Raw genomic sequence first — 115,343 nt, 5'->3', positions numbered from 1 at the left:
GCCCGCGTAATGTTCGCAAAAGCCCGCTTGCGTGGCAAACAGGAAGTCGTCGACGCCATGCTTGCCCAGCAGCGGCGGCTGCAGGGTGTAGCGGAAGGGGGCGCGGCGGAAGTGTTCGAGCACGGCGGCGATGGCGTCGGCGGGCGCCAGCGCCTGCGCGCCATGGCCGCGCAATGCGCGGGCCCAGGCCACGCTGCGCGGATTGCTGCCGGCAGGCAAGGCTAGCCAGGGCTGCTGCTGGGCAAAAGACAGGCTGGCCTGCAAGCGGTAGCGGGGTTGGGAACTGACGCGGTAACGCACGGTCGAAGTAATGGGCTGTATGGTCAGCACTTCCAGCGCGGACGACACGACGTACGGATTGCCGGGCAAGCGTTCGATGCTGCGCGGCACGTCGAGCGCGAAGATGCGCCGCTGGCCGCTCGCTTGCAACGTCACTTCGTATTGGCTGGGCTGGCCTTCCAGGGCGATGTCTATCCGGCTGTCGGCGGCAGGCGTGCGCCGGCCGGCGCCCCTGCGCGTCCAGGTGGCGCCGTCGAAGTCGCCCAGCACCACGCCGCGCCAATACAGCTGGTCTTGCGGCGGGAGCGGTGTGCTGAAACGGGCTGTGAAGACGGGGTCGCTTGACAGGGCCAGCGAGGCGATGGCGCCCGGCTGCATGCTGTCGGACAAGCCCGTGCGCGCCTGCGTGCCTTCTGGTGCCGCGCCCCACAGGGGGCCGTCAACGCGTGGCACGGCAAGAAACATCACGGCCGACAGGGGAAGGGCCAGCGCCAGCATGCGCCCCAGCAAGCCCAGCCTGTGCGCCAGCCGTGGTTGCACGGCGCCATACTGGGACGATAGCAGGCCGGCCAGCAGGACGATGACGGTGGCCAGCATCCAGGCGGCGCTGACGATGCCTTGCGCATGAAAGAAGTTCGCCAACAGGAGGAAAAAACTGAGGAAGACGAAGACGAAGATGTCGCGCCGGCCATGCATTTCCAGCGATTTCAAGGCCAGCAGCAAGGCCAGCATGGCTACGCCCGCATCGCGTCCCAGCACGGTGCCGTAGCTGACATAGACGGCGGCGATGCCGAGCAAGGCCAGCGGCGCGAGCACGGCCAGCCGCGGCTGGCGCCGGCCCCGCACGGTGATGAAGGCGCGCCACAGCAGGGGCGCGGCGGCGGCCGACAGCCATGGGGGCAGGTGCAGCGCGTGCGGCGCCAGCACCATGGCGGCGGCCAGCAACAGCAGCAGGATGTCGGCCTTGTCGCGCGGCAAGTTGGCTAGCCATTGCCTCATGGCATGGCCTCATCCTGTGGCAAATTGTGCGGCAAATCGTGCAGGGCCAGCGCGCGCAGGCAGGCGTCGCGCTGGTGGGCGCCCAGGGCCGGCGCCACAGTCAGCGTGCTCAGGCGCAAGCCGTATGGCAGGCCCGTGCGTTCCGCCTGCAACACCCAGGCGGCCAGGCGCGACAATCGCGCTTCCGGCGCCAGCGCGTGCAGGGCGGCGTGCTCGAGCACGATGCTGTCAGGGACGGCTCCCGTTGGCGCGTCGGCGGCTGGCTGGAATTGCTTGCTGAATAAATGCTCGCCGTCATGGCGGGCGATCTGGCGCCAGGCCAGGCGCCGCAACGGGTCGCCCGCTTGGTAGGCGCGCACACCGGCCAGTTCCACTGCCAATTCCAGGGCGCCATCGGACGTGCGTGGCCGTGCTTTCTGCCGTGTCTGCTGTACTGTGCCGGCCGGCAAGGGCAGCGGCGGCGCGTTGTGCTCGGGCTGCGGATACACGAGCACGCGCGCCTCGGGCTGCCAATGGCACCAGGCGATAAACAGGCCCAGCGGGAAACTGCCGGACAGGCGCACCGGCGGGGCAATCACCCATCCACGTTGCCGCGCCGCAACGACGATGGTGACGGCCGTTTCCCCGTGGGCGGCGATGTCGACCGGGCCGGGTGCCGCCGCCGAATCGCGCATGGCCAGGTGGATCGCATGGCGCGGGCGCGTGCTGCGGTTGATCAGGCGCAAGGTGAACGTGGCCTGGTTGCTCGCGAACACGGGATTGCCCGGGGTGGCGGCCAACGCCAGGCCCGCCAGGTTACGGCTGGCAAACAGCATGTCGGCGATGGCGCAGGCGGCCGCGAAACAGGTCAGCGCGTAGCCCAGGCCCAGGCGGTAGTTGACGGCGGCGATCCACAGCGCCAGCAGCAGCGCGGCAAAGGCCAGGCCCGCGCGCGAGGGACGGATGTGCACGCGCTGCGCGCCCAGCCAGGGGCGCGCCGGCAGCCAGCGGATGGTGCGCAGGCGCACGGCTGTCAGACGGGTGTCGCCAGCAGCAATTGCTGCAGCAGCATGCGGCTGTCCGTGACCCCTTGCGCGGCGTGCAGGCGGTGGGCGCAGACGGGAATGAGTACGGCTTGCACATCGTCGGGCGTGACGTGGTCGCGTCCGGCCAGGGCAGCCCAGGCGCGCGCCGCCTGCAGCAAGGCCAGCGCGGCGCGCGGACTCAGGCCATCGGCAAACACGCCCGGCACGCGGGTGGCATGCACGAGGGACAGCACGTAGTCGACGACGGCAGGTGAGGCGTGGATGGCGCGCAGGCCCGCTTGCGCCTGCAGCAATTCTTCCGCGTTCATGACGGCCGGCAAGGTTTGCAGCATGGCGCGGCGGTCGGCGCCCAGCAGCAGCTCCCGTTCGGCGGCCGCATCGGGGTAGCCCAGGGTGACGCACATGAGAAAACGGTCGAGCTGCGATTCGGGCAGCGGGAAGGTGCCCAGCTGGTGCGCGCAGTTTTGCGTGGCGATGACGAAAAACGGCTGCGGCAGCGCGCGCGTGACGCCATCGAGCGTCACTTGCCGCTCTTCCATCGCTTCCAGCAAGCCCGATTGCGTCTTCGGCGTGGCGCGGTTGATTTCGTCGGCCAGCAGCACCTGGGTAAACAGGGGGCCAGGATGAAAGATGAAACTGCCACTGCCCCGGTCATACACGCTCATGCCGGCCACGTCGGCGGGCAGCAGGTCGCTGGTGAATTGCTGGCGCTTCCATTGCAGGCCCAGCGAGATGGCCAGCGCATGCGCCAGGGTCGTCTTGCCCACGCCGGGCACGTCCTCGATCAGCAGGTGGCCGCCGGCCAGCACGCAGGCGAGGGTCTGGCGGATCTGTAACTGTTTGCCGACGAGAACTTCGCCGATCTGCTGTGCGGCCTGGTGTATTTTCGAAAACATGCTATTTCTATCACAGTAAGACGGATTATTTAATTTACAATCGCTTTGGCCAGGTCAAACCGCGCCGCCCGCCGCCTGCGCGCTCGTGGTAGATTAGCGTGACAGCAAAGGCGGCAAGGGCGGCACAGACCAGCCAGTGATTTTATGCGAGAACGGGCCAGGCAGGCAGGAATGCTCTGCAGTGATTCCGGCACGCGTTCCCGGTATGGATAGAGAGCAGAGACAGAGGTAACCAGTACAGCGCATGAGCACAGCCATTTATACCCATCCCGATTGCCAGCGCCACGAAATGGGCGACTGGCATCCCGAATCGCCGGCCCGCTTGCAGGCCATCAACGATCAATTGATCCTGGCGCACATCAGCGACCTGGTCGAGCACCGCGACGGCGTGCGCGCGCAATTGTCCGATATCGAGCGCAACCACAGCGCCACGGCCATCGGCCTCGTGCGCGACAACGTGCCGCCCGCAGGCGACTATTACCCGCTCGACGGCGACACCTTGCTCAACGCGCACAGCTACGATGCGGCGCTGGCCGCCGCTGGCTCGGCCGTGGCCGCTACGGACGCCGTCATCGACGGCGAAATCAGCAACGCCTTTTGCGCGATCCGCCCGCCCGGCCACCACGCGCGGCCCAGCGAGCCCATGGGCTTTTGCCTGTTCAACAATATCGCCATCGCCGCCAAGCATGCGCTCGACGTGCGCGGGCTCGAACGGGTCGCCATCGTCGACTTTGACGTACATCATGGCAATGGCACGGCCGAATCCGTGGCGCACGATCCGCGCATCCTGATGGTCAGCTTTTTCCAGCACCCCTTCTATCCGTACAGCGACGTGGAATCGTACACGGACACGCGCGTCAATGTGCCCGTGCCGGCCCGCTCGAAAGGCGACGCCGTGCGCCAGCTGGTGCTCGATCACTGGCTGCCCGCGCTGCACCGGCAGCAGCCGCAGATGATTTTCATTTCCGCCGGTTTCGACGCCCACCGCGAAGACGACGTGGGCGGCATGGGCCTGGTGGAGGCCGACTACACGTGGATGACGCAGCAAATGATGGCCGTGGCCCATCAGTATGGCAAGGGCCGCATCGTCAGCTGCCTCGAAGGGGGCTACAACCTGTCGTCGCTGGGCCGCAGCGTGGCCGCGCACGTGAAGGCGCTGGCGGAGCTGTAAGGGGGGAGCTACAGCAGGCTGGGCCGGCTGCGGGAATTCGTGTGGCGGTGCGTCTGGTAGTCGAGCGCGTCGCCAGCCATGAAGCGGCGCCAGGCTTGCGTGTAGACGAGCGATGATTTATCCGCGTCAAAACTGTCGAGCTGCAACATGTCGCGGTGGTGCTTGATTTCATTGACCAATTGGTCATACAGCACTTGCAAGCCATAGCTGTCGGCGCTCTGGCGCTTCAGGCGCTCTTCCAGCTGCGCCACTTGCCCCTGCAATTGCCGGCATTCCTTCTTCCACTGCAACAGGCTGCCATTGCGCGGCACGCGCTTGGCCGCCGCCTTGGCCGGGCGCGCGCTGCCACGTTCGCATTCCACGTGTGCCGCTGGCGCCTTGCCAGTGTGTTCCATCACCATATCGAGCCATCCCTATCGCCTATCTCCCTGCACCCGGCGCTAGCCAGCCTGGAAAATAATTGCTTTTCATTTAAGAGGCGATATTAGAACATACTTCTTTATTTCTTTCAGTAAATATAAGAATCCACGTGGAAATATTTGACCTGGCTGCGCGGGCGGCGCCTTACTGGCGCTGCGCTGCCTGCGAGGGCGCTGCCGGGGCGGCTCCCGCCATTTTCCCGTCGTCGGCGTAGGTCAGGGTCAGCAGGGTATTGTCGTCCCAGTTCAGGTCATGCAGCGGCGGCACGAAGCGCTGCCGGTCTTGCGTGACGCGGATGTCCAGCGTGCGCTCGCCCGAGCGCGCCTGCACGGCAAGCAGCTTGTGCACCACGGGAAACGGCACGTGGATCAGCGACGAGTGGCACGGCCCGCCTGCCAGGCGGAACAGGTTGCGCCGGACAAAGGACAACTCATCCTGCTCGACGGCCCAGCGGATTTCGCATTCCAGTCGCAAGTCACCCAGGCGGCGCACGTTCTGGGGCAGGCCCGGCGTGTGGATGTCGGCGCGCCAGCGCAGGGTGTCGCGCTTCTTGTTGCTGACCAGGTCGGCATTCGCATCGTAGGCGGTCTTGTCGCGCGACAAGGTGAAGCCGCCGTCCGCCGCCAGCGGCACGGGGATCGACAGGTTGTCGGCCAACAGATGCAGTGTCACACCGTCGAGCCTGGCCTGCGGCGTGGCGGGAATCAGCATGAAGCGCAGCGGCGCGCCCGGCGCCAGGCGCTGGTGGTCGGCATACGCATCGAGTCCCTTGAGCATGGTGCGGTAGGGGCGCAGGTCGGGATCGCGCGTGCTTTGCACGTCGACGATTTGCTGCATTTCCTGGCTTGCCGCATCGCCCGGCGCCGCCGCTTGTTCCTGGGCCATGGCGGGCAGCAGGCTGGCATAAAGGGAGGCGAGGAGGCAAAAGCGGGGAAAGTGCATGGATTGCGTGCCAGGTTAAGCTTGCGATGGGAAACCGTCCAGGCTGGACGGACTGCGAATCTTATCATTCATGTAACTGCCAAATTATCACCAATTGTCTCGTTCGTGTCGCACGGCTGGCGTTGGCGGCGGAAAATGGGACGTCGTGGCGGCAACCACGTAAAATAGCGGATTGACCGAACGATTTTGAAAGCAAGAGCATGGCGATACAATGGTACCCAGGACACATGAACGCGGCCCGCAAGAAAGCGGCCGAGACCATGGAAAACACCGATCTGGTGATTGAAGTGGTGGACGCGCGCCTGCCGGCAGCCAGTTGCAATCCCATGGTGGACGAGCTGCGCCTGTTCCGCCAGCGCCCTTGCCTGAAAATCCTCAACAAGACCGACCTGGCCGATCCTGCCGCCACCGCCGCCTGGGTGGCCTATTTCAATGCCCAGGAAGGCGTGACCGCGTATGCGATGACGACCAAGAAGCCGGGCGACGTGGCGCGCATTCCGGAACTGGCGAAATCGCTGGCGCCGCACCGCGGCGTGCCGACGAAGCCGCTGCGCATCATGATCATGGGCATTCCCAACGTGGGCAAGTCGACCCTGATGAACGCGCTGCTGAAAAAGCGCGTGGCCAAGGTGGGCGACGAGCCGGCCGTCACCAAGATGCAGCAAAAGTTGTACCTGGACAAGAACACGATTTTGGTCGACACGCCCGGCATGCTGTGGCCGAAGATCGCCATCCCCAGCGACGGCCTGATGCTGGCGGCCAGCCACGCCATCGGCTCGAACGCGCTGATCGAAGAGGAAGTGGCCGTGTTCCTGGCCGAGGAATTGCTCAAGCGCTACCCGGACTTGCTGGCGGCCCGCTACGGCACCAAGGTCGATGAAGTCGACGCCATCGGCGTGGTCGAGGGCATCGCCGCCAAGCGCGGCTTCCGCATCAAGGGCGGCGACTACGATTTCGAGAAAGCCTCGCATACCCTGTTGCTCGACTACCGCAGCGGCATCCTGGGACGCATTTCGCTGGAAACGCCGGACACGCGCGCGGCCCTGCTGGCCCAGCACGCGGCCGAGATGGCGGAAAAAGCGGCCAAGGCGGCGGAAATCGCCGCCGAGAAGGCCCGGAATGCGGCGCGCGGCAAGCGCGGCACGTAAGTTACCGCTCCACCATGCAAAAAGCGCCGCGACAGCAATGTCGCGGCGCTTTTTTCATGCGCTGGCCGATTAGCCGAATTTGAAGCTGGTGACGGCCAGCGCGCCAAAGAAATCCTCCTCGTGGTACACGACGTGCGCCGCTTCCTGCTCGGCCGCGCCCAGCGCCACCATCAGCGGCAGCAGATGGTCTTCCTGCGGATGGGCCTGGCGCGCGCCCGGCGCCTGGTCCCAGGCCAGCAACTGCTCCAGCCTTTGTTCTGGCGGCAAGGCCATGGCCTGGCGCAGCCAGGCGTCGAACTGGTGCGAGGCGACGGCGCCCGCCTGACCGAACTGGCGCAGGTTGTGATAACTGAGGCCGCTGCCGAGTATCAGCACGCCCTGGCGGCGCAGGCTGGCCAGCGCGCGGCCCACTTCGACGTGCGTGAGCGGGTCGTAGCCGTGTTTCAGCGACAGTTGCACCAGCGGCATGTCCGCCTGCGGGTAGATGGGGAACAGGGCGCTGAAGGTGCCGTGGTCGAAACCCCGCTCGTGGTCCAGGCGCGCCGGATGGCCGGCCGCGTCGAGCAACTGTTTGACTTGCGCCGCCAGTTCCGGCGCGCCCGGCGCCGGGTACTGGATCTGGTACGTATGCGGCGGAAAGCCCGAATAATCGTAGATCATGCCCGGACGGGGGCTGGCCGAGACGAGGAATTGCGGCCCTTCCCAGTGCGCCGTGACGACCAGCACGGCCTTGGGACGCGCGCCGACCTGGCGCGGGATAGCCTGCAGCGACGCTTCCAGCACGTCGTAGCGGCCGCCGAACTGGTCTTTCATGAACGGCCACGGGCCGCCGCCGTGCGACAGGAAGTAAGTGGGGAAGATGTGCTCTTGCATGGCGGCTCCTGGTGGGAATGGCTAACGATGGAACCATGATAGTCATGCGCAGTCAGTTGATCAAGATCGCTATTATTGATATATCATTTCCATTTTGTTGATGATTGGGTCGTCATGGATACCTTGCGCAGCATGCGCGTGTTTCGCGCCGTGGTGGAACTCGACAGTTTTGTGCGGGCCAGCGAGCGCCTGGACCTGTCGCCGGCCATGGTCAGCAAGCACGTGATGCACCTGGAGCGCCATCTGGGCGCACGCCTGCTGAACCGCAGCAGCCGCCACCTGAGCCTGACGGAAATCGGCAAGGTGTATTTTGAACAGTGCCGCGACATGCTCGACAATCTCGACGAGGTGGAAGCGACCGTCGGCCGCACGACGGTAGTGCCGCGCGGCATGCTGCGCCTGAGCGCGCCCGTCTGGTTCGCCAACGCCATCTTTACGCGCACCCTGGCGGCCTATCGCGCGCGCTTTCCGGAAGTGACCTTCGACATCGACCTCAGCGGCCGTGTGGTGAACCTGGTGGAAGAGGGTTTCGACCTGGCCCTGCGCGTGAGCCAGGCGCCATCGCCGACCCTGATCGCGCGGCCCATCGGCAGCATCGAATTCCACCTGGTGGCCGCGCCCGCCTATCTGGCGCGCGCGGGCCACCCGCACCTGCCGCAAGACCTGGCGCAGCACGCCATGATCAGCTATTCCTTGTTGGCAAACGGCAATGAACTGGCCTTCGACGGGGTACAGGGGCGCGAGATGGTGAAGTTCTCGCCCGTCCTGCAATGCAATAACGAAAGCCTGCTGCACGCGGCCGCGCTCGACGGCATGGGCATCGCGCTGCTGCCGTCGTGGCAAACGGATGCGGACCTGGCGGCGGGACGCTTGGTGCGCCTCTTCGATGATTTCAAGCTGGCGGGCGGCAAGGTGTACGCCGTCTACACGAGCCGCCGCTACCTGTCGTCGAAAGTGCGCACCTTCATCGACTTCCTGGCCGATGAAGGGCGCCTGGGGGCGTGATTACGCGAGTGAGCGCTTGACGTCGATCAAGGCGAACAGGCGCGCGCTGCGCATCCACGCCAGCACCAGCGCCGCCAGCTGCGTCACCAGCAAGCCGGCCACGATGGCCAGCGGGCCGGGCGCGGCCAGGTTCAGGCGCGCCACGCCCAGCAGCGCATACAGCGCCAGCCCCAGCAGGGTGATGACGAGGTAGATGGCCAGGCTGGCCAGCGGACGCCGGCGCAGCATGCCCAGTCCCCGCCACCAGGCCTTGACGGCCGATGTGCGGCGGCGGTCGACGGCCAGCGCTGCGCGGCCCGCGTCGAGCGTGGCGCAGGCCAGCAGGAACAGCAAGCCCGTGAGCAGCAAGGCCAGGTGGCGGGCCAGGTCGGCATCCGCTTCCAGGATGGCCTTTGCCGCGTGCTTGTCGGCCAGTTTCAGCGCGCCGGCGCCGATCGCCAGCGCCACGCCCAGCGGCACGATGCTCCACAGCAACATGCGCAGCATGCGGCCGTATTCGCTGAAGGCGCCCGTCAGCAGGGGGCCGAAGCCGGGTGGCGCAGGCGCGCGCGCGGCCGTCACCACCAGGCCGCTCAGCAGCGGCGACAGCAGCAGGGCCAGCACGACGCCGGTGATGGCCGCCTGGCTGATGGCGGCGCCGTTGCGTCCCGTATTGGCCACCAGGTCGGCCAGGGTCATCAGGTCGAGCTTGTGCGCCAGGGCCGCCGCATGCACGGCGTTATCGAGGCTGGCGCTCAAGGTGCGCCAGAGGGGAATGACGGCAAGGATGGCGGGGATCAGCAGCAGGCCCGCCCACAGCAGCAGCAAGCGCCATTGCAGGGCGGCGCGGCTGGCGCGCGTGGTCAGGGTCAGGCCGCTGGCCCGTGTCGTGGAAGTGGCGCTCATACGGTGGCAATCAGGGAAAGGAGGTATTGGAAGACGGCGGCAAGGTCGAAGCTCCAGCGCCGCGCGGCCGAGGTGTCGGCTTTCAGGGTGCGGCTGTCATCGAGCTTGTTGACGTCGAGGTAGTGCACGCGGTCGGGATCGAGTTCGGCCGAGACGGCCTTCACGGGCTTGCTCCAGGTGTAGCGCTGCCACAGCTGCTCATTATCCCACACCACGCGTTCGGAGCTGCCGTCGGCGAATTTCACCAGCAGCACCTGCGGCACGGGCGCGCCGCGGCGGCGCAAGACCACGCTGGTGAGATAAGGATACGGACCCGTGCCGGGCTTGGCGTCCGGATGCGCCTTGTCCCACGCCTCGCGCACCTTTTTCTCCTCTTTTTCCAGCGCTTCAGCCGTATGTTCCACGCGCTTGCCGTTCACCACCGCCATGCCGGCCAGCGGCGTCTGTTCTTCGCTGGTGAAGGTGCCGATGCGGTCGTCGATATTCGCGCTGGCATAGACTTGCTGCGCGAAGACCTGTTCCACGATGCGGCGCTGGCCCGTCGCCTCGGCCAGCGTTTCGCGCAGGTCGGCCACGCTCGGGTGGCGGAATTTCCACTGTTCGTAATAGGCCTTGAAGCCCCGTTCCATGGCGTCGCTGCCGATGCGCGCTTCTAGGTCGCGCATGGTGATGGCCGTGCGGCTGTAGACGGGCCCCACGCCCTGCAGGCGGTTCCACGCGTTCTGGCCCAGCGGATCGGCCGCATCCTGGCGCGGCGCGGCCATGCGCTCGAATTCGAAGACCTTGAAGACGGGATCGAAGCCCAGGCGCTTGAGCAGGGGCGTGGTGGCGTGGATATCCTGGCCGCGCGCGCGCAGCATGCGCTGGTCCCAGTACTCGTTCAAGCCTTCGTCGAGGAGGGGTTCCTCGAACTCGTTCGACGCCAGGATGCCATAGAAATAGCCATGGCCGAATTCATGGATGGTGACGAAATCGAGGCCGAATTCGGGAATGGTCTTCGGCTGCAGGTTGGCGTAGCTCGAGGCCGTGATGAAGGTCGGGTATTCCATGCCGCCCGCTTCGGCCGCGTTAAACGGCGGAATCACCACCGTCAGGGTCTTGTACGGATACGGGCCCAGGGTGCGCGAGAAATACGTGAGCGAATCCTTGGCCGCCTGCAGCGCGGGCGCCGCATTCGATGCGTATTCGGGCGGGTACAGCACCTTGATGGCCACCGGCGGGCTGCCCGGGCCGCTCCAGCTGCCCGTCAACGGCTGCGCGCTGCGCTTGTCGGCCGTCCAGGCGAAATCGTGCACGTCGCCCTGCACATAGTGATGCGTGAGCATGCCGTTCTTTTCCTGCGGCGCGCCCTGCAGTTCGCCCGTGGCGCCCACCGTGTACTCCTTGGGCACGGTCAGCTTTACGTCGTAGTTGCCGAAATCGGCGTAGAACTCCGAATTGAGGTGGAATTCATGCGCGTTCCAGCGCGGCGCGGTGGCGCCCCGTTCGCCGGGCAGTTCCAGCACGGCGATCTTGGGGAACCACTGGCCCACCAGGTGGAAGCTGCCGAAATAGCCGGTGCGCGCGATGACGCGCGGCAACTGGTCGAAGAAGCGGATGTCGAGCGTCGTCTCGGCGCCCGGCGCGACGGCCTGCGGCAAATCGACGCGCACGACCGTGCGGTCGGTGGCCGGGCCGTTGTCCGGCTGGACGAAATGCCAGGGCGCCTTGGCGCCGTTCTGCGTCATGCTGCGCAGTTCGATGTAGCCCCACTCGCCGTCGCGCGTGTCGACGCCCGAGCGGAAGCCCGTGTCGAGCTTGCGCTTTTCGGTGAAGAAGGTCGAATGTTCGCCTTCGAAGGCATTCAGGTACAGGTGCAGGTACACGCTGCTGACGGCTTGCGCGCTGCGGTTGCGCCAGCGCAGTTTCTGCTGGCCGTCTATCGTGTGCTTGACGGGATCGAGCGTCGCTTCGATCTGATAATCGACGACGCGGTCCGACAGGGTCGCTTGCGCGCCCGTGCGCGCACCGCCCCAGGCATTGCTGGCGCTGGGCGTGCTGACGGCCGACGCATGCGGCGACGCCAGGGCGATGCCGTCGGCGGATGGCGCCAGCGGCGCGGGCGCGCCGGCCGGCTTGCCTTGGCCCGGCTGGGCGAACAGGTCGGCCTGCAAAGCAAGGCCGGCCAGCAGCATGGCGGTGATGGAAAGGGCTTTGAGCTTGCCCGAGATGGGGAAAAAACCAATGCTGCGGCGCGTGCCGCGGGGACTTGGCGGCCCCCGGCGCGTTGTGCTACGACTTTCCATGCGTGACTCCCACAGTGACTTCTTATTGTTGATTTTTAAATGCAGTCGGCTGCGCCCAGGATCGCCGGGCGCACCTTAATATACCTACAAAAATGCCAAATCACCAATAAAATATTGGCATAAGGAAAGTACCGCCGGGCTGGCGCTTGCGGCGCCGTGCGCCGTGCGTATAATGATTCGCTTTTGCCATCCTTCCGTTCCACCAGCGCGCGTCTGCGCCGCGGTGACGCCTCCAGCCTGCCGCCATGATGCCTGCCCCTCCCGTCCTGACCATCGCCACGCGCGCCTTGCTGCTGTGCGCCCTGGCCATGCCGGCGTGCGCGCAGGAAGGCGTGGATGCCGGCGCGGCCGGCGTCACGCATGGCGACGTGTCCGCCGAGCTGGCGCAGGGCGGCCAGCACAGCGTGCGCGGCGCCCTGTCGCGCGAGCAGGACGGCATGACGCTCGATGTGGCTATGGACGGGCTGCGCAATGGCAATTACCGCGATGGCAGCGTGTTTCACCAGCGCGGCATCAACGGCGGCGCGGAATGGAAGGCGCGCCAGGGCCGCTTCGGCTTCAGCGCCGACCAGCTGAACCAGGAGACCCGCTATCCCGCGCCCGAGGCGCCGTTCCTGGCCTTGCTGGCGGCGCGCCCGGAAGACCTGTACCGCTATGAGGTGCGGCGCGCCAGCGCCTTCGTGCAGCGCTATGTGGGCAGTTTCGAGCTGGGCGTGGAACTGTCGCAGCGGGAAAAGCGCGCCACGGCCCACTATGCGGGCGAGGACGGCAGCAGCGAATCGAGGTACAGCAGCCGCCGCCGGCAGCTGGCGCCCCGCCTGCGCCATTACGGCAAGGTGGGCGGCGTGGGCACGGATACGGAAGTGGGCCTGGACCTGATGCAGTGGCAGCGGCGCTCGGACCGCGATGGCGACGGGCAGCGCCGCCAGTATTCGCGCGCGCTGCTGCTGCGCGAAGAGCTGGCCTTCGGCGGCCCGTATGCGCCGCGCCTGCTGCTGGGGCTGCGGCATGAGCAGTTCCAGCTCGATCCGGCCGACCTGCCCGCCGGCGGCAGCGACTGGGAAAACCAGAATGCCTGGGATTTGCAGGGCAGCCTGCAATTGCGCCCGCAACTGAGCGTGTACGCCAAGGCCGCGCGCAGCTACCGCATCGACGACGATGGCTATACCCGCGCCGGCTACCGCCCCCTGGCGGGCCAGTTGCGGCGCGAAATGGAAGTGGGCGCCACCGTCGGCGACGCGGCGCGCAGCGCTTCCGTGCGCGTATTCAGCGAGCGCCTGAGCAACCAGATCGTTTTCGACCAAAGCCTGGGCCAGCTGGGCTTTGCGGGCAACCTCGACCCCTCGCGCCGCGACGGCATCGCCATCGAGGCCAGCATGGCGCTGGTGCGCGACTGGCGCCTCGACGGGCAACTGCGGCAAGTGCATGCGCGCTACGACGATTACGCCTATGACGGCCCGGATATCGCCCTCGTGCCGAAAACCCTGGCCAGCCTGCGCCTGTACTGGACGGGGCAGGGCGGCGCCAGTGCCGACGTGGGCGTGCAATGGCTGCGCGCGCTGCGCTATGGCCCCGATTTCGCCGGCAGCTGCCTGGCTCAGGTGCCCGCGTTTGCCACCGTGGACGGGCGCTACGCGCACAAGCTGGGCGCCTGGGAGCTGGAACTGGCCGGCAGCAACCTGGCCAACCGCCGCCATTACGGCGATGCGCCCGGCTGCCGTTCCAGCATTTACCTCAAGGATGCGCGCCAGCTGCGCGTGTCGGCGCGCTACCATTTTTGAGGCGCGGGTGCAGCGGGGCTTAAATACGGCTTAAGCTGGCGCAAACCGGGGCGATAAACATGGCTTTTTTCCGCCCGGGCCTCATCGCCCGGCGCAAAAAGTGGTAATCTCGCCCCGTTCTCGACCACTTATGATGAAGGATTATTATGCGTTTTCTGCGTTTCTTGCGTCCCCTGCTTGCCGCCGTCACCCTGGTGGCGGCCACCGGCGGCGCCATGGCGGCCGATACCGGCTTTACCACGCTCCCGACGCCAGTGCGCACGGACACGGGCAAGAAGGTGGAAGTGGTGGAGTACTTCATGTATTCCTGCCCGCATTGCTACGCGCTCGATCCGCTGATGCACGACTGGGTCAAGAAGCAGGGCGACAAGATCGCCTTCCGCCGCATCCACCTGGCCTTCAATGGCCCGAAAGATGCGCAGGCGCACGCCTACGCCACCCTGGAAGCGATGGGCCAGCTGGACCAGTTCCACGACAAGATCTTCCGCGCCATCCACGTCGAGCGCAACCGCCTGAACCGCGATGACGCCATCCTCGAGCTGCTGGTGAAGAACGGCATCGACAAGGCGAAATACCTGGACATGTTCAATTCCTTCGGCGTGCAGACCAAGCTGAAACGCAATGAACAGCTGATCACCGCCAGCAAGATCGACAGCGCGCCGACCATCGTCATCGATGGCCGCTTCGTGACGTCGCCGGCGCAGCTGTCGCGTCCGGGGCAGTCCGAGCCGCAAACCCAGACAGCGACCCTGCGCGTGATGGATGAACTGGTGGCGCGCGTGCTGAAAGAGCGCGCCCCGGCGCCTGCGAAGAAGTAAACTGGAGAACGTCATGAAACAGCTGCCCTGGACCCTGTGCGCGCTGGCTCTTGCCCTCGTGGCCTGGCTGGCGATTGCCGTCGTCAATGTGGAAAACCAGCGCAATGCGCTGGCCACCAAGGCGTGCGTGAACCCCGCGTTCAAGAACGAGGTCGACGCGAAATGCCTGGCGTCCGTGCAGTCGCGCGAGCACTGGTGGCAGCACTTGACGTACGCCATGACGCACTTCAGGAACTGAAGGTGTTTGCATACAGAACCCGCCATGCGCGGGTTTTTTTTCGTCCGCGTATGATGGAACCACAACTATCGAGGAGGGACAATGAAGGAAGTGATCTTGATTACCGGTAGCAGCCGCGGCATTGGTGCGGCGACGGCGCAGCTGGCGGCGCGCCAGGGCTATGCCGTTTGCGTCAACTATGTGCGCGATGCGCAGGCGGCCGAGGCGCTGTGCGCGCGCATCGTCGCCGGCGGGGGCGAAGCCATCGCCGTGCAGGCCGACGTCAGCGATGAAGCCGACGTGGAACGCCTGTTTGCGGAAGTCGACGCGCGCCTGGGCACGCTCACGGCGCTGGTCAACAATGTGGGCGTGCTGGAGCAGAAATGCCGGCTGGCCGACATTTCCGTGCAGCGCCTCGAACGCGTGCTGCGCACCAACGTGATCAGTTATTTCCTGTGCTGCCAGCAAGCCGTGCGGCGCATGTCGACGGCCAATGGCGGGCAGGGCGGGCGCATCGTGAACGTCTCGTCGGCCGCCGCGCGCCTCGGTTCCCCGGGCGAATACATCGACTACGCGGCCTCGAAAGGCGCCGTCGATACCTTGACCCTGGGCCTGGCGAAGGAAGTGGCGGCCGAGGGCATCCGCGTCAACGGCGTGCGCCCTGGCATCATCTACACGGACATCCACGCGTCGGGCGGCGAACCGGGACGGGTGGCGCGCCTGGCGTCCGGCGTGCCCATGCAGCGGGGCGGCCAGCCGGAAGAAATCGCCGACGCCATCCTGTACCTGCTGGGACCGGGCGCCACGTATGTGACGGGCAGCATCCTCGACGTGGCGGGCGGCCGCTGATTTTCAACTACTGCAAGCAAGTGATTCAAGCGCGGGGCCAATTATCAAATAGGGCAAGCGAGTCCAGAATGACGGGGTGCCCTATGCAGCAGGCACGCCGATCAACCCACCTGGATTCATTATGTCCGCACCTGTTCTTGCCCCCGCCATCCTGGCCCTTTCTCTGCTGGCCGCAGCGCCCGCCCAATCCGCCACGCACCTGCCCATGCCGGCCCACCTGGCCGGCGCCGCCATCACCGACAAGGTGGTGCTGGCGGCGCGCCGCTACGCCGCGTTCTGGCAGAGCGGCGCCCCGGCCCTGACGCGCCAGGCGCTGGCCGACGATTTTACCGACCGCACCTTGCCCGCCGGGCGTCCGCAAGGATTGGCCGGTCCGCTGCAGGCATCTGACGTGTTTCATGCGGCCGTGCCGGATTTGCAGGTGGCCATCGAGGACATGCTGGTGGCGGGCGACCGTGTCACCTTGCGCCTGCATTTCACGGGGCGCTTCACGGGCGTCTTCCCCACGCCGCAGGGCCCCTTGCAGGGGCAGGGGCAGGCCATCGACTTTTACGCGTTCGATCTGTACCGGGTGAATGCGCAGGGGCGCATCAGCGACAACTGGCACCTGGAAGATAATCTGACCCTGCTGCGCCAGTTGGGCGTGCTGGCGCCCTGACCGTGGCCCGCTAGCGCTGCGCCGGCAGGGCGGCGAATTGCTGCAGCAGGAAGTCGGCCAGCAGGGCCACGCGCGGCGGCTGGAAGCGGCTGCGCCGGTACAGCAGGTTCAGGGGGACGCTGTCGGCAAAGTAATCGTCGAGCACCGTGTGCAAGCGCCCCGCGCGCAGGTCGTCACCGATGTCGAGCAGGGATTTGTAGGCATAGCCATGGCCGGCCACGGCCCAGCGGCGGATGATTTCGCCATCGTTGCTGTGCCAGGCGCCTTGCGGGCGCAGGCTGTGGCGCTTGCCGTCCTCGCGGTAGCGCCACTCCTGCGGCGCGCCGTCGCCCGCCGTGAGCACGAGCGTCGGCAGCAGCGCCAGGTCGCGCGGCGTGGCCGGCACGCCCACTTTGGCGGCCAGCGCGGGCGCCACGCACACGACGCGCCGGCCCGGGTGCAGCAGGCGCGCCACCATGTCGCTGTCGGGCAGCTCGCCGTAGCGGATGGCCAGGTCGATATCGTCCTGCACCAGCCTGGCCGTGGCATCCGTCAGGGTCAGCGCATGGCGCATCTGCGGGTGCAGCGCGGCAAAGCGGTCGAGCATGGGCAGCAGCAGCTGGCGGCCGATGTCGGACGGCGCCGAGATGCGCACCACGCCGCGCACGGCGGCTGCGCCCGCAGGCAAGCCGTCTTCCGCCTGCGCCAGCAAGTCCAGCGCCTGCTCGCTGTAGTGGCGGTAGTGCAGACCCTCTTCCGTCAGGCGCAGCTGGCGCGTGGTGCGCTCGAACAGGGTGACGCCCAGCGCCGTTTCCAGGCGCGCGATGGCGGCGCTGGCGGCGGCCGGCGACAGGCCGTGCTTGCGGCCGGCCGCGGAAAAGCTGCCCAGCGCCGCAGCGTCGAGGAACAGGGCGATTTCCGCCAGGCGTCCGGCGCCGCCGCGGCTCATGCCGGGTGCGCGGCCGCTGGCTTCGGCGCCGGTGCGGAATGCGCCGAGTGGGGCGTGATCACCACGGTGCAAGTGGTGCCGGCCACCAGCAATTGCCCCTTCGGCTGCTCGTCGATGTGGATGCGCACGGGCACGCGCTGCGCCAGGCGCACCCAGTTGAAGGTGGGATTGACGTCGGCCAGCAATTCGCGGCCCGTGGCGGCGTCGCGGTCGGTGATGCCGCGCGCGATGCTCTCGATGTGGCCATGCAGGGTGCCGCCGCTCATCAGATTCATTTCCGCCTTGTCGTCCTGCGCCAGCATGCCCAGCTTGGTCTCTTCGAAGTAGCCGACGACGTAGTACGAGGCGCTGTCGATGACGGCCAGCTTGGCCGCGCCGACGGCGGCGAAATCGCCCTTGTGCACGTTCAGGTTGGTCACATAGCCGCTGACGGGCGCGCGCACGGTGGTGCGTTCCAGGTTCAATTGCGCCAGCGCGCGGGCGGCCACGGCGGCCTGCACTTGCGACGAGGCCGAGCTGGCGGCGAACGCCGCGCTTTCGCGGCTTTCCGTCGAGATGATGCTGGCATCGAGGCCTGCGCGGCGCTGCGCTTCCTTGCCGCGGCGGCCTTGCTCCGTCCTCTGCGCGGCCAGCACGGCGTCGGCCTGCGCCAGCGCGCTCGCATAGCGTTCCTTGTCGACGACGAACAGCACGTCGCCCTTTTGCACCACCTGGTTGTCGCGCACCAGCACGTCCGTGACGGTGCCGGCCACGTCGGCGCTGATGTTGACGATGTCGGCCTTGATGCGGCCGTCGCGTGTCCACGGCGACTCCATGTAGCGGTCCCAGACGGTCTTGCCTATCCACAGGGCTGCGGCCAATAGCAGCAGGGTGATTGCATAGCGGGTCAGTTTGCTTACCATGTCGGCAGCCTTTCCTTGATTGGGTTGAACAGTTTTTTTTATTTGTAAAGCGATAAGGCCAGCGCGCCGAAGATGGCGATGAAGATGCACAGCCGCGCCAGCGACGGGTGCCACACCATGCGGTACACGCCCAGCCAGCCCAGCACGCGGTCGAGCAGGGTTTGCAGGCCGATGCTGAGGATGAACAGGGGCAGCAGGGTAGGAATCAGAATTCCGAACAGGGCGAATTCACGCGGCATGGTGGTCTCCGGCGCCAGGCGCCATGTGGTCGAGTAAAGAGGTGTAGATCGAATGCAGGTCGGCCAGCGCCGTTTGCAGGCGCGCGCTGCGCTCGGGCGTGACGCCGGCTTCGTTTTGCGCCGCGCGCACCACGGCGCCCGCCTGCAGGGTCGCCGCCAGGGCCGCCTGCAGTGCCGCGTCGCCGCGCGTGCGCAGCCAACCGGCGATGTGGTCGACGCATTGCTGCAGCGCGTGGCGCGTGGCGCCTGGCCGGGCGGTCGCGATCAGTTCGCGCAATTCGATCACCGAGTGGCCGATTTCCAGCAGGGTCAGGGCCTGGCGCACGACGGCGCGCGTGGCCTCGCCAGGCGCCGGGCCGGCCGCCGCATTGAGCTGGCTGAGCAGGTCGCGCACGCGGTTGTCGAAACGGTGTTTCACGCGCCGCGCCGGCGCCGTGCACGCATGCAGCGCTTCGCGCCACAGGGCGCGGCCGATATGGTCCTTGTGGCCCATCGTGTGTTCGGGCAGCAGCACGGCAAACACGAGGGCGGCCAGCATCAGGCCGACGATCAGCGCCATGCCCGTGTTGAGGAAGGCGGCGCCGTCGACATGCATCAGATTCGTCGGCGCCATCTGCGTGATGAAGGTCGACACGCCCAGGCCCACGCCCAGCTTGGCCGGATTCGTCATCAGATACAGGCCCACGGCGAGGAAGGGCGCAAAACTGAGCACCAGCATGGGGAAGCCGTCGCCGTGCACCAGCACGAAGTACACGCAGACGAGCGACAGCGGCATGGCGATCAAGAAGCCCGCCAGCACTTGCCGGATCATCAGGATGGGGCGCGGCGAGGACGAGGCCAGCGCGCAGAACACGGCCGCCATCAGCATCGCCGTGCTGGCATAGGGCCAGGCGAGGAAGTAGGCGCCCAGCGCCAGCAGGGCCAGGCTGATGGCCGCACGCGCGCCGCTGGCGATCACCAGCGCGGGCGGCGTCTTCGGCGCATAGGCCTGCGGCGTGCTGATTTCCAGCGGCGTGTCGTGCGCCAGGCTGAAATACACTTCGTGAAAGCGGCTCATGTCGCGCGCGAAGCGCTCGAGCAGCTCGCACACGGTGTCGAAATCGATGCGCTGCGCATGCGCGATGGGGGCGCCGTCGATGTCCGCGCGGGCCTGCCCCAGCGCCGTTTGCAGGTGCTGCTGCATGGTGTCGAGCGAGTCTTGCGACGGCGTCGTTTGCAGCGCTTCGGCGACGATGGCGTACAGGGGCGCGCAAGCCTGCATGACTTGTGTCTCGTCGTCGCGCTGCAGGCGGTCGAACAGGCGGTGGAAGGTATAGAAAGTGGTCAGCGCCGTCATGAAGGTGGCGTTGAAGGCGTGCAGCTTGCGGTTTTGCGCGCGCACGTGGCTCACTTTGCTGGTGACTTCGAACAGGGCGGCCGAGCGGCCCAGTTCCAGCGCCGCGACGTCGGCGGCAAACTGCAAATGCGTCAGTTCCACCTGCGCCGGCGTGAGTTTTTGCTGCAGCACGTCCTGGCAAAAGGCGAGGAATTTGCCGTAGCGCGCTTGCACCGTGCGCATCACCTGCGTGCCCTGGTGGCGCGGCAGCAGCACGCTGGACACGGCCGCCGAGCAGATGATGCCCAGGCCCACTTCAGCCACGCGCGTGACGGCCAGCGCGAACACCTGCATCGGCTGCTCGATGGCGGGCAGCACGATCATGCAGGCCGTGTAGCCGGCCAGCACGTACACATACGATTGCGCGTTGCGGTGCAGGGCCGAGCCGCTCGTGCACAGACCCACCCACAGGGCCAGGCCGGCGAACAGCAGCACGGGTTGCTGCGGGAACAGGCCGATCAGGGTCAGCGCGGCCGTGCATCCGAGCAGGGTGCCGCACAGGCGGTAAAAGCTTTTTTCCAGCACCATGCCGCTGCTGGGCAGGGCCAGGATGATGGTGGTAGTCATCGCCGTGCTGGGCGAATCGAGGCCCAGGCGGTAGGCCAGCCACAGCGCGCAGAACGAGGCGATGAGGGTCTTGCCGACGTAGATCCAGCGTTCGCCTTCCGTCGAGCGCCAGTCCTGCAGCGCCAGCGCCAGCCAGTGGGCCGCCCGGGTCAGGGGGCCGTATATAGGTTTTGTTGCTGTGGCTGGCGTCATCGATAGGCTATCAGTTCTGGTTGTTGAGATTGTTGAGGTTGCGCAACTGGCGCATGTACAGCTTGTCGAGCACTTGCAGCTCTTCGTCCGTGAAACCTTCGTACAGGGCCGAGGTTTCCTGGTACACGTCCGGCAGCGCCGTTTCGATCAGGGCGCGGCCCTTGTCGGTCAGCGAGATCATCACGGAGCGGCGGTCGCCGGGGCGCGTGCCGCGGTGGATCAGGCCGCGCGTTTCCAGGTCGTTGCACACGCGCGTCAGGTTGGCCGGCTTTTCATGGCACGCCATGCCCAGGGTGCAGGCGTTCGAGGTTTCGTCGTCCGTGCCGTACAGCACGGCCAGCACCATGTAGCTGGCATCGACCAGGTCGTGCTTTTTCAGCGCGGCATTGGTCAGATCCTTCATGCCTTTTTGAATGTGGTACGTCATGCGCAACAGGCGCATCAGTTCCATGGGGAAGCCTGGCATGCGCGTGCGGATGTTTTGCAGCCGCTTGGAGGTGGCGTCAAAAGCGGTCATGTCATATTCCTTCATGTGTGAATAAAGTTCCGATTGTATCTTGTTGGGCTAGGGCAATGCCAGGATTGCAAGCTCAGATGCCGCCTCCCAGTGCATTCATCAAGGAAACGTACAGATCGAGCTCGCGCGCCCCATTTTGCGCCTGCTGCTGTTCTTCCGCCAGCAGCGCCACTTGCGTGTTGAGCATGTTGATGGCGTCGCTCATGCCCGCGTTGTAGGCCTTCTCCGCCAGGTCGCGCGCGCGCTGCGCCGTGGCCAGCGCCTGCAAGGTCAGCTGGTGCTGTTTGGCCAGCGACTGGGCCTTCGTGACGGCGTTGGCCACGTCCGACATGGCGTTGATGACGGTGGCGTTGTATTGCTCCACGGCACCGTCGTACACGGCCGTCTGGCTGCCCAGCTGGGCGCGCAGGCGGGCGCCGGCGAAGATGGGCAGGCTCAGCGCGGGCGAGACGCCGCGGATGTCCGAGTTGGCATCGAGAAAATGGCTGAAGCCGAAGGCCTGGAAGCCGGCAAAGGCCACCAGGTTGACGTTCGGGTAGAACTCGGCCTTGGCGGCGTCGATGCGCTGCGCCGCCGCTTCCACTCTCCAGCGCTGGGCGGCGATGTCGGGGCGGCGACCGATCAGGTCGGCCGGCAGGGCGGCGGGAATGGCCAGCGGCTGGTCCAGGCGCAGCACGGGCCGCGTAAGCGCCGCACCGGCCGCCGGCCCCTTGCCCGACAGGGCCGCCAGCTGGTTGCGCAGCAGGGCCAGTGACTCGGCCGACTGTTCCAGCTGGCGCCGGCCGGCGGGCAAGGTGGTTTCTATTTGCGCTACATCAATATCGGTGCCGATGCCGGCTTGCTTGCGCTGGCGCGTGATGTCGAGGATGCGGGCGCGCTGCGCCAGGCTGCGTTCGATCACGTCCTGCAGCTGGAATTCATACGACAGCTGGATGTAGGTGCGCACCAGCGCCGTTTCCAGGGCCAGGCGCGCCATCTGCGATTCGGCCGAGGCCATCTGCACGTCGCCCAGGGCGGCGGACAGGGCGGCGCGGTTGCGGCCCCACAGGTCCAGGTCGTACGACGCCGTGACGGTGGCCTGGTTGCGCCAGGCGTAATTGCCGGCCAGCGGTGCCGGCGTGCTGCCGTGCTGCGAATACAGTTCGCGGTTGATGGAGATATTCGCGTCGGCTTGCGGGCGGGTCTTGTCTTCCGCCGCGCCGGCCAGCGCCTCGGCCTGGCGCACGCGCGCCTGGGCCCCGCGCAGGGTGGGGCTGTCGGCCAGCGCCTGCTCCATCAGGCGGTTCAATTGGGGGTCGTGCAAGTCTTGCCACCATTGCGTGCGCGGCCATTGTATGGCGGCGCTGGCGGCGGCATCCATGGCCTGGCTCGCCTGCAGCTTGTTGGCATCGAGCATGGCCGATTGCGGCGCGATATGGCCCATGTCGGCACAGGCGCTCAAGGCAAGGATCAGGCTGGCGGCAAGCAAACGGCGGTGCAGGGACATGCAGGGACTCCGGGAAAGATCGTGTTGGGGGTGCTGCTGACAGCTCGCCGCGGTGAGCTTCGGGAGTGGCCCGAGCGCTGCGCCGCAACTGAGGTGTGTTACTGACTGACTGAAACCGGCTGACTGGTTTCTTATTTCACGACGTGCTTGGTCGTTTGCGCGACGTCAAAGTCCGCTTCCGTTTGCGGGATCAGGCCAGCCTTGCGGGCGGCGTAGAACTCGGCCATGACTTCTTCGCGCGTCACTTTGCTGGCGGCGGTGGCCGGCGTTTTCGGGTAGTCGACTTCGCTGGTGGCGATTTCGCCGGCGTTGCGGGCACGGATGTATTCGGCCGTGACGTCAGCGCGCGTGAGTTGCTGGCTGGCAGCGGCAGGCGCGGCGCTCTGGGCGAAAGCCGACGTGGCGGCGGTGATGGCAAACAATGCTGCGATGAGTGATTTGGCTTGCATGATAAAACTCCAATATGTGCATGATGGCTGGGTGGATGGGCCGGCTCGCCACGTACCGGTCGGTTCGGCGGCATGGCGCTGGTGGGCGCCGTGCCGCCGATGAAGCAGTTTCTGGATGAGAAGATGCTTACTTGAATTAACTATAGCAATGAATAGTACATTTGTGAAGTAATTTCTGAAAATAGTTGTGCGCCGCCGCATTTCTCCTGGGGAAATGCCGTGCAGGCGTGCGCCGCTGGCCAGGCCAGCGGAGTAAGCTGATTTTTTATGAACGGGAGGCCGCCATGAGCAGTAGCACACTCGATCCGGACAATTTGCCCGTCACGCCTGACCGCGTCCTGGGCAGCGGCCATGGCAAGGGGGCGCTCGGTCCCAGCGACAGTTCCGACAGCGGCAGCGACATGCAGGGCGTGCCGGGCCAGGATGCGGAAGCGCTGGAGAACGACAGCGATGCGGCCGGCACGGGCGAGCGGGCCGGCGTGGAGCCGCGCAATACGGCGCCTGCTGGCGGCGACATCGACGTCGATCATGTGGAAAGCGTGGCGCCCGTGCAGCCGGCGCAGGGTGATGGTAGTGAATTGCCTCCATGAATTACCGCCCCTCTTGCGCCATCGGCGTAAAATGCAGGCAAGGCGGCGTGCGCGCCGCCATGGCCAGCCGGCCGGTACAGGATAGGATGTCAGAGGATGCAAACGCAGATGTCGGAAGAGAAAGAAAAAGACTTGATGTCGATGTATCGCGAGACGCGGCCGCGCGAGTTTTTTGGCGAAAAAAGTAACACCAATCACCTGGCCTGGAGTTCGCTGGTGGTCTTGCTGGCGCTGGCGTTCTGGCTCGTCGTGGCCCTGGCGGCGGCGGAGAATCAGCGTTACGCGCTGGAAACGAAGGTGTGCCAGGATCGCGTCTTCCCCGCGGAAATCGACACGTCTTGCCTGAAACAGGTCAAGTCGCGCGATCACTGGTGGCAGCACGTGGGCCATGCGCTGGTGCGGATGGGCGCCTGAGCGGCGCAAGCATATCCTGAAGGACGCGCCGCTGCAGCGATGACGCCGGCGCCCTTCCTGTTGCGGGAGGCGAGATGCCACGCGATACTGCACGGGAACAGCCGCAATGGCTGTTTACGCGCCACAGTGCCTTGACGGTGCGCCAGTTGCTGCGCGCCTATGGTGTGCTGTGCCTGTTTTCCACCGCCATCGCCGCCGCCTTTGCGCTGCGCGGCTACTGGTACATCCCCGTCTTTTCATTTGCCGAACTGGTCTTGGTGGCCATTTCCCTGCTGTATTACCTGCGCCATGCCCGCGACTACGAGCATCTGGCCCTGCGCGACGGCGTGCTGGTCGTCGAGCAGGTGAGCGCCGGCCGGCGCCAGCGCAGCAGCTTTCGTCCCTGGTGCACGCATATCGTCGTGCCGGAGGGGCCGCGCCAGCTGATATGCATCAGCTGCGGCAGCACGCATGTGGAGGTGGGCGCCTTTGCCACGCCGGAACGGCGGCGGCAGGTGGCGCAGGAGTTGCTGGCCTGGCTGCCGCCGCTGGAACCGTGAGGGAAGCTGGCCTTTACTTCGGGCCGTAAAACTGGAACGTTTGTACCACCAGCAAGGTGGTGGGAAAGCCGGTGAGCGTCTTGAATTCCTTCGCACCCGTGATCTTGTAGGCGCCGGCCTGGAACGCTTCGCCTTCCTCCCAGCTGTGATCCTTCATGGCAAACTGCAGCAGGCGCTTGTCGTTGTAGCGGTAGCTGAAGATGGTGTAGGCGCCGACGCGGCTGGTGACGACGAAGCGTTCATCGCGCTCGTCGGCGATGAGCAGGATGCCCGGATAGCGGCTGATGCCCGCCTCCTCGTTCTGGATCCTGAGGATCACATCCGTAAAGCTGCATTCGGCGTCGCGGATCTTGTCGCGCTTCGTGGCGATCTGCATGACCTCGTCGTAGCTCTTGCCATGCGTAATCGACCACGACGGCGCGTCGCAATAATTGGCCGCGCTGGCGTTGGCCGCGCACAGCAGCAGGCAAAGGGTCGTGGCAGTGATGGTCTTCATGGTGTCTGGTCGCGGGCAGGGATGTTGTGAAGCCGGCAGTCTAGCGCCAGACCGCCGGCTTCACAAGCACCGGGGAGCGCGTGCTCAGACGGCCCGCGATGGACCTTCCCACAGATTGATATGGCCTTCGCGCGCCTGCACGTCGATGGCGGCCAGCTCGTCGGCCGTGAACGACAATTGCTGCAGCGCGGCCACGTTTTCGCGGATTTGCGCGCTGCTGCTGGCGCCGATCAGGGTCGAGGTGACGCGCGGATCGCGCAGCACCCAGGCCAGCGCCATCTGCGCCAGGGTTTGTCCCCGCTGCGCGGCGATCTGGTTCAGCGCGCGCACGCGGGCCAGGTTTTCCGCGCTCAGGTGTTTTTGCAGCAGCGAGCCGCCGCCGGGGCGGTTGACGCGGGCATCCTGCGGCACGCCATCGAGGTATTTGTCGCTAAGCAAGCCCTGCGCCAGCGCCGTGAACGTGATGCAGCCCATGCCTTCTTGCTGCAGGGTATCGAGCAAGCCGTCTTCCTCGATCCAGCGGTTGAGCATATTGTAGGCTGGCTGGTGGATCAGACACGGCACTTTCCACTCTTTCAGCAGTTTGGCCGCCTCAGCCGTCTTTTGCGGCGAATACGAGGACAGGCCCACGTACAGCGCCTTGCCCTGCTGCACGGCGGTGGCCAGCGCGCCCATGGTTTCTTCCAGCGGCGTGTCGGCGTCGTAGCGGTGCGAGTAAAAGATGTCGACGTAGTCGAGGCCCAGGCGCTGCAAGCTCTGGTCCAGGCTGGCCAGCACGTATTTGCGCGAGCCGCCGCCCTGGCCGTACGGGCCCGGCCACATGTCCCAGCCTGCCTTGGTGGAAATGATCAGTTCATCGCGGTACGGTAAGAAATCGTCGCGCAGCAGCTTGCCGAAATTGCTTTCCGCGCTGCCATACGGCGGGCCGTAGTTGTTTGCCAGGTCGAAATGCGTGATGCCCAGGTCGAAGGCCGTGCGCAGCATGTCGCGCTGCGAGGCCAGGCTGTTGCTGTCGCCAAAATTGTGCCACAGTCCCAGGGACAACAGCGGCAGTTTCAGCCCGCTGCGCCCGCACGTGCGGTATTGCATGGTGTCGTAGCGGTTTTCGGCGGCGTGGTAGGTCATGGCATCTCCTGGTTGAATGACGCGCCTATTTTCGCGCAAAATCAAGGTCGGTGCGCGTGCTCCTTGTATGTGGCTGGACGCGCCTTACAATGGGCGTTCAGGAGTCTCGCGAGGAGCGGTCATGGAAATCGAATTGAAATTGTTGCTGGCGCAGCAAGATGTAGCGCGCCTGCGCGCGCACCCGTTGCTGGCGCAACAGGCGCAAGGAGAGGTGCAGTTGCTGCAGATGCACGATATCTATGTCGATACGCCCGATTTGCAGCTGTGCCGCCACCAGGCGGGCTTGCGCGTGCGCCAGGTGGACGGGCGCTGGGTGCAGACCCTGAAGGCCGGTGGCAGCGTCAACAGCGGCTTGCACAGCCGCCACGAATGGGAGGGCGAAGTTTCCGGTCCGCAACCGGACCTCGCCGCGCTGGACTCGGCCATCGGCCGCAAGCAGCCCATCCGCGCGCTGCTGCGCCAGGACGCCGTCCGCGACGCCTTGCAGCCCGTGTTTACCACGCGCATGGAGCGCACCGTATGGCAGCTGCGCACGCCGCAGGGCGACGAGATCGAATGCGTGCTGGACCAGGGTGTCATCGAAAGCGGCGCGGATGGGGCGAATGGCGCCGTCCGCAGCGTGCCCGTCAGCGAGATCGAACTGGAATTGAAGCAGGGGCAAGCGGCCAGCCTGTTCGACGTGGCGCTGGCCCTGCTGCAGGACGTGCCGCTGCAGCTGGGCCACATGAGCAAGGCGGAACGTGGCTACCGCCTCGCGGCGTCACAGCCTCTGCAGGCGGTCAAGGCGCAGCCCCTGGCGCTGGACGCGGCGATGTCGGTGGAGCAAGTGTTCCTGGCCATCGCTGGCAATTGCCTGGAGCAGGTCAGCGGCAACCAGGATGGCGTGGCGGCGGGCGAGGATGTGGAAAGCGTGCACCAGATGCGCGTGGGCCTGCGCCGTTTGCGTTCGGCGCTGGGCATGTTCAAGTCCTTGCTGGCGCTGCCCGAGGCCTTGAAGGCCGAACTCGACTGGCTGGGCGGCGCGCTGGGCGAGGCGCGCGACTGGGATGTGTTGGCTGGCAATACCCTGGCGCAGCTCGATGGCGAGGCGCAGGCGGATGCGGCGGCGCTGGCAGAGGCGGCGCACGCGCAGGCGCGCCTCAAGCATGCGCAAGCGGCCCAGGCCGTCACGTCGGCGCGCTACACGGCTTGCATGCTGGGCTTGCAGCGCTGGCTGCAGGCGCGCGCCTGGCGCGACAGCTGTTCCGCGCGCCAGGTGCGGCGCCTCGATGCGCACGTCCCGCCGTTTGCCCGCGCCACCCTGCGCAAGGATCAGCGCCGCCTGGTGAAGCGCGGCAAGCGCCTGCTGCATGCCACGCCGCTGCAGCGCCACCGGGTGCGCATCGCGGCCAAGAAGACGCGCTATGCGACGGAATTTTTTGCCTCGCTGTTTGCCGCGCGCGCCGTGCAACCATATGTGGGGCGGCTGTCGGTGCTGCAGGATGAACTGGGCTGGCTCAACGATGTGCAGGTGGCGGACCGGCTGTTGCAGCAATTGCCCGATGTTCAGACTGGCCAGGCTGACCAGTCCGCCCAGGACGGGTTGCGGCAGCACGCGGCCTTCGTGCGCGGCTACCTGGCGGCGCGCGCGCAGGCGCAGGGCAGCGATGGCCGCATGCACAAGGCCTGGCGGCGCTTCAAGGCGGCCCGTTTGCCTGCCTGAGCAGGTTTGCCTGAGCCTGGCTTTGCCGGGGCGCAGTGCCTGGCCAGGCTAGGCCAGCGGGCGTTGCAACTGGCGCTCGAGGATGGCCAGCGGCGACTTGTCGGGGGCGGCCATGGCACGCACGGGCAGCAGCCAGGTTTGCTCCAGCGCATGTTGTCCCCGCAGGGCCGCGTGCGATACGGCGTCGCTGAAGATGATCCACGTCTGGCCCGGCGCGAAGGCATGCGTGTGCTGTTCCACCTGCGCCTGGTAGGCCAGGTCGGCCTTCATGGCGTCGTGCAGCTGCAGCATGTAGTGATCGTAGGCCGTGCGCCGCGACTTGGTGACGTGCAGCCATTGCAGCATGGCCGCCAGCACGGGCTGCGGACGCTGCGCGACGGGTAAAAAATGCTGCGCCACCTGCTCGAAGGGCGGGCCCAGTTTCCACACGCGGGGCGCGTCGCGCGGGTGGATGTTGGTGAAGACGCGCAGGATGCGCCGGCCCTGCGTGGGCGAGGAGGGGAAACTGTCGATATGCAGGCGCGTATCGTCCTTGCGCCAGGAGGTTACCCTGCCGGCGATTTCCACGGGGCGAAAGCTGCCCTTGCCTTGCTGCAGATGCGCCTGGTAGCTGGGCAGCAGGCCGGCCAGCAGGCTACGCGTGTGCCGCGCATAACGCTGCATCAGCGCCGCCAGCAGGGCCGCATCGCAGGCGTCACCCTGGCCGCGCACGCCGCGTACCGGTTCCCAGCTGATGTTCTTGGCGCCGCTGGCGTTACCCGCCGCGCCGTTCAGCAGCCCATGCTCTTCCGGGTGCAGCGAGAATCCCAGGCGGGGCAGCAGCAGTACTTGCCCGTCTTCGAGGGCTTGCAGCGCCGCCGCCTGCTGCGTGGCGCTGCCGCTGGCGTCCCATTGATCCAGGGAAATATCGATGAGTTTGCTCATGGCATAAACGGAAAGACCTCCGAGTGGCCAGTATGGGGGATTACCGCCCGCTCGCGTTTGCGCTGGCGCAGCTTCAGCTCACAGTTTGCTGTTCTGGCAGCCGGCGCTCACGCATTCGCGCACGCGGTCCTGCAAAAATTGCGCGCGTTCGATGGTGGTCTGGGTGGCGCAATCGAGGTTCACATAGAAGCCCGAGGATTCGCGTTTCGAACAGTTCTGGTTGCGTGCGCTGATCCACGCCAGCTGGCCCGCTTTCAGCTTTTGCTTGCCGCCGGCGTCGAGCTGTGCTGCGAGTTTCTTGTAGTTGGCGTTGAGTTCCTTGTCCGCTTCCTGGTACACCTTGTTGAGGCAATACAGGCCGTCGAAGTCGTTGCGCGGCGTGTCGCAGGCCGAGTTGGCGAAGGCGGAAGCGGAGGCGCAGAGCAGCAGGGCGAGCAGGCATTTTTTCATGGAGTGCTTTCAGGAAGTGGTGTGGCGGGATAGGCGAGCCAGGCAGCGCTCTTGCGTATCGTATAACATTTTTCATCGAGGCCGCAGACGCTTGCCCGCCCGTCCGCCGGCGCCGTGCCGTCAATAGGCCAGGCGGCCCGGCACGCTCACTTCGATCTGCGTGCCGGCGCCGGGGCGGCTGTCGATGCGCAGGCTGGCATCGATGGCGGCGGCGCGCTCGCGCATGCCGACCAGGCCCCAGTGGCCGGGCCGCTGGCCCGTTTGCGCCACGGCGTCATCGAGGCCGCAGCCGTCGTCGCGCACGCGCAGGGTGAAGGCCTGCTCCGCATAGTCGAGTTCCAGCACGATGTTTGCCGCTTCGGCATAGCGCGAGGCGTTGAACAGCGCTTCGCGCGCGATGGCGTAGATTTCGTCATGCACGCGCGGCTGCAGGCGCCGGCAGATGCCGCTGACATGCACCGTGAAGGCGTGCGCGCGGTGTTCGGCCAGGCCCTTGCCGAATTGCTGCAGCGCCAGCCGCAGTTCGTCGGGTTCGGCCGAGGCGCGCAAGTCCATGATCTGGTCGCGGCCTTCGATCAGCAACTGGTCGGCCAGGTTGAGGGTGCCATCGAGGCGCGCCCGTTCGCGCGTGCCCTTGGGCAGCATGTCCGCATGCGCATGGAACGACAGGATCAGGCCTTGCACGCTTTGCAGCAGCGTGTCGTGCAGCGAACGGGCGATGCGAGAGCGTTCGGCCAGGCGCTCCTGCAAGCGTTCCTGCAACCGTTCCTGCATATTGCGCGTCAGATGGCGGATGCGCAGCACATAGCCGCCATACAGCAGCAGCGCGGCGCCCAGCGCCAGCAGCAGCGCGAACCACGGCGTTTGCACGAAGGCGGGCGCGATGACGATGTCGAGCCCTGTCCCCTGCGTGTTCCACACGCCGTCTTCGTTGGCGGCCGTGACGTCGAAGCGGTAGCTGCCGGGCGCCAGGTTGGTGTAGTACGCTTCGCGGCGACCCACCGCCTCCTGCCAGCCGGCGTCCACGCCCGCCAGCCGGTAGCGCAGGCGCACGCGTTCCGGCATCGACAGGCTCAGGGCCGTGAAGCCGATCTGCAGGTTCCGGCTGCCCTGCGGCAGGTGCAGCGGCTTGCCGTCGTCCAGCGTGTAACGCACGCCATCGGCCAGCAAGCTGTGGATCTGCACGGGCGGCGGCAGGCGATTGCGGCGGATATGCAGCGGGTCGAGCATGGCGATGGTGGCCGAGGTGGAGAACCACAGCTTGCCATCGGGCGCATGGATCAGCGACGGCACGGGGCGCAGCTGCGAGGCATGGCCCTGCAAGCCGTCGAGCGCGTCGAAGCGTTCCGAGACGACGGCGCTGCCGTCGCGCATCCACGCGGCCAGGCTGGCGGCGGCGATATGCTCGATGCCGTCCGCGCCATGCAGCCACAGGTCGCCGTCTGGCAGGCGCACGATGCCCGACACGCCGCGAAACGCCGCGCCTTGCGCACCGCGCAAGGTGTGGAAGCGGCCGGCGCGGTACAGGGCCACGCCGTTTTCGCCGCCGGCCCACATCATGTCGCCATCGCGGTACAGCTGCAGCACCGTGCCCACCTGCAGGCCCTCGGGTGCGCCGAGCCGCCTGACGGCGCCCGCGCGCTGGCCATCGGCCACCAGGCTGATTGTATTGTCGGCATGGCCGAGCCAGACGGTGCCGGCGCCATCGATCGCCATGGCCGTGGTCAGCACCGCCGGCAGGCCGGACAGGCCGCCATTGGCGATCCATTCCCCTTCGCTCAGGCGAAACAGGCCGCCGCCGGAAAACGAGGCCCACAGGGCGCCGGAGCGGTCTTGCTGCAGCGCCTGCGGATCGAGTCCCAGTACGGGCGGCACCACGCGCGTCATGGCGCCGTTGCGCGCGCGGTGGTGCAGTTCCTGCTCGTTCCCCAGCCACAGCGTGCCGTCGGGCGCCCAGTGGCTGGCCGCCAGCGCTCCTTTCAATTCCACCTTTTTCACCCCGTCGGCGGTAAAGCTGCGCACGTCGCCCACATAGTCGCCGATCCACACGTCGCCATCGGGGCCTGGCAGCATGCCGGGATGGTCGAAGGGCACGGCGACGGGCAGGGTCTGCAGGCGGTTCGGCCGCAGCCGGTCCAGGCCCGTCGACGTGCCGAACCACAGATTGCCTTCGCGGTCCTGGAACGACGATTGCGGCAGCGGGCCGCTGATGCCGTTCTGGCGCGTCAGGCGCTGGGCCGGCAGGCTGGGGCCGGAAGGATCGAACTTGCGCTCAAGGCCATCGGGCTGCATCAGCCACATGGTGCCGGCGCGGTCGAAGCGGATGCCGTTGCCCGTGGCGTCGGGACGGATGGGCGCATCGCCGCGCGGCGCGCTGGTGCGCACGCGGTAGTAATTGCTCTGGTTGTCGACGGCCCAGATGGCGCCATCGGGTGCTTCATCCATACTGGTGAGCATGGTGCGCGGCCAGGCATGGGAAAAGCGCGCCTGGCCCGGCTTGCGGAAAAACACGCCATGCATGGTTCCCATCCACTGTGTGCCATCGCGCCCGAACAGGATCTGGTACACGCGCTTGTCGGGCAGGCCCACGTTGGCGGCTTGCGCTTCGAAACGGTCCGCGCCCGGCGCCAGGCGCGCCGCGCCATCGCGCGTGCCGACCCAGATGCTGCCGTCGGGCGCCGCCTCGATGTGAAATACGGCGCCCGTGGGCAAGCCATCGGCTTCGCCATAGGTGCGCGCGCCATCCCGGCGAAAGACGCTGACGCCGCCGAGGCGGTAGCCGACCCACACGGCGCCGTCCGGCGGCGTGGCCAGGCCCAGCACATTGCTCGACGGCAGACGGTAGCCGTACACGCTGTCGACGCGGTCGAAGCGCACGCCATCGTAGCGGTACAAGCCGGTGGCCGTGGCGATCCACAGCCAGCCATCCTGGCCCTGGGCGAATTTCAGTACGTCGACGGGCGCGCCTTGCAGGGCGCCCCAGGCATTATGCGTGTAGTCGGACAGCAGGGGAGAGGGGGAGGCCGCGTATGCGTGCAGGTGCAGCGCCAGCAGGGGCAAAATCGACAGGCGGCGCAGCAGGCGAGCGGACATCGGGGCAGGGTGGGGTGGGAAGATGCTGATTGTAGCGCAGCGCCTCGCCTTTCAGCAGGCAAAAAAAAAGCCCGCGCGGGGCGGCGCAGGCTTTTTCTCCTTACGTTGACAGGAACTGCTTACGCGAAGTTCTTGGCAACGAAGTCCCAGTTGACCAGGCCCCAGAACGTTTCCACGTACTTGGCGCGCAGGTTGCGGTAGTCGATGTAGTAGGCGTGTTCCCAGACGTCGCAGGTCAGCAGCGGCTTGTCGCCGGTGGTCAGCGGGCAGCCTGCGTTCGAGGTGTTGACGATGTCGACGGAGCCGTCGGCTTTTTGCACCAGCCAGGTCCAGCCCGAACCGAAGTTGCCCACGCACGACTTGGTGAATTCTTCCTTGAACTTGTCGAACGACGACCATTTGGCGTTGATCGCGTCAGCCACGGCACCCGCAGGCGCGCCGCCGCCGGCCGGCTTCATGCCGTTCCAGTAGAAGGTGTGGTTCCATACTTGCGCTGCATTGTTGAAGATGCCGCCCGACGATTTCTTGATGATCTCTTCCAGCGACAGGTTCTCGAACTCGGTACCCTTGATCAGGTTGTTCAAGTTGGTGACATACGCCTGGTGATGCTTGGCATAGTGGTATTCCAGGGTTTCTTTCGAAATATGCGGCGCCAGAGCGTCCATTTCATACGGCAGTGGTGGCAGAGTATGTTCCATGTGATGTCCCTTTGTGGTGAATGTTCGGAGTCTTCCAGCCTGCGGCCGGAGGGTTGAGCCAAGCTTGCTTGAAGCAGGCATTCTTGCTGAACGAGCCACTATTGTAAAGCGGATGCGCCATTGCTGCAGATTCCCGCATGCGTTGCGGATGCCGTTTGCGTACTGATTCTCGTTCAGCCTGAATCGGGCGGAAAAGTTCCCAGCCGCAAGCCTCAGCGGATGCGTCGGGTGGTTTCCCTGACGATCAGTTCCAAAGGCGGAATGGCCGCCTGCACGGCTTCGCCATTGATCAGCCCCAGCAGCGCTTCGGTGGCGATGCGGCCGATGTCGTACAGGGGCTGGTGGATGGTCGTCAGCGGCGGCGTCGTGTAGGACGAGCCGGGCAAGTCATCGAAGCCGACGAGCGAGATATCGTCGGGCACGCGGATCCCCTTGCGGTACAGGCACAGGCGCACGCCATAGGCGGACAGGTCGTTGGCGGCGAAGACGGCGCTGAACTGCTGCTGCGTATCGAACAAATGGTTCATGGCCAGCATCCCGCTTGCCTCGTGGAAATCACCTTCCACCATCAGCTTCGGGTCGATGGGTATGTCCGCTTCGCGCAGCGCGCGCTGGTAGCCTGTCAGGCGTTCGGCCGCATCCGTGTTGTTGGCGGGGCCGGCCACGAAGGCGATGCGCCGGTGGCCCAGTTCCACCAGGTGGCGCACGGCCAGGTAGGCGCCGTATTCATTGTCGAGCTTGAAGCCGATGGCGCTTTTCGTGGCCAGCAGGCGGCCCGTCGAGACGATGGGCCGCTGCTGCGAGAAATCGAGCACGCTCTCGTCCGAAATGCGTCCCGACAGCAGGATGATGCCGTCGACCTTGCGCGCCAGCAGCAGACGGATGCGATCCGCCTCTTCCTGCGCATTCCAGTGTCCGCTGACGATGACGGATGCGTAGCCCGTGTCTTTCAAGCCGTCGTCCACCCCGCGCAGGCTTTCGTCGAAGAAGGGGCTGGAAATATCCTGCACCACGATGCCGATGGTCATCGAGCGGCCCTTTTTCAGCCCCTGTGCCATCTGGTTGGGCGCGAATTTCATGTGGGCAATCGCCGCCAGCACGGCGTCGCGCTTGTCGTCGGAGACCCTGGCCGTGCCATTCAGGATGCGCGAGACGGTGCTGGGCGACACGCCGGCCTGGCGGGCCACGTCGAGCAGGGTGGAAGGGGGAGCAGCGTGGGCGCTATCGTTCAAGGTGATTCCTGGGTATCAAGATGGCTGGTTGTCAGTGCCCTGAAAACCTTTTCATCGAAAGATTACCATAAATGGCCATAGCTGATAGCGCAGCGGGTCGGGCGCAGCGCGGCTTGGCCAGCAGGGCGCAAGCCGACAGATTCTGGGCCGTGCACGTCGGATGATGCCGGCGCACCTGGGCGGGCCTGCTGATAGTACATTGCTTGAAAACGTTTTCACAAAAAACAACAGCGGCCGAGACAACCCGTATTTTCGCCTCTGTCATAGGGGAACACGCGCCGCGGCATGCCGCTTGCGACGCTTCCCTCAATAAAAATGACAACTTTTTCGGTTGACTTGATTTTCTTTGCGGTGTTAAATGGACACATGTTGTGAAAACGTTTTCAAGATAGAAGACGCTCAATAATCGGAGATGAAATAATGAAGTCAAGCATCCTTGGCGCCGCCCCGCTGGCAGCGCTGACCCTGGCCTGTGGCGTGGCCGCCGCGCCCGCAGTCGTCCCGCCGGCGGCGCCGTTGCCCACGCTGGCCCCCGCCACGATCACCGTCGCCTCGTTCCCCGACCTGGATCGCGCCGTCAAGACGGCCTTGCCCCTGTGGGAAAAACTGTACCCGCAAGTGAAGGTCAAGTTGGTCAGCCTGCAGATCGACGACCACCATAACTCGATGACGACGGCGCTGGCGGCCGGTGCGCGCCTGCCCGACGTGATGGCCATCGACTTCCGCTACGTCGGCAGCTTCGCCGAATCGAAGGGCATGGAAGATTTGCTGCAAGCCCCATACGGGGCAGGGCAGTACCGCGCCCAGTTCGTGCCGTTCACCTTCGTGCAGGCCACCAGTTCGCGCGGCACCCTGGGCGCCATGCCGGCCGACCTGGGACCGGGCACCTTGTTCTACCGCAAAGACCTGATGGACAAGGCGGGCATCAAGGAAGCCGACCTGACGCAATCGTGGGAATCGTACATCGCCGCCGGCAAGAAGCTCAAGGCCGCCACCGGCACCTACCTGCTGGCCGGCGCCAGCGACCTGGCCGACATCGTCATCCGCGCCAATTTGAAAGATGGCGAAGGCATTTACTTTGGCGACAAGGGCCAGGTGCTGGTCGATTCGCCCCGCTTCGTGAAGGCGTTCGAGCTGGCCAAGGCGGCGCGGGTAGCCGGCATCGATGCGCGCACCGTGGCCTGGACTGGCGAGTGGGCCGAAGGTTTCAAACGCGACAAGGTGGCCAGCCAGATGATGGGTTCCTGGCTCAGCGGCCACCTGGCCAAGTGGCTGGCGCCCGATTCGAAAGGCCAGTGGCGCGCGGCGAACCTGCCGGCCGGTGCGCTGGCGTCGTACGGCGGCTCCTTCTACGGCATCCCGAAAAAGGCGACGAACAAAGCCCAGGCCTGGGAATTCATCAAGTTCATGACCGTCAACAAGGATATCCAGCTGCACTCGCTGAAAGAGATCGGTGCCTTCCCGGCCCTGAAGGCAGCCTATGCGGACCCCATGATGGACGAGCCGCAGCCGTACTTCGGCGGCCAGAAGACGCGCTTGCTGGCGCGCGACACGGCGGCGAAGATCCCCGTCATCCGCGTCGACAAGTTCGACGCCGTGGCGCGCGACATCGTCAACATGGAACTGGAAAGCGTGCTGGCGCAAAACAAGGATATCAAGACGGCGCTGGCCGACGCCAAGGCCCTGATCACCCACCGCGCGCGGCGCTAGGAGCAGCATGACTACCTCCATGCCTTGTACCGAGGGCGCGCCCGCTGCCGCTGCAGCGCGGCCCGCCAGGAAACGCTTCAACATGAAGAAGTGGGCGCCGTACATTTTCATCAGCCCCTTCTTCATCCTGTTCGCCGTCTTCAGCCTGTTCCCGCTGCTGTTTTCCATCTATTTGTCGTTCAACCAGTGGGAAGCGGCCAGCGGCGTGGAAGCCATGCAGTGGGTGGGGCTGGATAACTACAAGTACGCCTTGAGCGACCCGTGGTTCTTGCGCTCGTTGGGCAATACGGTCTGGCTGGCGCTGGCTTCGGGCGTGCCGCAGCACCTGGTGGCCATTCCGCTGGCTGCCTTCATCCACAACAGCTTCAAGCGCTCGCGCAACCTCGTGATCGGCATTTACTTTTTACCGTTCATCACCTCCAGCGTGGCCATCGCCATGGTGTTCAACACCCTGTTTTCGCGCGACTATGGGCAGATCAATGTATTGATCGGATGGTGCACCAGCCTGCCGCTGGTCGGCGGCTTGTTCCCTGCGGAGTCGATCGACTGGCTGGGCAGCTCGCTGTTCATCAAGCCGGCCGTCGCCTTCGTCATCTTCTGGCGCTACCTGGGCTGGAACCTGGTGCTGTACCTGTCCGCGCTGCAGGTGATTCCGAAGGATTTGTATGAAGCGGCCACCATCGACGGCGCCTCGAAACGCCAGCAATTCTGGTACATCACCCTGCCACAGCTGCGCCCCATGATCTACCTGGCCGTCACCTTGACAATCATGGGTAATTTGCAGCTGTTCGAGGAACCGTTCGTGCTGGTGGCCGAATCGAGCGGCGTGAGCCAGTCCGTGATGACGACGGCCATCTTCGTCTACAAGACGGCGTTTTCCTCGGGCGACTTCGGCACGGCGTCGGCCATTTCCTGGCTGCTGTTCCTCATCATCGCCAGCACCACCTGGGTCAACAACCGCATCTTCAGCCGCAATGAACGCAAGGAGGTCCGATGAAAACCACCCGCTGGACGGCCTACGCCATGGTGGCCACCGGCGCCCTGATCATGGTCGCGCCGTTCTACTTCATGTTCGTCTTCGCCACGCACACGAGCGCCGAGATCTACAGCCTGCCGCCGCCACGCTGGTTCGGCACGGCCCTGCTCAACAACCTGGAATTGCTGCAGGAGCGCCTGCCGTTCTGGCGCAATATCGGCATCAGCCTGTACGTGGCCCTGATGACCACAGCGCTGACTTTGTTCTTTTGCTCGCTGGGCGGCTATGCCTTCGCCATGTACGAATTCCGCTTCAAGCGGCCCCTGTTTACGCTGGTGATGGCGTCGATGATCATCCCGTCCTTCATGAACATGATTCCCACCTTCATGCTGATGGATTTCCTCGGATGGCTGGACCAGCCGCGCGCCCTGTACGTGCCGGGAGCGGCCGGCGCGCTGGGGATTTTCCTCATGCGCCAGTACATCGGCACGGCGATTCCGAAGGACCTGATCGAGGCGGCGCGCATCGACGGCTGCGGCGAATTCGCCATCTACTGGCGGGTCGTGCTGCCGCTGATCGGTCCCGCCATGGGCACCCTGGGCCTGATCACCTTCATCAACTCGTGGAACAATTTCATCACGCCGCTGGTCGTCATGCGCTCGGTCGAGAACTATACGATCCCGCTGGCCCTGCGCAGCATGCAGGCGCCGAACAACACGGAGTGGGGCGCGCTGATGACGGGCGCCGCCATTGCCGTGCTGCCGCTGCTGCTGATGTTCTTTGTCGCCTCGAAGCGCCTGATCGAGGGCCTCACGCAAGGCGCCGTCAAAGGCTAGCACTCTCTTTAATCCACTCACACTGACATGACCACCATGCATAACGACGACATTGATATCAACTTTCCCGCCACTTTCACCTGGGGCGTGGCCACCAGCGCCTACCAGATCGAGGGCGCCGCGGCCATCGATGGCCGCGGCCCATCCATCTGGGATACCTTCAGCCACACGGATGGCAAGATCATCGACGGCAGCAATGGCGACGTGGCCTGCGACCACTATCACCGCTATGCCGAGGACGTGGAGCTGATCGCCAACCTGGGCGTGAACGCCTACCGCTTTTCCATGTCCTGGCCGCGCGTGCAGCCCACGGGTTCCGGCGCCTGGAACGAGGCCGGCTTCGACTTCTATGCGCGCCTGCTCGACGCCCTGGCCGCCAAGGGCCTCGACGCCCACCTGACCCTGTACCACTGGGACTTGCCGCAAGCGCTGCAGGACGAAGGCGGCTGGCTCAATCGCGCCACCTGCTACCACTTCGCTGCCTATGCGGCCGAGGTGGCGCGCCGCTTCGGCCACAAGGTCGCCAGCATCGCCACCCACAACGAACCGTGGTGCACGGCCGTGCTGGGCCACGGCACGGGCCAGTTCGCGCCCGGCATGGCCGATCCGGCCGCCGCCGTGCAGGTGTCGCACCATCTGCTGCTGTCGCACGGCCTGGCCATGCAAGCCATGCGCGCCGTCAATCCGCCCGCGAAACTGGGCATCGTGCTCAATCAGTGGACGGCCACGCCGGCCACCGACAGCGCCCAGGACCGCGAGCTGGCCGAACTGGAATATGCGCGCTCGGTGCAGTGGTATATGGACGCCATCTTCAAGGGCCGCTACCCGGCCCTGGCCCTGAAACACGCCGACGCTTCCGCTTTATCCATCTTTGAAAACGATTTCATGGATATCAAGCAGCCTATCGATTTCCTTGGCGTGAACTACTACACGCGCGCTTTCATGAGCGCCGAGACGCCGCCGCGCAAGCCCGAATGCACGCTTGGCGTCAACGACATGGGCTGGGAAACCTATCCGCAAGGCTTGACGGAGCTGCTCGTGGGCTTGCACCGCGAATACCGTCTGCCGCCCGTCTACATCACGGAAAACGGCATGGCCGTCGCCGACAAGCCCGTCGGCGGCAAGATCCACGACGAGGCGCGCATCGAATACGTGCAGCTGCACCTGGACGCCTTGCGCGCCGTGATCGCGCAGGGCATCGACGTGCGCGGTTATTTCTACTGGAGCCTGATGGACAACTTCGAGTGGAATTCGGGCTACGCCAAGCGCTTCGGCATGCTGTACGTCGATTACGCCACGCAGCAGCGCAGCTTCAAGGACAGCGCCCTGTGGTACCGCGACTTCATCGCCGCCCAGCGCGCCGCGCATGCCGATGCGGCCGTCCTGGCAGGGGAGCACTGACATGGCGGCCATCTCCCTGCGCGGCATCCGCAAGACCTACGGCGACGGCCCGGAAATCGTCAAGGGCCTGGACCTCGATATCCACGACGGCGAATTCATGGTCTTCGTCGGACCGTCCGGCTGCGGCAAGTCGACCCTGTTGCGCATGATCGCGGGACTGGAAGACATCAGCGCGGGCCAGCTGCGCATCGGCGACCTGCTGGCCAACGACGTGGCGCCCGCAGAGCGGGGCATCGCCATGGTCTTCCAGAGCTACGCCCTGTATCCGCACATGACGGCGCGCGACAACATGGGTTTTGCCCTCAAATTGGCAGGCCGGCCGGAAGCGGAGGTGCGCGCGGCCGTCGGCAAGGTGGCCGAGATCTTGCAGATCACGCATCTGCTCGACCGCAAGCCCAAGGCCTTGTCCGGCGGCGAACGCCAGCGCGTGGCCATCGGCCGCTCCATCGTGCGCCAGCCCAAGGTGTTCCTGTTCGACGAGCCGCTGTCCAATCTCGATGCCTCGCTGCGCGTGCAGACGCGCATCGAACTGGCCAAGCTGCACCAGGAACTGGGCACCACCATGATCTACGTCACGCACGACCAGGTCGAAGCCATGACCCTCGGTGACCGCGTGGCGGTCTTCCACGGCGGCCACCTGGAGCAGGTGGGTGCGCCCCTGGAGCTGTACCGCCATCCGGCCAGCCAGTTCGTGGCCGGCTTCATCGGCGCCCTGCGCATGAACTTTTTGCCGTGCGCCGCCGTTCCCGCGCTGGCCAGCCAGCTCGGCGGCGAGGCGGGCATGCTGGTCGGCATACGCCCCGAACACCTGCGGCTGGTGCCGCGCAATGAAGGCTACGGCGCCACGGTCACCCTGATCGAGCAGCTGGGCGATGCGCAAATCATCCACGCCACGCTGGACGACCGCATCGGTGGCGGCCCGCATGCGGTGGCCATCAAGCTGCACGGCGAGGCGCGCCATGCGCTGGCGCAGGGCAGCGCCATCGGCTTCGCGCCGGAAGAAGGCCATGCCTTTCTATTCGACACGGCCGGGCGCGCCGTGGCTACCCATTGACCCCGCACGGAGGCGACATGACTTCAGATTGACACCCAAAAAATGTGCAGCAGTAGCCAAAGAGCTATGTGATCATCATTCAACCAGCGGTACAGGAGACAACAACAATGCAACAGCTCAAACGCAATACCATCGCCCTCAGCCTGGCGCATGCGACCTTCGCCCAGTTCATCTTGCTGGGCAGCGGCGCCGCCATGGCACAGGAAGCGGCCAGCACTGCGGCAGCCACCGATGCGGCAAAACCGGCCGCCGAGCAGATGGACCGCATCGTCGTCACGGCCACGCGCCGCAATACCTTCGTGCAGGAGACGCCGCTGGCCGTCACCGCCTTCAACCAGGACACCCTGCAAAACAATCAAGTCAAGGACCTGGCGTCGCTGGCCACCATGGTGCCCAGCCTCGTCGTCGAGCAGCATGGCGACTCGGGCGGCGTGCACGTCTACATGCGCGGCGTCGGCTCGGCCAACCACACGGAGCTGGGCGACCCGGCCGTCGCCTTCTATGTCGACGGCGTGTATTCGCCGCGTCCGCAGGGCGCCACGGCGCTGATGTATGACTTGAGCCACGTGGAGGTGGCGCGCGGACCGCAGGGCACCCTGAACGGCCGCAATTCGACGGCCGGCGCCGTCAATCTCGTGTCGGCCGCGCCGAGCACGGCCAAGTTCATGGGCTCGGCCGGCATCACCGTGGGCGACAAGCGCCATCTGCAGACGCAGGGCATGATCAATATCCCGTTTTCCGACGACGTGGCGCTGCGCATCGCCGCCATCAAGGATAGCCACGACGGCACGGTGGACTTCCGTCGCGGCTCGAACGTCATGCCGGGCACGGCCAAGTATGGCGCCGGCGACCAGATGGGCGTGCGCGCCTCCCTGCTGTGGAAGTTCACGCCGCAGTTGCGCGGCACGTTCATCGCCGATTACTTCCTCGACCAGGGCGCCGGCAATGTCTACCTGGCGGCCGAGCCGAAAGCGGGAGAGAAGCTGCGTTCGGCCCTGATCGACACGCCGGGCACCCTGGACCAGTCGATCCTGACCTACAAGGGCAAGCTCAATTACAAGCCGACCGATGCGCTCGACTTCACTTACCTGGGCAGCTGGAGCCGCTACAAGCGCCAGAACAGCAACGATGCCGATGCGGGACTGTTCCCCGGCTTCAAGTCGGAAAACCGTACCGACTGGGCGCAGTTCGACAGCTATTCGCACGAGCTGCAGGCGCGCTCGGACGACGATGCGCCGTTCCAGTGGGTGGCGGGCCTGTTCCTGTTCAATGAAAAGAACAAGGTGCGCTTCGATATCGACCGCAGCCAGATTTCGCAGGCGGCCGTGCAGCAGGATATCGCCAACGGCGCCGTGATTTTCGTGCAGCCCACCGTGGGCCAGTATGCCTCGGCCATGTCCTTCATCCAGGGCGACCGCCAGCTCAAATCGAAAGCCGTGTTCGGCCAGGTCAGCCAGCAAGTGACGGACCAGATCAAGCTGACGGCCGGCGCGCGCTATACGAAAGACCATAAATTCGATATCGGCGGCAAGAACTGGGCTTGCCCGAACTGGCCCGCGAATACGCCGCTGGGCACCACGGTCCTTACTGCCGACCAGCTGCGCCAGCTGGTCACGCCCGGCACGGGCCTGGCCAACACGCACAATATCGGCCCCGGCGGCGCCATCACGGCGGCCAGCTGCGGCAATACGCCGGGCGACAACACGGCCGACCTGAAATACGGCCAGGCCACCTGGCTGGGCCGCATCGAGTACAAGCTGCGCCCGGATATTTTGCTGTTCGGCTCCGTGACGACGGGCTTCCACTCGCCGGCCATCGGCGACGGCGGCGCCACCACCAAGCCGGAAAAGCTGACCAGCTATGAAATCGGCTTCAAGTCGGACCTGCTGAACCGCGAACTGACCCTGAACCTCGATGCCTTCCTGATGAAGTACAAGGACAAGCTCGAGTCGCAGGTGGTCAACAGCGTGCTGGCCAACTTCAATGCGGCCGGCGCCACCGTCAAGGGCCTGGAAGCGGAATGGGTCTGGCGGCCAACAAAGGTCGACCGCCTGACGGGCAACGCCACCTGGCTGAAGGCCGTGTATGACGACTTCATGTCGTGCGACGTCGATGCGGCGCGCGCGAATGGCCAGTCCTGCGGTTCGACGGCGCCATTGGTGAGCGTGGGCGGCAGCACCATGAAGCATGCGCCGAAGTTTTCCACCACGGTGCAGTACGAGCATGATTTCAATGTCGCCGGCGGCCAGCTCACGCCGCGCGCCTCGGTGCACTACGAAACCATGTCGTATGTGGGCGCGGGCGCATTCAACGGCGACGTGCCGGGCCATGCCGGCGTCAAGCGCCAGGAAGCGTATACGACGCTGGACCTGAGCCTGCGCTTCCAGCCGGCGAACAAGGCCTATACGGTGGAAGCGTTCGTGCAGAATGCCACCGACAAGGCCGTCAAGCTGGACGTCAATGAAATCTGCACGGACGTGGGCATGCCATGCCAGCCCACGCAGCAGATCTACGGCGCCTTCTACAACGCGCCGCGCACCTTTGGCGCGCGCGTGTCGATGAAGTTCTGATGGCGTAGGGGGAAAGAGCAGTAGCAGTAGCAGTCCACTCAGTAGGGAAGGTGTTGGGCCGGGGTTCTTCCCCGGCCTTTTTTATTCCAGGGTCGCCTGCACGCTGGCGATACCGATCTGCGCGCTGCCTTCGGCCAGGCGCACGTTGACGTTCTGGCGCGCCTGCAGCTGCGACGGCGAGCGCACGATCGCCCCTTTTTCATCGCGCAGGATGGCGTAGCCCCGTTCCAGGGTGCGCTGTGGATTGAGCAGTTCCAGCTGCGCCGCCAGGCCGTCGAGGCGGTGGCGGCGCTGCGTCAGTTGCTGCGCCATGGCCGCGCCGCCGCGCCGCTGCATTTCCACCAGGCGCGCGCGCGGCACCGCGACGTCGGGCCGCAAGGCCGCCCAGCGCGCACGCAGGCGTTCCAGTGCGTACTGCGACTGGTTCACGGGCGCGCGCGCCGCATGCGTCATGGCCGTCGACAGGGCCAGCAGCTGCAAACGCTGCTGCCGCAGCTGCGCCTTCGGGTTGAGCAGGCGGCGGCTGTGGCGGTCCAGGGTCTGCGCCGCATCGTCGAGGCTGCGGCGCATGGCGCGGCGCAGGTCCGCTGCATCGGCGCGCAGGGACGCCATCCAGTCGGCGCGCGGCGTGGCCGCCAGTTCGGCCGCCGCCGTCGGCGTGGCCGCGCGCAGGTCGGCCGCGAAGTCGGCGATGGTGAAATCCGTTTCGTGGCCCACGCCGCTGATCACGGGCATGGAGCAATCGGCGATCGCGTATGCCACGGCTTCATCGTTGAACGACCACAGATCCTCGATGCTGCCGCCGCCGCGGCATACCAGCAGCACGTCGCACTCGGCCCTGGTTGATGCCGTGCGGATGGCGTGCGCGATTTTTTCCGGCGCCTGCTGGCCCTGCACTGGCGTGGGGTAGAGGATGATGTTGACGTGCGGCGCGCGGCGCTTGAGCGCGATCAAGACGTCGCGCAGGGCGGCCGCCTGCGGGCTGGTGACGATGCCGATGCTGCGCGCGAACATGGGGATGGCGCGCTTGCGCTCTTGGTCGAACAGCCCTTGCGCGGCCAGCTTTTCCTTCAGGCGCTGGAACGCTTCATACAGGGCGCCTACGCCGGCGCGACGGATGGCTTCCACGTTGATCTGGTAATCGCCGCGCGCGCCGTACAGGGTGACGAGGGCGCGCACTTCGACCTTGTCGCCTTCGCGCGGCGTGAAGCCGGCAAACTGGGCGCGGCCGCGGAACATCACGGCGCGCACCTGGGCGCCATCGTCCTTCAGGGTGAAATACCAGTGGCCGGAAGCGGCGCGCGTGAAGTTGGAAATCTCGCCGGCGATCCAGGTCAGGGGAAACGAGCGCTCGAGCAGGCGCGCGACGGCCTGGTTCAGGGCGCTGACGGTCAGCACGGGCGGGGCGGCAAAGCCGCTGTCAGTCGGGGTGTCGGTCATCATCAAGCTGGGGGGAGGTGAGGGAACTGTCCACATATTATCGGCGAGGTCATGCTTATGTCATATATCGTGCAAAACAACAAGTTCTATTTCTAAGTATTTGATTTCATGATGAATTCCCATATGCCTGATTTGCGAGCACAGGGAAAAAAACCTTTAATATCAAGCACATCAGTATAGCCCCCGCCACTTACGCACAAAGTTATCCACAGAAAGTGTGCGGAACTTTTTGCCTTGGACAAACATGGCCCGGCAAGCCGGCATTGACCGATAAAAATGCCTTGCTACATTTTTGCGCACGGAAATAAAGAGCATAGGAATCAAGCGCTTAGTATGCCATGCATGGCTTTGCGCACAATCTTATCCACAAAAAATGTGCAGAACTCTGGCGCGGCGCCGGATTTATCCACCGGAATGCCTATGGCATGGCTTGCCTGAATTTTGCGCAGCATAAAAATAGCCATATATATCAAGGATATAGCATCACATCGTGGGCCTTGCTCACAATCTTATCCACAGAATATGTGCAAAACTGCATAAATCATTTCGCTTTTTCGCTTGCTTTTCCACCGCGCGGCCAAGCCGTTGCGCTGCCTCATTTTTCAGCATTGAAAAAAACTCCTTTAAAATCAATGCTCTTGCATGGAGTCAATCCGCTTGCTCACAATCTTATCCACACTTTATGTGCGAAACTGCCTTTGCGGTGGAAAACTGCCGTTTCGAAGCGCAATCGGGCCGATAAAAGCCCGCTTTTCAGCGCTTGCCACATTTTTATGCATGGCAATAAAAACGATATAAATCAAAGTACTTAGCGCGTATCCTTGCGCTTGCACACAATCTTGTCCACAGATTGTGTGCAGAACTTTGACGGTCTCCCTGGCGTCGATTTCGTGCTCGCTGCCACTTTTTTACTCATTGATTTAATTTCTTTTAAAATCAATGACTTAATTGAATTCCTTGGCTTTGCGCACAATCTTGTCCACAGTAAATGTGCAGAACTCTTGAATTCTTGATTTTATGACATTGACTCCTGTCGATAAGCTGCTATGCCTGTATTTTGCGCAGTACAATAATTCGCTTGTAAATCAAGGGCTTGCATGCTGGACTTCATGCTTGCTCACAATCTTATCCACACAAAGTGTGCAAAACCGGGTGTGCTTGGCGCACGCCCGCCGCGCCGTGTGGACAAGTGCCATGCGGGCGCCACTTGCCGCCGGCGCGGCAACGCGCTACATTGCGCCATTCCCGCGCGGACGTACAATCGGTCTTCGGCGCTCGGTACAATACAGGCTGTTCGGGCGGTCCATCGCCTTTCCTCTATCAGGAGTTTCTTTTGCTCGCTATATTTCAAGCCGCTGGCTGGCCCATCTGGCTGTTGTTGATCGCTTCCATCGTCGCCCTGGCCCTGATCATCGAGCGCCTGCTGTATTTGCGCCGCGTCAAGATACTGCCCCGCAAGCTGTTTGATGAAGTGGTGCAGGTGTATCGCAGCGGCAAGATCACGCCGGACACGGTGGCCAAGCTGGAAGACAACTCGCCGCTGGGCGTGGTGCTGGCCGCCGCCCTGCGCAACGTCGACGCGCCGCGCGAAGTGATGAAGGAATCGATCGAAGAGGCAGGCAGCGGCGTGGCTCACACGCTGGAACGTTTCCTGACGACCCTGGGCACCATCGCCACCCTGGCGCCGCTGATGGGGTTGTTCGGCACGGTGATCGGCATGATCGAGATTTTTGCCTCGCCCGGCGCCACCGCGTCGAACGCGGCGCTGTCGCACGGTATTTCCGTCGCCTTGTATAACACGGCCTTTGGTCTGGCCATCGCCATGCCGGCCCTGATTTTCTACCGCCACTTCCGCGCCCTCGTCGACAGCTTCGTCATTGACATGGAGCAACAAGCGGTCAAGTTCGTCGACATCGTCCACAGTGGCCGCCAATGAACTTCCGCAAAGGCAAGGGGCGTGAAGACCCCGAAATCAACCTGATCCCGTTCATTGACGTGTTGCTGGTGATCCTGATCTTCCTCATGGTCAGCACCACCTACAGCAAGTTCACGGAGCTGCAGATCACCTTGCCGACGGCCGATGCCGAGCAAGCGAAGGACAAGCCGCAGCAGCTCGACGTCACCATCGATGCCAAGGGTAACTACACGGTCAACCGCGAACCCGTCTCGTTCCGCGACGTGGCCGGCCTGGCTGACGCCTTGCAGGATGCGGCCAAGGCGGCCAATGGCGGCAAGGCGCCCGCGCAGACGCCCGTGGTGGTGGTCAACGCCGACCAGTTCGCCATGCACCAGATGGTCATCCACGTGATGGAAGCGGCGCGACTGGCCGGCTATGAAAAGCTGACGTTTGCGGCGCAGGCGGGCGGCAAGTAAGTTCCTACCGTTACCGGCAACAAAATTGGGGTCTGACCCGCCGGGTCAGACCCCAGCCCTTTACCCTTCACCGCATGCCCACTTCCTCACCCCTCAAGCTTGAATCCACTCTCACCCGCGCCTGGCTGACGCGCGGCCCGCTGGCGTGCGCGCTGTGGCCCGTGTCGCTGTTGTTCGGCGCCTTGAGCAGCGTCAGGCGCGGCCTGTACCGGGCAAATCTCCTGACATCGGCGCGCCTGCCCGTGCCCGTCGTCGTCGTCGGCAACATTTTCATCGGCGGCACGGGTAAGACGCCGCTGACGATCTGGCTGGTGCAAGCCTTGCGCGACGCGGGCATGCGCCCGGGCGTCATTTCGCGCGGCCATGGCAGCGCCGACCGCTTGCCGCGCGCCGTCAGCGCCGCCTCCACGCCGCAGCAGGTGGGCGACGAGCCGCTGCTGATCTTCCAGCGCGGCGGCTGCCCCGTGGTGGTGGGGCGCGACCGCGCGCAAGCGGGCAGGGCGCTGCTGGCCGCGCACCCGGACGTCGACGTGCTGGTGACGGACGACGGCTTGCAGCATTACTCCTTGCAGCGCGACGTGGAAATCGTGCTGTTCGACGGCCGCGGCGCCGGCAATGGCTGGCTGCTGCCGGCGGGGCCCTTGCGCGAATCGCCGCGCCGCCGGCGCGACGTGACGGTGATCAATGCGCCCGAGCTGGCGCCGGCACTGGTGGACCAGGTCGCGCCGCAAGGCGGGCTGGTGGTGCAGATGCGGCTGGCCGGCGGCGTGGCCGAGCGCCTGCTGAATCGCGGCGAAAGCATGGCCCTTGCCGACCTGGCGGCCAGCGGCCGGCGCATCGTGGCGGCGGCCGGCATCGGCAATCCTCAGCGCTTCTTTACCATGCTGCGCGGGGCCGGACTGGACTTCACGGAGCTGCCCCTGCCCGACCACCACGACTTCCTCGACCAGCCATTTGCCGCCCTCGACACGGATGTGATCTTGATCACCGAGAAGGATGCAGTAAAATGTGCGCAAATTGAACATCTCAAAGATGACCCGAGACTGTGGGTCGTCCCCGTCAGTGCGCGCATCGATAGCGCGCTGGCCCAACAAATTGTGGAGAAATGTCGTGGACGCTCGACTGCTTGATATCCTGGTCTGCCCTGTTTGCAAGGGTCCGCTTGAACACGATAAGAAGGCGCAGGAACTGATTTGCCGCGCCGACCGTCTGGCCTATCCTATCCGCGATGGCATCCCCATCATGTGGGCGGACGAAGCGCGCACCCTGCAAGACGCAGTGGAATAACGATGGCGTTCATCGTCATCATCCCGGCCCGCCTGGCCTCGACGCGCCTGCCGGGCAAGCCGCTGGCCGACCTGGGCGGCAAACCCATGGTGGTGCGCGTGGCCGAGCAGGCGCTGCTCTCGGGTGCCGCGCGCGTCATCGTCGCCACCGACCATGACAGCATCCGTGCCGCCTGCGCCGCGCATGGCGTGGAAGTGTGCATGACGCGCAGCGACCATCCGTCGGGCACGGACCGCATCGCCGAAGTGGCGCGCACGCTCGGGCTGCCGCCGGACGCCGTCGTCGTCAACCTGCAGGGCGACGAACCGTTGATCGATCCGGCCCTGCTGGCCGCCTGCGCGGCGCAGATCAGCGCCGCCGTCCCCATGGCTACCTGCGCCCATCCGCTGCATGATGTGGCCGACGCGTTCAATCCGAACGTGGTGAAGGTCGTGCTGGACAAGAACGGCCGCGCCTTGTATTTCTCGCGCGCCACCATCCCGTGGCACCGCGACGGCTTCGCGCAGTCGAAAGACAGCTTGCCGGCAGGTTACGTGCCCCTGCGGCATATCGGCCTGTATGCGTACAGCAATGCGTTTTTGCAAGAATATCCGCAATTGTCCGCCTCGCCGCTGGAAGCCATCGAAGCGCTGGAGCAGCTGCGCGTGCTGTGGCACGGTGTTGCCATCGCCGTCCACGTGACCGATAGCGCCCCGGCCGCCGGTGTCGACACCCCGGAAGATCTTGCCAGGGTGCAAGCCCACTACGGCGCCCTGTAAGCGCTACCCGCAAAACGGCAGGCGTGCAAATATAATTTTGTGCGCCTGCAGTAAAAACCACATTTTGAAACGTGCGCCGCGCGAATTGCTGGCTTTGATCAATCAGGGCATAGCAATTCGATAGCAAACTGGCGTTCCGGGGATTTTTTGTGGTAAGTTTCGTAGGGAAAGATAGCCTTAGCAACACCATCTAAAAAAAATTACACATACCACCATCCAAAATCTGTTTTTTAGGAACTTTTCAATGCGTCTGATACTTTTAGGAGCACCCGGTGCCGGCAAGGGCACCCAAGCTAATTTCATCAAAGAAAAATACAACATTCCACAAATCTCCACGGGCGACATGCTGCGCGCGGCGATCAAGGAAGGCTCCGAACTGGGCCTGGCCGCGAAAAAAGTCATGGATGCGGGCGGCCTCGTGTCGGACGACATCATGATCGGCCTGGTCAAGAATCGCCTGCAGGAAGCCGATTGCGCCAATGGCTACCTGTTCGACGGCTTCCCGCGCACCATCGCGCAAGCGGACGCCATGAAAGACGCCGGCATCAATGTCGACTACGTGCTGGAAATCGACGTGCCTGACGCTTCGATCATCGAGCGCATGGACGGCCGCCGCAGCCACCCGGGTTCGGGCCGCGTGTATCACGTCAAATTCAACCCGCCCAAGGTCGACGGCGTCGACGACATCACCGGCGAACCGCTGATCCAGCGCGACGACGACAAGGCGGAAACGGTCAAGAAGCGCCTGGACGTGTACCACAACCAGACCAAGGTCTTGTTGGGCTACTACAATGACTGGGCCAAGTCCGGCCTGCCAGGCGCACCGAAATACCGCCGCATCGCCGGCGTCGGTCCGGTCGAGCAAATCCGCGACAGCGCATTTGCCGCCCTGGCGGAATAAGCAGTTTATGAAAAGCGGACCTGAGTGTCCGCTTTTTTTGTGCCCGCTTTTCAACAGCGGTGCCGCATCGTTTTCGTAGTTCAGGTTTTTTGCAGGTCGTGTTTTCCTGGCTGCGCGTGCCTACCCGGTGCGGTCTGCAGCTGTTGGCAATGACGTCGGATAAAAACAGAAGGGGACGATATGGCAGCCAGCTTGTGGTTTGCGGTAGCCTGCGGCGTGGTCGCAGTCATTTACGGTTTGGTGTCGCGCAGCTGGATCCTGAGGCAGGATCCCGGCAACGCGCGCATGCAGGAAATTGCCCTGGCCATCCAGCAGGGCGCGGCCGCCTACCTGGCGCGCCAGTACCGCACCATCGCCATCGTCGGCGTGGTGTTATTGATCGCCATCTATGCGCTGCTTGGCCTGCACACGGCGCTGGGCTTCTTGATCGGCGCCGTGCTGTCGGGCGCCTGCGGCTTCATCGGCATGAATGTCTCCGTGCGGGCCAATGTGCGCACGGCGCAGGCGGCCACCCTGGGCATCAACCAGGCGCTGAACGTGGCCTTCAAGGGCGGGGCGATCACGGGCATGCTGGTGGTGGGACTGGGCCTGCTGGGCGTGACCCTGTTCTACTGGCTGCTGGCGACGACGGGCGCGCCCGGCCTCACGCAGCATGACCTGATCAAGCCCCTGATCGGCCTGGCCTTCGGCGCCTCGCTCATTTCCATCTTCGCGCGGCTCGGCGGCGGCATCTTTACCAAGGGCGCCGACGTGGGCGCGGACCTGGTGGGCAAGGTGGAGGCGGGCATCCCCGAGGACGATCCGCGCAACCCGGCCGTCATCGCCGACAACGTGGGCGACAACGTGGGCGACTGCGCCGGCATGGCGGCCGACCTGTTCGAAACCTATGTCGTGACCCTGATCGCCACCATGCTGCTGGGCGCACTGCTGATGGCAGAGGCCAGCAGCACGGCCATCATCTACCCGCTGCTGCTGGGCGCCGTCTCCATCCTCGCATCCATCGTCGGCTGCTCGATGGTCAAGACGGCCCCCGGCAAGAAGATCATGTCGGCCCTGTACACGGGCCTGTGGTGGGCGGCCGGCCTGTCGCTGGTCGGTTTTGCCGTGGTCACGTGGCTGCTGTGGCCCGACGACGCCATGCGCTACAAGATGCTGGGCGCCACCGTCGTCGGCATCGTGCTCACGGGCCTGATGGTGTACATCACCGAGTACTACACGGGCACGGATTTCAAGCCCGTGCGCCACATCGCCGAAGCGTCGACGACGGGCCACGGCACGAATATCATCGCCGGCCTGGGCGTGTCGATGAAGTCCACGGCGTATCCGGTGCTGGCCGTCTGCGTCGCCATCCTCGTTTCGTATCAATTGGCGGGCCTGTACGGCATCGCCATCGCGGCCACTTCCATGCTGTCGATGGCGGGCATCATCGTCGCCCTCGACGCGTATGGCCCCATCACGGATAACGCGGGCGGCATCGCGGAAATGTCGGGCTTGCCCGACTCCGTGCGCGCCATCACCGATCCTTTGGATGCCGTCGGCAACACGACCAAGGCCGTCACCAAGGGCTACGCCATCGGCTCGGCGGGGCTGGCCGCGCTGGTGCTGTTCGCCGACTACACGCATGCGCTCGAATCCGTGGGCCAGCACATCACCTTCGATTTGTCGAACCCCATGGTCATCGTCGGCTTGTTCATCGGCGGCTTGATACCGTATCTGTTCGGCGCCATGGCGATGGAAGCCGTGGGCCGCGCAGCAGGCGCCGTGGTGGTGGAGGTGCGGCGCCAGTTCCGCGACATCAAGGGCATCATGGAAGGCACGGCGCGGCCAGAATACGACAAGGCCGTGGACATGCTGACGGCGTCGGCCATCCGCGAAATGATCGTGCCGTCCCTGCTACCCGTGGTGGTGCCCATCGTCGTGGGCATGCTGCTGGGGCCTGCGGCGCTCGGTGGCTTGCTGATGGGGACGATCGTCACGGGCCTGTTCGTGGCCATTTCCATGACCACGGGCGGCGGCGCCTGGGACAATGCGAAGAAATACATCGAGGATGGCCATTTCGGCGGCAAGGGTTCGGACGCGCACAAGGCGGCCGTCACGGGCGACACGGTGGGCGACCCGTACAAGGATACGGCCGGTCCGGCAGTGAACCCCTTGATCAAGATCATCAATATCGTGGCCCTGCTGCTGGTGCCGCTGCTGCCGGCCACGGGCTGGCTGGCCGTCAAGGCGCCGGCACCCATCCACGCGCCCGCGCCGCCCATCCTGGCACCGGCGACACCCGTGCAAAGCTTGCCCGCGCAATAAACTGCGCCATCCCCGCAGCCCCGTGGCCAGCGCCGCGGGGCTGTTTGTATTTTGCGCAAATGAAACTTTCCTGCCGTCCATATCCTCGGCGTATCAAAGGTGAGCAATTGTTACGGCGCCTTTGCTTGTGCTGGCTCTCTGTCAATAATGAAACGAGTGTCACAGTTGGGCATGAAGGCGGGAGGATGTCATGGACAGCATCAGCAGGAAGGGCGGCGCGCTGGCGGCGCTCTTGGTATTGGCGGTCACGGCGGGAGTGGCTCAGGCGGCGCCGGGCCGGCATGGCGGCTTTCACGGCGGCCACGGCCACTTCCATGGTCGTTCGCACGTGGGCGTCTGGGTGGGATATCCCTGGTGGTATGGCTACGGGCCGGGCTGGTATGGCGACCCGTGGTATGGCTATCCCTATCCATATGGGCGCACCCTGATCGTGCAGCCGCCGCCCGTGTACATCGAGCAGGGCGGCGAGCCGACGGCGCAGATGTGGTACTACTGCGCGAGGCCGCAGGGCTATTATCCCTATGTGAAAAATTGCAGTACGGCATGGCGTGCCGTGTTGCCGACCAGCGTGCGCTGACGGGGAGGCGACGATGAACACGAAAGCGTTGATGGGGCGTGCCGGCCTGCTGGCGCCCCTGCTGCTGGCCGCCTGCACGGTGATGCCGGAAGGGCCGTCGGCCACGGCCTTGCCCGGCACGGGCAAGAGCCTCGAGCAATTCCGCGTCGATGACGGCAGTTGCCGTGGCTACGCGCAGGCGCAGCTGGCCGGCCCGGGCGCGGCCGACAGTTCCTCGCATGGCATGCAGCGCAGTTACGATGATTCTTATCAAAAATGCATGTATGCGAGCGGCCACAAGGTGCCCGCGGCCGGGCGGATGCTGGGCAGCGTGCCGGCGAATGCCGCCACGCCGCCGCCCGATACGCCGCCGCCCCGGTACTAGGTTGCTACAACGCCTGGCACAAGCGTAGCGAGCGGAAGGGGGATGCGGTTGAGACGCGCAACTGTACGGAGGTACAGTGAGCATCGCAGACCGCAACCCGCGACGCGCAGCAGGTTTTGACAGGCGTGTTTAGAAGCGCGACGTCAGGCCGACGAACATGCGCCGTCCCGGCACGTAGTAGTCGACCAGTCCATCGGCCATCGGACCCTTCTTGAACAGGTTTTGCACGCCGCCACGCACGGTCCATTGCGGCGTGACCTTGTACGACACGACGGTGTCGACGATGGTGTAGGCCTTGTCGGCCAGCTTGCCGGCGTCGAGTTCCTTGCCCGTGTACTGGGCCGATACTTCGCCGAACAGCTGGTCGTTGACTTGCCAGCCCAGCGCCGAGTACCACGACAGTTTTGGCGTCGACAGCAGGTTGGCGCCCGTGGTCAGGTTTTTCGCTTCCGCCATGTAGGTGACGTTGTTACGCCAGTTCAGGTTTTTCGTCAGCGGGATGGTGGCCGTCGCTTCCAGGCCGCTGGTGCGCGCCTTCTGGATATTCGTCATCTTGGTCCACCAGCGCTGCTGGTAAAAGCCCAGCGGCGCATAGTCGATCTTGTTCTTGAAATCCGTGTGGAACCAGGTCAGGCCCACATCCCAGCCATTCTGTTCCCACGCCACGCCGATCTCGCCGGCCGTGCTCGTTTCCGGCTTCAAGTCCGCATTGCCGGCCATGTAGCAGTCGCCCTTGATGTAGCCCAGCGGCTTGAGGCTGCCGCAACCGCGTCCGGCCGAGTTGGTCGCTGCCGCTGGCGAGTTTTCCTTCAGGCTCGGGGCGCGGAAGCCTTGCGAGATGCCGCCCTTGATGGTCCAGGCGGGGGCAGGGTGGTACACCAGGTACAGGCGCGGACTGTAATGGTTGCCGAACTTGCTGTGGTGATCGAGGCGCAAGCCGGCCGTGGCCGTCAAGTCCTCGCGCAGGAACAATTGATCTTCCGCAAACAGGGCCGAGGTGGTGCCGGACAGGGTCGCGCCGCTCACGGTGTTGCCCAGGTAATCGGTGGGTACGGTGCCGATGGTGTTCGTGTTCGTCAATTCCTGGTGCTTCCACTGGCCGCCCATCACCAGCATTTGCTCGATGCCGCCCCAGCCGACCCGTTTTTCCAGGCTGGCATCGAGCGTGCTGTCCTTGGATTTTGCCACCGTGCCGACGAATTGGTTGTCGAAATCGTTGTGATACAGGTTGACCGTGGTCTTGCCGAAGTCCCAGCGGCCTTCGTAGCCGAGGCTGACGCTCTTGCGTATCAGCTTGTTGGCGCCCCAGCTGGGAACCAGCGACTCGCCGTCCGCATCGCGTGTGCTCGAACCGCTGGCTTCCTGCCTGCCATAGCTGGCGTCCAGCGACAGGTTCTGTTTCTTGCCCAGCGCCCAGGTCAGCTGGCCCGAGACAGTCTGGTTGCGTTCGCCGCCGATGCCGCCCGCTTTGTCGAATTTTTCATCGGGATTCTGGCGCGTCTGGCTCACGCCCAGGCGCATGCCCACCGTGTCCGACAGGGGGCCGGCCAGGTTGACGCCCAGCTGGTGCGCCGTGCCGCGGTCGCTTTCCTGCGGTTGCGTGTAGTTGGCCGTGGCCGAACCGTTCCACTTGCCCGGCACCTTGCGCGTGATGATGTTGATCACGCCGCCCATGGCGTCCGAACCGTACAGCGACGACATGGGTCCGCGCACCACTTCGATGCGCTCAATCATGTCGGGCGAGATCCAGTTCAAGTCCTGGCGGCCCAGGTCGGGACGGTAAGCCGTGTCGCTCGAGCTGCCCACGCGCTTGCCGTCGACCAGGATCAGGGTGTATTTGTCGGGCAAACCGCGCAGCTTGATCTTCGACGCTTCGCCTTCGGGGCCGGTGCCGCCCGTCACGCCGGGGATACGGCGCAGCAAGGTATTCAAGTCATACACGGGCTGGCGCTCGATTTCCTCGCGCGTGATGACGCTGATGCTGGCCGGCGCATCCTTGATGTCGATGGCCGTGCCGGACGCCGTGACGACCACCGTGTTCATGGTGGGATCGGCGGCCACATTGCCTTCGGCCCAGGCGCTGCTGACGGCCAGCGAGAGCAGGCAGGGCAGGAGCAGGGCGGCGGAATGCATGGAGCGGGCGGGAGTGGAAACGGGGGCTGCGAAGGCGGGACTACGCTTGGTCATGGTGAACTTTCCGGATGTTGTTATTTCCTGGCTGCCTTCCGGGTGGCTCGGGTATGAATGAATGAAAAGAGTAAAAAATGCGCTCCCATCCTGCGAATGAGAATAAGAATCGTTCTTATTGTAATGCCATACTGGCAAGAAGGAAAGTGCTGAAAGGAAATAAAACACCGTTACGCTGTGCGCATGGCAGGTACAAGCGTGACAAATTGTTACCCGCGCTGGCATCTGGCGCGGCGTGTGCCAATAATGAAAGTTGCGATGGATGCTTGGGAGGCGGCATGAAGAGGCTGGCAAAAACGATATCGGCACTGGCGTGCTCCATGCTGCTCGCTGGCGGCCATGCCCGGGCGCAGGAGCAGGCGGCGCCTGCCGAGTCCTTGACTGAGCCTTTGCCCGTGTGCCAGCTCGACCCGCGCGACAGCGGCAAGCTGGCGGTGGAGCCGTGCCGCCCGGCGCCGCCCGTGCAGCCGCGCCGTTCCGTGGCGCAAGTGATCGGCCGCATGCCGGCGCAGCCTGCGTCACCGGTCGTGCCCATCGCGCCCCTGCCGCCCAGCCCGGCCGTGCCGATGCCGCGCGCGCCGCAGCCCATCGGCTCATGCGACTCAGGCGGTTGCCGCGATGCGGCAGGCGCGCGCTACAACGGCGCGGGCAACGCCACGCTTGATGCCAACGGGCGCATCTGCCACCGCAATGGCGCTTTCATGCAGTGTTTTTAACTTTCTCATTCGCCAGCGCTGCAAGTTTTCGCTCGGTGACCATAAAAATGGCTACAATTGTCGCCGACATTACGTTTACGTAAACGTAATGATGGCATCATGTATCAACCATCAGGCGCCGGGAACACGGCCCTTATCACTCAGGAGATTTCATGCAGATTCAGGACAATGTATTCATCATCACGGGCGGCGCATCGGGCTTGGGCGCGGCCACGGCACGCATGCTGACGGCGGCCGGCGGCAAGGTCGTGCTGGCCGACGTGCAGACGGAAGCGGGCCAGGCGCTGGCCGCTGAACTCGGTGGCGTGTTCGTCCAGTGCGACGTGACGTCGGAAGAGGACGGCCTGGCCGTGGTGGCGGCAGCCACGAAGCTGGGCACCTTGCGCGGCCTGATCAACTGCGCCGGCGTGGCGCCTGCCGTGAAAACCGTGGGCAAGGATGGCCCGCATCCGCTGGCCCTGTTCCAGAAGGTCGTCAACATCAACCTGGTGGGCACCTTCAATATGTGCCGCCTGGCGGCCGACGCCATGGCGAAACAGGATGCGACGGCCGAAGGCGAGCGCGGCATCATCATCAACACGGCTTCCGTGGCGGCCTACGATGGCCAGATCGGCCAGGCCGCGTATGCGTCGTCGAAGGCGGCCGTGGTGGGCCTGACCCTGCCGATGGCGCGCGACCTGTCGCGCAACGGCATCCGCGTGATGACGGTGGCGCCCGGCATTTTCGAAACACCGATGTTGCTGGGCATGCCGGCCGAAGTGCAGGATGCACTGGGCAAGATGGTGCCGTTCCCTTCGCGCCTGGGCAAGCCCGGCGAATACGCGCAACTGGTGAAAGCCATCGTGGAAAACGTCATGCTCAATGGCGAGACCATCCGCCTGGACGGCGCCATCCGCATGCAGCCCAAGTAAGGGGCAGTGCCCTGACGGGCATTTGATGTAGGATACCCCCGTATGGGGCGTACAGCCTTGCCTGGCTGTGCGCCCTTTTTTTATCGGAGAATCCATGATCATATTGAAGCCGCTGGCACTGAGCCTGACCTTGCTGGGAGCCCTCGCTGCCAGTCCCGCATTTGCCGAAGTGCCGCAAAAGGCGCCGGAAATCGCCACCGCGTATGCGGAAAAATCGGGTTGGGCGGCACAGAAATTCATGGTCGCCGCTGCCAATCCGCTGGCCGCCGATGCCGGCTACCAGATGCTGAAAAAGGGCGGCAGCGCCATCGACGCGGCCATCGCCACGCAGCTGGTCCTCACCCTGGTCGAGCCGCAATCGTCGGGCATCGGCGGCGGCGCCTTTTTGCTGTACTCCACGGCCAAGGGCGTGCAAGCGTTCGACGGACGCGAAACGGCGCCTGCCAGCGCCGATGAACACCTGTTCCAGAATGCCGACGGCAGCCCCGTCTCGCGCGCCACGGGCGTGGTGGGCGGGCGTTCCGTGGGCGCGCCGGGCGTGCTGCGCATGCTGGAACTGGCGCACAAGGAACATGGCAAGCTGCCGTGGGCGACCCTGTTCGGCCCCGCCATCAAGCTGGCGCACGGCGGCTTTCCCGTCAGCCAGCGCCTCAACGGCTTGCTGAACTGGGACCAGGCCCTGAAGCGCGACCCTGTCGCCGCCGCGTATTTCTATGATCCGGACGGCAAGGCCTGGCCCGTCGGCCACGTGCTGAAAAACCCGCAGCTGGCGCGCACCCTGCGCGAGATCGCCCGTGGCGGCGCCGACGCGTTTTACAACGGCCGCATCGCGCGCGACATCGCCGCCAAGGTGGCGGCGCATCCGACCAATCCGGGCAAGCTGACGGCGCAGGACATCGCCGGCTACCGCGCCAAGGTGCGCGAACCCGTCTGCAGCGATTACAAGGCCTGGACCGTGTGCGGCATGCCGCCGCCATCGTCGGGCGGCATCGCCATCGCGCAGATGCTGGGCATGCTGGAAGTGAAGGATATCCGGCCGTATGCGCCCGTCGACGGCGTGCTCGATGCGCAGGCGATCCACCTGTTCTCGGAAGCGGGGCGCCTGGCCTACGCGGACCGGAACCGCTACGTGGCCGACACGGACTTCGTGCCGCTGCCCGGCAATGGCGTCGCTTCGATGCTGGATAAAACCTACCTGGCGCAGCGCGCCTCGCTGATCGGCGACAAATCCATGGGCAAGGCCATGCCTGGCACGCCGCCGGGCATGCAGGTGGCGTGGGGCATGGACAACGCCTTGCAGCGCCCGTCGACGTCGCACCTGGTGGCGGTGGACGCTTTTGGGGGCGGCCTGTCGATGACCACCAGCGTGGAAGACGCGTTCGGTTCGCGCCAGATGGTCGACGGCTTTTTGCTGAATAACCAGCTGACGGATTTCTCGTTCGATTCGCGCGATGCCGACGGCCCCATCGCCAACCGGGTCGAAGCGGGCAAGCGTCCGCGCAGCGCCATGTCGCCCACCCTCGTGTTCGAGAAGGGCACGCACAAGCTGGTGCTGGCGACGGGTTCGCCCGGCGGTTCGTCCATCATCAACTATGTCGCCAAGGTGCTGGTCGGCACCATGGACTGGGGCTTGAACGTGCAGCAGGCGATCAGCCTGCCGAACTTCGGCAGCCGCAATGGCCCGACGGAGCTGGAAAAGGGCCGCGCGCCCGCCGCGCAAGTCGAGGCGCTGCAGGCGATGGGCCACGAGGTGCGCGTGATCGAACAGAACTCGGGCTTGCAGGGCATCATGCGGCTGAATGCGCACGGCAAGGATTTCTGGTTTGGCGGTGCCGATCCGCGTCGTGAAGGCATGGTCAAGGGAGATTGAAACTTTTCCACAAAGTATCAAGACCCTGCTAATCTGCCGGCATGGGAATGCAAAATAAAACAGGCTTGATACTCACGGGAGGAGGCGCCCGTGCCGCCTACCAGGTGGGCGTGCTGCAGGCGATTTCGGCGATTTTGTGGGAAGCGGGCTGGGCGCCGGCGCGCAACCCGTTCGACATCATCTGCGGCACCTCAGCCGGCGCCATCAACGCCACGGCGCTAGCCTGCCGTGCCGACAACTTCGGCGAAGGCGTGCAAAAGCTGCTCGACGTGTGGCAGCACATCGAAGTCGAGCAAGTCTACCGGGCCGATTCGCTGGGCGTGATCCGCTCGGGCGCGCGCTGGCTGTCGTTGCTGTCGTTCGGCTGGCTGCTGCGCCAGTGGCATGCGTCGCCGCCCAGTTCCCTGCTCGATAATACGCCGCTGGTCAGCCTGCTGCACCGCATGCTCGACCTGCCGCGCCTGGACGCGGCCCTGGCCGACGGCCTGCTGCATGCGCTGGCCGTGACGGCGTCGTCGTACTCGGGCAGCCGCCACATGACGTTTTACCAGACGGCCGAGGATATCGCGCCCTGGGTGCGCACGCAGCGCCTGGCCCTGCCGGACCAGATCGGCGTGGAGCACTTGCTCGCCTCGGCCGCCATCCCCTTCATCTTTCCCGCCGTGCCCCTGTACGTGGGCGGCCAGCGCGAATACTGCGGCGACGGTTCCATGCGCCAGCTGGCCCCGATCTCGCCGGCGATCCACCTGGGCGCGAACAAGGTGCTGGTGGTGGGGGCGGGGCGCATGACGGAACCGGCGCCCGCCGCGTCCGAAGCGGCACGCTACCCGAGCCTGGCGCAGATTGCCGGCCACGCGCTGTCGTCGATCTTCCTCGACGGCCTGGCCGTCGACATCGAACGCCTGAACCGCATCAACCTGACCCTGTCGATGCTGCCGCCCGAATTGCTGGGCAAGACGGCCTTGCGGCCCGTGGAATTGCTGGTCATCGCGCCGTCCGAGCGGCTCGACGCCATCGCCAGTCGGCATATCGGCAGTTTGCCCCGCCCCATCCGCACCATGTTGTCGGGTATCGGCGCGGCCGAAGCACGCGGCGCGGCGCTGGCATCGTATTTATTGTTCGAATCGACGTATACTAACGAGCTGATCCGTCTTGGACAGCGCGATACGCAAGCCCGCAAGGATGATGTCCTGGCGTTCTTTGGTTCCTGAGACGGCCCCAGGAGCGGTGTGCGGGTTTTTCGCGTTTTTTTTGACAGGACGATTGTGCTGGTATTTCGACGTGTTTGCGATGTTGCTTTACTGTTAATTTTGCTGCTGGGCGTCCCGGCCGCGGCGGCGCCTGCGCCCACCCTGCGTTTCGACCAGCTCAGCGTCGACCAGGGCCTGGCGCAGGAGTCGGTGCTGGCCATCGCCCAGGACCGGCAGGGCTATATGTGGTTCGGCAGCCAGTCTGGCCTGAGCCGCTATGATGGCTACCGCATGGTCGTCTACAAGAATATCGAGGGCGACAAGACCAGCCTGGCCGACAATTGGGTGGGCGAGCTGCACGTCGATAGCCAGGGCCAGCTGTGGATCGGCACCGACAATGGCCTGGACCGCTTCGACGCCGCCAGCCAGACCTTCATCCATTACGTTCCGGCCGAAAAGAGCAAGCGCGGCAACGGCAACCGGCATATCCACGCCATCCTCGACGATGGCGCGCGCGGCTTCTGGATCGCCACCTCGGACGGCTTGCAGCATTTCGACCCCGCCACGGGCACCTTCCGCACCTGGCACCATGAAGAGGGCAATCCGCACAGCCTGGGCGACAATGAAATCAAGGCGCTGGCGCTGGACGCGCAACAGCGCCTGTGGATCGGCACGGTAACGGGCCTGGACATGCTGGCGCCTGGCAGCGAGCGCTTCGAGCATTTTGCCGTCGACACGGAGCCAGGCTCGAAATACAACGTGATCCAGTCGCTGCTGATCGACCGCCAGCAGAACCTGTGGATCGGCACCATGGCGGGCGCCGAGCGCTGGCGCCTGGGCGGCGCCGGCCAGCCGCCGCAGGCGCGCGTGCGCTTCGGCGAGAAGCATGGCTTTTCCGCCATCCGCGTGGCCAGCCTGTACCAGGATGTCGACGCCACCGTCTGGCTGGGCAGCAATGCCGATGGCCTGTTCCGCTGGCTGCCCGGCAGCGACACCTTCCTGCAATACCGGCATCAGACGGGCGACAAATTCAGCGTCGCCGACAACCAGCTGTCGTCCTTGTACCGCGACCGCGCGGGCACCTTCTGGGTCGGCTCCTGGTACAGCGGCGTGAGCCGGGTCGACCTGGGCAGTGGCGGCTTTTCGCGCATGGCGCGCGCGCCCGGCGACGTGGGCGCGCTGGCGGACAAGAAAGTGCGCGCCGTGGCCGATGCGGGCGATGGCAAGCTGTGGCTGGCCACCAAGGGCGGCCTGAAACTGTACGACACGCGCGACGGCAGCTCGCGGCTGTTCGATCTGCGCAGCTCACCCGGCATGTCGCGCGACGAGCAGGTCACGACCCTGTACAAGGCGCCGGACGGCGTGCTGTGGGTGGGCGGTTCGACGGGCTTGCACCGCTTCGATCCGGCCCTCGGGCGCTTCTTCACCATGCGCTTTGCCGCCGGCGACCCGAATAGCGACACGATCCGCAATATCGTGAGCGACCGCAGCGGTATGCTGTGGGTCTCGACGCGGGGCGGCGTGCACCGCTTCGACCCCGTCAGCCGCCGCTTTACCACCTACCGCCACGACCCGGCCAACCCGAACAGCTTGTCCGACAACATGGTGCGGCCCGTGCTGGAAGACGGCAAGGGGCGCTTGTGGATAGGTTCCTTCCACGGCCTGGACTTGCTGGACCGCGCCAGCGGCCACTTCCGCCATTTCCGCCACGATCCGCAAAACCCGCATAGCCTGAGCCACGACGAGGTGCATTACCTGCACGAGGACAAGCGCGGCGTGCTGTGGGTGGGCACGGCCAATGGCTTGAACCGCATGGACGTCGACGCCAAGGGCGAGATCCGCTTCCGCCGCTTCGTGCGCAAGGATGGCATGGCCGACGACGCCGTCGCCAGCATCCTCGGCGACGACAACGAGCAGCTGTGGCTGAGCACGAACAGCGGCATCACGCGGCTCGACATGCGCAGCGGCCTGTTCCGCAATTACGACAGCGCCGATGGCACCGTGGAAGGCTCGTATTTCGATGGCGCGGCCCTGCGCGCGGCCGATGGCACCATGTATTTCGGCGGCTTTAACGGCATGACGGCGTTTGTGCCGGAGGATATCCACGACAACCGCGTGCCGCCGCTGGTGGCCATCACGGAGCTGCAGATATTCAACAAGCCGGTGGCCATCGGCCGCGGTGAGTTCGCGCACGTGCTCAAGGCGGCGATCGACCACACGCGCAACTTGGTGCTGATCAGCCGCGAAAGCGTCTTTTCGCTGGAATTCGCGGCCCTGCATTTCGCCGCGCCCCAGCGCAATATGTTCGCCTACCGGCTCGAAGGCTTCGACCAGGACTGGGTCATGACGGATGCGGGGCGGCGCTTTGCCACCTACACCAACCTCGATGCCGGCAACTACGTGTTTCGCGTCAAGGCGGCCAACAAGGACGGCGTGTGGAACGAGAGCGGCGCCACCCTGGCCATCACGATTCTGCCGCCGTTCTGGAAAACCTGGTGGTTCCGCACCCTGATGGCGGCGCTGCTGCTGGGCGTCATCTATGGCGCGTACCGCCAGCGCGTGCGCGCGCTGCGGCATCAGCAGAATGAACTGGAAAAGCAGGTCAGCGAACGCACGGCGGAGTTGCAGAGCAAGGAAATCGAAGTGCTGGCCCAGTCGGAAAAACTGGCGCAAGTCAACAGCAGCCTGACGAAAAACGAGGAAAGCCTGCGCCAGGCCAAGCGCAAGGCCGAGGATGCGACGCGCCAGAAGTCGGAATTCCTGGCCAACATGAGCCACGAGATGCGCACGCCCCTGGCCGGCGTGATCGGCATGCTGGGCTTTGCCCTGCGCGACGAGCAGCTGCACGACGCCACGCGCGAGCAGATCCTGCGCGGCCAGGCCAACGCCCAGTCGCTGCTGGTGATCATCAATGACTTGCTCGATTTTTCCAAGATCGAGGCGGGCAAGCTGAGTATCGAAAACATCGATTTCGCGCTCGGCGCGGCGATCGAGACGGTCGTCACCCTGTTCGAGGAGCAGGCTGCCGCGCGCAGCATCGGTTTCGCCATCGATTTCGCGCCCGACCTGCCGCCCTTCGTGGTGGGCGACCCGACCCGCTTGCGCCAGGTGCTGGTCAACCTGGTCGGCAATGCCTTCAAGTTCACCCAGCGCGGCGGCGTCAGCCTGAGCGTCGAACGGGCCGGCGTGGCCAGCGGCAGCGGCGGACGCAAGGTCAACCTGATCCGCTTTACCGTCAGCGACAGCGGCATCGGCATCGATGCCGAGGCCATGGCGCGGCTGTTCCAGAAATTCGAGCAGGCCGACGCCAGCACCACGCGGCGCTACGGCGGCACGGGACTGGGCCTGGCGATCTGCCGCCAGCTGGTCGAACTGATGGATGGCCAGATCGAGGTGGCCAGCACGCCGGGGCAGGGCAGTACCTTTGCCTTCACCTTGCCGCTGGCCGATGGCGTGGCGCCGCCGCTGGTGCCGCAGGTGGCGCTGGCGCCGCACAGCCACCAGTTGCGCGTGCTGTGCGCGGAAGACTTCCCCACCAACCAGATCATCATCCGCGTCATGCTCGAAGAGCTGGGGCACCGGGTCGACGTGGTTGCCAACGGCGTGCTGGCGGTGGCGGCTTGCGTGCATACGCGCTATGACCTGATCCTGATGGACGGGCGCATGCCGGAGATGGACGGCGCCACGGCGACGCGCCTGATCCGTGTGGGCGGCTGGCCGGACCAGCCCGTGCGCGACCAGGAATTGATGATCGTGGCCCTGACGGCGAACGCCAGCGAAGAAGACCGCAGCCGCTATCTTGGCGTCGGCATGGATGATTTCCTCAGCAAACCCGTCGACGAGGCGGTGCTGCATGGCTTGCTGGCGCGCGCCATCGAGCGCCAGCTGCAGCGCGGTTTCATGTTGCCGCGCATGCCGTCGAACGCGCCGCGCGGCACGGCGCGGGGACAGGCCGAACTCGACGCCCTGTTCGGCATCGCGCCGGCACTTCCCGTCGCGGCGCCTTCCCAGTCCATTCGCAGCGGCGAACTGCAACGGCGCATCCGCGTCGCCTTCGTCGCCGACCTGGAAGGGCGTTTGCGTGAACTCGACGACGCCCTGGCGGCGCAGGACAAGGACAACGCCGGGCGCCTGCTGCACGGTTTGAAGGGCAGCGCCGCCTACCTCGATGAAACGCAGCTGCACATGCTGTGCACGGAAATGGAAGAAGCGGCGGACGGCGGGCGCTGGACGCAGGTGGCCCTGCATTTGCCGCAATTGCGCGCACTGTTGGCGCAAATAGCCGTTTCGGGCAAGGAAATGTAAAATAGGCAATGCCGGCCATGGAGCGCGCGGCGAAACTGGGTAGAATACGGCCAGGCACCGAGACGCTGCCGCCAATGGAGAAAGCAATGAAAGTACTGGTGGTTGACGATGATGTCGTGTCGCGCATGGTATTGATGCATCTGATCGACAGCTGTGGCGTGCACGATATCGTGGAAGCCGAAGATGGCGCGGCGGCGTGGGAACAGCTCGAAGGCGGCTTGCGCCCGTCGCTGTGCTTCTGCGACTTGCGCATGCCGCGCCTGTCCGGCATGGAGCTGCTGCAGAAAATCCGCTCCGACAGCGCGCTTGATGCCATGCCGCTGGTGCTCGTGTCGTCGGCCAATGACCAGGACACGGTGCGCGACGCCGTGCAGGCCGGCGCCGCCGGCTACATCGTCAAGCCTTTCCAGCCGGAGCAGGTGCGCCAGCATATCGATGCCTGCTTCGACGTCTCGGCCTTGCCGGCCGAGGCGCCGCGCGACACCTTGCAGCGGCTGGGCATCGACAGCGAACGCCTGCTGGCGTATCTGACGGGCTTTCAGGGACAGATAGTCGCCGCCAGCGAACAGGTCGACGCCTTGCTGGCGCGCGGCGAACCGGCCCAGGCGCGCCAGCAGCTCGAACGGCTGCACCTCGGTTGCCGCACCCTGGGGTTACATGGCGCGGAAGCCGGGATGATGGCCCTGCTGCAGGCCTCGGTGCTCGATGGCGACCAGATGCAGACGGCGCTGGCCGCGCTGGCGCGCAGCGTGGCGCAGCAGGCGCGCCTGCTGCGGCAACAGGACGGGATCGACTGAATCTGCTGTTTTTTGCTTGCCGGGAAAATACTTTAGGTTTAAAGTATCTGCTTCCGGGCCTTGTGCACGCGCCCGCTACCAGCCAGGATGAGCATGAGCAGCGACCCTTCGCCTACCACCGCATCTCCCCAGGACGACTTTGCGCGCACGCATTTGCCGCCGCGCGCACTCTGGCCGCAGCTGTGCCTGGACTTGCCCGAACTGCAGTATCCGGCGCGCCTCAATTGCGTCGCCGCGCTGCTCGATGCCGCCGTGGCCAATGGCGGCGGCGGGCGCATCGCCATCCTTGCCGACGGCCAGCGCTGGACGTACGCGCAGCTGGCGCGGCAGGTCGACCGCATCGCCCACGTGCTGCGCAGCGACCTGCGCCTGATCCCCGGCAACCGCGTGCTGCTGCGCGGCGCGAATACGCCCATGATGGCCGCCTGCCTGCTGGCCGTGCTGAAAGCGGGCTGCATCGCCGTGCCCACCATGCCGCTGCTGCGCGCGCGTGAACTGTCCACCATCCTGGCCAAGGCGGAAGTGAACGCCGTGCTGTGCGCGCAAGGCTTGCGCGGGGAACTCGATGGCGTGCCTGGCTTGCCCGCCATGCTGTGCTTTGGCGCCGAGGGCGCCGAACTGGAACAGCGCATGGCGGCCCACGATGCGCCATTTGCCGCATGCGATACGGCGGCCGACGACGTCTGCCTGATCAGCTTTACCTCGGGCACGACGGGCGTCCCCAAAGGCACCATGCACATGCACCGCGACCTGCTGGCCATCTGCGACTGCTTTCCCCGCTCCATGCTGCAGGTGCGCGCTGAGGATATCTTCATCGGCACGCCGCCGCTGGCGTTCACCTTCGGCCTCGGTGGCTTGCTGCTGTTCCCCCTGCGCTTTGGCGCTTGCGCCGTGCTGCTGGAAAAACTCACGCCCGACGGCCTGCTGCGCGCCATCGAGGCCTATCACGCCACCATCTGCTTCACGGCGCCCACCTTTTACCGCCAGATGGCGCTCCTGGCGGCCAGCCACGACCTGCGCAGCCTGCGCCTGTCCGTCTCGGCCGGCGAAGCGCTGCCGCTGGCCACGCGCGACGCCTGGCAGGCGGCGACGGGCCTGGCCATGACGGACGGCATCGGCGCCACCGAGATGCTGCACATCTTCATTTCCGCCACGGGCGAGGGCATCCGCCGCGGCGCCATCGGCAAGGCCATCCCCGGCTACCAGGCATGCATCGTCGATGACGCCGGCGTGCCGCAGCCGCCCGGCGTGACGGGCCGCCTGGCCGTGAAAGGCCCTACCGGTTGCCGCTACCTGTCCGACCCGCGCCAGCGCGAGTATGTGCAGAATGGCTGGAACCTGACGGGCGACACCTTCGAGATGGATGCCGACGGCTATTTCTATTACCGCTCGCGCAGCGACGACATGATCGTCTCGGCCGGCTACAACATCGCCGGCCCGGAAGTGGAAGAGGCGCTGCTGCGCCACCCGGCCGTGGCCGAATGCGGCGTGGTCGGGCGCGCCGATGCCGAGCGTGGCCAGATCGTCGAGGCGCACGTGGTGCTCAAGGAGGGCTGCCAGGTCAGCGACCTGCTTGCGGCCGAACTGCAGGACTTCGTGCGCCAGCAGATCGCCCCGTATAAATACCCGCGCGCCATCCATTTCCTGCCTTCCCTGCCGCGCACGGAAACGGGCAAGCTGCAGCGCTTCAAACTTCGCACGGACACTCCATGAATATTGTCTGCATCGGCGGCGGCCCCGCCGGCCTGTATTTCAGCCTGCTCATGAAAAAGCAGGACCCCGCGCACCGCATCACTGTCATCGAGCGCAACCGCCCGTACGACACCTTTGGCTGGGGCGTCGTGTTTTCCGACCAGACCCTGGGCAACCTGGCCAACGCGGACGAGCCGACGGCGCGCGCCATCCTTCAGGCGTTCAACCACTGGGACGATATCGAGATCCACTTCAAGGGCGAGACCGTGCGCTCCGGCGGCCATGGCTTTTGCGGCATCGGCCGCAAGCGCCTGCTCAACATCCTGCAGGCGCGCTGCGAGGAACTCGGCGTGCAGCTGGTGTTCGAGACGGAAGTGCAGGACGACCAGGCCATCGCGCGCCAGTACGGCGCCGACCTGGTGATCGCCAGCGACGGCTTGAACAGCCGCATCCGCACGCGCTATGCGGCCAGCTACCAGCCCGAGATCGACCAGCGCCATTGCCGCTTCGTCTGGCTGGGCACGCGCAAGAAATTCGAGGCCTTCACGTTCGCCTTCCGCCAGACGCCGCACGGCTGGTTCCAGGCGCATATCTACCAGTATGACGGCGACACCTCGACCTTCATCGTCGAAACGCCCGAACATGTGTGGCGTGCGGCGGGCCTCGATGCCATGAGCCAGGATGAGGGCATCGCCTTTTGCGAAGCCCTGTTCGCCGAGGAACTCGATGGCCACGGCTTGCTGAGCAATTCGCCGCACCTGCGCGGCTCGGCCCAGTGGATCACCTTCCCCCGCATCGTCTGCCGCCAATGGGTGCACCGCCAGGATGGCGTGCCCGTCGTGCTGATGGGCGACGCGGCCCACACGGCGCATTACTCCATAGGCTCGGGGACCAAGTTGGCGCTGGAAGACGCCATCGAACTGGCGCGCTGTTTCGGCCAGCATGCCGACGCCGCTGCCGGTACGGATGCTGCGCTGACCGCCTACCAGCAGCTGCGCACCATCGAGGTGCTCAAGATCCAGAGCGCGGCGCGCAATTCCATGGAATGGTTTGAAAACGTCGAGCGCTACAGCGCCATGGAAGCGCCGCAGTTCGCCTATTCCATGCTCACGCGCAGCCAGCGCATCTCGCATGAAAACCTGCGCCTGCGCGACCCTGCCTACGTAGCCGATTACGAGCGATGGCTGGCGTGGCGCGCGCGTGAGCAGGCCGGCGTGGCGATGCGGGACGAGGTCCTGCCGCCCATGCTCACGCCTTTCCGCTTGCGCAGCGTGCTGCTGAAAAACCGCATCGCCGTCTCGCCGATGGCGCAATACAGCGCCGTCGATGGCGTGGCGGGCGACTACCATCTGATGCACCTGGGCGCGCGCGCCATGGGCGGCGCGGGGCTGGTATTTGCCGAGATGACGTGCGTGTCGGCCGATGCGCGCATCACGCCCGCCTGCCCGGGCATGTACAGCGAAGCGCACACGCAGGCCTGGCGCCGCATCGTCGATGTCGTGCATGCCAACAGCGATGCGAAGATCGCCCTGCAGCTGGGCCACGCGGGGGCGAAAGGCTCGACGCGGCCCATGTGGGATGGCATCGACCTGCCCTTGAAAGAGGGTAACTGGCCGCTGATCTCGGCCTCGGAGCAGCAATACCTGGCCGGCGTGTCGCAGGTGGCGCGTGCGGCCACGGAAAGCGACCTGGCGCGCATCGAGCAGGATTTCGTGCGCGCCACCCTGGCGGCGGCCGTCGCCGGTTTCGACTGGCTGGAGCTGCATTGCGCGCACGGCTATCTGCTGTCGAGTTTTATCTCGCCGCTGACCAACCGCCGCACGGATGAATATGGCGGCAGCCTGGAAAACCGCTGCCGCTATCCGCTGCGCGTGTTCCGCGCCATGCGCGCCGCCTGGCCGCAGGATAAACCCATGAGCGTGCGCATCTCGGCCCACGACTGGGTCGATGGCGGCATCACGCCTGACGACGCCGTCGTCATCGCGCGCCTGTTCAAGCAGGCGGGCGCCGACTTGATCGACTGCTCCTCGGGTCAGGTCAGCAAGCTCGAACAGCCCGTGTACGGGCGCATGTTCCAGGCGCCGTTCGCCGACCGCGTGCGCAACGAGGCGGGCATCGCCAGCATGGCCGTCGGCTCGATTTTTGAAGCCGACCACGCCAACAGCATCATCGCCGCCGGGCGCGCCGACCTGTGCGCCGTGGGCCGGCCGCACCTGGCCAACCCCGCCTGGACTCTGACGGAGACGGCGCGCATCGGCTACAGCGGTGCCGGTGCCGTCTGGCCGAAACAGTACCGGCCGGGCCAGCAGCAGCTGGAACGCAATCTGCAGCGCGAGCGCCAGCTGGCGGCCGCCAATACGGGTCTCACCCCGCAACAGGTGGCCGCGCGGCTGCTGGAAGGATGACATGAAGACGCAAGCGATAATCGACAGGCACGCGCTGGTGACGGGCGCCGGCAGCGGCATCGGACTCGCTTGCGCGCGCGCCTTGCTCGATGCGGGCGCCCGCGTCACCCTGGCCGGGCGCGACGGCGCGCGGCTGGCGCGCGCGCGCATGCAGCTGGAAGAAGAGGGCCATGCGGGCAGGGTGGCCATCTGCGTGCTCGATGTGGCCGTGGAAGCGTCCGTGCAGGCGGGTTTCGCGCAGGCCGCCGCGCATTTCGGCCGCATCGATATCTTGATCAATAACGCGGGCCAGGCGCATGCGGCGCCTTTCGGCAAGACGGATACCGCCATCTGGCAGCAGATGCTGGCCGTGAACCTGACGGGCGTGTTCCACTGCTGCCAGGCGGCCATGCCGGCCATGCTGGAAGCGGGCTGGGGGCGCATCGTCAACGTGGCGTCGACGGCGGGCTTGAAAGGCTATCGCTACGTCAGCGCCTATGTCGCCGCCAAGCATGGCGTGATCGGCCTGACGCGCGCGCTGGCGCTGGAAGTGGCGTCGCGCGGCGTCACCGTCAATGCCGTCTGCCCCGGCTACACGGAAACGGACATGGTGGCGCAGGCCGTGCAAAACATCGTGCGCAAGACGGGGCGCGGCGAAGACGCGGCGCGCGCGGAACTGGCGGCCGGCAATCCGCAGCAGCGGCTGGTGCAGCCACGGGAAGTGGCCGATGCGGTGGCGTGGCTCTGCCTGCCCGCGTCGGCCGCCATGAATGGACAATCGATCGCCGTCGCCGGCGGCGAAGTCATGTAACGGAATGAAGACCATGGATAAAGAAACCGAGAACGTACCGGAAGAACCCGTGCTGGACCTGGCGAGCCGGCTGACGCAGGACCACCACCAGTCGCTCAAGCTGTGGCTGCGCATGCTCTCGTGCACGGTCAAGATTGAAAACGAGGTGCGCACGCGCCTGCGCGCCACCTTCGGCATCACCTTGCCCCGCTTCGACTTGATGGCGCAGCTGGAACGCTTTCCCGAAGGTTTACGCATGGGCGAACTGTCCAAACGCATGATGGTCACTGGCGGCAATATCACGGGCATCACCGACCAGCTGGAGCAGGAAAAACTGGTGGCGCGCGTGGTCGATCCGAAGGACCGCCGCTCGTACAGCGTCAAGCTGACGCCGGCGGGCCGGCGCGCGTTCGACGAAATGGCGCGCGTGCACGAAGGCTGGATCGCCGAACTGCTGCACGGCGTGACGCCGGACGACAAAACCCGATTGATCGACCTGCTGTCGCACATGAAGCAGCAGTTGAATAACACCCCCTAAAGGACTGAGCATGCGCCATCTACCCGGCCAGCCGCAAGACCTGCCAGGCAACCGCGCCAGCCTGGCCGGCTACGCCGCGCGGCATTTCCTGTTTTCCGTCGACGCAGGCGTCGCCACATTGACCTTGCACCGGCCCGAGCGCAAGAATCCGCTCACCTTCGATTCGTATGCGGAGCTGCGCGAGCTGTTCCGCGCGCTGGCGCATGCGGACGACGTCAAGGCCGTGGTCATCACGGGCAGCGGCGACAATTTCTGTTCGGGCGGCGACGTGCACGACATCATCGGCCCCCTGACGCAGCTCGACATGCCCGGCCTGCTGGCATTTACCCGCATGACGGGCGACGTGGTGAAAGCCATGCGCGCCTGTCCGCAACCCATCGTCGCCGCCATCGACGGCATTTGCGCGGGCGCTGGCGCCATGCTGGCGCTGGCCTCCGATATCCGCATCGGCACGGCGCGCAGCAAGACGGCCTTTTTGTTTACCCGCGTGGGCCTGGCCGGCTGCGACATGGGCGCCTGCGCCTTGCTGCCGCGCGTGATCGGTCAGGGCCGCGCCGCAGAATTGCTGTACACGGGGCGCTCCCTGCCTGGAAGCGAGGCCGAGCGCTGGGGTTGGCTCAACCGCCTGGTCGAACCCGGGGAGCTGGCCGAGGCGGCGCAGCTGTTCGCCGCCGGCCTGGCCAGCGGCCCCACCTTCGCGCACGGCATGACGAAAAAAATGCTGCAGCAGGAGTGGAACATGGGCGTCGATGAAGCCATCGAGGCGGAAGCGCAGGCGCAGGCCATTTGCATGGCCACCAACGATTTCCACCGCGCCTATCACGCCTTCGTGGCGAAAGAAAAACCGCAATTCGAGGGCGACTGACATGAGCAGAACGCGTGATACGACTTACCTGGACTGGCCGTTTTTCGAAGCGCGGCATGCCGAACTTGAACGCGAACTCGATGCCTGGGCCGCGCAGCACCTGCAGGAAGCCCATGGCGCCGATGTCGATGCCGCCTGCCGCGCGCTGGTGGCGCAACTGGGGCAGGGCGGCTGGCTGACATACGCCACCGGCACCGATGGCAAGATCGACACGCGCGCCATTTGCCTGATGCGCGAAACCCTGGCGCGCCACGACGGCCTGGCCGATTTCGCCTTCGCCATGCAGGGACTCGGTTCCGGCGCCATCGGCCTGTTCGGCAGCGCCGACAACAAGGCGCGCTATCTGCCGGACGTGGCCAGCGGCAAGCGCATCGCCGCCTTTGCCCTGTCCGAGCCGCAGGCCGGCTCCGACGTGGCGGCCATGGCGTGCGCGGCGCGCCGCGATGGCGACGACTACGTGCTCGATGGCGAAAAGACGTGGATCTCGAACGGCGGCATCGCCGATTTTTACGTGGTGTTCGCCCGCACGGGCGAGGCGCCGGGCGCGCGCGGCATCAGCGCCTTCATCGTCGACGCGGACAATCCCGGCCTGGAAATCGCCGAGCGCATCGCGGTGATCGCGCCGCACCCGCTGGCGCGCCTGCGTTTCAATGCCTGCCGCGTGCCCGCCACGCAGCGCCTGGGCGAGGCGGGACAGGGTTTCAAGGTGGCGATGGCCACGCTGGACGTGTTCCGCACGTCGGTGGCCGCCGCCGCGCTGGGCTTTGCGCGGCGCGCCTTTGACGAGGCGCTGCGCCACGCCATGGCGCGCCAGATGTTCGGCCAGACCCTGGCGGACTTCCAGCTGACGCAGGCAAAATTAGCGCAGATGGCCACCGGCATCGAGGCGGCTGCCTTGCTGACCTACCGCGCCGCCTGGCAGCGCGACCAGGGCCGCAAGGTGACGAAGGAAGCGGCCATGGCCAAGCTGACGGCCACGGAAACGGCGCAGCAGGTGATCGACGCGGCCGTGCAGCTGTTCGGCGGCATGGGCGTGGTCAGCGATCATCCGGTCGAGCGCCTGTACCGTGAAATCCGCGCCTTGCGCATCTACGAGGGCGCCAGCGAAGTACAGCAATTGATCATCGCGCGCGAACTGCTGCGCGAGGCGGGACATGTATGAATAACCAGGAGAACGCAATGCAAGTGCTGCAACCACCGGGATGGGCCAGGCCGCGCGGCTATGCAAATGGCGTAGCCGCCAGCGGACGCACGGTGTACGTCAGCGGCATGATAGGCTGGGATGCGCAGGGCCGGTTCCATACGGACGATTTTGCGGGGCAGGTACGCCAGGCCTTGCAGAATATCGTCGCCGTGCTGGCGGAGGCGGGCGCCTTGCCCGAGCATATCGTGCGCATGAACTGGTATGTGCTCGACAAGAAGGAGTATGTGGCGGCGTATCCGCAAATCGGCGTGGCGTACCGCGAGCTGATCGGCAAGCACTTTCCTGCCATGACGGCCGTGCAGGTGGCCGGCCTGATCGAGGATCGCGCCAGGGTGGAAATCGAGGTGACGGCCGTGCTGCCGCCATGATGGCTGCAATAAACTATTGCCTTAACTGCATTTCAATTGAAATAAATTAATGCAATTAATATATCACCCTGTGCTATATTGATATGCCGAAAATTCGCGGCATATATACAGGGGGAGCGATGCAACAACAAATCATGCTGAAAATCAAGGCGGTGCGGCCCGTCACCTTGCTCGCCGGTGCCTTGCTGTGCATCGGCAGCGTTCCTGTCGCCTCGGCGCAATCCTTGCTCAACGGCGCGCAGGAAGCACAGCTGTCCGCATGGCTGGGCGAAGGGCCGCTGGCGCTGACGGCCATCTACACGAAGTCGGCGGGCGACACCTCGCGCGACTTCCACCTGGCCGCCGACGGCAAGGGACGCACGTTTTCCGTGATGCAGGCGAGCAACGCCGCCGGCCAGACCTGGCTGGTGGGCGGCTACAACCCGCAAAGCTGGAATTCGTCGGGTACCTACAACATGACGCCGGAAGACCGCGACCGCACGGCCTTCATCTTCAACCTGACGTCGGGCCAGTATTTCCGGCAGACGCCGAAAACCTATGCGCTGGACTCGGTGGGGGCGTATCAAACCTTCAATGATATCGACGCCGGCCCCACGTTCGGCATCGGCGCCGACCTGGGCATGTCGGCGGACCTGAGCACCAATGGCATTTCTTCGCGCTACTCGTACATCGACCCGGTCAATGGCATCTTTGGCGCAAGCTTGCTCGATGGCGCGCCGTATGGCTCCTATCCGAACGTCACGTTTGGCGCCATGCAAGTATTTAGCGTCAGCGCCGTGCCCGAGCCCGCGATGTTGCAACTCATGCTGGCCGGCTTGTTGCTGGTTGGTGCAGGCGTCGCGCGGCGCAGGAAATTCAGCGTGCCGCCGTTTGCCACCATGGGTATCAAATAAGGCAGGACGCTGGTACGGGTTCGGCAGCGTGGCGGGAAATGGTGTGCAGGAATGGCTGACGGCGACGGCGCGCCTGATCGTGGCAGTCCGGGCGCATGCCCGCACGTTGTGCGGGCAAGAGTTCGTCTCGTCACCATGTTCAGAATAATAATAAACAAAACTCAGCGTTAAAAGCATAAACTTGCCATTGCTGGCTGCCAACGCGTTACGTATAAGCAACTTTATGGAATTGCACCGTGTTATTTAATTCATTTCCGTTCTTTCTGGTGTTCTTGCCGTTGGCGTTGCTGGGATACTTTCTCCTGTCAAAATACTCGCTGCGGCTATCCATAATTTTCCTGTTGCTGGCCTCGCTTGCATTCTATAGCTACTGGGATGTCGCCTACCTGCCGCTGCTGCTGCTGTCAATCTGCTGCAACTTCAGCATTGGCCGAGTCGTTTCGAAACGCCAAGAGACGGGCCGCAAGCGCGAGGCAAAGCACTGGCTGTGGCTCGGACTCGCCTTCAATTTGTCGCTGCTGGTGTTTTTCAAGTATTTTGATTTTTTTATCAGCAATATTGCCACCCTGACGGGGGCGACATTCCAGCCGCTGGGGATTACCCTGCCGATCGGCATCTCGTTTTTCACCTTCACGCAAATCGCCTACCTGGTCGATTGCCACGCGGGCAAAGTCAAGGATTACCAGCCGGAAAGCTATGGTTTGTTCGTCACCTACTTTCCGCACCTGATCGCCGGTCCGATTTTGCATCACAAGGAGATGATGCCGCAGTTCGTGCAGGCCGAATCGCATGTCTTCAGCCGCGGGCGCCTGATCGTCGGCCTAGCATTCTTCACGATTGGCCTGTTCAAGAAAGTCATCTTGGCCGATGGCATCGCGCGCTACGTCGCACCCGTCTTCGACCTCCATCACGCCCATTTGAGCATGCTGGAGGCATGGGCCGGTGCGCTGGCCTATACGTTCCAGCTGTATTTCGACTTTTCGGCCTATTGCGACATGGCGTATGGCTTGTCCTATATGTTCGGCATTATCTTGCCGATTAACTTTCTCTCGCCATACAAGGCGACCTCCATCATCGATTTCTGGCGCCGCTGGCACATCACGCTGTCCAATTTCCTGCGCGATTATCTGTATATCCCCCTGGGCGGGAACCGCAAGGGCGGATTCTTGCGTTACCGCAACCTCCTGATCACGATGCTGCTGGGCGGACTGTGGCACGGCGCCAACTGGACCTTTGTGGTCTGGGGCTGCTTGCACGGCGCTTATCTGATCGTCAACCATGCCTTGCGCCATCTGCTGGGCCAGCGCAGCAACCTGGCGATACGGGCCGGCGGCGCACTGGCGACTTTTTTTGCCGTGGTGCTGGCCTGGGTGTTTTTTCGCGCCAGTTCCCTCGAGGTGGCGCTGGACGTGCTGCAAGCCATGGGCGGCGGCACGCTGACGCCCGCCATGCGGGAAAGCATGCTGGGCGTGAACCGCATCATGCAGCTGAGTTCCTGCCTGTGGTGGCTGGGCGTCTGCGCCGCCATCGTTTTCTTCCTGCCGAATGTGTATGAGCTGCTGGGGCGAGGCTTGCGCCTGTCGACGGAGCAGCGCCTGGACAGTGGCCGGGGCAGCGTCTTGCTGGGGGCCATGTTGATGCTTTGCCTGGTCTTGCTGGCAATTAGCGAGACGCGTGGCGTTTCTGAATTCTTGTACTTTAATTTCTGACAAATCATATGCGCTCCATATTTGCGATAGGCCTGGGTGTGCTGGTCACGGCACTGGCGTTGGAAGCGTTCCTGCAATGCATGCCGGTGGTGTCCGGATTGCGCATGGAGCAGAGCAGCGAGCAGCGCCCGTATGCCCGTTATCTGCCGCAGCAGGACTACGTGTATTCGCATGGCTGGGCCCTGGCGAATGCCCGGCATGGCCGCACGAATCGGCAGGGCTTTACCAATTCCCCCGATTTCAAGGATGGCGCGGCCGTGCTTGTCATCGGCGACAGCTTTATCGAAAGCCTGATGCTCGAGTATCCGGAAACCCTGCAAGGCCGGCTGAGTCAAGCCCTGGGCGGCGGCGTGTATGCCGCCTCTGCCTCGGGCAACGGCTTTGCCGACGCGCTGGAAGTGTTCCGTCATACGCGTGCACAGCTGCATCCGCGCACGGTGGTGATGTTCGTCGAGCCGATGGACATGCAGGACATCCTGGCGCCGGCGCAGCGGGGCCATAGCATGTTTGTCAGCGAAGGGAACGATATCAGGATGGTGCATGTTCCCTATGTCGAGTCCAAGGCCAAGCGGCTGGTCGCCTATTCGGCCCTGGCCCGTTATATTTATTACAACTTGAAATTTCCTGACTGGTTGATGAGCCAGTTGCGCCGCAGTCCTCCTGCCGCGGCGCAGGCGCCGGCCGCCAGCGCACCTGATGCACGCCGCGCCGCTGCGCTCGAGTACTACATGACGCAATTGCGCGCGCTGGGCGGCGTTGGCGATACGCGATTTATCTTCCTGGTCGACGCGGACCGGAACATGCTGTACGCGCCGCAGAAGGCAGTACCCAACTGGAAAGCGGGCGATCGCGCATTTTTCATCCAGACGGCCCTGCGACACGGCCATCAGGTGGTGGACATGCAGCCGGTATTCGCGCGCCATTGGGCGCAACAGCGCGAGCGCATGGATTTTCTGCCGATGGATGGTCACTGGAACCCGGTGGCGCACGATCTGGCGGCGCAGCAAATCCTGCCTTTGTTGCCTTCGGCATCGCCTGCGTTGCCGGCGCCATTGCGCCAGGTGGCAGGGCACTGAGGCTCCGGCTCCACGCACGCGCTGCCGGACTGTCAATGGCCGGAACTAGCCTGTATAATGCCGCTGCGCGTGTCGCCATCGTACAATGGATAGTACAAGGTCCTCCTAAGACTTAAATGCAGGTTCGATTCCTGCTGGCGACACCACGTTTCCACGCAACGCGCGTCGGCAGCCTGTGATCATCCAGGCGGTAATTACTGGTCGATGGCGATTGAAGTCCGAGTTATCGGTACAATGCGTGCTTCATTCATCCAATCGGCGGCTGTTTTGCACACCACGCGGTGTGCGCGAGACGGCGCCCGAGCACTCTTACTCATTATGGCTGTCATTTCTCTTTCATCGGCGCAACTTGCGTTCGGTCACGTCGCGCTGCTCGATCACGCGGAATTTTCACTGGAAACCTCGGAGCGGGTCGGCTTGATCGGCCGCAACGGCACGGGTAAATCGTCGCTGTTGAAGGTTATTTCGGGCAAGTTCAAGCTCGATGACGGCTTGTTGGTAATGCAACAAGGCATCAAGATCGCGTATGTGGAGCAGGAACCGCAATTCGACCCGGAAATGTCCGTGTTCGACGCCGTCGCGTCCGGCATGGGCGAATCGCAGGCGTGGCTGAAGGAATACGATGCGTTGACGGGCCAGTTTGGCCAGGGCAATGACGACGAACTGATGGAACGCATGCACGACATCCAGGTCAAACTCGATGCGGCCGATGCGTGGAGCTTGCCGAACAAGGTGGAAACCGTACTCGACCGCCTGAACCTGACGGGCGACATGGCCATGAAAACCCTGTCCGGCGGGATGCAGAAGCGCGTGGCCCTGGCGCGCGCGCTGGTGTCGGCGCCCGACGTGCTGCTGCTCGATGAGCCTACCAACCATCTGGACTTCAGTTCCATCCTGTGGCTGGAAGGCTTGTTGCGCGACTTCAAGGGCAGCGTGCTGTTCATTACCCATGACCGCTCCTTCCTCGACAACGTTGCCACGCGCATCATCGAACTCGACCGCGGTCGTTTGCTGTCGTATCCGGGCAACTTCACGGCGTATCAAGTGCGCAAGGCGGAGCAGCTGGAAATCGAAGAAGTGGAAAACGCCAAGTTCGACAAGTTCCTGGCGCAGGAAGAAGTGTGGATACGCAAGGGCGTCAAGGCCCGCCGCGTGCGCGACGAAGGCCGCGTGCGCCGCCTGGAAGCGCTGCGCCTGACGCGCAATGCGCGCCGCGAACAGCAGGGACAAGTCAAGCTGGACGTCTCGGCCGGCGAACGCTCGGGCAAGATCGTGGCGGACCTGGAAAACGTCTCGAAGATCTATGGCGACAAGGTCATTGTCAAGGATTTCAGCGCCACCATCTTGCGCGGCGACAAGGTCGGCCTGATCGGCGCCAACGGCGCCGGCAAGACCACCCTGCTGAAGATGATCCTCGGCGAAGAGCAGTCGGACACGGGCACCATCCGCCTGGGTACCAAGCTGCAAGTGGCGTATTTCGACCAGATGCGCACGCAGCTGAACGAAGAGGCGAACCTGATGGAAACCATCGCGCCGGGCAGCGACTGGGTCGAGATCAACGGCCAGCGCCGCCACGTGATGACGTACTTGAACGACTTCCTGTTCGCGCCGGAACGTGCCCGTTCGCCCGTCAAGTCGCTGTCCGGTGGCGAGCGCAACCGTTTGCTGCTGGCGCGTCTGTTCGCCAAGCCGGCCAACGTGCTGGTGCTCGATGAACCGACCAATGACCTGGATATCGATACCCTGGAATTGCTGGAAGAGTTGCTGGAAGAATACACGGGCACCGTCTTCCTCGTCAGCCATGACCGCACCTTCCTCGACAATGTGGTCACGCAGGTGATCGTCGCCGAAGGCGAGGGCAAGTGGCGCGAATTCGTCGGCGGCTACACGGACTGGGAGCGCGTGCGCACCTTGCCGATCGCCACGGCGCCAGCCAGCAAGCCGGCCGTGAAGGTCGAGGCTGCCGCGCCGGCCGCCAAGCAGAAAAAGCTCAGCTACAAGGAACAGCGCGAGCTGGAAGAGTTGCCGAAACTGATCGCCAAGCTGGAAGACGAGCAATCGGTGCTGGCCGCCGAACTGTCGCATCCGGACTTCTACAAGAAGACGCCAGCCGAAGGCAAGCGCCTGAATGCGCGCGTGGCCGAGATCGAAGGCGAACTGCTGGAAGCGCTGGAAAAGTGGGAGCAGATCGAGGCGCGCGCGAATAGCTGATGCTTTTTTGCATACCCTGTTGTAATTAAGTCAGGATTATTTGCCACGGCAACGGTTCTGCTTGATATAATTATATAATTATATTTATTACATCGGGGGATGCATGTTTGTCATGAAAAACATGCGCGCCGGACCACCGCGTCCGGCGCGCAGCTCCTCCTCCGATGCGTGGCAGCATGTTTGACCGCGCCGCCTTGCCCCGGGTAGCGCCATTCCTGGCCTATCTCTCCTTCATTGCCATTGCCGACATGCTCGGCCGCCTGGACGTTGCCGCGCAGGACTTGCGCTGGCTGTATGTCGTCAAGATCGGCGTCGTGCTGGGCTTGTTGTTGTACTGGCGCCGCAGTTACACGGAATTGCGGTGGACGCCGTTGGGCGCGCGTGCCATTCTCGGGGCGCTGGCAGGCGGTGTTGTTGTTTTTTTGCTGTGGATCAATCTCGACGCCAGCTGGATGAGCATCGGCAAGCCGGACGGTTTCGACCCCCGCACCGATGGTCGCATCGAGTGGAGCCTGGTGGTGCTGCGCATCGCCGGCGCGGCGCTGGTGGTGCCCGTGATGGAAGAGCTGTTCTGGCGCTCCTTCCTGCTGCGCTGGATCGACAAGCCGGACTTTTTGCGGGCCGATCCGCGCCTGGCCAGCGCCAAGGCCTTCGCCATTAGCGTGTTGCTGTTTGGCTTTGAGCATAATTTATGGCTGGCCGGCATGGTGGCCGGTGCGGTCTATAGTTTGTTGTACATGCGTAGCCAGTCCCTGTGGTCGCCCATCCTCGCGCACGGCGTGACGAACGGCGTGCTGGGCCTCTGGATTATTTCTGGTGGGCACTGGATTTACTGGTAGTATTGCCTATCAACTGTGTGATCTTTCAAAGACAAAATCCATGTTGAATTCCTTGCGTAAAAAAGCCGTTGCCGCCGCCTTCACGGCCAGCCCGCGTTTGCCGGTTGCGCTGTTACTCTTGGGCACCCTGGCCAGCGGCGCCGCCGTGGCCGATATCAGCGACACCATCAAGCCTTTCGTTGCCACGTCCTATTCGTACGACGACAACCTGATGCGCCTGCCGGACGATGTGCGGGGTTTTTCCGGCCCCCGTTCGGATACGTCGAGGATGCTGCAGGCGGGCTTCCTGTTCAACCGTCCCATCGGCCGCCAGATACTGACGGGCCAGGCCAAGTGGTCGAAGGTGAGCTTCAACCGCTTCAGCCAGTTCGACTACGATGGCAAGGATTACCTGGCCGACCTGGAATGGCACATCGCCAACCACCTGGAAGGCCATGTGGGCGCCAGTTATTCGCAGACCCTGACGCCGTTCAGCGACTTCCAGAGCTCGGTACGCAATCTGCGCACGCAGCGCCGCGAGTACGTGAATGGCGCGTGGCGCTTCCACCCCAGCTGGCGCGTGCGCGGCGGCCTGTCGCGCGACCGTTACTCGTATGACTTGCCGTCGCAGGCGTTTTCCAACTGGGTGGAAGACGCGACGGAATTTGGCGTTGACTACCTGGCGCGCAGCAACAGCCGCGTCGGTGTGCAGCTGCGCCACCTGAATGGCAAGTATCCGAACCGCGGCGCGTTCGACGCCAGTGTGTACGGCAACGGCTATAGCCAGGACGAGATCAAGGCCAATGTCTTGTGGGATTTCAGCGATATCACGCAGATGGAATTTCTCGGTGGCTGGGTGCGCCACCGCAACAACTTGCTGTCCGGGCGCGATACCAGCGGCACGAATGGCCGGCTGAGCGTGTACTGGAAGCCGTTGGGCAAGGTGAATTTCACGGGCATCGTCTGGCGCGAATTCGGTTCCGTCGACAATTCGCTGGTGACGAGCAGCCTGAACACGGGCGCCAGCCTGGGCGCGACCTGGACGGCCACGTCGAAGGTGCGCGTGGATGCGCAGCTGCGCCAGGAACGGCGCGATTTCGAGGCCGTCAGCGGCCTGGTGCTGCCCGGCGACGGGCGCGACACCACGCGCACGGCTTCGCTGGGCGCGACGTATGCGCCGCACCGGAAAATCCAGCTTGGCGTGCGCGTGTTCCACGAGCGGCGCGAAGGCGTCGCCATCATCGATAGCGGCAGCTACCGGGCCAAGGGCATTTCCTTCAATGGCAGCGTACAGTTTTAAAGATCAACATGACTGTCAATGATATACCCCTGATTTCGTTTTTCCAGCGCGTCCTCGACCCGATCATCATCATGGGCTTGCTGTACCTGATGACGGTGTTGTCGGGTTCGACCTTCACCGGCTATACGCTGGTGCTGATGATACTGGCCGTCTTCATTTCATCGACGGTCTACCAGCATGTCGACCCCTACCGTACTTGGCGCAGCGGCCGCATGCTGGCGTATGCGCGCGATATCCTCGTCGGCTGGACCATCGTCGCGCTGATCCTCACCTTCCTGGGCTCGGCCACGGGCCTGGCCTATCATTTCGATACCGAAGTGGTGCTGGCCTGGTTTGTCCTCACGCCCTTCGTGCTGCTGGCCGGGCACCTGGCCGGGCGCAGGTTCAGCCTGCGCCCGGACGGCGACAGCGAAGTGCGCTCGGTGGTCATCATCGGCGCCAACGACGCCAGCCTGAAGTTTGCCGCCACCGTCGAGCGCAATGCCAACCTGTTCATGCACGTGCACGGCTTTTTCGATGACCGCACGGACGACCGCTGGCCGGAAAAGATGCGCGAACCCATGCTGGGGCGCATGGATGATATCGCCTCCTATGTGCGCGAACACAACATCAAGATGATCTTCATCAGCCAGCCGATTTCGGCCCAGCCGCGCATCCGCAAGATGCTCGACGAGCTCGAAGATACGACGGCTTCCGTGTATTTCCTGCCGGATATTTATATCTTCGACCTGATGCAGGCGCGTTTCGACAACGTGGGCGGCATGCCCGTCATCGCCATCCGCGAATCGCCGTTCACGGGCTTTAACAGCATGGTCAAGCGGGGCAGCGATATCGTGCTGGGGCTGATGATCCAGATCCTGCTGCTGCCGGTGATGCTGGTCATTGCCATCGCCGTCAAGACCACTTCGAAAGGCCCCGTGATTTTCCGCCAGCGCCGCTATGGCCTGTATGGCGAGGAAATCGTCGTCTACAAATTCCGCTCCATGACGGTGGGCGAAGATGGCGACACGGTGGTGCAGGCCACCAAGAACGACCAGCGCGTGACGCGCGTCGGCGCCTTCCTGCGCCGCAGCTCGCTCGACGAGCTGCCGCAATTCCTCAACGTCCTGCAGGGCCGCATGAGCATCGTCGGACCGCGCCCCCATGCCGTCGTGCACAACGAGCAGTACCGCAAGCTGATCAAGGGCTACATGCTGCGCCACAAGGTCAAGCCCGGCATTACGGGCTGGGCCCAGGTCAACGGTTTGCGGGGCGAGACGGAAACGCTCGACAAGATGGAGGCGCGCATCCATTTCGACCTCGATTACCTGCGCAACTGGTCGCTGTGGTTGGATCTGTGGATTATCGCGCGCACGGTCAAAGTGGTGCTGGCGCGCGAGAACGCCCATTGAGCGTCAGTATGCTGCCCGCAGGAAAAAATAGCGTTTGAATATACTTTGCACGGAGTCAATACGCGTTAAAATGGAGCATCTATAGAGCACCAGCGCATTACGCGACCACTCCGCGCTCACCTTGCCACGAGTCGTGCCGGCCATGCGCCAATACTTTCCTCTTGGAAAGGGTTCACGATGTGAGCAGTATCCGGCCTTGCCCCTGCCGGACGTGCGTCACCCTGACGGGAAGCCGTCCGGGACGGCACGCGCCAACTATCGATTTTAAAGTCGGTCTGAACCACGCAATACATAATTTTTTGCAATCAAGTAGACTGTGGAAATAGTTGTTTTTATATCTCATTAGTAGATTTTTAAGCAAATATTTTGCTTGTCGCCATGCATTATGTGTATTATGTTTACAATATTGTTAATTATTTGACGAATAACTATTTTTCGGGGCATCCGTGCAGTGCAGCCTGGCCATGGCCCGTTATACTGCGCCGGATTTTCCACCCCCGTCATACCTGTCATCCGAAGGAGCACGCTTGAATCATTTTATTCACTCCCGCCCCGCGCCACGTTTGTTGTGCGCCGCCCTGGTCCTGCTGGCCGCTGCTGGCCTGTCCGCTTGCGGCAACAAGGAAAAAAAGGCTGGCCAGGCGCTGGCCAGCGTGAACGGCGAAGAAATCACCGTCTTGCAGTTGAATGAAGAGTTGCAGCGCGCCGGCGTGCAGGCGCCGCAGCAGGCCGCGGCCAGCAAGCAGTTGCTCGAGTCGCTGATCGACCGCCAGTTGCTGCAGAACGAAGCGGCCAAGGAAAAGGTCGACCGCGATCCGAAAGTCATGCAGGCCATCGAGCGCGCCAAGGCGCTGATCGTTGCGCAGGCATACATGCAAAAGCGCATCGGCGCGGCCACCCGCCCGAGCAAGGCCGAAGTGGAAGAGTATTTCGCGAAAAATCCGCTGTTCTTCAGCCAGCGCAAGCAATTCGATCTGCGCGAGCTGGTCATCCCGACGGCGGCGCTGAACGATGAGCTCAAAGCCGTCATGGACCGCGCCAAGTCGCTGGAAGACGTGGCGCAATGGCTCGAGGAGCACAAGATCGCGTTCGGCCGCACCCAGGTGTCGCGCACCAGCGCCGACCTGGCGCCCGAACTGAGCAGCAAACTGCAATCGATGCCGAAGGGCCAACTGTTCATCGTGCGCGAAGGCGAGCGCAGCCTGCTCATCGCCCTGGCCGATATCAAGGACAGCCCGGTGGGCCTGGATGCGGCGGCGCCGCAAATCGAGCAATTCCTGGCCAACAAGAAGAACAAGGATGCGGCCGAAGCGGAACTGAAGCGTCTGCGCGCCAGCGCCAAGATCGAGTATTTCAACAAGGATGCAGCGGCTGCGGCCTCGGCTACGGCCAGCGCACCTGCAGCAGCGGCGCCGGCGAACAGCGCGCATGAAGCCAACGAGCGCGGTGTGGCGGGCTTGAAATAAGTGACTTATCGACAAGTAGTTAAACATCAGCAATCTACCAACGGGAATCTGTAATCATGAAACGACTCGCAAACTGGATGATGGCGGCCTTTCTGGCCCTCGCCGCAGGCATGGCCGGTGCAGCCGATGTCCCCCTTGGGGCTGGTGACGTGCTGAAAATCTCCGTCTACGGCAACCCGGACCTGGGCCTGGAGACGCGCGTGAGCGAAGCGGGTGAAATCACCTTCCCGCTGGTGGGCGCGGTGGCCGTCGGCGGCCTGTCCACGTCGGCAGCGGAAAAGAAACTGGGTGGCCTGCTCGAGAGCGGCGGCTTCCTGCGCAAGGCGCAAGTCAACATCATCGTCACCAGCCTGCAAAGCCAGCAGGCGTCCGTGCTGGGGCAGGTCAACCGTCCGGGCCGCTACCCGGTGGAAGGCAAGCGCAGCGTGATGGACATGCTGGCCATGGCCGGCGGCGTCAGTCCTGACGGCGCCGACCAGATCACCGTGATCCGCAAGCGCGGCGGCAGTGCCACGCGCGACGTGGCCGACATTCTCGACATCGTGCGCAACGGCGACCTGAAGGGCGACATGGAGGTGGGCGGCAACGACATCATCTACGTGGAACGCGCGCCGCGCTTCTACATCTACGGCGAAGTCCAGCGTCCGGGCGCTTTCCGCCTGGAACGCAACATGACCGTGCTGCAAGCCCTGTCCGTGGGTGGCGGCCTGACCTTGCGCGGCACCGAACGGGGCGTGCGCGTCAAGCGCCGCAATGCGGAAGGCCAGATGGAAGTATTGTCGGTCAAGCATGACGACCTGCTGCGCGTCGACGATGTCGTGTATGTCCAGGAAAGCCTGTTCTAAGAGCGACTGGCTCCCTACCTTTTTGTATTGAAAGTTTCCAAATGAACCTCACCCAACTATTGCTGATCCTTCGGGCGCGCAAGAAGATTGTGCTGCTGACCTTGATGATCACCGTGGCGCTGGCGCTGGGCGTCAGCCTGGTGCTGCCGAAGACCTACAAGGCCACCAGCACCCTGCTGCTGAACTACAAGGGCGTCGATCCCTTGACGGGCATGACCATGCCGGGGCAGTTGCTGCCTGGCTACATGGCGACCCAGGTCGATATTATCGGCAGCAAGAATGTGGCCTTGCGCGTCGTCGACCAACTGGAACTGGCGCGCAGCCCCGCCGTGATCGCCCAGTTCAATGACGCGGCGCAAGGCAAGGGCACGGTGCGCGACTGGCTGGCCGACTTGCTGCTGAAGAAACTCGAAGTGATGCCGTCGCGCGAAAGCAGCGTGGTCGATGTCAGCTTCAAGGGCGCCGACCCGCAATTCGTCGCGGCCGTGTCGAACGCCTTTGCGGAACAGTATCAAAAGGTCAGCATCCAGCTGAAGGTCGACCCGATGCGCAAGGCGACGACGTACTTCGATGACCAGACCAAATTGCTGCGCGACAACGTTGAGCGCGCGCAAAGCCGCCTGTCGAAATACCAGCAGGATAATGGCATCGTCAGCGTCGACAACCGCCTCGATGTGGAATCGAACCGCTTGAACGACCTGTCGGCGCAACTGGTGCTGGCGCAGGGCCAGGCCATGGAAGCCAATTCGCGCCAGCGCATGGCGCAGGGCGGCAACCTGTCCGAATCGCCGGACGTCGCGTCGAATCCGCTGATCCAGAGCCTGAAGCTGGGCCTGGGCAATGCCGAGGGTAAATTGGCCGAACTGGGCCAGCGCCTGGACCGCAATCACCCGCAATACCAGAGCGCCAAGGCGGAAGTGGACAAGCTGCGCCGCGACCTGGCCGAGCAGACGCGCGCCACCTCGCAAAGCGTGGGCAACAATGCACAGATCCTGCAGCAGCGCGAAGGCGCGATCCGCGCCGCACTGGCGGCGCAAAAAGCCAAGGTGCTGGAACTGAACCGGACGCGCGATGAAATGGGCGTGCTGAGCAAGGATGTGGAAAGCGCCCAGCGCGCCTTCGACGTGACCTCGCAGCGCCTGTCGCAGACGCGCATCGAAGGCCAGGCGGAGCAGTCCGATATCGCCATGCTCAATCCGGCCACGGCGCCGATCGAGCCGGACAGCCCGAAGATTCTCCGCAACGTGCTGCTGTCGATCTTCCTCGGCCTCATGCTGGGCTGCGGCATCGCGCTGCTGGCCGAATTGCTGGACCGCCGTATCCGTTCCGACCAGGACCTGAGCGAAGTGCTGCAGATTCCCGTGTTCGGCGTGGTCGACTGGAAACCTAAACAGCGTCGCATGCGCGGCATGCTGCCGCGCCGTTTGCGCCTGAACTGAGATGGAACCTATCATGACTTCAAGTCCACACCTCCTCAATACCACTGCGCCGCTGGCGCGCGGCACCGATTCCAGCATTGGCGGCCTGTTGCTCGAATCGGGCAAGATCACGCCGGAAAACGCCGAACGCGTGCTGCGCATGCAAAAGGAACTGGGCATCCGCTTCGGCGAAGCGGCCTTGCGCCTGGGCCTGATCACGGAAGCCGATATCGAGCAAGTGCTGGCGCGCCAGTTCGACTACCCCTACCTGCAGCCGGGCGCCGGCAAGTATCCGCAGGAACTGGTGGCCGCCTACCAGCCTTTCAGCCACCAGGTGGAAACCCTGCGCGCCGTGCGCAGCCAGCTGATGCTGCGCTGGTTCGCCCGCGGCAGCAAGTCGCTGGTGGTGCTGGGCATGGAGCCGGGCGACGGCGCCAGCCTGTTCGCGGCCAACCTGGCCGTGGTGTTTTCCCAGCTGGGCGAGCACACCTTGCTGGTCGACGCCAACCTGCGCGCGCCGCGCCAGCAGGAAATCTTCGATCTGAAGACACGCCAGGGCCTGTCCGACGTGCTGGCCGGCCGCGCCGAACTCGATATCATCGCCAAGGTGGAATCGTTTGTCGCGCTGTCGGTGCTGTCCGCCGGCACCTTGCCGCCGAATCCGCAGGAACTGCTCAGCCGTACCTCCTTCGTCACGCTCAACAAGCAGCTGGAAAGCCGCTACGACGTGGTGCTGTACGACGTGCCGGCGTATGCCACCGGTTCCGATGCGCTGGCCGTGGCGGCGCGTGCGGGCGGCGTGCTGTTGGTGGCGCGCAAGAACAAGACGCCGATGGCGGAAGTGGCGGCCATGGCCGAGCAAATGACGCATAGCGGCGCCCAGGTGGTCGGTTCCGTGATGGTCGACTTTTGATGGCTGCGCCAGGCCACGCCATGCCGCCGGCGCAGGCCGGCCGCTCCGCCGTGCCGGACTGGCTGCCGCTGGCGCTGGGTTTCCTGGCCATGCTCGCGCCCAGCCTGGTCGGGCTGTTCCGCGGCATCTGGTCCACCGAAGAGCAGGCGCACGGTCCCATCATCCTGGCCCTGTCGCTGTGGTTGATCTACCGCAAATGGCCCGAGATGCTGGCGCAGAGCGCCGGCGCCCGTCCGGGCCGCGCCGGCTGGCCGCTGCTGGCCGTTTCGCTGCTGCTGTATGTGCTGGGCCGTTCGCAGCATATCCTGTCGCTGGAAATCCTCGCCCTGATCGGCACCGGCCTGTCCCTGCTGCTGCTCAAGCGCGGCTGGATTGCAGCGCGTATTCTGTGGTTTCCCTTCTTTTTCATGCTGTTCATGGTGCCGCTGCCGCTGCCGCTGGTGACGACCCTGACCATGCCGATGAAAATGGCGGTTTCGTATGTGACCGAACACCTGCTTTTCCTGGCCGGCTATCCGATCGCCCGCAATGGCGTGATCCTGCAGATCGGCCAGTACCAGCTGCTGGTGGCCGACGCCTGCGCCGGCTTGCAGACCCTGCTGACGCTTGAAGCGCTGGGCCTGTTCTACCTGAACCTGGTGCGGCATACCTCGCCGTTCCGCAACATCGTGCTGGCCCTGTTGATCGTGCCGATTTCCTTTACTGCCAATGTCATCCGCGTGATGGTGCTGACCCTGATCACGTATTACTTCGGCGACGCGGCCGGGCAGGGCTTCCTGCATGGCTTCGCCGGCATGGTGCTGTTCATTTCCGCGCTGCTGCTGATCCTCAGTGTCGACAGCTTGCTGCAGTGGATCGTGCGCAAGCGCCAGGCGGGCCGCGCACCAACCGTGGGAGCGTCGACATGAACGCTGCACTGCGCATGAATATGCTGCTGGGCGCCTTGCTGCTGGGCGCAGCCGTCCTCAGCCACGGCGTGGCGCCGGGCGTGAAGATGGCCGACCAGCGCCCGAGTTTTTCGCTGGAAGCGGCGATACCGCAAGCGTTCGGCGACTGGCGCGTCGACAGTTCCATCGTGCCGCTGCAGGTGGATCCGGAAACCCAGGAACGCCTGAACAAGATCTACAACCAGACCTTGTCGCGCACCTACATCAATGGGCACGGCGAACGGGTGATGCTGTCGATCGCGTACGGCGGCGACCAGAGCGACAACATGGGCGTGCACAAGCCGGAAGTGTGCTATGCGGCGCAGGGTTTCCAGGTCGAGCGCGACGAATACGGCGAGCTGGCCTCGGCCTACGGCAGCCTGCCCGTGAAGCGCTTGCTGGCCGTGAATGGCAACCGCAGCGAGCCCATCACGTACTGGATCACCATCGGCGACAAGATCAGCAAGGTGGGCATGCAGCAGCGCCTGGAGCAATTGCGCTATGGCCTGACGGGCACCGTGGCCGACGCCATGCTGTTCCGCGTGTCGAGCATCGATACGGATTTGCCGCGCGCCTACCGCTTGCAGGCCGATTTCGTCAACGGCTTGCTGGCCAGCATGCCGGTGGCGCAGCGCAGCCGCCTGATCGGCGCGCCGCCCGGATGAGGCATGGCTTGAACGATGACAAAGCGCCGGCGGGCGCGGCACGGCGTGGCGGACAGCGAGAATCATGAGCAGCGACATCAACAAGAAAAGCGTCAGCGCCGTCAAGTGGGCGGCGATGGGCACGGTCCTCATGTTTGGCCTGCAGCTGGTCACGCAAGTGGTGCTGGCGCGCCTGCTGGGGCCGGAAAACTACGGCTTGTTTGCGATGGGACTGATTGTGCTGACATTTAGCAACTTTCTGGCCGATTTCGGTTTTTCCTGGGGGCTGGTGCAAAACCGCACGCTCAGCGAGGAAGACGTGCGCTTCACGGTGACGTGGCAGGCGCTGACGGGCCTGGCGGCCATGAGCTTGCTGTTTTTCATGGCACCGTGGATCGCCGCGTACTTCAAGGAACCGCGCATCGCGCCCGTGATCGCCTGGATGAGCCTAACCTGCCTGCTGAATGCGCTGACGGCGCCGGGCAGCAGCCTGCTGCGGCGCGCCCTCGATTTCCGCTGGCTCAACATCATCCAGGTGATCAGCTACATCGTCGGCTACCTGCTGGTGGGCTTGCCGCTCGCGTATGCGGGCGCCGGCGTGTGGACCCTCGTGTGCGCCTGGCTGGGACAGGCATCCACGGCGCTGGTGCTGACGTATGCGCGCACGCGTTTCTCGCTCAAGCCGCTGCTGTGGTACGAGGGCGCGCGGCGCTCGACGAATGTGGGCGTGACGGTGTTCGTGACGAATCTGTGCAACTGGTGCCTGAACAATATGGACCGCGTGTTCCTGGGCCGCTTCCTGAATGCCCACGCGGTGGGCGTGTATGCGGTCGGCTACAACCTGGCCAATACGCCCAACTCGCTGTTCCTGAGCGCCTTGCAGCCGGCCTTCCTGGCCACGGGCGCCAAGCTGCAGGACGATCTGCCGCGCCTGCGCGACACGTATCTGTCGGTGCTGGCGACCATCTGGATCATCATCCTGCCCTTGTTCGTGCTGCTGGCGATGACGGCGCCGGACTTGATCGGCGTGTTGTACGGCAAGGTGTGGCAAGAATCGGGCATCGTGCTGAGCATCCTGGCGCTGGCCATGCCCGCGTACATCACGTGGGGCATGTCGACGCCGATCTTGTGGAATACGGGCGGCAAGCATCTGGAAAGCCTGCTGCAGCTGCCGCTGATCGTGCTGGCCGGTGCGGCGCTGGTGCTGTGGGCGGGGCATGGCGGGGCGGTGGTCGCCATGATCGCCGCCGGCACCTTGCTGGCGCGGGCGCTGGTGGTGGGCACGGTGGCGTGCCTGCGCCTGCAGGTGGGGCCGGGCGATCTGGCGCCGCTGGCCGCGCGCGGCCTGGCCATGGGCTTGCTGGCCGCCGCCGGCAGCTGGGGCGGCGCCATGTTGGGCAGCCTGGGCGGCAGTCATCCGCTGCCGGCATTCCTGGGCGGCGCGCTGTTCGGCGGCCTGACCCTGCTGCTGGCCGTGCTGGCCTGGCCTGAACTGCTGGGCACGCGCGCGGTGGGCATGCTTGCCCGCTTCAGCCCGCCGCTGCCGGCCAGGGTGGTCTCCTATTTGCGCGCCCGCTGTGGCGCGCGCGACAACTTACTGGATACGCGAGAACTACATGAGTGAAATACTGTTTGGCCTGTTTGCCGTGGTCGCCGCGCTGGTGGTGGTGTTCGTGATCGCCTTGAGCATCCATTGGGGCAGCAAGCGCGAGACGGGACTGGTGCCGTACGTGTTCTATCCGGTCTTCCTGTCGATCGCCGTGGCGGCCATCCTGTCGAACCGCGATGTCTCGGGCGATGAACTCCAGATGGGCATGCAGGCGCTGGCGCGGCATCCGGCCAGCTCCTGGTTTGGCCGGCTCACGTCCCTGTTCGTGATCTTTGCCTGCGGCGAGCGCATTCTGCACCGCCTGACTACGCGCGACAAGCTGCAGCCGATACCGATGCTGCTGTTCTGGGCGCTGTTCGTGTATTTCCTCAGCAATATCGTCAGTCCGGCCGTGCTGGGGCGCCATACCAATGTGTCGCATGAATACCTGTACATGTTCCTGGCCGGCTATGCGGCCTTGCTGATGACGCACAAGGAGGTCGACCTGAGCGTCATCTCGATGCGCAACGCCACCTTGCTGTTCCTGGTGCTCAGCGCAGCCGTGTTTGCCTGGAAGCCGAACATGGTCGTCAACCGGAATTACCACGGCCTGATTCCCTTCCTCAGCATCCGCTATACGGGCCTGGCCAATCACGCCAACAGCCTGGGACCGATGGTGGTGGTGTTCCTGTTGTGCCTGTGGCGCAAGCCCTATGGCTGGCGCCCGCTGAATTTGTTCGCCTGGGGCCTGGGCCTGGGCAGCCTGCTGCTGGCGCAATCGAAAACCAGCTGGATCGCCTGCTTCCTGTGCTTTGCCTGCGTCGCCTATTTCGGTTTCCGCGAACAGATCAAGGAGCGGCTGTTCGATTACCGCCGCCCGCAATTGTCGATCGTCGGCATCTTCTGCTTCATCCTGCTGTGTACGCTTGGCATGTTGTATGTGATGTTTGGCAATATCGATGCCAAGCTGGCGCACTTTGCCACCAGCAGCGAAGGCTCCGACTTGATCAGCTTGACGGGCCGCGACGTGATCTGGCAGGTGGCGCTGCAGGAATGGCACAAGAATCCCGTGTTCGGCTACGGCTTGCCGCTGTGGGATGACGCGTTCCGCATCAGCATCGGCATGCCATACGCCACCCATGCGCACAGCCAGTTTTACCAGAGCCTGGCCAGCGCCGGCACCATCGGCGCCATCGGCCTGGTGCTGTATGCCATGGCGCTGCTGTATGCGTGCGCGCGCACGGCGCGGGCCAGCCAGGGCTTGTCGATGGCCTTGTTCGTTCTCATCGCCATCCGCTCGATCAGCGAAGTGCCGCTGTCGCTGACGGGCTTTGCCGCCGAGGCGATGACGCATTTGCTGTTGCTCATTATCGTGACGGCGTATTTCCCGGTGGCCGACAAGCAGGCCGTCAGGGCGCGCAAGGTGCGCGTGCCGGGGATGGCTTGATGCTGTGCTCGGTCATAGTGCCCCTGTATAACAAGGGGCCGTATATCGAAGCGGCGCTGGCCTCGGTGCTGGCGCAAACCCATGCCGACTGGGAAGTGGTGGTGGTCGATGACGGCTCCAGCGATGATGGCGCGCAGCGCGTGCGGGCTTGCGCCGATGCGCGCGTGCGCCTCGTCAGCCAGGCCAATGGCGGCGTCTCGCGCGCGCGCAACCGCGGCATCCTCGAAGCGCGCGGCGACTTGATCTGTTTTCTCGATGCGGACGACTGGTATGGCCCCGTGTATCTGGAAACCATGGTGGGCATGGCGCGCGCCTATCCGTCCGGCTCGTTTTTCGCCTGCGGCTTCGAACGCATACCGGACAGCCGCGCCGCGGCGCTCAGCTACCAGGGCGCGGCCGTGCGCGAGACGCGCCTGCTCGACGACTTTTTCGAGCGGCGCCGCCGTGGCGGACCGTTTTTCTGCACGAATTCGGTGGCCATCCGGCGCAGCGACTTGTTGCCCTTGCAACCATGCTTCCCGGAAGGCGAGTCGGCTGGCGAGGACCAGGATCTGTGGTTCCGGCTGGCCGAGCGCCTGACCCTGGTGTTTACGCCGGCACAGCTGGTGGCCTACCGTGTCGAGGTGGCCGGCAGCCTGTGCGCGATCGAGTCGGCCGATGTGCTGGCGCCCACGTTCGAACGGCTGGAACGGCGCGCCCTGGCCTGGCCGGCGGCCAATCCGGCGCGCCGTTCCGCCTTGCGGCTGGTGTCCGATGCGCGCGTCAGCGTGGCGCGCGCGGCGCTGGCGCGGGGCCGCCGCGGCGAGGCGCTGGCCGGGCTGCGCCGCGCCGCCGGCGGCGGCATGTCGCGCCACTGGTGGGTGGCCCTGGCCTTGTCTTGTTTGCTGCCGACCCGGCTCGCCGTCAAATGGCAAATGTGGCGCGAAACGCACATTAATAGCTGAGCTGCAACTAATATTAATGTTCGGAAGAATACTTTAGGTATATGCTTACAGGTATTCGCAGTGCCTTCAGCAGTGTCTTCGCCTTTTGCCCGATTTTGTACGGCGGGCCGTCCTGTGTCTCGCAAGCAGCCTCGACAGGAGGCGTATGATATGCCCCACGCAGCGGCGGTATCTTGCTCGATAGTTGATGTTAAGAAGGTAATCTATGAAATTCGCTAAATATACGCTGGTCAAAGTGGCGCTGCTGCTCGTCTGTTCAGCCTGCGGCCAGGCCCAGGCCGACTGGGCCCTGGCGACCGACCCATTGGCCGTCCGCACCTTGCCGGACAACCGCCAGATCCAGCCGCAAAATCCCCCCAGTTTTACCTGGTCGCGCCATCCGCTGTCGCCGGCGTCGTATGTCATTGAAGTCAAATTGGCGGGCACCGTGGTCAGCACCTTCACGTCGGCGCGCAACTGGTATCTGCCATCCAAGAAATTTGCGGCAGGCACCTATAGCTGGCGCGTGCGTCCCAGCACGAGCAATGAATGGTCGAGTCCGCGAACCTTTGTGATCGACGCCACGTCGAAAGTGTTCGAAGTGCCGGAAAGCAGCACCTTGCGCGCTGCCATCGTCTTGCGCCCGCGTCCGCGCGGCCTGGAGGATAACGCGACCTTTTTTGCGAGCTGGAGCGCGGCCAAGCGCGCCGACCGCAGCCAGGTGCTGACCTGGCTGAGTACCGAGGTGATACGTAATATGACGGCGATCGCGCCCGTCTCCGACGCCGAGTGGCCATTGTCTCCAGGCAAGGTGCGCACGGCCGCCAACGAGGCGCAGAATGCGCGCGTCATTTCGCGCACGAATCAGAGCGCACGCCAGCTCGAGGCGGCCTCGCTGCTGTACCGCGTGACGGGCGAGAACCAGTATCTGGTGGAGGCGATCGCGCGCGGCGACCAGGAAGCCGCGCTCAGCCCGAACGGCGGTACCAGTTTTGTCAACCATGACCAGGGCAACCGCGCCATTGCGCAAAGCCTGATCAAGGCGGTCGACAACCTGGGCAGCGCCCTCGATGCGCCGCGCCGCGCCGCATGGCTGGAAATGGTACGCGTTCGTACCAATGCGATGTACCTCGACCTGGCTGCGCAGACGGGGCGCCTGGACCAGTATCCCTACGATTCCCACGCCGCCAGCAATATCGGTTTCCTGACGCTGATTTCAACGCTGTCCCTGGGCGATATCCCGGAGGCGAAGGACTGGTTCGATTTCTCGTTCCGCGCCTTTGTCAGTTCCTACAGCGTGTGGAGCGGTCCGGAGGGCGGTTTTGCCAACGGCACGGCGTATGCCGAGTATGAAGCCGACTATGCGCTGCAGATCTGGCCGGCGCTTGCCTACGCGACCAAGGTCGACCTGTTCACCAAGCCCTGGGCCAGCGGCTTCCTCGATTACTTGATGCATTTCGTGCCGCCCGGTTCGCAGACCCACGTGTTTGGCGACGGGCACGAGACGCTGCCTGAAATCCGCATGATGAAGGGTTTCGCCGCGCATTTCGCCACGCCTGCCGCGGCGTGGTATTACAAGAACCTGATCCGCACCGACGATTCGCTGGCCACCTTGCAGGCGCCGTACCCGTTGCCGGTGGCGACGGTGGCCACGCCCGCGCCGCCAGGCAACTCGGCGTATTACCCCAGCATCGGCTGGGCCGCCATGCACAGCGACATCGGCAATCTGCAGCGCACCTCGGTGTATTTCAAATCGAGTCCCTACGGTTCGTTCAATCACAGCCACGGCGACCAGAACGGCTTTGTGCTGGCCAGCGCGGGCGTGCCCCTGCTGACGGAAAGCGGCTGGTACGACTGGTACGATTCGCCGCTGTGGAGTTCCTGGTACCGCCAGACCAAGGCCCACAATGCCTTGACGTTCGACAATGGCCAGGGCCAGCTGGTCGACGGCTATGAGACGACCATGGCGCGCAACGGCCGCATCACCGCCTTTGCTCCCAAGGCCACCGTCGACTATGTGGCGGGCGACGCCACGCTGGCCTATGGCGGCCAGCTGACATCGGCGCTACGCAAGCTGTGGTTCCTGCGCACCACGGACGCCGTGGTGGTGCAGGACCAGGTGACCTCGGCCACGCCGCGCGTGTTCGAGTGGAACTTCCATACGTATGCGCCTATCGTGGTCGACGCCGGCGGCGCCATCTCGGTGACGAATCAGGGCCGCAAGGTGTGCGTGGTGCCGGTCAGCACCGGCGCGCGTTTCGAAAAGCGCACGGGACCTCCGCCGCAGCCCGGTACCTATGAAGAGCATGGGGTGTTCATCAAGTCGGCCGCGGCGCTGAGCGGCGAATTCCTCACGGTGCTCGATGTCGGCTGCAAGAAGCCGCTGATCAAGCTGGGCAAAAGCGGCACGGCCCGCACGCTGACGGTCGGCAAGCAAGTGGTGACATTGCCTAACTGACCGCCGGTTCAAGGAAAATCCACTGTCGTCGTTGCGACAGTGGATTTTTTAATTGGCGAGCAGAAATTGTTCGATTTCCTGGCCCGGTCCGCCGCGCTGTTCCATTTGGGCGCAGGCGCGCGACACCTGCGCGGCCAAGCCTGCGCGGAATGCCTCGTCGGACAGGGCGCGGCGCAAGCCTTCGCGCATGGCGCCGCTGTCGCCGGCGGCAACGAAGCCGGCGTAATCGCGTCCCAGGTACGCTTCGATGGCTTCGTGGCGCGTGGCGATCAGCGGTTTTCCATTGCGCAATACCCGCAGCAGCACGCTCTGGCCACAGGCTTCGCCCTGGCTTTTCAGCGGCATGGCGACCACCCGGCTGCTTGCCAGCAGCTTTTCAAACTGCGCTTCCGGCAAGTCGAGATGGACCGTGGTCTGCGCCGGGTCTTGCGCGGGGATCTGGTTTTGCGCCGACGCCACGATCACCAGGTGCGCTTCCAGCCCGTGCGCCGCGTCCAGCAGCAGGTCGTAATCGCGGTTGGAAAAGCCGCCGGAGAAGATGCTGCCGTCATCTTGCCGCTGGGACGCCGTGGTGGCACCGTCGAGATGCTGGCGCCACAGGTGGAAATGCACGGCGGCGGGCGCGATGCCGACGTTGTCGGTCAGGTTGCGCGTTTCGCCGCTGGAAAAAGTAATGAATTCCAGTCCGGGGAAATTGAGCAGGCGCCAGGCCCGGTTGATCACGTTGCGGGCCCGCGTGCCATGGATGAAACAAGCCATCACCAGCAGGCGCTGCGGGCGCGGTAGCAGGCCCAGGCGTATCAGCGCCAGCACGGGCAGCGCCTGCCAGCCGACGACCAGCAGGCGGTCTTGCTGGCGCCATAATTTGCGCGTGCGCAACAGCGACGGCGACAGCATGGCGGCCAGGATGGACAGTTTGCTGCGCATGTGCGCCTGCGCGTCCGGCCCGATATGCGTCACGCGCGCGCCGCCCGCCGCCAGATGCTCGACGATGTCGTGGTAGGTTCCCGCTTCCGACAGCAGCACGTGGATCATTGTTGCGCCTTATTAAAAATGAACATTATCACATTAAAACAACAGCCAGGGCCGTTCCGGCCCTCGTTGTCACACAATTAATGATTGGCAATCGACTGCATTATTACAATAGCATTAAAATGGACGTTTATGCATTGTTTCAGCGTGAGACCTGTCATGCTGCGGCCAGCTTGCCGCTCATCAATGGTGCAAGCTTGGTTTGATGCTACTAATGCAATATAATTAATTATTTCGTAAGGGCATGATATGCTTCGGCGCATGGCGTATTGTATCTGCCTCAACCTTTTTTTGCCGTCGAACCGCCTATGTCCCTGAAGATTTTGCAACTGGTGCCGGAAAGCCTGCCCACGTTTCGTCCCGATGTCGCGGTAATGTTCGGCAAGTACCTGCCGCGCCACGGCGTCGAATGCGATATCGTCGGCATGCCGTCGCAACAGCCGCCGCAGGCGCAGGGTTTCCGTTCGGTGCGCCACGGGCGTTTCCTGGGCAGCCGCCTGTTGCGCGAACTGGCTTTCCAGTGGCTCTGCCTGCGCGCCCTGGCGGGCGCCCGCCGCGCCGGTTGCGATGCGATCCAGGTGCGCGACATGGTGCCCACGGGCCTGCTTGCCCTGCTGGTGGCGCGCCTGAAGGGCATACCGTTCTATTACTGGGTGTCATACCTGATCAGCGAGGGACGCATCGAACGGGCGCGCAGCAGCCTGGCGCAGCGCCCCACCTTGCGCGCGCGCCTGGTGCTGTGCAAGGGTTTGCTCGAACAATGGTTGTTGTACCGCATTGTGTTGCCGCGCGCCAATCATGTGTTCGTGCAAAGCGACGCGATGCTGCGCATGATGCAGGCGCGCGGCATCGCGGCGCAGCGCCTCACTGCCGTGCCCATGGGGGTCGACATGGAAGTGTTGCAGGCGCAAGCCATCGCGCCCGTCCGGCCGGAGGGCTGGGAGGAGGTGCCCTTGCTGGCCTACCTGGGCACGCTCGACCAGTCGCGCCAGCTGGAACGCTTGCTGGACGCCTTGCTGATCGTGCGCCAGCGCATCCCCGCAGCCTGTCTGTTGCTGATCGGCGCTTCCGATACGCCATCCGACGTCGATGACTTGCTTGCCTATGCGCAGCGCGCCGGCTTGGCCGGGGCCGTGCGCGTGACGGGCTGGCTGCCCTCGGACCAGGCCTGGCCCCTGCTGGCCGGGGCCGACGCCGCGCTGTCGTATATTCCCCGTGGCGCCCTGTTCGACGTCAGTTCGCCCACCAAGCTGCTCGAATACCTGGCCTTGCGCATGCCGGCCGTGGGCAATGACAGCCCGGACCAGGCCGAAGTACTGACGGCCAGCGGCGCAGGTTGGCTGACGGCCAGCGAACCGGCCGCCATGGCCGCGGCGATGGCGGCCATCTTGTCCGATGTGCCCGCAGCGCGCGCCCGCGCCCAGGCCGGCGTCGCCTATATCGAGGCGCGGCGCAGCTACCGCGTGCTGGCGCAGGCACTGGCGCAGCGCTACCAGGATCTGGCCGGCGCGCGCCGTTGACGCCCATGGCTGGAAGCGCAGGCAAGAAGTTGTTGCCGAACACGTAAACGGCGCTCAGAATGCACCATGGGTGGTGTTCCCTGGAAGAAAATTGTTGTAGATGTTAGCGCAATGCAGCAAATATATTTGTCTTCGCGTCTAAATTACAAAAGTACAACATATAATACCAATATGACTACGATAATGCTGCTAGGACCTGCACTTAATGCGGTGAGCGGGGTAACCACCCATTTGAATCAACTATTTCACAGTTCTTTGTCGCAAGACTACAAGCTCGTGCACTTCCAGGTCGGCAGCGAGGGCCGCAATGAGTCGCGCCTGCACAAGCTGCTGCGTTTCGCCTGGAGCCCCGTGCAGTTCGTGCAGGCCATGCGCAGGCAGCGTCCGCAGATCGTGCATATCAACACGTCCATGGAGTGGCGCAGCTACTGGCGCGACATCGTGTATCTGCTGCTGGCCAAGGCCATGGGCAAGCGCGTCGTGTACCAGGTGCATGGCGGCGCCTTGCCGCAGGTGTTTTTCAACGGCAAGCCATTGCTGACGGGTTTGCTGCGCCGCGTGCTGCGCGCGGCCGATGTGGTGGTGTTGCTGGCGCAATGCGAACTGCAGGGCTATCGCGATTTCGATCCCGCGCTGGCGCTCGACGTGATACCCAACGCCATCGATGCGGGCAGCGACCCTGGCGACAGGCCGCTCGTGCCGCAGCGTCCGCTGTCACTCGTGTACGTGGGGCGCCTGGCGGAAAGCAAGGGCCTGTTCGACTTGCTCGAAGGGCTGCGCCTGGCGCGCGCCGCAGGCGTGCAAGCCACGCTGGCGCTGGCCGGCAGCGGCCCCCAGGAAGCGGCGCTGCGCGAGCGCGTCGCCGGGCTCGGCTTGCAAGAGGCGGTGCGCTTTCTCGGCCCCGTCTTTGGCGCCGAAAAGGAAGCCGTATGGCGCCAGGCCGACCTGTTCGGTTTTCCTACCTTGCACCAGGAAGGCTTGCCGTATGCGCTACTGGAAAGCATGGCCGCGCGCACGCCCGTCCTGGTATGCCCCGTGGGCGCGATTGCCGACGTGATGCAGGATGGCGTGCATGGCGTGTTCTTGCCGCGGCGCAATCCCCAGGCGCTGGCGGACGCCATCGCGCGCCTCGACGGCGACCGCGCCCTGTTGCTGCGCATGGGGCAAGCGTGCCGCGAGCGCATCGAAAGCGCCTATACGGTCGAGCGCCTGGCGCAGGATTTTCGCCGCGTCTACCGCGTCTTGCTGGCGCCGCCGGCAGTCTAGCCGAACCCTTTTTTAAGCGAGCCTATATGTGCGGTATTGCCGGTTTGATCTTCCCCTCGTCCGTCGCCGGCTTGCCCGCGGCGCTCGACGCCATGGGGCGCGCCATCGCGCACCGCGGTCCCGATGACACGGGCGTGCTCAACGCGGCCACGGCCGACGGCGCCTGGCAGGTGGGCTTGCTGCACCGCCGCCTGTCCATCATCGACATCGCCACGGGCCACCAGCCGCTGGGCAATGAGACGGGCGACGTGCAAATCATCTTCAATGGCGAAATCTACAATTTCCAGCCCCTGCGCGACGAATTGATCGCGCTGGGTCACCATTTCCGCACGGCATCCGACACGGAAACCATCGTGCATGCCTACGTGCAATGGGGCGAGGAGTGCGTGCAGCATTTCCGCGGCATGTTTGCGTTTGCCATCTGGGATGCGCGCAACGACCGCCTGTTCATGGCGCGCGACCCGTTCGGCAAGAAACCCCTGTTCCTGTGGCAGCACGAGGGAAAACTGGCTTTCGGCTCGGAAATCAAGGCGCTGCTGGCCTTGCCGGACGTGGCGCCGCAAGCGGACGAGGCCGCCATCTGGGATTATTTCGCCTACCGCTACGTGCCGGGCCCGGCCACCTTGTTCCAGGGCATCCGCAAGCTGGCGCCCGGTTCCACGGCCACGTGGGAAAACGGCGTGTTGCGCGAGCGCGTGTATTACACGCCGCCCGACAGCCGGCCCCGCCTGGCGGCCCCGTTGCCGGCCGACCCCGTTGCCACCTTCCTCGACAAGCTCGATGAATCGGTGCGCATCCGCATGATTTCCGACGTGCCCTTCGGCGCTTTTTTGTCCGGCGGCATCGATTCGTCGGCCGTCGTGGCGCTGATGTCGCGCCATGCGGGCGTGCCCGTGAAGACTTTTTCCGTCGGCTTCAAGGAGGGCGGCTTCAGCGAGCTGGCGTATGCGGCCGATATCGCGCGGCAATTTTCCACGGAACACCATGAGCTGGAAGTGTCCGTCGACCAGGTCATCGCCTTGCTGCCCGACCTCGTGCGTTTCCGCGACGCCCCCGTGGCCGAGCCATCCGACATTCCCATCTACCTGCTGGCGAAGGAATCGCGCAAGACGGTCAAGATGGTCTTGACGGGCGAAGGCTCCGATGAAATCCTCGGCGGTTACCCCAAGCACGTGTACGAGCGCTATGCGGGCAATTACCAGATGCTGCCGGGCCTGCTGCGCCGGGGCTTGATCGAGCCGGCCATCGGCGCCTTGCCGTACCGTTTCCGCCGCGCCAAGACGGCCATCGTCAACCTGGGCCTGGAAGCGTTCCACGAACGCATGCCGCGCTGGTTCGGCATGATGTCCGATCAGGAACGCGCGCGCCTGGTGGCCATGCCCGCGCCGGCGCGCCAGCGCGATCCCTCGCTGGGCTGCGGCAGCGCCGGCAACAGCGCCTTGCGCCGCATCCTGTGTTTCGATCAGCTGAGCTGGCTGCCCGACAACCTGCTCGAGCGGGGCGACCGCATGACCATGGCCGCGTCGCTGGAAGCGCGCATGCCCTTCATGGACCACGAACTGGCGGCGTATGTGGCTAGCCTGCCGGACGAGTACCGCGTGCGCGGCCGCACCACCAAGTGGATCTTGCGCGAAGCCATGAAGCAACTGTTGCCGCAAGCCATACTGGAGCGGCCGAAAGTGGGCTTCCGCGTGCCCGTCAACGAATGGTTCCGCGGCCCCATGAAGGATTATCTGTACGAACACTTGACGGGCGCCGAGTCGCGCACGCGCCACTATTACCATACACAAGCCCTGCAGCAGGTGCTGGCCGAACACGTGGCTGGACGGCAAAACCACGAGAAACTGCTGTGGAGCTTGCTCACCCTGGAAATCTGGCACCGCCAGTATCTGTGAGACGTCCATGCTGAGCAACCTGTCCTGGAAACTGAACCGCTTGCGCGCCATGGGGGCGCCCGAGGTGGCGCATCGCGTGCGTGATGCCTTGCAGCAACGGCTGCAGGCGCGCGGCTATGGCCTGGCGCAGGTGCCGCCGCCCGCCGTGCGCCAGCGTTTCGGCGCACCCTGGCTGGGCATGCCCATCGACACGGCGCCGCACCTGGCGGCGGCCGAACGCATCCTCGCGGGCCGCTTCGATGTGTTCGCCCTGCGCGATGCGGAGCTGGGTTTCCCGCCGCAATGGAACCGCGATCCGAAGACGGGCACCGTCGTGCCCTTGGATTTTGGCAAGACGCTCAATTACCGCGACGAAACCGTGGTGGGCGATATCAAATGCCTGTGGGAACCGAACCGCCACCTGGCCGTGGCCGACCTGGCGATGGCCTACCGCCTCGGCGGCGACTTGCGCCATGCGCAAGGTGTACAAGTCCTGCTTGAATCGTGGTGGCAGCAATGTCCGTATCCGCTGGGACCGAACTGGAGCAGCGCGCTGGAGCTGGCCTTGCGCCTGGTCAGCTGGTCGCATGCGTGGCACTTGCTCGGAGGCATTAACAGCCCCCTGTTCCAGGGTGCGCAGGGGCAAGCCTTCCTGCAGCGCTGGCTCGACAGCATCTACCAGCATTGCCACTTCATCGCGGGACACTTTTCGCGCCACTCGTCGGCCAACAATCACCTGTTTGGCGAGTTGACGGGCCTGCATATCGCCGCGCTCACGTGGCCTTGCTGGCCGGAAAGTGCCGGCTGGCTGGCGCAGACGGAACGCGAGCTGGAAGCGCAGGCGCTGCAGCAGAACGGACCCGATGGCGTGAACCGTGAGCAAGCCATTTATTACCAGCACACGGTGGCCGATGAAATGCTGCTGTGCGTGCTGGCGGGCCGCGCCAATGGCCGGCCCCGCTCGGCCGCCTTTTTGCGGCGCCTGGAAGCCATGCTGGAATTTATCGCCGCCATGACGAACGTGGCGGGCGAGGTGCCGATGCTCGGCGACGCCGACGACGCGCTGCTGGCGCACTGGGACAAGGCGCCGGGCGCCAATCCCTACACGTCGCTGCTGGCCAGCGGAGCGGCCCTGTTTGGCCGTGCGGACTTCAAGGCCAAGGCGCGCACGTTCGACGAGAAAAGCGCCTGGCTGCTGGGCGAGGCGGGGAGCCAGGCGTTTGACGCCTTGCCGGACGCTGCGCCCGATACCTTGCCGCGCGCCTTCCCCGATGGCGGCTATTACGTGATGGGCGCCGGCTTTGGCACGCCCGACGAAGTGCGCCTGATTGCCGATGCCGGCCCGCTGGGCTACCTGGGCATCGCCGCGCACGGCCACGCCGATGCGCTGGCGCTGACCTTGTCCGTGGCGGGCCAGATGGTGCTGGTCGATCCGGGTACCTATGCCTACCATACGCACAAGCAGTGGCGCGATTATTTCCGTGGCACCAGCGCGCACAACACCGTGCGCATCGATGGCCGCGACCAGTCCGAGTCGGGCGGCAACTTCCTGTGGCTGCGCAAGGCCAGGGCCGAGTGCCTGGCGTGGCGTGACGATGCCGATGGGCAATTCTGGAGCGCCAGCCATGACGGCTACCTGGGCTTGAAAGATGGCGTGCTGCACCGGCGCGACGTGCGCCTGGCGCCCGGCGCCGCGCTGATCGTGGTCGATGACGTGCTCGAATGCCAGGACGCGCATGAGGTGGAATTGTTCTGGCACGTCGATCCCCGCTGCCGCGTGCAACTGGACGGCCAGGTGCTGCGCGTGGCGGGCGACGCCTTCGCGCTGGAGATGCATTTACCGCCGTTGCCGGATGCTTCCGTGCAACTGGTATGCGGCAGCGACCATCCGCCGCTGGGCTGGATTTCGCACCGCTTCGATGAAAAACAGGCTGCGCCTGTGTTGGTCTGGCGCGGGCGGCTGCAAGGCGCAGCCACCTTGCGCACGGAGTTTCACCTGAGTTTGGCTACCCCTGATCTGTCAGAAAATACGAGGAAAACATGAAAATTAGCATATTTGGTTTGGGTTATGTGGGTGCCGTCTCGGCTGGTTGCCTGGCAACGGATGGACACGAAGTCATCGGCGTCGATCCGAACAGGACCAAGGTGGAGCTGATCAATCAGGGCACCACGCCCATCATTGAAAAAGACATCGGCGAAATGATCGCCGCCACCGTGAAGAGCGGCCATTTGCGCGCCACCTTCGACGTGCGCGACGCCGTTTTCGGCTCGGACATGTCGCTCATCTGCGTGGGCACGCCGTCGCAGCTCAATGGCAACCTGGACCTGAGCCACGTGCGCAAGGTGTGCCAGGAAATCGGTGCCGCCATCCGTGAAAAGGATACTTTCCACGTCGTCGTTGCGCGCTCGACCATGTTGCCCGGCTCCATGCGTTCGCTCGTCATCCCGACCCTGGAAGCGGCGTCGGGCAAGGTGGCCGGCGTCGATTTCGGCGTATGCAACAACCCGGAATTCTTGCGCGAAGGCACGGCCGTCTACGATTACTACAATCCGCCGAAGACGGTGATCGGCGAATCCGACGAAAAGGCGGGCGCGCTGCTGGTGCAGCTGTATGAAAAGATGGATGCGCCGCTGGTGCGCACGGACGTGGAAACGGCCGAGATGGTCAAGTACACGGACAACACCTGGCACGCCGTGAAAGTGGCGTTCGCGAATGAAATCGGCAACATCTGCAAGGCCGTCGGCATCGATGGCCACAAGGTGATGGAAATCTTTTGCCAGGATACCAAGCTGAACCTGTCGCCGTACTACATGAAGCCGGGCTTCGCCTTCGGCGGTTCGTGCCTGCCGAAAGACGTGCGCGCGCTGACCTACAAGGCGCGCAGCCTGGACCTCGATTTGCCCTTGCTGAACTCTATCCTGCCGTCGAATCAGCGGCAAGTGGAAAAGGGCATCAAGATGATCGTCGACAAAGGTGCGCGCAAGGTGGGCATCCTGGGCTTCTCGTTCAAGGCCGGCACGGACGACTTGCGCGAGTCGCCGCTGGTCGATGTCATCGAGTATCTGCTGGGCAAGGGCTACGAGCTGAAGCTGTACGACAAGAACGTCAACCTGGCCGCCTTGACGGGCGCCAACCAGGATTACATCCTCAATCACATCCCGCACATTTCCAAGCTGATGGTGACGAACATGCAGGACGTGCTCGATTTTGCCGACACCATCGTCATCGGCAATGGCGCGGCCGAATTCAAGACCGTGCCCGCCAGCCTGCAGCCGCACCAGCACATCGTCGACCTGGTGCGCATCAGCAAAGAACAAAGTGGAGAGCAATATGACGGCATCTGCTGGTAACACCGTGGCAGGACAGCCGCGCCGGGTGCTGATCCTGGTGGAAAACCTGCCGTCGCCGTTCGACCGGCGCGTGTGGCAGGAAGCGACCACCCTGCATGCGAACGGTTATGAAGTGTCGATCATTTGCCCGACGGGCAAGGGCTACGAGTCGCGCTATGAAGCCATCGACGGCATCCATATCTACCGCTACCACCTGCCGCTGGAAGCGGAAGGGGCGAAGGGCTACCTGGTCGAGTATTCGCTGGCCCTGTTCCACACTTTCCGCCTGGCATGGAAAGTGCATTTCGCGCGCGGCTTCGACGTCATCCACGCCTGCAATCCGCCCGATCTGCTGTTCCTCATCGGCGGCTTCTTCAAGTTAACGATGGGCAAGCGTTTCCTGTTCGACCACCATGACATCAATCCGGAGCTGTACGAAGCCAAGTTCGGCCGGCGCGATTTCTTTTACAAGCTGATGGTGCTGTTCGAGCGCTGGTCGTTCCGGAGCGCCGACGTGTCGATCGCCACCAACGAGTCGTACAAGAAGATCGCCATCGAGCGGGGCGGCATGAAGCCCGAGGATGTCTACGTGGTGCGCAGCGGACCCAAGCTGGACCGCCTGCGCGTGCTGCCGCCCGTGGCGGAACTCAAGAAGGGCCGCGCCTACCTGGTCGGCTACGTGGGCGTGATGGGCGCGCAGGAAGGCATCGACCTGCTGCTGCAGGCGGCGCAATACATCGTGCAAACCCTGAAGCGCGACGATGTGCAGTTCGGCCTGGTGGGCGGCGGCACCTCGCTGGAACAGATGAAGCAGATGGCGCAGGACCTGGGCATTGCCGACTACGTGACGTTTACGGGGCGCGTGCCGGACCAGCAATTGCTGGAAATGCTCAATACGTCCGATGTGTGCGTGAATCCGGACGTGGCCAACGACATGAACGACAAGTCGACCATGAACAAGATCATGGAATACATGGCGCTGGGCAAACCGATCGTGCAGTTTGATCTGGTCGAGGGCAAGGTTTCCGCGCAGCAGGCATCCTTGTATGCATTGAAGAACGATCCCATCGACATGGCGCGCAAGATCGTCGACTTGCTGGACGACCCGGCCCGCCGCGAGCAGATGGGGGCGTTTGGCCGCCATCGCGTGATTAACGAACTGGAGTGGGAATATGAAGCGCCGAAGCTGCTGGCCGCGTATGCGCGCCTGTTTCCCGCCGCCGCGCCCGCCGCTCCCGTGACCTTGAGCAAGGATGGCCGCTGAAGTGCGCCGCCTGGCCAGCCATCCCCAACCCTGATGGAGCAGTTTGACGATGAAAGCGATGATATTGGCAGCAGGCAAGGGCACGCGCGTGCAGCCCCTGACCTATGATTTGCCCAAGCCGATGATCCCCATCCTGGGCAAACCCGTGATGGCTTACCTGGTGGAACACCTGGCGCAGCATGGCGTGACCGACATCATGGTCAACGTCAGCTACCTGCATGAAAAGATCGAGGAGTATTTCGGCGAAGGCCACCAGTTCGGCGTGCGCATCGGCTATTCCTTCGAAGGCTATACGAACGATGCGGGCGAGGTCGTGCCGCAACCGCTCGGCTCGGCTGGCGGCATGAAGAAGATCCAGGAGTTCGGCGGCTTTTTCGACGATACGACGATCGTGCTGTGCGGCGACGCCTTGATCGACCTCGACCTGGCAGCGGCCCTGCGCGAGCACCGCAGCAAGGGCGCGCTGGCGTCCGTCATCACCCTGGAAGTGCCGTGGGACAAGGTGTCGAGCTATGGCGTGGTGGTCAGCGATGCCGACGGGCGCGTGCGCGCCTTCCAGGAAAAGCCGGCGCAGGCCGATGCGCTGTCCAATTGCGTCAGCACCGGCATCTACCTGTTCGAGCCGGCCGTGCTGGACCTGATTCCCGCCGGCCAGCCCTTCGATATCGGCTCGGAACTGTTTCCCCTGCTGGTCGCGCAAGGCTTGCCCTTCCATGCGCAAAAACGCCAGTACAACTGGATCGATATCGGCAGCATCAAGGATTACTGGGAAGTGCTGCAAAGCGTGCTGATGGGAAAAGTGGCCCATTTGCACGTGCCTGGCACCCAGATCGCCGATGGCGTGTGGGCCGGCCTGAACACGAGCATCGACTGGAGCGGCGGCACGCGCATCGAAGGCCCCGTCTACATCGGCTCGGGTTGCCGCATCGAGGCGGGCACGACCATCATCGGGCCGGCCTGGATCGGCCATGGCAGCCACGTCTGCGGTGGCGCCGAAGTGGTGCGCAGCGTGCTGTTCGAGTACACGCGCGTGCTGCCTGGCGTGGTGCTGGATGAAATGATCGTCTTCAAGGATTATAGTGTCGACCGTGCCGGCCAGATGCGCCATGTCTCCGACTATGAAAAAGATGCCTGGGGCAATGCGCGCGACCGGCGCAGCCTGCGCCGCGACGAAACGCCGCCGGCCCTGTATGCTGCCCAATAAACTGTTTGCGAAGTGAAACCATGAAAATTTATCCAGTCATCCTGTCCGGCGGTTCGGGCACCCGTTTATGGCCGCTGTCGCGCGCCGTGTTGCCCAAGCAACTGTTGCCGCTGGTAACGGACAAGACCATGTTGCAGGAAACGGCGTTGCGCGTGACCAGCCTGCCCAACCGCCGTGCCGGCGATAGCGGACTGGCCGGTTTCGACGTCATGCCGCCGCTGGTGGTGTGCGGCAACGAGCACCGCTTCATGGTGGCCGAGCAACTGCGCGAGATCGGCTTGCCGCCGCTGGGCATCTTGCTTGAGCCCGTGGGGCGCAACACGGCGCCGGCCGTGGCCGTGGCCGCGCAATTCCTGCTGGCCATCGACCCGCAGGCGCTGATGCTGGTCTTGCCGGCCGACCATGTCATCACCGACGTGGCCGCGTTTCACCAGGCGATCGCCGAGGCGGCCCTGCTGGCGGCCGATGGCGCGCTGGCCACCTTCGGCATCGTGCCGACGGCGCCGGAAACGGGCTATGGCTACATCCGCAGCGGCGCGCCCGTCAATCCGGGCGCCGCGGGCTGCAAGGTCGAGCGTTTCGTGGAAAAGCCGGACCTGGCCACGGCGCAGTCGTTCCTTGCCGCCGGTAATTATTTCTGGAACAGCGGCATGTTCATGTTCCGCGCCGAACGCTATCTGGGCGAGCTGGGGCAATTCCAGCCCGCCATGCTGGCCGCCTGCGAAACGGCCGTGCGCGACGGTTACCGCGACCTCGATTTCTGCCGCCTGCAAGAGCAGGCCTTCGCCGCCTGCCCATCCGATTCGATCGACTATGCCGTCATGGAGCATACGGCGCATGCGGTGGTGTTGCCGGCCGCCATAGGCTGGAGCGATGTCGGTTCCTGGTCGGCCCTGTGGGAAGTGCAGCAGGGGGACGCCAACGGCAACGTGGTGCGCGGCGACGTGTATCTCGATGGCGTGAGCAATTGCCTGGTGCGCGCCGAGCGCCGCATGGTGGCCGTGCTGGGCGTGCAGGACCTGGTCGTGGTGGAAACGGACGATGCGGTATTGATCGCGCACAAGGACCAGGTGCAGCGCGTGAAGCAGGTGGTCGACCACTTGAAGCAGGCGGGACGCAGCGAACACGTGCAGCACCGTAAGGTGTACCGCCCGTGGGGCAGTTATGAAGGCATCGATATCGGCGAACGCTTCCAGGTCAAGCGCATCACCGTCAATCCGGGCGGCAAGCTGTCCCTGCAGATGCACCATCACCGCGCCGAACACTGGGTGGTGGTCAGCGGCACGGCGCAAGTCACGTGCGGTGAGAAGGTGACCTTGCTGACGGAAAACGAATCGACGTATATTCCCATCGGCATGACGCACCGCCTGGAAAATCCGGGCAAGCTGCCCTTGCACCTGATCGAAGTGCAGTCGGGCAGCTACCTGGGCGAAGACGACATCGTGCGCCTGGAGGATGTCTACCAGCGCGCCTGATGGCGTTCTCATCGCAGGGCAGCCGCGCCCCTGGCCGGCTGCCTCCGATCCCTCACTTACCGGTGTACCGACCCTTGCGCAACTTCCTTTGTCTTTCGCTGGCGCTGGCCGCCGGCGCCGCCCATGCCGACGCGCCAGCCGCCGCTGCCGCAGCCGTGGCGCCGCCCGGCTTGCAGGCGTCGCAGCTGGCCATCGTCATCAACGACGCCGAACCCAACAGTGTCGAGGTGGGCGAGTACTACCGCAAGGCGCACGGCATTCCTGCCGCGAATGTGGCGCACGTGAATATTCCCAACCGCCCCCGCAAGCTCAGCATCGACCAGTTCGCGCAGTTGAAGGAACGCATCAATGCGCAGCTGAAACCCGAGATCCAGGCCGTACTGATGGTGTGGAGCGCGCCGTATGCCGTCGAATGCAATGCCATCACCGCCGCTTTCACCCTCGGTTATGACGGGGATCAATGCGCGAAGACCTGCGATCCCGGCAAGCCCAGCAAGTATTTCAACAGCGAGGCGGCGCAACCCTACACGCAGCTGGGCTTGCGCCTGTCGATGCTGCTGCCTGTCGATTTCGTGGAAGAGGCCAAGGCCGTGGTGGACCGCGGCGCCGTCAGCGGCTTTTCCGTGCCGGCCGCCAGCGCCTATTATTTGACCACCAGCGACGCGGTGCGCAACAGCCGGGCCGGTTTCTTTCCACCCGCTGGCGTCGTGCGCCAGCGCAAGCTGACCGTCAAGAACCTCAAGGCGGACAGCCTGGAAGGGGCGCAAGACATCATGGTGTACCAGACGGGGCAGGCCAAGGTGGCCAAGCTGGAGACCCTGCATTTCCTGCCCGGCGCCCTGGCCGACCACCTGACCTCGTTTGGCGGCGACTTGCAGGGCAGTAGCCAGATGAGCAGCCAGCGCTGGCTGGAGGCGGGCGCGACGGCCAGTTATGGCACTGTCAGCGAACCGTGCAGTTATTGGCAAAAGTTTCCCAATCCGACCGTGCTGCTGCGCCGCTACCTGTCCGGCAGCACGGCGCTGGAAGCGTACTGGGGCAGCGTGCTGTGGCCGGCCCAGGGCCTGTTCATCGGCGACCCGCTGGCGGCGCCGTATGCGGGTTTCCGGCGCTGAAACCGGATTCTTCCAGACAATAAAAAAGGCCCTTGCGGGCCTTTTTTCATGGTGCTGCGTGACGGTTACTTGCTTTTGCGGCGGCGCGCCAGGGCGACGAGGCCCAGTCCGGCCAGCAGCATGGCATAGGTTTCCGGTTCCGGCACGGCCGGGATTTCCGGCGTCACGGGGAGGATGCTGCCGCCCGTAAAGCCGCCACCCGAACCGCCGCCGCCGACACCGTTGCTGCCGGTGGGCAAGTTTTCACCCAGCGACGACGAAACGATCAAGGGCGCCTGGGTGTCGCCGCTGCGGGCCTGATACGAACGGCCCGGACCACGGTAGCCGGCCGCGTCATCGAAAGGACGGTTTTCTTCGGCGGCCACGAAGTCGCGCGTGATAAAGCTGAAGTCGCGGTCGTCGCTGGCACGCACCTTGCGCGGTTCGCCGGCACCGGCACCGTCAGGCAACTGGCGCGCGGTCAGGCGGTGATTATTCTCGGCCGATGACGAATTGCGGAATTCCTGGTCGGACACGATGCCGTCAAATTCCGGCGTCTTGTTCGAGCCGTCGTTGGTGCGCGTGCCGGAGCCGATGAAGCCATTGGCCAGGCTGCAGGCGCTGTAGGTGCCGTCCAGGTTGGCGTCTTTCGTATTGCCATTCGCCGATTGCGTGCTGGCCTGGCAATTCTTTTCATTCTTTTGCGCAGGCGCGGCCGTTTGTGCCTGGGCGCTGGCGCCGAAGAACATCAAGGCCGCGGCCAGCAGCAAGGGACGGGAAGAGGCTGGCGTGAAAATTGGTGTTGGCATGATCGATCTCTCAAAAAGCATGGAAGGGTGCGCCGCTGGGCGCGTATGTCCGCATGCGATTGTTGCCGCTCCCGTCCAGGCTACTGTTGCGAGCAAGGCAGGGAGTGCGTTTCAAGGTCAGGCATGGATGGGGCCTGCACTACTGGGTCTGGTGTTGCCGTTCAATTCCTTGTCAGGAACTAAACTTATTTGTTTGAATTATATCATATTGTGCGGCGGCATAACGACCTGGCTTGCTTTGTACAGCCTGGCGTTGTTGAAAGGATACTTTCGGCAGGCGGCCGCCAGCCTGGATCCGCGCTGCGCATTACTCCGTTCAGCTTAATGAAATGTCATCAACTCGTCATGCACACTGTTTAGTATGCAAATCATAAGTTCGTCATCATTTTGTCAAGAACAGCCTGCCAGCGCCTGTCCGGGTTGGCGTCATCTTACCGACCAGGAAAACCATGAATGTCCACCTTGCCGTCCCGTCCGTCCCGCTCTCGTCCCTGCGTAAACCGTTGCGCCTGACGGTCATGGCCGCCGTGCTGGCCAGCCTGTCCTTGCCAGCCTTGGCCGTATCCGATGTCGTCATCAGCCAGGTATATGGGGGCGGCGGCAATACGGGCGCCGTGTACCGCAACGATTTCATCGAGCTGTTCAATCGTGGCGCCAGTCCCGTCAACCTGAGCAACTGGAGCGTGCAGTACGGCGCCGCCGCCAACACGAGCTGGTCCGTGACGGCCTTGCCGGCTATCGATTTGCAACCTGGCCAGTATTTGCTGGTCCAGCAAGCCAAGGGCACGGGCGGCACGCAGGACTTGCCGACGCCGGACGCGACGGGCACCCTGGCCATGTCCGGCACGACGGGCAAGGTACTGTTGAGTAATAGCAAGACGGCCCAGGTGGGCGCCAGCCCCACGGGCGCGGCCGTCATCGACCTGGTCGGCTTCGGCACGGCCAACGGCTTCGAAGGCGCCGTGGCGCCCGCGCCCTCGAATACCCTGGCGATTCTGCGCGCCAATGGCGGCTGCGGCGACACGGACGATAACAGCGTGGATTTTGCCACCGGCAGCGTGACGCCGCGCAATACGGCCTCGCCGCTGAATGTGTGCGGCGGCCCCGTCGTGCACAAGATCATCACCAGTTGCCCTGCCAGCCTGGCCTTGGCCGTGGGCAATGGCGGCAGCGCCGTGCTGCGCGCGTCCGACGCGGATGGCGTCGTGAACGCCGCTATCTTGAGTTCGCCGGCCGTGGCCGGCATCAGCCTGGCCAACTTCAGCGCGGCCGGCGTGGCGGGCGAGAGCGCCATGGTCAGCCTGCTGGTGGCCGCCGGCGTGCCGGTGGGCAATTATCCCGTGATCGTCAGCTTCAGCAATGACCAGCAGCAGACGGCTACCTGCAAGGTGGATGTCGCCGTGCAAGGCCTGGCCGCCGTCAGCCACACGATTCCGCAAATCCAGGGCAGTGGCGCGGCCAGCCCCTACGCCAATTCCGTGCAGACGACGGAAGGCGTGGTGACCCTGAAAGTGGGCACGGGCTTCTTCATCCAGGACGCGGCCGGCGACGGCGATCCATCGACGTCGGACGGCATCTTCGTGTACACGGGCGCGACGGCCACCACCGTGCAGCCGGGCGAGCTGGTGCGCGTGACGGGCACGGTGTTCGAATACACGCCCACGGGCGCCAAGAATTCCTACACGGAATTGAAGGACGTGACGGCCATCCTCACGCAAAGCGCGGGCCACGGCATCGTGCCGACGAATGTGACCTTGCCGAACGACAAGCTGGCCGCCGTGGAAGGCATGCTGGTGCGTTTCACGCAGCCCCTGACCGTGTCGCAAAACGCCTACCTGGGCGCGCGCGGCGAGCTGACCCTGTCGGCGGGCCGGCGCGAAGTGCCGACCAACCGTTATCCGGCCGGCTCCGCCGAGGCGCAAGCCTTGATCGCCGCCAATGCGAACAACCTGATTGTGCTCGATGATGGCATTTTCGTCACGCCGCCCACGATTCCCTACATCGGCCAGGACAACACCGTGCGCAGCGGCGATACAGTGGCCGACCTGACGGGCGTGGTCGATTTCGGTGCCATCGGCGGTGGCGGGGCCGCATATAAATTGCAGCCGACGCAGATGCCGCAGTTTTCGCGCGACAACCCGCGCACGGGCAGCCCGGAACTGCCATCCGGCAACGTCAAGGTGGCCAGCGCGAATGTGCTGAATTTCTTCACGACCTTTACGAATGGCAACAATATCTTTGGGCAGACGGGGCAGGGCTGCACCGTGGGCGCCTCGACCACCAAGTCGAACTGCCGCGGTGCCGACAACCTGGCCGAATTCGAGCGCCAGCGCGACAAGATCGTGGCCGAACTGAAAGCCATTGATGCGGACGTGGTGGGTTTGATGGAAATCCAGAACAATGGCGAAATCGCCGTCACTTACCTGGTCGACCAGCTGAACGCGGCCATCGGCGGCGTCACGTATGCCGTGGTGCCGAAGCCGGCCGCCACGGGCACGGACGCCATCCGCGTGGCCATGATCTACAAGCCGGGCAAGCTGGGCCTGGTGGGCGGCGCCTTGTCGGACGCCAACGCCATCAACAACCGGCCACCGATGGCGCAAACTTTTCTTGCGAGCAATGGCGAGAAATTCTCGCTGATCGTCAACCACCTGAAATCGAAGGGTAGCTGCCCGTCGAGCGGGCTGGACGCGGACCAGAACGATAGCCAGAGCTGCTGGAACGCCACCCGCGTGCAGCAAGCCCAGCGCCTGGTGGGCAGCTTCGTGCCGCAGGTGGCGGCCGCTGCCGGCGACGCTGACGTGCTGGTCATCGGCGACCTCAATTCCTATGGCGCGGAAGACCCGATCCAGGTCATCACGGGCGCCGGCTTCGTCAACGAACTCGAGCGTTTCGTGCGGCCGTCCGGCATGCCGTACTCGTACGTGTTTGGCGGCCAGAGCGGCTACCTCGACCACGCGCTGGCGAGCGCGTCGCTGAGCCCGCAAGTGGCCGGCGTGGCCGAATGGCATGTGAATGCGGATGAGCCGGAAGTGATCGACTACAACATCGATTCGGCCAAGCCGCAAGACTTGTACAACGCCTTGCCTTACCGCGCCTCGGACCATGACCCCGTCGTCATCAGTCTGGACTTGCAGCCCGCCTACCGCGACATCACGGCCGGCGTGGCGCAAGCCAGCTCGGGCCTCGCGTACAACCGCGCGACGCAAAAATACACGGGCACGTTCTCGTTCACCAACACGGGTACGAGCGCCTTGAGCGGCCCGTTCCAGGTGGCGTTCGGCGGCTTGCCGGCCGGCGTCAGCCTGGCCAATGCCACGGGTACCCATGCGGGCGCCGCATATGTCACCGTCAACGCCGCCAGCCTGGCGCCGGGCGCGACGGCCTCGTTTTCCGTCAGTTTCACCAATCCGTCGAAAGTGACGATCACCTACTCGGCCAGCATCTACGCCGGCAACTTCTAAGGACACCATCATGTTGACAACAAAACTCCATCCGGCCTTGCGCCGCGCCGTGCTGGCCGCCGTGCTGGCCGCCAGTTCCAGCGTGGCGCTGGCGGATCCGCTGGCCTATCGCGTGGAAATCGACACGAGCGCCTTTTCCGGCGCCGGCTTCCTCGACTTCGCCTTTATCGCCGGCAACAGCCCCGCGCCGGGCGCCAGCGCCGTGCTCAGCAATTTTTCGGGCGCGTTCGGCGCGCTGGAATCGCTGGAAGGCAATGTCAGCGGCAGCGTGCCCGGTACCTTGACCTTCGGCAATAGCGGCGCCTACAACGACTGGTTCCACAACGTGACCTTGGGCGGCAAGTTCGGATTCAACGTCGTCTTCGGCGGCGACTTCCTGAACACGGCCGGCAACGCGGGCACGACGTTTGGCGTGGGCTTGCTCGACTACACGGGTATGGCTTACCTGGGCAATGCGAATGGCAACCTGCTGCAATTCGAACTGACCCCGCTGAACGGCGGCTTGCCCGCCAGCATAGCCGGCAGCACCTACGCCAGCATCGCGACGATCTCGGCCGTGCCGGAAGCGTCGGAATGGATGATGCTCACGGGCGGCCTGGCGCTGATCGGTTTTGCCCTGCGCCGGCGCCGGTTCGTCACGCCAGCATAAATAGTCGTTGTCCCGCCTGAACACAGCGCGCCTCGGTGCGCTGTGTTTTTTTTCGCCTATTTATTCGGAATAGCTATAAATCGGGAAACTAAATTGTATTAGTCACCGTTTTACGCTTGATGCATAGTCAAAAACTTGTCGTGCCGTCTAGTTTCTCAGGGAGGGCCGCCCACTTTTTTCGGGAGGATGCATCGATGCGCCGTCATATTCTGCTGCTGGATCCTGCGCCAGCCTCGCAAGCCTTGCTGGTGCATAACCTGCAAGGCGCCGGCTACCGGGTCAGCTGCGCCGTGGATGCGCGCGGCGCGCTGGCCTTGCTGGCCGCCGATCCACCCGACGTGCTGCTGCTGGAATGGGAGCTGCCGGATGCGTCCGGCATCGCGCTGCTGCGCCAGGTGCGCCAGGATGGCGTGCTGTGCGACTTGCCCATCATCATGGTCAGCGCGCGCGACAGCGAACAGGACAAGGTGCTGGCCCTGGAAAGCGGCGCCGACGATTATCTGTGCAAGCCCGTCGGCCCCCGTGAAATGCTGGCACGCGTGCATGCCTTGCTGCGCCGCCGCGCGCCAGCGGCCTTGCGCGCAGGTTCAAGCGCGGACGGCGCCGCCTTGCGGCTCGATCCGCACACCCGGCGCGTGACGGCCGGCAGCGTGCCTGTCAGCCTGGGCCGCGTGGAATTCAAGCTGCTGCATTTTTTGATGGACCATCCGGGCAGGGTGCATAGCCGCGCGCAACTGCTGGACCAGGTGTGGGGCCATGCCGCGTATCTGGACGAACGCACGGTCGACGCCCACGTGGGACGCTTGCGGCAGGCTTTGCTGCCGGGCGGCTGCGGCCACCGCATCGAAACCGTGCGCGGCAGCGGCTACCGCTACCTGGCGTTTGACACCGCCGTGTGCGCCTGATGTTGCTGACGGGGCGGGAACAGGAATACTTGCTGCACGCCATACTCGGCGCGCATGGCATCGCCGCGCCCGGCGATTTCTTTTTGTGGAGCCAGGGGCCGCTGCAGGCGCTGCTGCCGCATGCCGTCCTCGTCTGCGCGCAACTGGGCGCCGATGGCGGCGTGGTGCGCAGCGCGGCCTGGCATAGCGCGGTGCTGGCCGAAGCCGAGGTGCGGGACTTCAGCGACCCGCGCCACGGACAGGTGGCCCGGCTGGCGCAGGCCTGGCGCGCTGGCGGGCGGCGCGTCGCCTTCATCGACGGGACCCTCGTGCATGGCAGCGCGGGCGCTGGCGGCGGCAGTTTCTTTGCCCTGTTCCGCGCCCCCTGCGCTGCCTGGCCCGACCCGGCGCGCCAAGCGTACGTGCTGGAATTGCTGCTGCCCTGCCTGCATCTGCATTGGCTGGCGCTGCCGGACGGCGCGCAGGCAGTTCCTGCCGGCGCGGCGCGCGCGGCCAGTGCGCGCGAGTTGGAAGTGCTGCACTGGGTCAGCATCGGCAAGAGCAATGAAGAGGTGGGGCAAATCCTCGGCATCAGCGGGGGGACCGTGAAAAGCCACTTGCAGCGCATCTATAAATTATTGGGGGTGAGCAATCGCACGCAAGCCGTCTCGCGCGGCATCGCGCTGCGCCTGCTGGCCGCCTGATGCTGCTTAGCGCTGCGGCCGGGGTGCGGCGGTCCGGTGCATGCCGCCGCTGTTGAACTGATCCTCGGTGTCGGGCGCCACCCGCGCGACGAGGGGGCTGGTGCGCAGGCGCTGGACTTCGGCCGGCGTCAGCAGGGCGGCAAAGCCGTTCAGCGCGGCCGTGTAGTGATATTGCACGATGGCATCGGGCACCAGCGCCAGCACGGCGCGC

At 64.6% G+C, this 115,343-nt stretch carries 99 protein-coding genes and 1 tRNA gene (2 of these 100 only partly in view); 73 read left to right on the top strand and 27 right to left on the bottom strand.

Annotation, left to right across the window (positions count from 1 at the left end):
- The 3 genes in view from VPH40_RS17370 to VPH40_RS17360 are tightly spaced (at most 5 nt apart) and all read right to left on the bottom strand, a layout consistent with a single transcriptional unit that may run on beyond the window.
- Nucleotides 1-1,278 carry the 5' portion of a transglutaminase TgpA family protein gene (locus VPH40_RS17370; protein WP_328574047.1) on the bottom strand. It extends 741 nt beyond the left edge of the window, so 1,278 of the gene's 2,019 nt are visible here — the first part of the coding sequence; the start codon lies at nt 1,276-1,278; the stop codon falls past the left edge of the window.
- Nucleotides 1,275-2,285: a DUF58 domain-containing protein gene (locus VPH40_RS17365; protein ID WP_328574046.1), complete on the bottom strand. Its 1,011-nt coding sequence runs from the start codon at nt 2,283-2,285 to the stop codon at nt 1,275-1,277. The genes VPH40_RS17370 and VPH40_RS17365 overlap by 4 nt, the downstream gene beginning before the upstream one ends.
- Nucleotides 2,286-2,290: 5 nt before the next feature.
- Complete coding sequence (locus tag VPH40_RS17360; RefSeq protein ID WP_251349961.1) at nt 2,291-3,199, bottom strand: AAA family ATPase; 909 nt, start codon at nt 3,197-3,199, stop codon at nt 2,291-2,293.
- Nucleotides 3,200-3,443: 244 nt separating this feature from the next.
- Here VPH40_RS17360 and VPH40_RS17355 point away from each other — a divergent pair, with 244 nt between their 5' ends.
- Nucleotides 3,444-4,370 carry a histone deacetylase family protein gene (locus VPH40_RS17355; protein ID WP_099665135.1) on the top strand — a complete coding sequence of 309 codons (927 nt, stop codon included), beginning with the start codon at nt 3,444-3,446 and terminating at the stop codon, nt 4,368-4,370.
- Between the two features lie 8 nt (nt 4,371-4,378).
- Here the strand turns inward: VPH40_RS17355 and VPH40_RS17350 are convergent, their stop codons facing one another.
- Complete coding sequence (locus tag VPH40_RS17350; protein WP_143451364.1) at nt 4,379-4,765, bottom strand: hypothetical protein; 387 nt, start codon at nt 4,763-4,765, stop codon at nt 4,379-4,381.
- A gap of 169 nt (nt 4,766-4,934) precedes the next feature.
- Nucleotides 4,935-5,732: a hypothetical protein gene (locus tag VPH40_RS17345; RefSeq protein ID WP_328574045.1), complete on the bottom strand. Its 798-nt coding sequence runs from the start codon at nt 5,730-5,732 to the stop codon at nt 4,935-4,937.
- A gap of 227 nt (nt 5,733-5,959) precedes the next feature.
- Here VPH40_RS17345 and ylqF point away from each other — a divergent pair, with 227 nt between their 5' ends.
- The gene (gene ylqF, locus VPH40_RS17340) at nt 5,960-6,880 is read left to right on the top strand and encodes a ribosome biogenesis GTPase YlqF (RefSeq protein ID WP_071324898.1); all 921 of its coding nucleotides are present in this window, start codon (nt 5,960-5,962) and stop codon (nt 6,878-6,880) included.
- A gap of 69 nt (nt 6,881-6,949) precedes the next feature.
- Here ylqF and VPH40_RS17335 read toward each other — a convergent pair whose 3' ends face one another.
- Nucleotides 6,950-7,753, bottom strand: coding sequence for a DODA-type extradiol aromatic ring-opening family dioxygenase (locus tag VPH40_RS17335; RefSeq protein WP_328574044.1), 804 nt, complete (start codon nt 7,751-7,753; stop codon nt 6,950-6,952).
- A 114-nt stretch (nt 7,754-7,867) separates the two neighbouring features.
- Between VPH40_RS17335 and VPH40_RS17330 the strand changes: the two genes are divergently transcribed.
- Nucleotides 7,868-8,758 carry a LysR family transcriptional regulator gene (locus tag VPH40_RS17330; protein ID WP_328574043.1) on the top strand — a complete coding sequence of 297 codons (891 nt, stop codon included), beginning with the start codon at nt 7,868-7,870 and terminating at the stop codon, nt 8,756-8,758.
- On the opposite strand, the gene VPH40_RS17325 is transcribed toward VPH40_RS17330, so the two are convergent.
- Together VPH40_RS17325 and VPH40_RS17320 are read right to left on the bottom strand one after the other, a co-directional pair.
- Nucleotides 8,759-9,643 carry a hypothetical protein gene (locus tag VPH40_RS17325; RefSeq protein ID WP_099665129.1) on the bottom strand — a complete coding sequence of 295 codons (885 nt, stop codon included), beginning with the start codon at nt 9,641-9,643 and terminating at the stop codon, nt 8,759-8,761.
- Complete coding sequence (locus tag VPH40_RS17320) at nt 9,640-11,928, bottom strand: M1 family metallopeptidase (protein WP_328574042.1); 2,289 nt, start codon at nt 11,926-11,928, stop codon at nt 9,640-9,642. Before VPH40_RS17320 ends, VPH40_RS17325 begins: the two co-directional genes overlap by 4 nt.
- 245 nt (nt 11,929-12,173) lie before the next feature.
- On the opposite strand from VPH40_RS17320, the gene VPH40_RS17315 reads away from it, so the two are divergent.
- The 5 genes from VPH40_RS17315 to VPH40_RS17295 all read left to right on the top strand — a co-directional run bounded on the left by VPH40_RS17315 (nt 12,174) and on the right by VPH40_RS17295 (nt 16,251).
- Nucleotides 12,174-13,709 carry a TonB-dependent receptor domain-containing protein gene (locus VPH40_RS17315; RefSeq protein ID WP_305054441.1) on the top strand — a complete coding sequence of 512 codons (1,536 nt, stop codon included), beginning with the start codon at nt 12,174-12,176 and terminating at the stop codon, nt 13,707-13,709.
- Nucleotides 13,710-13,855: 146 nt separating this feature from the next.
- Complete coding sequence (locus VPH40_RS17310; RefSeq protein WP_289913469.1) at nt 13,856-14,527, top strand: thiol:disulfide interchange protein DsbA/DsbL; 672 nt, start codon at nt 13,856-13,858, stop codon at nt 14,525-14,527.
- Between the two features lie 13 nt (nt 14,528-14,540).
- Nucleotides 14,541-14,765 (top strand): hypothetical protein, encoded by a 225-nt coding sequence (locus VPH40_RS17305; RefSeq protein ID WP_328574041.1) that lies wholly within the window; start codon nt 14,541-14,543, stop codon nt 14,763-14,765.
- Nucleotides 14,766-14,846: 81 nt separating this feature from the next.
- Nucleotides 14,847-15,593, top strand: a complete 747-nt coding sequence (locus VPH40_RS17300; RefSeq protein ID WP_328574040.1) for an SDR family oxidoreductase — start codon at nt 14,847-14,849, stop codon at nt 15,591-15,593.
- Nucleotides 15,594-15,714: 121 nt separating this feature from the next.
- On the top strand, nt 15,715-16,251 hold the full coding sequence (locus tag VPH40_RS17295; RefSeq protein WP_328574039.1) for an ester cyclase: 537 nt from the start codon (nt 15,715-15,717) through the stop codon (nt 16,249-16,251).
- Nucleotides 16,252-16,261: 10 nt separating this feature from the next.
- On the opposite strand, the gene VPH40_RS17290 is transcribed toward VPH40_RS17295, so the two are convergent.
- From VPH40_RS17290 to VPH40_RS17260, 7 genes are all read right to left on the bottom strand, one after another.
- The gene (locus VPH40_RS17290; RefSeq protein WP_328574038.1) at nt 16,262-17,179 is read right to left on the bottom strand and encodes a LysR substrate-binding domain-containing protein; all 918 of its coding nucleotides are present in this window, start codon (nt 17,177-17,179) and stop codon (nt 16,262-16,264) included.
- A complete protein-coding gene (locus VPH40_RS17285) occupies nt 17,176-18,081 on the bottom strand; it encodes an efflux RND transporter periplasmic adaptor subunit (RefSeq protein WP_289918329.1) in 906 nt (301 codons plus the stop codon). The genes VPH40_RS17290 and VPH40_RS17285 overlap by 4 nt, the downstream gene beginning before the upstream one ends.
- 38 nt (nt 18,082-18,119) lie before the next feature.
- Nucleotides 18,120-18,320, bottom strand: a complete 201-nt coding sequence (locus tag VPH40_RS17280) for a DUF1656 domain-containing protein (protein WP_070224633.1) — start codon at nt 18,318-18,320, stop codon at nt 18,120-18,122.
- Nucleotides 18,310-20,454 carry an FUSC family protein gene (locus tag VPH40_RS17275; protein ID WP_328574037.1) on the bottom strand — a complete coding sequence of 715 codons (2,145 nt, stop codon included), beginning with the start codon at nt 20,452-20,454 and terminating at the stop codon, nt 18,310-18,312. The genes VPH40_RS17280 and VPH40_RS17275 overlap by 11 nt, the downstream gene beginning before the upstream one ends.
- Before the next feature lie 10 nt (nt 20,455-20,464).
- Nucleotides 20,465-20,971 (bottom strand): MarR family winged helix-turn-helix transcriptional regulator, encoded by a 507-nt coding sequence (locus tag VPH40_RS17270; protein WP_034782299.1) that lies wholly within the window; start codon nt 20,969-20,971, stop codon nt 20,465-20,467.
- Nucleotides 20,972-21,044: 73 nt separating this feature from the next.
- Complete coding sequence (locus tag VPH40_RS17265) at nt 21,045-22,457, bottom strand: efflux transporter outer membrane subunit (RefSeq protein WP_328574036.1); 1,413 nt, start codon at nt 22,455-22,457, stop codon at nt 21,045-21,047.
- 131 nt (nt 22,458-22,588) lie between these two features.
- Nucleotides 22,589-22,906 (bottom strand): DUF4148 domain-containing protein, encoded by a 318-nt coding sequence (locus VPH40_RS17260; protein WP_180278609.1) that lies wholly within the window; start codon nt 22,904-22,906, stop codon nt 22,589-22,591.
- 284 nt (nt 22,907-23,190) lie between these two features.
- On the opposite strand from VPH40_RS17260, the gene VPH40_RS17255 reads away from it, so the two are divergent.
- The 3 genes from VPH40_RS17255 to VPH40_RS17245 all read left to right on the top strand — a co-directional run bounded on the left by VPH40_RS17255 (nt 23,191) and on the right by VPH40_RS17245 (nt 24,449).
- Nucleotides 23,191-23,496 (top strand): hypothetical protein, encoded by a 306-nt coding sequence (locus VPH40_RS17255; RefSeq protein WP_305054447.1) that lies wholly within the window; start codon nt 23,191-23,193, stop codon nt 23,494-23,496.
- A 96-nt stretch (nt 23,497-23,592) separates the two neighbouring features.
- On the top strand, nt 23,593-23,910 hold the full coding sequence (locus tag VPH40_RS17250; protein WP_077400845.1) for a hypothetical protein: 318 nt from the start codon (nt 23,593-23,595) through the stop codon (nt 23,908-23,910).
- Nucleotides 23,911-23,984: 74 nt separating this feature from the next.
- A complete protein-coding gene (locus VPH40_RS17245; RefSeq protein ID WP_099665116.1) occupies nt 23,985-24,449 on the top strand; it encodes a DUF2244 domain-containing protein in 465 nt (154 codons plus the stop codon).
- Nucleotides 24,450-24,462: 13 nt separating this feature from the next.
- On the opposite strand, the gene VPH40_RS17240 is transcribed toward VPH40_RS17245, so the two are convergent.
- Nucleotides 24,463-24,945, bottom strand: coding sequence for a hypothetical protein (locus VPH40_RS17240; RefSeq protein WP_305063607.1), 483 nt, complete (start codon nt 24,943-24,945; stop codon nt 24,463-24,465).
- A gap of 84 nt (nt 24,946-25,029) precedes the next feature.
- Nucleotides 25,030-26,070: an L-glyceraldehyde 3-phosphate reductase gene (mgrA, locus tag VPH40_RS17235; protein WP_305054448.1), complete on the bottom strand. Its 1,041-nt coding sequence runs from the start codon at nt 26,068-26,070 to the stop codon at nt 25,030-25,032.
- Between the two features lie 121 nt (nt 26,071-26,191).
- On the opposite strand from mgrA, the gene VPH40_RS17230 reads away from it, so the two are divergent.
- Nucleotides 26,192-27,772: a CYTH and CHAD domain-containing protein gene (locus VPH40_RS17230; protein ID WP_305063608.1), complete on the top strand. Its 1,581-nt coding sequence runs from the start codon at nt 26,192-26,194 to the stop codon at nt 27,770-27,772.
- A 48-nt stretch (nt 27,773-27,820) separates the two neighbouring features.
- On the opposite strand, the gene VPH40_RS17225 is transcribed toward VPH40_RS17230, so the two are convergent.
- From VPH40_RS17225 to VPH40_RS17205, 5 genes are all read right to left on the bottom strand, one after another.
- Nucleotides 27,821-28,696: a Kdo hydroxylase family protein gene (locus VPH40_RS17225; protein ID WP_328574035.1), complete on the bottom strand. Its 876-nt coding sequence runs from the start codon at nt 28,694-28,696 to the stop codon at nt 27,821-27,823.
- Between the two features lie 78 nt (nt 28,697-28,774).
- The gene (locus tag VPH40_RS17220; protein WP_305054451.1) at nt 28,775-29,146 is read right to left on the bottom strand and encodes a lysozyme inhibitor LprI family protein; all 372 of its coding nucleotides are present in this window, start codon (nt 29,144-29,146) and stop codon (nt 28,775-28,777) included.
- Between the two features lie 120 nt (nt 29,147-29,266).
- Nucleotides 29,267-32,239 carry a sensor histidine kinase gene (locus tag VPH40_RS17215; protein ID WP_328574034.1) on the bottom strand — a complete coding sequence of 991 codons (2,973 nt, stop codon included), beginning with the start codon at nt 32,237-32,239 and terminating at the stop codon, nt 29,267-29,269.
- 119 nt (nt 32,240-32,358) lie between these two features.
- Entirely contained in the window at nt 32,359-32,937 is a 579-nt protein-coding gene (locus VPH40_RS17210) for a superoxide dismutase (RefSeq protein ID WP_034751750.1), read from the bottom strand.
- A 212-nt stretch (nt 32,938-33,149) separates the two neighbouring features.
- Nucleotides 33,150-34,169, bottom strand: a complete 1,020-nt coding sequence (locus VPH40_RS17205; protein WP_289900011.1) for a LacI family DNA-binding transcriptional regulator — start codon at nt 34,167-34,169, stop codon at nt 33,150-33,152.
- Nucleotides 34,170-34,589: 420 nt separating this feature from the next.
- Here VPH40_RS17205 and VPH40_RS17200 point away from each other — a divergent pair, with 420 nt between their 5' ends.
- The 6 genes from VPH40_RS17200 to VPH40_RS17175 all read left to right on the top strand — a co-directional run bounded on the left by VPH40_RS17200 (nt 34,590) and on the right by VPH40_RS17175 (nt 42,716).
- Nucleotides 34,590-35,879 carry an extracellular solute-binding protein gene (locus tag VPH40_RS17200; protein ID WP_099665107.1) on the top strand — a complete coding sequence of 430 codons (1,290 nt, stop codon included), beginning with the start codon at nt 34,590-34,592 and terminating at the stop codon, nt 35,877-35,879.
- Nucleotides 35,880-35,886: 7 nt separating this feature from the next.
- On the top strand, nt 35,887-36,876 hold the full coding sequence (locus VPH40_RS17195; RefSeq protein WP_305063612.1) for a carbohydrate ABC transporter permease: 990 nt from the start codon (nt 35,887-35,889) through the stop codon (nt 36,874-36,876).
- Complete coding sequence (locus VPH40_RS17190) at nt 36,873-37,691, top strand: carbohydrate ABC transporter permease (protein ID WP_305054455.1); 819 nt, start codon at nt 36,873-36,875, stop codon at nt 37,689-37,691. The genes VPH40_RS17195 and VPH40_RS17190 overlap by 4 nt, the downstream gene beginning before the upstream one ends.
- Before the next feature lie 27 nt (nt 37,692-37,718).
- On the top strand, nt 37,719-39,092 hold the full coding sequence (locus VPH40_RS17185) for a GH1 family beta-glucosidase (protein ID WP_328574033.1): 1,374 nt from the start codon (nt 37,719-37,721) through the stop codon (nt 39,090-39,092).
- Nucleotide 39,093: 1 nt separating this feature from the next.
- The gene (locus tag VPH40_RS17180; protein WP_328574032.1) at nt 39,094-40,146 is read left to right on the top strand and encodes an ABC transporter ATP-binding protein; all 1,053 of its coding nucleotides are present in this window, start codon (nt 39,094-39,096) and stop codon (nt 40,144-40,146) included.
- Between the two features lie 107 nt (nt 40,147-40,253).
- Nucleotides 40,254-42,716, top strand: coding sequence for a TonB-dependent receptor (locus tag VPH40_RS17175; protein ID WP_328574031.1), 2,463 nt, complete (start codon nt 40,254-40,256; stop codon nt 42,714-42,716).
- 81 nt (nt 42,717-42,797) lie between these two features.
- Here the strand turns inward: VPH40_RS17175 and xseA are convergent, their stop codons facing one another.
- Complete coding sequence (gene xseA, locus VPH40_RS17170; protein WP_328574030.1) at nt 42,798-44,159, bottom strand: exodeoxyribonuclease VII large subunit; 1,362 nt, start codon at nt 44,157-44,159, stop codon at nt 42,798-42,800.
- A 335-nt stretch (nt 44,160-44,494) separates the two neighbouring features.
- Between xseA and VPH40_RS17165 the strand changes: the two genes are divergently transcribed.
- The 10 genes from VPH40_RS17165 to VPH40_RS17120 all read left to right on the top strand — a co-directional run bounded on the left by VPH40_RS17165 (nt 44,495) and on the right by VPH40_RS17120 (nt 52,720).
- Entirely contained in the window at nt 44,495-44,968 is a 474-nt protein-coding gene (locus tag VPH40_RS17165; protein WP_328574029.1) for a hypothetical protein, read from the top strand.
- Nucleotides 44,969-45,489: 521 nt separating this feature from the next.
- Nucleotides 45,490-46,092 carry a MotA/TolQ/ExbB proton channel family protein gene (locus tag VPH40_RS17160; RefSeq protein WP_099665101.1) on the top strand — a complete coding sequence of 201 codons (603 nt, stop codon included), beginning with the start codon at nt 45,490-45,492 and terminating at the stop codon, nt 46,090-46,092.
- Nucleotides 46,089-46,529, top strand: a complete 441-nt coding sequence (locus VPH40_RS17155; protein ID WP_035825768.1) for an ExbD/TolR family protein — start codon at nt 46,089-46,091, stop codon at nt 46,527-46,529. Before VPH40_RS17160 ends, VPH40_RS17155 begins: the two co-directional genes overlap by 4 nt.
- Before the next feature lie 74 nt (nt 46,530-46,603).
- Nucleotides 46,604-47,659: a tetraacyldisaccharide 4'-kinase gene (lpxK, locus tag VPH40_RS17150; RefSeq protein WP_328574028.1), complete on the top strand. Its 1,056-nt coding sequence runs from the start codon at nt 46,604-46,606 to the stop codon at nt 47,657-47,659.
- Nucleotides 47,640-47,816, top strand: a complete 177-nt coding sequence (locus VPH40_RS17145; protein ID WP_010395789.1) for a Trm112 family protein — start codon at nt 47,640-47,642, stop codon at nt 47,814-47,816. The genes lpxK and VPH40_RS17145 overlap by 20 nt, the downstream gene beginning before the upstream one ends.
- 2 nt (nt 47,817-47,818) lie before the next feature.
- A complete protein-coding gene (gene kdsB, locus VPH40_RS17140) occupies nt 47,819-48,574 on the top strand; it encodes a 3-deoxy-manno-octulosonate cytidylyltransferase (RefSeq protein WP_305060752.1) in 756 nt (251 codons plus the stop codon).
- 244 nt (nt 48,575-48,818) lie between these two features.
- A complete protein-coding gene (gene adk / locus VPH40_RS17135; RefSeq protein ID WP_077400901.1) occupies nt 48,819-49,475 on the top strand; it encodes an adenylate kinase in 657 nt (218 codons plus the stop codon).
- A gap of 180 nt (nt 49,476-49,655) precedes the next feature.
- On the top strand, nt 49,656-51,779 hold the full coding sequence (locus VPH40_RS17130) for a sodium-translocating pyrophosphatase (RefSeq protein ID WP_289918351.1): 2,124 nt from the start codon (nt 49,656-49,658) through the stop codon (nt 51,777-51,779).
- 190 nt (nt 51,780-51,969) lie between these two features.
- On the top strand, nt 51,970-52,356 hold the full coding sequence (locus VPH40_RS17125) for a hypothetical protein (protein ID WP_099665097.1): 387 nt from the start codon (nt 51,970-51,972) through the stop codon (nt 52,354-52,356).
- 13 nt (nt 52,357-52,369) lie between these two features.
- Nucleotides 52,370-52,720: a glycine zipper family protein gene (locus tag VPH40_RS17120; RefSeq protein WP_251349996.1), complete on the top strand. Its 351-nt coding sequence runs from the start codon at nt 52,370-52,372 to the stop codon at nt 52,718-52,720.
- Between the two features lie 129 nt (nt 52,721-52,849).
- Here VPH40_RS17120 and VPH40_RS17115 read toward each other — a convergent pair whose 3' ends face one another.
- The gene (locus tag VPH40_RS17115; protein WP_328574027.1) at nt 52,850-54,907 is read right to left on the bottom strand and encodes a TonB-dependent receptor domain-containing protein; all 2,058 of its coding nucleotides are present in this window, start codon (nt 54,905-54,907) and stop codon (nt 52,850-52,852) included.
- A 278-nt stretch (nt 54,908-55,185) separates the two neighbouring features.
- On the opposite strand from VPH40_RS17115, the gene VPH40_RS17110 reads away from it, so the two are divergent.
- The 31 genes from VPH40_RS17110 (at nt 55,186) to VPH40_RS16960 (ending at nt 94,563) form a co-directional block, all read left to right on the top strand.
- Complete coding sequence (locus VPH40_RS17110) at nt 55,186-55,623, top strand: hypothetical protein (RefSeq protein ID WP_099665095.1); 438 nt, start codon at nt 55,186-55,188, stop codon at nt 55,621-55,623.
- 152 nt (nt 55,624-55,775) lie between these two features.
- A complete protein-coding gene (locus tag VPH40_RS17105) occupies nt 55,776-56,534 on the top strand; it encodes a 3-hydroxyacyl-CoA dehydrogenase (RefSeq protein WP_328574026.1) in 759 nt (252 codons plus the stop codon).
- Between the two features lie 94 nt (nt 56,535-56,628).
- The gene (gene ggt, locus VPH40_RS17100; RefSeq protein WP_305054467.1) at nt 56,629-58,404 is read left to right on the top strand and encodes a gamma-glutamyltransferase; all 1,776 of its coding nucleotides are present in this window, start codon (nt 56,629-56,631) and stop codon (nt 58,402-58,404) included.
- Between the two features lie 41 nt (nt 58,405-58,445).
- Nucleotides 58,446-59,615 carry a patatin-like phospholipase family protein gene (locus VPH40_RS17095; RefSeq protein WP_034751717.1) on the top strand — a complete coding sequence of 390 codons (1,170 nt, stop codon included), beginning with the start codon at nt 58,446-58,448 and terminating at the stop codon, nt 59,613-59,615.
- 99 nt (nt 59,616-59,714) lie between these two features.
- Nucleotides 59,715-63,899: a hybrid sensor histidine kinase/response regulator gene (locus tag VPH40_RS17090; RefSeq protein WP_328574025.1), complete on the top strand. Its 4,185-nt coding sequence runs from the start codon at nt 59,715-59,717 to the stop codon at nt 63,897-63,899.
- An 86-nt stretch (nt 63,900-63,985) separates the two neighbouring features.
- Nucleotides 63,986-64,696 (top strand): response regulator, encoded by a 711-nt coding sequence (locus VPH40_RS17085; RefSeq protein ID WP_077400918.1) that lies wholly within the window; start codon nt 63,986-63,988, stop codon nt 64,694-64,696.
- A gap of 93 nt (nt 64,697-64,789) precedes the next feature.
- Nucleotides 64,790-66,409 carry an AMP-binding protein gene (locus tag VPH40_RS17080; protein ID WP_328574024.1) on the top strand — a complete coding sequence of 540 codons (1,620 nt, stop codon included), beginning with the start codon at nt 64,790-64,792 and terminating at the stop codon, nt 66,407-66,409.
- Nucleotides 66,406-68,793, top strand: coding sequence for a bifunctional salicylyl-CoA 5-hydroxylase/oxidoreductase (locus VPH40_RS17075; protein ID WP_328574023.1), 2,388 nt, complete (start codon nt 66,406-66,408; stop codon nt 68,791-68,793). Before VPH40_RS17080 ends, VPH40_RS17075 begins: the two co-directional genes overlap by 4 nt.
- 1 nt (nt 68,794) lies before the next feature.
- Nucleotides 68,795-69,583 (top strand): SDR family NAD(P)-dependent oxidoreductase, encoded by a 789-nt coding sequence (locus VPH40_RS17070; protein ID WP_328574022.1) that lies wholly within the window; start codon nt 68,795-68,797, stop codon nt 69,581-69,583.
- Nucleotides 69,584-69,596: 13 nt separating this feature from the next.
- The gene (locus tag VPH40_RS17065; protein WP_289900027.1) at nt 69,597-70,100 is read left to right on the top strand and encodes a MarR family winged helix-turn-helix transcriptional regulator; all 504 of its coding nucleotides are present in this window, start codon (nt 69,597-69,599) and stop codon (nt 70,098-70,100) included.
- A gap of 10 nt (nt 70,101-70,110) precedes the next feature.
- Complete coding sequence (locus VPH40_RS17060) at nt 70,111-70,965, top strand: enoyl-CoA hydratase family protein (protein WP_328574021.1); 855 nt, start codon at nt 70,111-70,113, stop codon at nt 70,963-70,965.
- Between the two features lies 1 nt (nt 70,966).
- On the top strand, nt 70,967-72,127 hold the full coding sequence (locus VPH40_RS17055) for an acyl-CoA dehydrogenase family protein (RefSeq protein ID WP_328574020.1): 1,161 nt from the start codon (nt 70,967-70,969) through the stop codon (nt 72,125-72,127).
- Nucleotides 72,128-72,144: 17 nt separating this feature from the next.
- On the top strand, nt 72,145-72,537 hold the full coding sequence (locus VPH40_RS17050; protein WP_099665086.1) for a RidA family protein: 393 nt from the start codon (nt 72,145-72,147) through the stop codon (nt 72,535-72,537).
- Nucleotides 72,538-72,656: 119 nt separating this feature from the next.
- On the top strand, nt 72,657-73,430 hold the full coding sequence (locus VPH40_RS17045) for a PEP_CTERM-anchored TLD domain-containing protein (protein ID WP_328574019.1): 774 nt from the start codon (nt 72,657-72,659) through the stop codon (nt 73,428-73,430).
- Between the two features lie 341 nt (nt 73,431-73,771).
- The gene (locus tag VPH40_RS17040) at nt 73,772-75,139 is read left to right on the top strand and encodes an MBOAT family O-acyltransferase (protein ID WP_306558296.1); all 1,368 of its coding nucleotides are present in this window, start codon (nt 73,772-73,774) and stop codon (nt 75,137-75,139) included.
- Nucleotides 75,140-75,147: 8 nt separating this feature from the next.
- Complete coding sequence (locus tag VPH40_RS17035; protein ID WP_328574018.1) at nt 75,148-76,215, top strand: hypothetical protein; 1,068 nt, start codon at nt 75,148-75,150, stop codon at nt 76,213-76,215.
- A 71-nt stretch (nt 76,216-76,286) separates the two neighbouring features.
- Nucleotides 76,287-76,361 (top strand) — tRNA-Arg (locus VPH40_RS17030).
- Between the two features lie 172 nt (nt 76,362-76,533).
- Nucleotides 76,534-78,426 carry an ATP-binding cassette domain-containing protein gene (locus VPH40_RS17025; protein WP_077400945.1) on the top strand — a complete coding sequence of 631 codons (1,893 nt, stop codon included), beginning with the start codon at nt 76,534-76,536 and terminating at the stop codon, nt 78,424-78,426.
- A gap of 176 nt (nt 78,427-78,602) precedes the next feature.
- Nucleotides 78,603-79,265 carry a CAAX prenyl protease-related protein gene (locus VPH40_RS17020; protein ID WP_328574017.1) on the top strand — a complete coding sequence of 221 codons (663 nt, stop codon included), beginning with the start codon at nt 78,603-78,605 and terminating at the stop codon, nt 79,263-79,265.
- 40 nt (nt 79,266-79,305) lie between these two features.
- Complete coding sequence (gene epsL / locus VPH40_RS17015; protein WP_289918378.1) at nt 79,306-80,544, top strand: XrtB/PEP-CTERM-associated polysaccharide biosynthesis outer membrane protein EpsL; 1,239 nt, start codon at nt 79,306-79,308, stop codon at nt 80,542-80,544.
- An 8-nt stretch (nt 80,545-80,552) separates the two neighbouring features.
- Nucleotides 80,553-81,935 (top strand): undecaprenyl-phosphate glucose phosphotransferase, encoded by a 1,383-nt coding sequence (locus VPH40_RS17010; RefSeq protein WP_099665081.1) that lies wholly within the window; start codon nt 80,553-80,555, stop codon nt 81,933-81,935.
- Between the two features lie 527 nt (nt 81,936-82,462).
- Nucleotides 82,463-83,401: an EpsD family peptidyl-prolyl cis-trans isomerase gene (locus VPH40_RS17005; RefSeq protein ID WP_257218705.1), complete on the top strand. Its 939-nt coding sequence runs from the start codon at nt 82,463-82,465 to the stop codon at nt 83,399-83,401.
- A 56-nt stretch (nt 83,402-83,457) separates the two neighbouring features.
- Nucleotides 83,458-84,246 (top strand): polysaccharide export protein EpsE, encoded by a 789-nt coding sequence (gene epsE / locus VPH40_RS17000; protein ID WP_328574016.1) that lies wholly within the window; start codon nt 83,458-83,460, stop codon nt 84,244-84,246.
- A 41-nt stretch (nt 84,247-84,287) separates the two neighbouring features.
- Nucleotides 84,288-85,685: a chain length determinant protein EpsF gene (epsF, locus tag VPH40_RS16995; protein ID WP_077400960.1), complete on the top strand. Its 1,398-nt coding sequence runs from the start codon at nt 84,288-84,290 to the stop codon at nt 85,683-85,685.
- A gap of 13 nt (nt 85,686-85,698) precedes the next feature.
- A complete protein-coding gene (gene epsG, locus VPH40_RS16990; RefSeq protein WP_077409017.1) occupies nt 85,699-86,577 on the top strand; it encodes a chain length determinant protein tyrosine kinase EpsG in 879 nt (292 codons plus the stop codon).
- Complete coding sequence (gene xrtB / locus VPH40_RS16985) at nt 86,577-87,485, top strand: exosortase B (protein ID WP_328574015.1); 909 nt, start codon at nt 86,577-86,579, stop codon at nt 87,483-87,485. Before epsG ends, xrtB begins: the two co-directional genes overlap by 1 nt.
- Nucleotides 87,482-88,168 carry an exosortase-associated protein EpsI, B-type gene (gene epsI, locus VPH40_RS16980; protein ID WP_328574014.1) on the top strand — a complete coding sequence of 229 codons (687 nt, stop codon included), beginning with the start codon at nt 87,482-87,484 and terminating at the stop codon, nt 88,166-88,168. Before xrtB ends, epsI begins: the two co-directional genes overlap by 4 nt.
- Before the next feature lie 64 nt (nt 88,169-88,232).
- The gene (locus tag VPH40_RS16975; RefSeq protein WP_099665078.1) at nt 88,233-89,771 is read left to right on the top strand and encodes a lipopolysaccharide biosynthesis protein; all 1,539 of its coding nucleotides are present in this window, start codon (nt 88,233-88,235) and stop codon (nt 89,769-89,771) included.
- Entirely contained in the window at nt 89,764-91,182 is a 1,419-nt protein-coding gene (locus tag VPH40_RS16970; RefSeq protein WP_099665077.1) for an O-antigen ligase family protein, read from the top strand. Before VPH40_RS16975 ends, VPH40_RS16970 begins: the two co-directional genes overlap by 8 nt.
- Nucleotides 91,182-92,126, top strand: coding sequence for a glycosyltransferase family 2 protein (locus VPH40_RS16965; RefSeq protein ID WP_328574013.1), 945 nt, complete (start codon nt 91,182-91,184; stop codon nt 92,124-92,126). Before VPH40_RS16970 ends, VPH40_RS16965 begins: the two co-directional genes overlap by 1 nt.
- A 205-nt stretch (nt 92,127-92,331) precedes the next feature.
- The gene (locus VPH40_RS16960) at nt 92,332-94,563 is read left to right on the top strand and encodes a heparinase II/III domain-containing protein (protein WP_099665076.1); all 2,232 of its coding nucleotides are present in this window, start codon (nt 92,332-92,334) and stop codon (nt 94,561-94,563) included.
- Between the two features lie 48 nt (nt 94,564-94,611).
- Here VPH40_RS16960 and VPH40_RS16955 read toward each other — a convergent pair whose 3' ends face one another.
- On the bottom strand, nt 94,612-95,598 hold the full coding sequence (locus tag VPH40_RS16955; RefSeq protein ID WP_328574012.1) for a glycosyltransferase: 987 nt from the start codon (nt 95,596-95,598) through the stop codon (nt 94,612-94,614).
- 305 nt (nt 95,599-95,903) lie between these two features.
- On the opposite strand from VPH40_RS16955, the gene VPH40_RS16950 reads away from it, so the two are divergent.
- The 9 genes from VPH40_RS16950 to VPH40_RS16910 all read left to right on the top strand — a co-directional run bounded on the left by VPH40_RS16950 (nt 95,904) and on the right by VPH40_RS16910 (nt 108,643).
- Entirely contained in the window at nt 95,904-97,115 is a 1,212-nt protein-coding gene (locus VPH40_RS16950; protein ID WP_328574011.1) for a glycosyltransferase, read from the top strand.
- 231 nt (nt 97,116-97,346) lie between these two features.
- Entirely contained in the window at nt 97,347-98,381 is a 1,035-nt protein-coding gene (locus tag VPH40_RS16945; RefSeq protein ID WP_328574010.1) for a glycosyltransferase family 4 protein, read from the top strand.
- A gap of 26 nt (nt 98,382-98,407) precedes the next feature.
- Complete coding sequence (gene asnB / locus VPH40_RS16940; protein WP_328574009.1) at nt 98,408-100,276, top strand: asparagine synthase (glutamine-hydrolyzing); 1,869 nt, start codon at nt 98,408-98,410, stop codon at nt 100,274-100,276.
- Between the two features lie 7 nt (nt 100,277-100,283).
- Nucleotides 100,284-102,299: a heparinase II/III family protein gene (locus VPH40_RS16935; protein WP_328574008.1), complete on the top strand. Its 2,016-nt coding sequence runs from the start codon at nt 100,284-100,286 to the stop codon at nt 102,297-102,299.
- Entirely contained in the window at nt 102,296-103,606 is a 1,311-nt protein-coding gene (locus VPH40_RS16930; RefSeq protein WP_077400992.1) for a nucleotide sugar dehydrogenase, read from the top strand. Before VPH40_RS16935 ends, VPH40_RS16930 begins: the two co-directional genes overlap by 4 nt.
- Nucleotides 103,587-104,849, top strand: a complete 1,263-nt coding sequence (locus VPH40_RS16925) for a glycosyltransferase family 4 protein (protein ID WP_328574007.1) — start codon at nt 103,587-103,589, stop codon at nt 104,847-104,849. The genes VPH40_RS16930 and VPH40_RS16925 overlap by 20 nt, the downstream gene beginning before the upstream one ends.
- Nucleotides 104,850-104,898: 49 nt before the next feature.
- Entirely contained in the window at nt 104,899-106,053 is a 1,155-nt protein-coding gene (locus VPH40_RS16920; protein WP_289918400.1) for an NDP-sugar synthase, read from the top strand.
- A 20-nt stretch (nt 106,054-106,073) separates the two neighbouring features.
- Nucleotides 106,074-107,528 (top strand): mannose-1-phosphate guanylyltransferase/mannose-6-phosphate isomerase, encoded by a 1,455-nt coding sequence (locus VPH40_RS16915; RefSeq protein ID WP_099665069.1) that lies wholly within the window; start codon nt 106,074-106,076, stop codon nt 107,526-107,528.
- A gap of 74 nt (nt 107,529-107,602) precedes the next feature.
- Nucleotides 107,603-108,643, top strand: a complete 1,041-nt coding sequence (locus tag VPH40_RS16910; RefSeq protein ID WP_289906139.1) for a TIGR03790 family protein — start codon at nt 107,603-107,605, stop codon at nt 108,641-108,643.
- Between the two features lie 65 nt (nt 108,644-108,708).
- Here VPH40_RS16910 and VPH40_RS16905 read toward each other — a convergent pair whose 3' ends face one another.
- Nucleotides 108,709-109,431: a PEP-CTERM sorting domain-containing protein gene (locus tag VPH40_RS16905; RefSeq protein ID WP_251350025.1), complete on the bottom strand. Its 723-nt coding sequence runs from the start codon at nt 109,429-109,431 to the stop codon at nt 108,709-108,711.
- Between VPH40_RS16905 and VPH40_RS16900 the strand changes: the two genes are divergently transcribed.
- The 5 genes from VPH40_RS16900 (at nt 109,430) to VPH40_RS16880 (ending at nt 115,132) form a co-directional block, all read left to right on the top strand.
- The gene (locus tag VPH40_RS16900) at nt 109,430-109,756 is read left to right on the top strand and encodes a hypothetical protein (RefSeq protein ID WP_328574006.1); all 327 of its coding nucleotides are present in this window, start codon (nt 109,430-109,432) and stop codon (nt 109,754-109,756) included. The genes VPH40_RS16905 and VPH40_RS16900 overlap by 2 nt on opposite strands.
- A 124-nt stretch (nt 109,757-109,880) precedes the next feature.
- Nucleotides 109,881-112,895: an ExeM/NucH family extracellular endonuclease gene (locus VPH40_RS16895; protein WP_328574005.1), complete on the top strand. Its 3,015-nt coding sequence runs from the start codon at nt 109,881-109,883 to the stop codon at nt 112,893-112,895.
- Between the two features lie 10 nt (nt 112,896-112,905).
- Nucleotides 112,906-113,544 carry an NF038129 family PEP-CTERM protein gene (locus VPH40_RS16890; RefSeq protein ID WP_328574004.1) on the top strand — a complete coding sequence of 213 codons (639 nt, stop codon included), beginning with the start codon at nt 112,906-112,908 and terminating at the stop codon, nt 113,542-113,544.
- Between the two features lie 194 nt (nt 113,545-113,738).
- Nucleotides 113,739-114,449 carry a winged helix-turn-helix domain-containing protein gene (locus VPH40_RS16885; RefSeq protein WP_251350029.1) on the top strand — a complete coding sequence of 237 codons (711 nt, stop codon included), beginning with the start codon at nt 113,739-113,741 and terminating at the stop codon, nt 114,447-114,449.
- On the top strand, nt 114,449-115,132 hold the full coding sequence (locus tag VPH40_RS16880) for a LuxR C-terminal-related transcriptional regulator (RefSeq protein ID WP_328574248.1): 684 nt from the start codon (nt 114,449-114,451) through the stop codon (nt 115,130-115,132). The genes VPH40_RS16885 and VPH40_RS16880 overlap by 1 nt, the downstream gene beginning before the upstream one ends.
- A 6-nt stretch (nt 115,133-115,138) precedes the next feature.
- Here VPH40_RS16880 and VPH40_RS16875 read toward each other — a convergent pair whose 3' ends face one another.
- Nucleotides 115,139-115,343, bottom strand: the 3' portion of a protein-coding gene (locus VPH40_RS16875) for a protease inhibitor I9 family protein (protein ID WP_251350030.1). The gene runs 161 nt beyond the window's last position; the window shows 205 of its 366 coding nt (coding positions 162-366); the start codon falls outside the window, past its right edge — the gene reads right to left on this strand; it ends in the stop codon at nt 115,139-115,141.

This window comes from Janthinobacterium sp. P210005 (assembly GCF_036231865.1).
Classification (GTDB): Bacteria; Pseudomonadota; Gammaproteobacteria; order Burkholderiales; family Burkholderiaceae_D; genus Janthinobacterium; species Janthinobacterium kumbetense.
Note: the sequence above shows the minus strand (reverse complement) of the source record. Positions and strands in the feature narration are given on the sequence as shown.

Bases quoted from the DNA above. Each gene is read 5' to 3' on its own strand.
- VPH40_RS17360 (WP_251349961.1), bottom strand. From the start codon at position 3,199: ATGTTTTCGAAAATACACCAGGCCGCACAGCAGATCGGCGAAGTTCTC.
- VPH40_RS17355 (WP_099665135.1), top strand. From the start codon at position 3,444: ATGAGCACAGCCATTTATACCCATCCCGATTGCCAGCGCCACGAAATG.
- VPH40_RS17350 (WP_143451364.1), bottom strand. From the start codon at position 4,765: ATGGAACACACTGGCAAGGCGCCAGCGGCACACGTGGAATGCGAACGT.
- VPH40_RS17345 (WP_328574045.1), bottom strand. From the start codon at position 5,732: ATGCACTTTCCCCGCTTTTGCCTCCTCGCCTCCCTTTATGCCAGCCTG.
- ylqF (WP_071324898.1), top strand. From the start codon at position 5,960: ATGAACGCGGCCCGCAAGAAAGCGGCCGAGACCATGGAAAACACCGAT.
- VPH40_RS17335 (WP_328574044.1), bottom strand. From the start codon at position 7,753: ATGCAAGAGCACATCTTCCCCACTTACTTCCTGTCGCACGGCGGCGGC.
- VPH40_RS17330 (WP_328574043.1), top strand. From the start codon at position 7,868: ATGGATACCTTGCGCAGCATGCGCGTGTTTCGCGCCGTGGTGGAACTC.
- VPH40_RS17325 (WP_099665129.1), bottom strand. From the start codon at position 9,643: ATGAGCGCCACTTCCACGACACGGGCCAGCGGCCTGACCCTGACCACG.
- VPH40_RS17320 (WP_328574042.1), bottom strand. From the start codon at position 11,928: ATGGAAAGTCGTAGCACAACGCGCCGGGGGCCGCCAAGTCCCCGCGGC.
- VPH40_RS17315 (WP_305054441.1), top strand. From the start codon at position 12,174: ATGATGCCTGCCCCTCCCGTCCTGACCATCGCCACGCGCGCCTTGCTG.
- VPH40_RS17310 (WP_289913469.1), top strand. From the start codon at position 13,856: ATGCGTTTTCTGCGTTTCTTGCGTCCCCTGCTTGCCGCCGTCACCCTG.
- VPH40_RS17305 (WP_328574041.1), top strand. From the start codon at position 14,541: ATGAAACAGCTGCCCTGGACCCTGTGCGCGCTGGCTCTTGCCCTCGTG.
- VPH40_RS17300 (WP_328574040.1), top strand. From the start codon at position 14,847: ATGAAGGAAGTGATCTTGATTACCGGTAGCAGCCGCGGCATTGGTGCG.
- VPH40_RS17295 (WP_328574039.1), top strand. From the start codon at position 15,715: ATGTCCGCACCTGTTCTTGCCCCCGCCATCCTGGCCCTTTCTCTGCTG.
- VPH40_RS17290 (WP_328574038.1), bottom strand. From the start codon at position 17,179: ATGAGCCGCGGCGGCGCCGGACGCCTGGCGGAAATCGCCCTGTTCCTC.
- VPH40_RS17285 (WP_289918329.1), bottom strand. From the start codon at position 18,081: ATGGTAAGCAAACTGACCCGCTATGCAATCACCCTGCTGCTATTGGCC.
- VPH40_RS17280 (WP_070224633.1), bottom strand. From the start codon at position 18,320: ATGCCGCGTGAATTCGCCCTGTTCGGAATTCTGATTCCTACCCTGCTG.
- VPH40_RS17275 (WP_328574037.1), bottom strand. From the start codon at position 20,454: ATGACGCCAGCCACAGCAACAAAACCTATATACGGCCCCCTGACCCGG.
- VPH40_RS17270 (WP_034782299.1), bottom strand. From the start codon at position 20,971: ATGACCGCTTTTGACGCCACCTCCAAGCGGCTGCAAAACATCCGCACG.
- VPH40_RS17265 (WP_328574036.1), bottom strand. From the start codon at position 22,457: ATGTCCCTGCACCGCCGTTTGCTTGCCGCCAGCCTGATCCTTGCCTTG.
- VPH40_RS17260 (WP_180278609.1), bottom strand. From the start codon at position 22,906: ATGCAAGCCAAATCACTCATCGCAGCATTGTTTGCCATCACCGCCGCC.
- VPH40_RS17255 (WP_305054447.1), top strand. From the start codon at position 23,191: ATGAGCAGTAGCACACTCGATCCGGACAATTTGCCCGTCACGCCTGAC.
- VPH40_RS17250 (WP_077400845.1), top strand. From the start codon at position 23,593: ATGCAAACGCAGATGTCGGAAGAGAAAGAAAAAGACTTGATGTCGATG.
- VPH40_RS17245 (WP_099665116.1), top strand. From the start codon at position 23,985: ATGCCACGCGATACTGCACGGGAACAGCCGCAATGGCTGTTTACGCGC.
- VPH40_RS17240 (WP_305063607.1), bottom strand. From the start codon at position 24,945: ATGAAGACCATCACTGCCACGACCCTTTGCCTGCTGCTGTGCGCGGCC.
- mgrA (WP_305054448.1), bottom strand. From the start codon at position 26,070: ATGACCTACCACGCCGCCGAAAACCGCTACGACACCATGCAATACCGC.
- VPH40_RS17230 (WP_305063608.1), top strand. From the start codon at position 26,192: ATGGAAATCGAATTGAAATTGTTGCTGGCGCAGCAAGATGTAGCGCGC.
- VPH40_RS17225 (WP_328574035.1), bottom strand. From the start codon at position 28,696: ATGAGCAAACTCATCGATATTTCCCTGGATCAATGGGACGCCAGCGGC.
- VPH40_RS17220 (WP_305054451.1), bottom strand. From the start codon at position 29,146: ATGAAAAAATGCCTGCTCGCCCTGCTGCTCTGCGCCTCCGCTTCCGCC.
- VPH40_RS17215 (WP_328574034.1), bottom strand. From the start codon at position 32,239: ATGTCCGCTCGCCTGCTGCGCCGCCTGTCGATTTTGCCCCTGCTGGCG.
- VPH40_RS17210 (WP_034751750.1), bottom strand. From the start codon at position 32,937: ATGGAACATACTCTGCCACCACTGCCGTATGAAATGGACGCTCTGGCG.
- VPH40_RS17200 (WP_099665107.1), top strand. From the start codon at position 34,590: ATGAAGTCAAGCATCCTTGGCGCCGCCCCGCTGGCAGCGCTGACCCTG.
- VPH40_RS17195 (WP_305063612.1), top strand. From the start codon at position 35,887: ATGACTACCTCCATGCCTTGTACCGAGGGCGCGCCCGCTGCCGCTGCA.
- VPH40_RS17190 (WP_305054455.1), top strand. From the start codon at position 36,873: ATGAAAACCACCCGCTGGACGGCCTACGCCATGGTGGCCACCGGCGCC.
- VPH40_RS17185 (WP_328574033.1), top strand. From the start codon at position 37,719: ATGACCACCATGCATAACGACGACATTGATATCAACTTTCCCGCCACT.
- VPH40_RS17180 (WP_328574032.1), top strand. From the start codon at position 39,094: ATGGCGGCCATCTCCCTGCGCGGCATCCGCAAGACCTACGGCGACGGC.
- VPH40_RS17175 (WP_328574031.1), top strand. From the start codon at position 40,254: ATGCAACAGCTCAAACGCAATACCATCGCCCTCAGCCTGGCGCATGCG.
- xseA (WP_328574030.1), bottom strand. From the start codon at position 44,159: ATGATGACCGACACCCCGACTGACAGCGGCTTTGCCGCCCCGCCCGTG.
- VPH40_RS17165 (WP_328574029.1), top strand. From the start codon at position 44,495: ATGCATGGCTTTGCGCACAATCTTATCCACAAAAAATGTGCAGAACTC.
- VPH40_RS17155 (WP_035825768.1), top strand. From the start codon at position 46,089: ATGAACTTCCGCAAAGGCAAGGGGCGTGAAGACCCCGAAATCAACCTG.
- lpxK (WP_328574028.1), top strand. From the start codon at position 46,604: ATGCCCACTTCCTCACCCCTCAAGCTTGAATCCACTCTCACCCGCGCC.
- kdsB (WP_305060752.1), top strand. From the start codon at position 47,819: ATGGCGTTCATCGTCATCATCCCGGCCCGCCTGGCCTCGACGCGCCTG.
- adk (WP_077400901.1), top strand. From the start codon at position 48,819: ATGCGTCTGATACTTTTAGGAGCACCCGGTGCCGGCAAGGGCACCCAA.
- VPH40_RS17130 (WP_289918351.1), top strand. From the start codon at position 49,656: ATGGCAGCCAGCTTGTGGTTTGCGGTAGCCTGCGGCGTGGTCGCAGTC.
- VPH40_RS17125 (WP_099665097.1), top strand. From the start codon at position 51,970: ATGGACAGCATCAGCAGGAAGGGCGGCGCGCTGGCGGCGCTCTTGGTA.
- VPH40_RS17120 (WP_251349996.1), top strand. From the start codon at position 52,370: ATGAACACGAAAGCGTTGATGGGGCGTGCCGGCCTGCTGGCGCCCCTG.
- VPH40_RS17115 (WP_328574027.1), bottom strand. From the start codon at position 54,907: ATGACCAAGCGTAGTCCCGCCTTCGCAGCCCCCGTTTCCACTCCCGCC.
- VPH40_RS17110 (WP_099665095.1), top strand. From the start codon at position 55,186: ATGAAGAGGCTGGCAAAAACGATATCGGCACTGGCGTGCTCCATGCTG.
- VPH40_RS17105 (WP_328574026.1), top strand. From the start codon at position 55,776: ATGCAGATTCAGGACAATGTATTCATCATCACGGGCGGCGCATCGGGC.
- ggt (WP_305054467.1), top strand. From the start codon at position 56,629: ATGATCATATTGAAGCCGCTGGCACTGAGCCTGACCTTGCTGGGAGCC.
- VPH40_RS17095 (WP_034751717.1), top strand. From the start codon at position 58,446: ATGGGAATGCAAAATAAAACAGGCTTGATACTCACGGGAGGAGGCGCC.
- VPH40_RS17085 (WP_077400918.1), top strand. From the start codon at position 63,986: ATGAAAGTACTGGTGGTTGACGATGATGTCGTGTCGCGCATGGTATTG.
- VPH40_RS17080 (WP_328574024.1), top strand. From the start codon at position 64,790: ATGAGCAGCGACCCTTCGCCTACCACCGCATCTCCCCAGGACGACTTT.
- VPH40_RS17075 (WP_328574023.1), top strand. From the start codon at position 66,406: ATGAATATTGTCTGCATCGGCGGCGGCCCCGCCGGCCTGTATTTCAGC.
- VPH40_RS17070 (WP_328574022.1), top strand. From the start codon at position 68,795: ATGAAGACGCAAGCGATAATCGACAGGCACGCGCTGGTGACGGGCGCC.
- VPH40_RS17065 (WP_289900027.1), top strand. From the start codon at position 69,597: ATGGATAAAGAAACCGAGAACGTACCGGAAGAACCCGTGCTGGACCTG.
- VPH40_RS17060 (WP_328574021.1), top strand. From the start codon at position 70,111: ATGCGCCATCTACCCGGCCAGCCGCAAGACCTGCCAGGCAACCGCGCC.
- VPH40_RS17055 (WP_328574020.1), top strand. From the start codon at position 70,967: ATGAGCAGAACGCGTGATACGACTTACCTGGACTGGCCGTTTTTCGAA.
- VPH40_RS17050 (WP_099665086.1), top strand. From the start codon at position 72,145: ATGCAAGTGCTGCAACCACCGGGATGGGCCAGGCCGCGCGGCTATGCA.
- VPH40_RS17045 (WP_328574019.1), top strand. From the start codon at position 72,657: ATGCAACAACAAATCATGCTGAAAATCAAGGCGGTGCGGCCCGTCACC.
- VPH40_RS17035 (WP_328574018.1), top strand. From the start codon at position 75,148: ATGCGCTCCATATTTGCGATAGGCCTGGGTGTGCTGGTCACGGCACTG.
- VPH40_RS17025 (WP_077400945.1), top strand. From the start codon at position 76,534: ATGGCTGTCATTTCTCTTTCATCGGCGCAACTTGCGTTCGGTCACGTC.
- VPH40_RS17020 (WP_328574017.1), top strand. From the start codon at position 78,603: ATGTTTGACCGCGCCGCCTTGCCCCGGGTAGCGCCATTCCTGGCCTAT.
- epsL (WP_289918378.1), top strand. From the start codon at position 79,306: ATGTTGAATTCCTTGCGTAAAAAAGCCGTTGCCGCCGCCTTCACGGCC.
- VPH40_RS17010 (WP_099665081.1), top strand. From the start codon at position 80,553: ATGACTGTCAATGATATACCCCTGATTTCGTTTTTCCAGCGCGTCCTC.
- epsE (WP_328574016.1), top strand. From the start codon at position 83,458: ATGAAACGACTCGCAAACTGGATGATGGCGGCCTTTCTGGCCCTCGCC.
- epsF (WP_077400960.1), top strand. From the start codon at position 84,288: ATGAACCTCACCCAACTATTGCTGATCCTTCGGGCGCGCAAGAAGATT.
- epsG (WP_077409017.1), top strand. From the start codon at position 85,699: ATGACTTCAAGTCCACACCTCCTCAATACCACTGCGCCGCTGGCGCGC.
- xrtB (WP_328574015.1), top strand. From the start codon at position 86,577: ATGGCTGCGCCAGGCCACGCCATGCCGCCGGCGCAGGCCGGCCGCTCC.
- epsI (WP_328574014.1), top strand. From the start codon at position 87,482: ATGAACGCTGCACTGCGCATGAATATGCTGCTGGGCGCCTTGCTGCTG.
- VPH40_RS16975 (WP_099665078.1), top strand. From the start codon at position 88,233: ATGAGCAGCGACATCAACAAGAAAAGCGTCAGCGCCGTCAAGTGGGCG.
- VPH40_RS16970 (WP_099665077.1), top strand. From the start codon at position 89,764: ATGAGTGAAATACTGTTTGGCCTGTTTGCCGTGGTCGCCGCGCTGGTG.
- VPH40_RS16965 (WP_328574013.1), top strand. From the start codon at position 91,182: ATGCTGTGCTCGGTCATAGTGCCCCTGTATAACAAGGGGCCGTATATC.
- VPH40_RS16960 (WP_099665076.1), top strand. From the start codon at position 92,332: ATGAAATTCGCTAAATATACGCTGGTCAAAGTGGCGCTGCTGCTCGTC.
- VPH40_RS16955 (WP_328574012.1), bottom strand. From the start codon at position 95,598: ATGATCCACGTGCTGCTGTCGGAAGCGGGAACCTACCACGACATCGTC.
- VPH40_RS16950 (WP_328574011.1), top strand. From the start codon at position 95,904: ATGTCCCTGAAGATTTTGCAACTGGTGCCGGAAAGCCTGCCCACGTTT.
- asnB (WP_328574009.1), top strand. From the start codon at position 98,408: ATGTGCGGTATTGCCGGTTTGATCTTCCCCTCGTCCGTCGCCGGCTTG.
- VPH40_RS16935 (WP_328574008.1), top strand. From the start codon at position 100,284: ATGCTGAGCAACCTGTCCTGGAAACTGAACCGCTTGCGCGCCATGGGG.
- VPH40_RS16930 (WP_077400992.1), top strand. From the start codon at position 102,296: ATGAAAATTAGCATATTTGGTTTGGGTTATGTGGGTGCCGTCTCGGCT.
- VPH40_RS16925 (WP_328574007.1), top strand. From the start codon at position 103,587: ATGACGGCATCTGCTGGTAACACCGTGGCAGGACAGCCGCGCCGGGTG.
- VPH40_RS16920 (WP_289918400.1), top strand. From the start codon at position 104,899: ATGAAAGCGATGATATTGGCAGCAGGCAAGGGCACGCGCGTGCAGCCC.
- VPH40_RS16915 (WP_099665069.1), top strand. From the start codon at position 106,074: ATGAAAATTTATCCAGTCATCCTGTCCGGCGGTTCGGGCACCCGTTTA.
- VPH40_RS16900 (WP_328574006.1), top strand. From the start codon at position 109,430: ATGATCGATCTCTCAAAAAGCATGGAAGGGTGCGCCGCTGGGCGCGTA.
- VPH40_RS16905 (WP_251350025.1), bottom strand. From the start codon at position 109,431: ATGCCAACACCAATTTTCACGCCAGCCTCTTCCCGTCCCTTGCTGCTG.
- VPH40_RS16895 (WP_328574005.1), top strand. From the start codon at position 109,881: ATGAATGTCCACCTTGCCGTCCCGTCCGTCCCGCTCTCGTCCCTGCGT.
- VPH40_RS16890 (WP_328574004.1), top strand. From the start codon at position 112,906: ATGTTGACAACAAAACTCCATCCGGCCTTGCGCCGCGCCGTGCTGGCC.
- VPH40_RS16885 (WP_251350029.1), top strand. From the start codon at position 113,739: ATGCGCCGTCATATTCTGCTGCTGGATCCTGCGCCAGCCTCGCAAGCC.
- VPH40_RS16880 (WP_328574248.1), top strand. From the start codon at position 114,449: ATGTTGCTGACGGGGCGGGAACAGGAATACTTGCTGCACGCCATACTC.